This is a genomic window from Fibrobacter sp. UBA3718 (genome assembly GCF_002371935.1).
Taxonomy (GTDB): domain Bacteria; phylum Fibrobacterota; class Fibrobacteria; order Fibrobacterales; family Fibrobacteraceae; genus Fibrobacter.
The window spans coordinates 1-115,343 of the sequence record NZ_DFHR01000021.1; the positions used below are offsets into that span (position 1 = coordinate 1).

Genomic DNA, 115,343 nt, shown 5'->3' on the forward strand with positions numbered 1-115,343 from the left:
GACGAAGCCAAGGCCGAAACCTCATGGTTGAACGAGAATTTCCCGTCCGCATCGGTCTTCGTATCGAGCTTGTTTTTCAGGAGAGAAACGTCAGCATCCTGAACGGCCTTGCCGCTTTCGTCGTTCACCGTACCCGTAAGGGTGAATGCATTCGCCGCAACGGCAGAGAGAGCCATTGCAACACCGAAGGACACGCTTGTCCATAAAGTATGTTTCATACCAAACACTCCGTTAGAGTTTCACCTGATACAAAACTACTTTCAATACGGTGATTCCGCTCACATTCAAAAGCATGTTTCATGGACAATAAATCCACAGGCAAATTTCCTATATTTCACCCATACAAGGAGGAAATATGAAGATTTCCAGAATCATCGCCGCGGGCGCAATCGCATCGTCCATCGCGCTTGCACAGGACGGCGCCACCCCCAACGCCCAGGGCGGCATCAACAGCAAACCCGGCATCGGCGCGCATGCCGACTTCAACTACAGCTACCTCATCGGACTTCCGCAGGACTGGTACCTGGGAGACGATGCCGAGGCTCCTTCCGGAATCGGGTTCGATATAGGCCTCCGCGGCAGGATTCCCATGGCAAGCATCCTGCAATTCACGCCAGAAATCAACTTCCACTATGCGCAACTTTCCATGGACGAGGAAGGTTGTGACCACAAGTTCAAGCAGATGGACCTCGAAATCCCCCTCATGATGCGAGCCATCGTCAAGGACAGATTCTATGTCGCGGCCGGCGTGCAGCTTTCGCTGAACCTGAGCAGCGAAGTCTCGCTCGAACAAAACGACATATCCCTGGGCGGCGGCCTCGGCAAAACCGACTTCAAGTACAAGGAAGAGGTCGACCAGGCCGCATTCGGGTTCGGCATCGCCTTTGGAGTCGGCGGTTTCGTGATGGAACGCCTCTCCATTGACGCAGGGCTCGTCCTCGGGCTTACCGACGTCTACCCCGACATCGACCCCCTAAAGAACGACCTGATAGATTCCATGGACGGCGGCAAGCAGATGACCTTCAAGGTCGGCGCCGGATACTGGTTCCTGTAATCGATTTCAGGCAAAACCACTCTAGAGCTCTCAACGCGCGATAGAACCATACAGAAAAACCCGCTCAGATGAGCGGGTTTTTCTTATATCCTTTTCAGTACGATTACTGAGAAATCTTGCAATTAACAGTCGATGCACCCGTAAAGGTCACGCAGATTCCGTCAAACACGAAATCGCCCTGTTTGACCGAGCCAATCTGTGCACCGGCATTGCTGAAGCCCCATGTGCCAGACCCAGTAGCAATCGACTTGCCACCATAGGTCATCGTGAATGTCATGCCAACATTCTGGTCGTCGGCCTTCCCATCACACAAAATCTTAAACGCAGGAGTATTCCACTGATCCGTCCAGGTGCCCTTAACAGTCATGCACCCTTCATTCCTGACATCAAGCGGGTCTGCCTTAATCTGGTTTCCCGTGATTTCAAAAAGGTATTTCGGACCATTTGTAGTTTCCACTGCTGGGCAGGTCACCGTTTTTTTCGTGTTGTCCGCATGGCTAACAATCAGCGCCGGTGCATAACCCTTCTGTGCCGCGGTAAAGGTCTTGGTAAAGCTGGCTTCTGCGCCGGCAGCACCGCCATCCCACGAATAGAGCAAAGGAGTCGTCGTAGACGTGCAACCTTTCACTGTCCAGACTACATCGGGAGTCGCAGTAAAGTCAACCGAAGTGGCCTCCGTCGTACACATGCATCCCGTAATCGGGGCTCCGTTCACGTTCACAGTCTTGTCGCAGTCGATGTGCCCCTTCTGGCCGCCAATAACGACATCGACAGAAGCGGACTTCGGACCGGACTTCGAGTAAGAGACCTTCGGGCTCGCCGCTGTATTGTTGTCGGGCGTCGCATCCATGCCAAAAATCCAGCTATACGTTGCAGCCGCAACATCCCTTATGCCATAGTTGGAGTTCCACTCCACCTTCCACTGGACCGGAGAGTTCAGCTCGACCGTTTCGGATAGCGGGTAGCAGCGACCCATACCCGTTATTATGACCTGTTCGCTGGAGCTGCTCACTACGGTTCCCGCATCGGAAGAACTGGACAGGCGACTGACATCGCCAATCGAGGAGAACCTGAAGAACGATTCAGAGCTGGAGCTAACGACCGGCTGTCCATCTGCGGACGATTCCGGAAGCGTAGATTCCGACGAAAGTTCGACAACGCCATGGGCAGCCTTGGCCATCTCGTTCATGCAAACGATATCCTCGTTGCACTTGCTCATGGCATCGTTAATCTGGGTGCTAAAATCCAAATTGTTCAGCATGGCCTCGACGAAGACATCCGTATCGTCGGCCATGGGTTCAATCGAACCGCTACCGCAGGCCCAAAAACCGGCAGCCATGCCGATAGAGGAAAGACCTATCAAAAGTTTCTTGTTCATATAAAAACCTCTTCTAGAGAAATTTACATAAATCTTTGCAAAAACGGACACAAAAAACAATTTTTCGTGAAGGAAAACACAAAAAAAACGGCATTTTAGGCTAAAAAAACGCTCCTCGCCCTATTCTTCGACCGAAATCTTGCGTTGCCCGGTGATGAACTGGTGCACGTAAGGGTTGCTTGTGTTCTTGATTTCGTCCACCGTGCCCACCTCGATGATGCGCCCGTTCAAGAGCATCGCGATGCGGTCGGCCACCTTAAAGGCGCTCACCATGTCGTGGGTCACCACCACTGAGGTCACGCCGAGCTTGCTCTGCATGTCGAGGATGAGGTCATTAATCACGTCACTCGTGATGGGGTCGAGGCCGGTCGTCGGTTCATCGTAAAGGAGGATTTCGGGGTTCAGGGCGATGGCACGGGCAAGGGCCACACGCTTGCGCATACCGCCCGAAAGCTCGCTCGGCATCTTGGTGCGGAACTCGGGGACGAGGTTGATCATCTGTAGTTTCTCGGTCACCACGTCCTGGATCTGCTTCTCGGAGAGTTCCGGATGGTGTTCGCGGAGGGCGAACGCGATGTTCTCGCCGGTGTTCATGGAATCGAACAGCGCGCCCATCTGGAACAGCATGCCCATCTTGCGGCGGATGGTATGCGTGTCGAAAAACTTCGGGGTACTGATGGTCACGCCATCGACGGACACTTCGCCACCATCCGGCTGCAACAGGCCGATCATGTGCTTCAAAATCACGGACTTGCCACCGCCGGACTTGCCGATGATAACCATGGTCTCGCCACGGCGGATGTCGAGGTTCACATCTTCGAGGACGGTCTGCGGACCGAAGGACTTCTTGAGGCCCTTCAGGCGGATGGCGATATCGTTCGGGTCAATCTTTACGTTTGGCATAATTTCACCTGGAACTAGAAGAACATGATAGCGTCAAGTATAAAGTCAGAAATCAAAATCATGAGGCAGCTCGAAACCACGACGTTCATGGTCGCAAGTCCCACGCCACGGGCACCCGCCTGGGCGTTAATCCCGTGGTAGTAGCCGAGCACGAAAATCAGCACGCCGAACACGAGGGACTTGATCATGCCCGACCACAAGTCCATGGAGTCGAACAGGTACTGCATGCCCGTCGTGTAGGTATAGGTCGTAATGTCGAGGCCGAGTACGCACACTATCCAGCCGCCGATGAGGGCGAGTGCGTTCGAAATAGCGGTGAGGCAGGGAATCATCGTCATGAAAGCGACAAAGCGCGGGAGTGCAAGATAGCGGTAGGGTTCGAGGCCGAGCACCGTATAGGCAGCGAGTTCTTCCTTCTCCTTCATGCTCCCGAGTTCGGCTGCGACCGCACTGCCGACGCGGCCCGAAAGCACGATAGCCGTAAGCAAGGGGCCAAGCTCGATAAGAACCATCTTGCAGGCGGCAGTACCGACAAACTTGTCCGCCACGAGGTTCTGGAATTCGAACTCGGCGCAGACAGTCGCCACCATGCCCGTGAATATGGACGTCACGAACAGGAGCGGGAGGCTCGACACGCCGATGGATATCATCTGCTTCACGATGAGGTCGGGGTTCTTGAACACGTGCGGCATCTGCTTGAGCGTCAGGAGCAGGATGCACAGGACTTCGCCAATGCTGGCGATGCCATCCACGATGACACGTCCAATCCACGCTATGGGCTTGAGCAAAACAGTCATCGCTAGAACTCCCCAAAGCTGTAGCCGCCGCCCTGGTCGTCGCCGCCGAACTGGTAATCGCCACCGTCATCCGAACCGCCGTCGTCCGCGGTCGCATCGTAGAAGGTCGTGTATTCGGGAACGAACGCGAGGGGGATATCCTTCACGGAACCGTTACGGTGTTTTGCAACGATGAGTTCCGCCTTGTACTTGTCGTCGTCCTTGTGGGTGCGCACGTAGGGGCGTTCCACGAACCAGACCATGTCGGCGTCCTGTTCGATAGAACCCGATTCGCGGAGGTCGGAGAGCTGCGGACGCTCGCGGCCCTTTTCTTCGACCTTACGGCTCAGCTGAGCAAGCGCGATGACCGGGATGTGGAGTTCCTTGGCCAGAATCTTGAGGCCGCGCGAAATAGCACCGATAGCGACGGCGCGGTTCTCTTCCTTACCCGTCTTCATCAGCTGGAGGTAGTCAATCAAGAGGAGGTCGAGCTTGCCCTGGCGCTTGAGGTCGCGCGCCTTGCTCATGAGTTCCATGATGCCCAGGTCCGCATTGTCGTCCACGAACAGCGGAGACTGATTAATCGGCGCGACATGCGCGATGAGCTTGTTCATCTCGTCGCGGTTGAGCTTTCCGTTGCGCAGCTTGGACTGGTCCACCTGAGCGCGGGAGCAGAGCAAACGCTGGGCGAGCTGCACGCCATCCATTTCGAGGCTGAAGAACGCCACATGCTTGTTGAAATCGATGGCCGCATTCGCCGCAATCGTCAGGGCGAACGACGTCTTGCCGACACCCGGACGGGCCGCGAGAATGATGAGATCGGAATTCTGCAGGCCGTTCGTAAGTTCGTCCAGTTCGGTGAGTCCCGTGGGGATTCCCGTAATGCCGTCCTTCCTGTTGTTCAAGCGGTCGAGCAGCGGGGTCACAAAATTTTCAATCGGGCGAAGCGAGTTCTTCACCTGTTTCTCGGCAATCGCGAAAACGGCACGTTCCGCCGATTGGAGCACCTCGTCGGGAGCGGAAGAGACGTCCATGGCCTTCTTGATGGTATCGGACGACATGCGGATAAGCTTGCGAAGCACGAACTTGTCGCGCAGATGCTCCAGGTTCCATTCCACATTCGCCGAGGAAGCGACGCTCTCCATGAGTTCAAAGATATATTCGCGGCCGCCCGACTGCTGCAACCTGCCCATCTTCTCGAGCTCAGCAGGGAGGGTAAGCATGTCAATGGGGGTTCCGGCGCTATAGAGTTGCCGCATCGCCCTCCATATCAGTTGATGGCGTTCCAGGTAGAAAAAGTCATCGTCCGAAACAACATCGATGACCGGAGTCATGACATTCGGATCGCGCAGGATTCCACCCAGCAAATAACGTTCGGCCTCGCCGTCCATGGGGACCTGGCGACCTTCGAAACTTCCACCTTCGTTTACAAATTCAGACATAGCAATACATCGGAAATATAATTTTTATAAATCGGTCTGCACTCCATCAAGCCTTGAAGTAAGTGCACTTCGGGATATGGACCTTCCAGGTGAGCCACTTTAGCTGCTTGTCCTGCGACATGGCGACCGCGTCCACAAGCGAACATGTCTTTACGCCCGAAAAATCAAGGTCTGTTCCGGCCAGGTCGTTAAAGACCTTGCCCTTGCCGAAGAGCTGGTGGAACAGCGGTTCGCCGAAGGAGACCATCACCTGCGGGGCGATAAAGGAGAGTTCCTTCGCAAGCATTTTGCGGAGCGCCGTTTCGAGCAGGGCGGGAATGTTCCTTGCGGCATGGCCCTTGTAGAAGTAGGTGACCCCGATTTCGTTTTCGGCAACGTTCAGGTTCGCAAAGAGCCTCACGAGCATGGCTCCCGGTTCCGACGAGAAAAAATCACCCGAGTCCGGAAGCGGATTCGGCATCAACAGAAGAAGTTTCGGATTCGCAGGGCCCGCATAGCGGACAATGTCCCCGACTTTCGCATAGACGGCTTCGTTCTGGATAGAGTCGTAGAAGGCATCCAGGGATTCCGCCGCTTCGAAAGCCGACGCAGCCTTCCTCATGACGGGGCGGGCAGACGGAGCCGCCATCGCGGGGCCCACGGACAGGGGTTCCTGCGTTCGCACGGGTGCAGGGGGAACTTCCTGGGCAACAGCACTGCGGGATGCGACCGCTTGCGGTGTGACAACAGGCCGCGGCTGCGGAACCGCACGCGGCTTCTTCGCATTCAGAGACCAGGGTTCATCCAAAAAAACTTCGGAATCGCCCATGTCGATTTGACCGCGCAAGTAGTTGCGCAATTCGCTCATGTCATATTCTTCAGGCATTCAGGCGCTCCAGGCAAAAGTTCAAGATTGTTTCGGCGAGGTCCACCTTGCCCCCCATCTTCATCGGCGGCACGTCGGCACCCGGAACCACTAGGGCGAAGCGCACTCGGTCGAGACCGAAGCCGGAGTCGGAGGCGACCGGCGCATTGAGAAGGAGCGCATCGGCACCGCTCTTTTTGAGTTTCTCTGCCGCATGTTCTTCGAAGTGGTCCGTCTCGAGCGCGAAGCCGACGATGACCTGGTGCCGGGACATCTTGGCTCCAGCGCGGGCCGCGGTGCAGTCGCGCAAGATGTTCGGATTCGGCACAAGCTCGATGGTGAGTTGGCTACGGCTGTCCTTGATTTTCTCGTCGGCGGCGTGGGCGGGGCGGTAGTCCGCTACCGCCGCGCAATGCACGACGGCGTCCGCCTCGGCGAGCCGTGCCATCACGGCGTCGTGCATCTCCCGGGCGCTTTTCACGCGGGTAACCGCGACGCCGCCCGGGAACGCCGCCTCCATCGGGCCCGCGACAACTTCGACCTCGAAGCCGTTCGCATAGAATACCGAGGCGAGCGCAACCGCGGTCTTTCCGCTGCTGCGGTTAGAGATGTAGCGGACCGGATCAATCGCTTCTTCGGTGCGGCCGGCCGTCAAGAGCAGCTTCTTGCCATGGCCGGGGAGCGTTTTGTCTTGCGTGGGCTGGACGTCCTGTGCGACAGGGAATGCGGGCGGATTGCTTTGGCCCCTATCGCCTTCGCGGGGATGACAAAGTACAGCCCCTTCCAGCCACTTCACAATCTCTGCCGGTTCCATCAGGCGGCCTTGCCCGACTTCACCGCAAGCGAGTTCCCCCGCAGGAGATTCAAGAACGGTCGTATCGTCGAAGTTACACAGGACTTCGAGGTTGCGCTTGACGGCAGGGCTGTTGTACATCGCGACGTTCATCGCAGGGGCGATAACGCGCGGGCACGTGCAGCTCATGAAGCAGAGGCTCACCGGGTCATCAGCAATACCGCAGGCGAACTTGCCGATGACATTTGCAGTAGCGGGAACAACCAGATAGAGGTCGGCCCAGCGAGGAAAATCGATATGCTGGAAGGGGCGCGCCTCGACGGCTCCGCTCTTGAGGTAGACGGGGCACTTGCTGAGGCTTGCAAAAGTTAACGGCGCCACGAATTCGGTGGCGGCATCTGTCATGCACACGCGCACCGTAGCACCCTTCTTCTGCAACAGGCGCAAAAGTTCGCAGCTCTTGTAGGCGGCGATTCCGCCCGAAACGCCAAGGAGGATCTTCTTTCCAGCTAGTTCCATATAATGCAAGATAGAAAAAGGCCGGCATGGCCGGCCCTTTCAGGGAAATATTTCTTGCAAGCTAGCGGCTAATTTCTAGCGCAACGAATCGGAAGCGCAATATCCTTCTTGTATTTTGTGAAGACGGCGTCTTTCCTTTCGCACGAGAACTGGACGCCGTAACCCTTGTCGGCCTCCTGGAACGGAGTCGATGCGGTCCAGTATTCTGCAATGCCACCGTAGTTCTGGACATGCTCGTAACCGTAGTAATCCATGTATTCCATGTGACCGCCAAGATCTGCGGTAAAATCAAACGAGTTCAGGCCGGGAATGCCTCCATGGTCGTACCACTGTCCGTAGCATTCCATTCTTTCCCTGAGAACCCACGATGCATTTTCGAGGCCGCCAATAAGGATGAACAAGCCTTCCCATTCTTCGATTGTCGGCAGGTGCCAGCCTCTGGGGCAAATGCCTCTCAGCGTTTCGGGGAGATTGCAGTCGACCGAATCATGGCAGTTGATATCGCTGTTCTCGTAAGTGTAAATGGAATCGATGGCTGCCGCCCATTTGTAATAGCGGCCACCCGTTTCACAGCTGTCCTTGCACCAGAAATTGTTCTGCAGGCTGGGGGTCTGGACGCTATCGATGTACCTGAGGTCTTCGGCCATCCACTTCTTGTTACCGATGGTAACATAGTAATACAGCGAACTGTCGCGCACATCGCAGAAGCTAGTCGAGGGATTAAAGGGAATGCCGCCGCAAAGAGGATATTCCTGTTCATCCTGGAGGGAGACTTCGAGTGTGTCTCCGCTGCATACGAACTTGACCCCATTCCAGGTTTTAGCAACGGCGCAACCGTTGCCGTCATCGCCCTTGTCACCCTTTTCACCCTTCAGCGAAGCGAGCCATTCTTCTTCCGTTCCGGTGAATCCGGCGGCAACGGCCAGTTCGTAGGCCGACTTGCCATCAGCACCGTCGTCGCCCTTGCTTCCATCGTCACCCTTGGCGCCATCATCGCCCTTTGCTCCCTTGTCGCCCTTTTCACCATCATCACCCTTGTCGCCTTTTTCGCCTTTTTCGCCGTCAAGGCCTTTCACTCTCACCCATTCTTCTTCGTAGCAGTAGTAGAGCATTGCGGAATCCGCAACGAACATCATTTCGCCGTCTTTGTCCTTGGTGCAGTCACCGAGCTTTTCGAAAGTAGCGACAGACTCTACGCCTTTTGATTCTGTAATGGTGTCATTGCAGGCAGTAAGACAAACCATGGATGTGACAATTCCTGCTGCGAAAATTCCCCAGCATCGCTTGCTATTCCCAATCATCGTGTTCTCCTTTTTTGTAAACAGCAGAATTGCTTGTTTATTCTATACTACCAAATGTAATAATTTATACAAACAACAATAACTTATTATTAAAATTCATAATAAAAAAAATTCCCGTGGTTTTACCCACGGGACTTTTAATGTCGCAAGCGATTGTTGTTCCCCTTACGGGGTTTGCAACGGCAACTTACTTGGCTTCTTCAGCAGCGGCGTCTTCGGCCGGCTTTTCAGCCTTCTTCTTGGCAGCCTTCTTCTTCGGAGCGGCGGCTTCACCGATCGTCGTACCCGATTCACCCGGCTTGTGGGAATCCATCCAAGCCTTGAGTTCTGCGGATTCGCGGTTCTTGAAGTAGTCCACCACAGAGAGGTAGATCTTGCGGTTGTTCTGGTCGATTTCGGTCACGACAGCCGGGACTTCGTCGCCAACCTTGAATGCATCGGCCGGAACCTTGATGTATTCAGCAGTGAGCTTGGAGACCGGGATGAAGCCTTCGATACCGTCGTTGAGTTCAACCACGACGCCGCGGTCGAGCATACGGACAATCTTGCCCTTCACTTCGGAATCCACCGGGAACGTGGTTTCGATAGAATCCCACGGGTCTTCGGTGAGGTGCTTCATGGACAGAGAAATGCGGCGCTTTTCCTTATCGACAGCGAGCACGACGCATTCGACCTTGTCGCCCTTCTTGACCATTTCGTTCGGGTGAGTGATCTTCTTGGTCCAGGACATGTCGGACACGTGAATGAGGCCATCCACACCTTCCTTGATTTCGACGAAGGCGCCGAAGGAAGCGATGTTGCGGATTTCGCCAACCACGCGGGCACCCGGCGGAAGTTCAGTCTCGATGGAATCCCACGGATCGCTTTCGAGCTGCTTCATGCCGAGAGAGATGCGTTCTGCATCTTCTTCAACCTTGAGCACGACGGCTTCCACTTCCTGACCCACGGAGAGGATCTTGGAGGGGTGCTTGCCATGCTGCGTCCAGGACATTTCGGAAACGTGGATGAGGCCTTCGACGCCAGAATCCAGTTCGACGAATGCACCGTAATCGGTGATGGAAACGACCTTGCCCTTGACAATAGCGCCTTCGGGGTAGCGTTCGGCGATGTCCTTCCACGGATGCGGCTTGAGCTGCTTCATGCCGAGAGAGATGCGTTCCTTCTTGTCGTTGAAGTCGAGCACCATGACTTCGACTTCCTGGCCGAGCTGGACCATTTCGGTCGGGTGGTTGATGCGCTTGTAGCTCATGTCGGTGATGTGGAGGAGACCGTCCACGCCGCCGAGGTCGATGAAGGCACCGAAGTCGGTGATGTTCTTGACGATACCCTTGCGGACCTGGCCCTTCTCGAGAGTTTCGAGAACGTCGCCACGCTGCTTGTTGCGTTCTTCTTCGAGAACGACGCGGCGAGACACGACGATGTTGCGACGGGCCTTGTTGACCTTGATAACCTTGAGGTCGAATTCCTGGCCGATGAGAGCGTTGATGTCCGGGATCTGACGGAGGTCGATCTGGGAACCCGGGAGGAAGGCGTCGATGCCGAACAAGTCGACAACCACACCGCCCTTGATACGCTTCGTGAGCGTGCCGCGCACGACTTCGTTGTTTTCGAATGCCGCGTGGATGCGATCCCACACGCGCACGAAGTCGGCCTTCTGCTTCGAAAGGATGAGACGGCCGTCTTCATCTTCGAGCTTTTCGACAAACACTTCGATTTCGGAACCAATTTCGAGGGAGTCGGAGTCCTTGAACTCAGCGCGGTCGATAACACCTTCGCTCTTGTAGTTCACGTCGATGAGGACTTCCTGGTCGTTCACCTGGCTGATCTTGCCCATGACGAGCTTGCCCTGTTCGAGGCAGCCCATGCCGGCATACACGTCGGCGTTCTGCTTGCGGAAGTCCGGAGAGCATTCACCCTGGGCGGCAAGGATTTCGGCGAGATCTTCTTGGGTTCCGAATTTGAGATTTTGAGACATATTGTTTTTTGGGGTTGCGGTTCAAAGGACTCGGGACTACGCCACTACACCTACGTAGTCGAGAATCTTTTGGACCTGTTGTTGGATTGAGATGTGTGTAGTGTCAATTTCGATAGCGTCGTCCGCCTTCTTGAGGGGGGCGTTCGCACGGGAAGAATCCAGGCGGTCGCGTTCGACCAGATTTTCGAGGACTTCTTCCAGGGTAACCTTTTCGCCTTTTTCAAGGAGTTCCTTGTAGCGGCGTTCGGCGCGGACCTTCACGTCCGTCACCATGAAAAACTTGTACTTCGCGTCGGGAAAAACGACCGTGCCGATGTCGCGGCCGTCCAGAATGCAGCTCTGCTTCTTGCCGATTTCGCGCTGCTGCTTGGTCATCGCGGCACGGACGGAAGGAAGGGCGCAGTAGATGCTCACGTTGCTCGAGACCTTCATGCCGCGGATTTCGCTTTCGCGGCAAACACCGTTGATGAGGATGTGGTTTTCGGAATCGAACCCGAGGGTGAGGTCAGAGAGCAGTTCGTCCATGGCGGGGCCTTCTTCGGCCGGCAGACCCTTGTCGAGGGCGGCAAGCGTCACGGCGCGGTACATGGCACCCGTATCGAGGTACGTGATGCCGAGCGTCTTCGCGACAATCTTGGCCGTGGTACTTTTCCCGGTACCCGACCCGCCGTCAAGCGCAATAACGAAATGCTCACTGGTTTTTACCATAGTGAGCGCAAATTTAGAAAAAACTACTCGTAGTCCAAGTCGTTGAGGTAAACCGTGGCAGTATTTTCGTCGGTATCCCAGAAAATCAGCTCCGAGCCGTCCTTGTAGAAGGTCAGCTCCCAGCCGTTGTCGTAGAAGTAGTAGTAACTACCGTAGTCGTCGTGCCCCGAGGTGTACTCGTGGGTCGTATAATAGTAGCTGTAGTTGCCGTCCAAAGAGAGCGTTGCGAGGTCGTCGGAATCGATCCGGAGCGAGGCCGTATAGGCAGGGCTTATCGGAGCGGCAAGGCTGCAATCGAAAAGTCCGATGCCGTCGAACCGGCAGTCCATCACGTAGTAGTATCGGTACGAGCGGCTAAATACGGCGCCGTCCGCATCCGGGGATCCGGCGGTCCAATCGCCGCACGCCGCAAGGAGAAGGAGCGCCGCCAAGGCAAACGTCATTTTTGCGGTAAAATGGGACATCAAAAATTCCTAAAAAAATTCCCCGACGGGCGCCGGGGATTCGTTCAAAACAAACTAACAGCTAGTCGTTGGATTCGTAGTCACCATTGAAGATCTGTTCTTCGGCTTCTTCCGTATTCTCGTCCTTGTATTCCTCGGGAGCCTGGAGGTCACGGGTGCTGCCGTACTTCCTCTTTTCTTCCTCGGTCAACTTGTTCGTGAACACCTCGACTTCGGGTTCAGCCTTGGCCTCTTCTTCCTCGCCCTGGAGGATCTTCTGGCCTTCTTCGAGGCGGCGCTGGATACGCTGCTTTTCCATTTCCTCGAGGTTCGTGCCTACCTTGGCCTGTTCCTCGGAAACGACGTAGCGTTCGTTGGCTTCGTCCATGGCGGCCTTGATGCCCACCAGACGACCGTGGCCATCGACCTTGAGGCCAGCCTTACGGAGAGTGGAGAGCGGCAGGCGGCGTGCGGCGACCTGGTATTCCTGCTTGAATTCGTAACCGTCGCTGCTGATTTCGCGGGCTTCGTCCGAAGTGACATATTCGAGGGCTTCCTGCCAGCGCGAGCTCTGCACGCAAGAGGTAAAGCCTACAAGGGCGTTGTCGAGGGCTTCCGGGTCATCGGAAGTGCCGGCGCAACCGGACAACACCAGAGCAAAAAGAGCCAATCCCATCAATAACTTTTTCATAGAGGAAACCTCCTAAAAAAATGATACCATTTCAAATATATAACAAATTTTTCGTAAAAAATCCAAAAAAATTCATTTTTTCACCTAACTCCGTGTCATTATTGCAGTTACGGAGCTTTTCGGGCCCTCATTTTTCTATTTTCTCCCTATCATGAGCGAAAACGCAGACATCTACCGCATCAATTCTTCCGACGGAAAAGAAATTATCCTTGTTGGCACCGCGCATATTTCGAAGACCTCCCTGGAACTAGTCCGCGAGACCATCGAAAACGAGCACCCCGACACTGTCTGCGTCGAACTGGACGAGGGCCGCCTCAAGTCCATCCAGGACCCCGACCGCTGGAAAAAGACCGACCTGAAGGAGGTCATCAAGAAAAAGCAGCTCGCGACCCTCATCGCGAACCTCGTGCTCGGGTCTTACCAGAAGAGGATGGGCGACCAGACCGGCGTGAAACCGGGTTCCGAACTCAAGGAAGCGGTCAACATAGCGAACGAAAAGCAAATTCCTCTAGTCCTCGCCGACCGCGACATCAAGATAACACTCAGGCGCACCTGGGCATGCACCCCCTGGTACCGCAAGTTCAGCCTGCTGGGCGGCCTTTTCGGGAGCATTTTCGACAAGACCGAAATCAGCGAGGAGGAACTCGCAAAAATCAAGGAGCAGGACGCCCTCAACTCCATGATGCAGGAGTTCGGCAAGACATTCCCCGAGGTGAAGCAGGTGCTCATCGACGAACGCGACCAGTTCCTTGCAAGCAAAATCAAAAATGCGGAAGGCAAGAAGATCGTGGCCGTCATCGGCGCGGGCCACATGAGGGGCATCGCAAGCATCATCGAAGAAAACAAGGAACTCCCGAGCGAGGAATCCATCTCGGTCATCCCGAAGGGGGCTCCCATCTGGAAAATTATCGGATGGGCCATCCCGCTCGCCATTATCGCAAGCATCATCTTCGTGGGCTACAACGCGGGCGTAGAGAAGGCTGGCGAACTGAGCCTGCAATGGGCAATGCTCACCGGCGGCGGCGCCATGCTCGGTACGATTATTGCAGGCGGGCATCCGCTCACCATTCTGGTAGCGCTGCTAGTCGCCCCATTCACGGGACTCACTCCGCTTATCGGCGTCGGTTTCTTTACCGCGCTCACGCAAGTGTACATGAGACCGCCGCGCGTGTCCGAGATGGAAACCCTCTCCGACGACATCTGGCAGGTGAAGCGCTGGTGGAAGAACCGCGTGACCCGCGTAATCCTCTGCTTCCTGTGTCCGGGAATCCCCGCGATTATCGGGAAGATACTCGCGATATTCCAGATATACCAGGCGTTCTAGAAGACGAGGCCGACGGAGAAGCCGCCGCTGATAAAGCCTTTCTTCCCGAAGTCCATTTTCCCGATTTCAGGATTTATCTCGGAAAGGTCATCCCTGAAGACTACGCCCAGCTCGACGCGGGAAAAATAGTACGACGCACCCAAAGCAATACCATAGTGATAATTGTTCACTAACATATTGTCGTCATAGTAACCATAGCGGACGTCGTTATCCTTCAAATAACCGACATACCCGCCAAAACGCAAAATGGCGTTCCCTAACTGCAGCCCACCCTGGACCAGCGCATCTATATTATAGACCCACCATTCCCAGATATCGTCGTAATAGCTGTCTTCGTAAGTCCACGAGCTAAGCCCCAGACCCAGGCCATATTCCACGAAGAATTTTCCTTGGCCCGAGCGCATAAAGGCCTGCACATTAGCCCCAACGCCTAAGCCATTAAAGCGAATGCGATCGGCATCGTAAAATAAGCCGTCAAGATCGAACACAAGCCTGAACTTGTACGGTTTGAGATCTCCGGATTTTTCTGTCTTAGGCTTGGCGGAAGAAACGTCGCCTGCCGAGGACGCTCCGGATGCTCCACCTGCGGACGAAGCCGTCTGGGATGCGGGAGCAATTTTCGAGAGCAAGGAGCCAAAAATCGAGGAAGACGAAGACGAGGAAGGCGCCTCCTTGGAAGACTTCGCCTTCGATTTCGGATTCTCGGCACCATCGTAGCCGGCCGTACCATATCCCTTCTCGCCATACGCCGTCGAGCCGTAGGCCGTCGAGCCATACGCCGTCGAGCCATACGCCGTTGAACCGTAAGTACCTCGGTCTCCATAATCGTCACTCCACGCGAGACAGGCGAGGGCGAGCAAAACGAGCAATAATTTCTTCATTACGCTAACAGACAATTATTCTTGGTTGACGGAAGCGTCAGACGGAGTTTCGGCGGTAGAGCGCATGTCCTTGACTTCCCTCGAAGAAAGCATCTTGTAGCGGATCGAGAGGCCCCAGTATTTGCAGGAGCATTTCTTTTCGCCATTGACGTTGTTGCAGAGTTCCTCGGCCCTGACATTGATGACGTCCTGGGCTCCGTTCCTCGGGCTCGTGACCGTTGCGTAAGTGACAAAATCCAGAACGGAACACTTGTGTTTGTCTTCCCAGGACACCGGTCCGACAATCTCGTAGGTGCTGGCGCCATAGACGCCCATGGTAGAACTCTGCTTGTCGACGTAGCCGTACTTCTCGGTGCGGACAGGTCCTTCCTTCTTCTGGGTCTGCTGCACGGGTATCATTCCGGCGCAACCGGTCACGGCAAAAGCGACCGCAGCAATCATGGCGATATAGACGAATTTTTTCATTTTGAGCTCCTGTTTGAAAATTTTCGCGCACAAATTTAGGTTTGTTTTTATTAACATACAAGGGTATGGAGTTTTTTTTGTTGAGAGTGCGACAACGAGGAGAGCTATGAAAGTGTGTGATTGGAGAGAGGGATGGACTGCGCGGTCATTTCATTCCCGTGCAGCCCTTCGGGTTCTGGCCTTCGGCCAAAATCTCAGACGTCTGCGCTTCACTGCGTTCCGCAGACGTCTGTCGAACCCTCTGCGAGGGTTCGAACCGCTACCCTATGAAAAAATAAGGAACCCGCAAGGGGTTCCTTATTTTTTCAAGGAGAGAGAGGGATTCGAACCCTCGGACCTGTGACAGTCTCCGGATTTCGAGACCGGCCCAATCGACCACTCTGGCATCTCTCCAAGGTTCGCATAATTTAGTAAAGATTTCGCGGTTTGTCTACCCTAGGCCCCACGACAGGTCTTCCCCCGCTCGTTTTCTTTTCTTGCCACCCTTTGAAACGGCCTGCCGTATTTCTACATTTGGCCGCGAATCCAAAAAAAGGATCCAACAGAACTTCAGGTTTATAAGCGCGAGTGCGCTTCGGGGCTTTTCAAGGTTCGGCCGGGCAACCGGCGCTAGAACCATTCGATAGTGCGGCATGGGCCGCAGATGAAGTTTACGGGTCCTGAAGGTGAACTATGTCGAAAGATACCGAAGAGCGTATCCCTGAAGAGGAAATTGACCCGAAATCCAAAATTGCACGCGAGGCGGACGCTTTCCTGATTGCCATCGCCGGCGGCGCCGACGAAGACGAGGCAGACGAGGCCGCATTCTTCGCAACAAACCCGAACGGCGTTGTCGTCGACGAAGAAGGCGACGTGCTGAAGAAGGGCCCCAAATCGGCCATCGAAGTCGGCACGAAGGTCGAAATCGAGGACGGCGAAGTCGAACAGCCCGAAGATGACGATTCGGCAACTTCATCCACCTCGGACGAGGATTATGCCGAGTCGAAGAAGGACTGCGCGGAACCGGCCGAAGAATCAGACGAAGATCCGGGCGACGAAGCACTCGTAACCTTCGAAGACCTGGGACTTGCCGACGAAGTTCTCGAAGCCATCAAGGCGATGAACTACGAGACTCCCTCCCCCATCCAGGCGAAGGCGATCCCGGCACTGTTGCAAGGAGCAAACCTGCTCGGCACGGCGCAGACCGGTACCGGCAAGACAGCCGCTTTCTCGCTCCCGCTGCTTTCCAGGCTCGACTTCAACGGCCATGAGACCACGATGCTCGTGCTCACGCCGACACGCGAACTCGCCATCCAGGTAGCGGAAGCTATCCAGCAGTATGCCGCCAAGATGCCGAAGGTGCACGTAGTTCCCGTCTACGGCGGGCAGGATATCGCAGTGCAGTTGCGCGCCCTCAAACGCCAGGCGAACATCGTGGTCGCCACCCCGGGCCGCCTCATTGACCACATCAAGCGCGGCTCCATCGTGCTTTCGGGCGTGAAAGCCATCGTGCTCGACGAAGCCGACGAGATGCTCGACATGGGATTCATGGAAGACGTGGAAACCATCCTGAAAGAAATCCCGGCCACGGCCCAGCGCGCGCTCTTTAGCGCCACGATGCCGAACGAAGTCAAGAAGATTATCGACCAGCACCTCGGCGAATACGAGGAAGCCCGCATCGAAGGCAAGACGACGACCGTCGAGAATATCCGACAGCGCTACCTGCTGGTGAAAAACGAGCACAAGATCGAGGCGCTCGCCCGCGTGCTGGAGGGCGAAGACTTTGACGGCGTTCTGATTTTCGTGCGCACCAAGCAGAGCACCACCGAAGTCGCCGAGAAGCTCGAAAGCCGCGGATTCAACGTGGCCCCGCTCAACGGCGACCTCGCGCAGTCCATGCGCGAACGCACCATCAACCGCCTCAAGATGGGCAAGCTCGATATCGTCGTCGCCACCGACGTGGCCGCCCGCGGTATCGACGTGGACCGCATCTCGCTCGTGGTAAACTACGACATTCCCTACGATACGGAATCCTACGTGCACCGCGTAGGTCGTACGGGCCGCGCCGGGCGAAGCGGGAACGCAATCCTCTTCATTACCCCGCGCGAAAAGCGCATGCTCAAGACCATCGAGAAGGCCACCCGCCAGCCCATCGAGGTGATGGAGATGCCGACCGCCGACGTCATCAGCGCAAAGCGTGTCGCCGCGTTCAAGGCAAAAATCAAGAGCGTGCTCAGCTACGGCGAACTCGGCAAGTTCAAGGAACTTGTCCAGAGCATGGTCGCAGAAGGCTGCAATATGGAAAACGGCGTCGCTCTCGAAGACGGTTCCGTGCATGAAATTACGGCAGAAGATGTCGCTGCCGCCGTCATCAAGATCTGGCAGAAAAAGCAGCCGCTATTCCCGGAATTGAAACCGCTCGACGCCCCGCGCGAAAGAGGCGAACGCCGCGAACGCGGAGACAACTTCGGGCTCGACCGCGAAGAAAAGAATCGACTCCGCAAGGAGCGCAAGGAAGGCGAAAATGGAGTCGAGGAAGGCTACCTGCGCTATTACCTGGGCGTAGGCCGCCGCGACCACGTGACTCCCAAGGACATCGTGGGCGCCATCGCCGGCGAAGGCAACATCAGCAGCAGCAACATCGGTCGCATCAAGCTGTTCGACAAGTTCAGCACCGTAGAGCTTCCCGAGACCATGCCGCAGGAAGTGCTTGACATTCTGTCGGGCATGACCATCCGCGGGAACGAAGCCCGCTTCCGCCTGATGACCGACGAGCCGCCCACCGGCCCCGCTCCCGGAACCAAGCCGCGTGGCAAGGCGCACCCGTTCGAAAACCGCAAGGCCCGCCGAGAACGCATGTTCGGCGACCGCAAGTTCCACAGAGACCGCGACGAGCGAGGTTTCGGCGAAAAGAGAGGCGACAAGCCCTTCCGCAAGACAAGGCGATTCGGCAGAGTCTAGTTTTTCTATACTTGCGGCATGTCCTTTTCGCTTTCGACTCTCCTCGGTTTAATTCTGCTGCTCGCCCTTGTCTTTTTCAAGATCAAGGGCAAGGCGCCGAAAAAGAACCACAAGATGTACCACAGCGATGGAGGGCGCAAGACCTTTCACGATTTTGAGCACGAACGGCGCCAGGGACTCGGGAATAAAGTTCGCGACATGGGCAAGCCCTTCGAACTAGGAGGCTACGGAATCACGCATGCCCCCAACCGCAGCGAGAACTTCTTCAAGCCAGACCCGAAATTCAACGATGAACGCATCGTGAACGACCCGCGCGGCATTTTCGGCGAAGCGGCGATGATGGCGCTCACCGCTCGCGTCTGCGACACCGACAAGCGCAAGTACGTGCTAATGCGGAACCTCTACGTTCCCGCGCGCGCAGGTTACACCGAAATCGACGCGCTGCTTTTGCACCAGTCGGGATTCTACGTTCTCGAAAGCAAGAACCTCTCCGGCGAAATCTCGGGCGACCTCGAAAGCGAACGTTGGAATCAGCACCTAACCGAGCACACGGAGCACACGTTCCACAATCCCATCCGCCAAAACATCGGACACATCCTCGCACTGGAACATTTCCTGAAAATCCGCCACGAGCAGGCTCACTTTATTTCGTTCATTGTATTCAGCGACCGCTGCGTTCTCCGCAAGGTACCAAAGGACAACGAATTCTGGAGCATCGTCCACTGCAGCGAACTGCAGGATGTCCTGCTCAAGCGCATATCGGGACGTAAGACAATTTATACCCCGAAACAAATCGAGGATTTTTACTACAAACTCACCACCTGCATGAATGCAAGCGAAGAAGTCAAGGCGAAACACCGGGATTACACGCACCGAAAGGGAAAATCCCGCGAACAAAATCAAAACGATACACTATGAAGCAGATTGTAAAAAAGACAGTTCTCGATAACGGCATCACCATCCTGACAGACTACATGCCGCACGCTTACTCGGTTGCGGTTGGCGTTTGGGTGCCGCGCGGATCCCGACACGAGGCGAAGGACGAATTCGGGCTGAGCCACTTCTACGAGCACCTGGTATTCAAGGGAACCGAAAAGCGCAGCGCCCTCGAAATCGCGCACGCCATCGAGGACAAGGGCGGGAACCTGGAAGCTTACACCACAAGGCAAGAGACCGGGTTCTACGCGCAGATTGAACGGAGCCATCTTCCGCTCGCTATCGACGTGATTGCCGACATGCTCATGCACCCGCGCATGGACAAGGGCGAGATGGAAAAAGAACGCCGCGTAATCATCGAGGAAATCCACAGCTACGACGACATTCCCGAAGAAATCGTGGGCGACGTGTTCAACGCCATCCATTTCAAGGGCAGCGGCATCGCGCATTCCATCACCGGCAACATCCGGCAAGTCAAATCGCTCACACACAGGCAGATGCTCAAGTACAGGGACCAGGTCATAAGCGAGATTCCGCTCCTAATTTGCGCTTCGGGCAAGGTGGACCACGAAGAACTCGTGCAACTTTGTGCGGAAAAGTTCGCGCAGAAGAAATGCTCCGGCGTGTTGCCCGCGGATGTCTACCGGGCACACAACAGTGTGAAGGTCGTGCAGAAGCAGGACATCGCGCAGTCGAACCTCTTCTGGGGTTTAAGTTTCGACCGCAGCCTGATGGATGAGCGCGGTCGCTGTGCGCTCTCGCTGTTCAACGTCGCGATGGGCGCGGGCATGGCATCCCGCCTGTTCCAGAAGATTCGCGAAGACAAGGGCCTCGCCTACTCCGTGTATTCTACCGCGGATATCTACTGCGACTGCACCGACTGGGGCGTATCGCTTGCGACCGAGCCGCACCAGCTCAAGACGGCACTCGAGCTTTCGCTGAACGAAACGCACGGTTTCCTGAAGCGTGGTTTCAACAAGGGCGAGTTCGAGCGCACCAAGACGAACATTCTGGGAGGCATGTACCTCGGCGCCGACAGTCCCGAAAAACGCGTTGTCCGCATGGCCGAACAGACGCTACACCTGGGCGAGTTCCACACGATGGAGCACTCCGAGAAAATCATCAAGTCCATGACCGAAGAAGAAGTCGTCGGTACCGTAAACCGCCTGTTCGGCGCCGCGAAATTCTCCGCCGCGGTCATCGAGCCGGCCGGCCGCAAGAAGACCGAGCTCCCCCTCGACTTTTTCGAACATTAAGCAACAGCTATTTCGACTGCACGGCGCGCGCCCTGCGCTTCTTATTCCAGACCTTGAACTCCATGTAGAGCGTGCTCACCGTGTAGACGAACAGCATAAAGAGGAGCGTGTTCTTGGGAGTGTTCAGGTTGCATATACCCCAAGCAATCGTGATGAGCGGCAGGTGTATGAGGTAAGGGTAGAAACTCGCGCGGCCCACCTTGCGCACGATGCCGATACAGAAGAATCGCGCCATGAACCCCTTGCCCGAAAGGAGCGAGAGCACGAACAACCCGTAGATGAACACGGCGACGCTATGGTGAATAAAGTAGTTTACGCCGGGATTGAACGAGGGCGACATGAGGAACAGGCTCCCGTAAAGGGCGGCAAGGAGTAGCGCCTGCACGATTCCGCTCACGTAGTCCTTCTTGAGGAACTCGAAGAAGCCTTCCTTGTACAGGCGGAAGATGACCATGCCGAAGATGTACTCGAACACGCGCACGGGGGCGAACATGTGGAAGAACCTGTACTTTTCATCGTAACTGTCGAACCAGAGGTTGCCCGAAAGCCCGAAGAACACTGCCCACGCGATGCCCGGGACGAACACCGCGAAGAAGAGAATCCAGAGGGTGCGGCGATTCTGCCTAAAGAGCCAGCGGCTGAACCACGGCGTGATGGCATAGCACATGAAAAAACTTGTAAGTGACCAGCTGGGTTCGTTGAGTTTCATGCCCAGGTCGGGAACGATGGACCACGTGAGCGAAAGGTGCAAAAGGAGGCTACGCCAGGGATGCACCATCTTCGCAAGCCCCGCCGAGGCGCAATCGACGATTTCGCCTGGGCCGGGCAAGTGCGTGTAGCCGCTGAACTTGAACACGAGTACCACGAACATGAGAAGGGTCATGAAGAAGTGGAGCCGATATAGCTTCGCTATACGGGCGAACATGAACGGGATTACCGGTATGCGGCGTTCCGGATCGCTGAACTTGCTTGCAAAGAGGAACCCCGCGAACACGTAGAATATGCCTGCCGCAAATGCGGGAGCGGTAAAGACGGGCATAAGCCAAGTGTTGCTTGCCATGTAGGCAAGCGCGCTCGAACTACCCAAGTGGAGCATCACGATGTTTATGCTCGCGAGGAGGCGCAGGCCGTCAATCGCCGGAAAGTAATCCGGCTTTTTTGCACCTGCGTTCGGGGAGTTCTCTGCCATCGTGCGGTATAATTTAGAAAATCTGCTACCGCAGCAAAATCTTCTGCAAGGCGACTTGGCTACCAGAGACAACGCGGATAACGTGGAGACCGCGGCGCGGGATTTCCAGCAAAATCCTGTTAGAGCCTTCGACCGCTTTGAAATCCACAGTAGCGACAACGGATCCCTTCGTATCGACAACATCGACACGCGATCTGGCACCGTTCAAGCCGGCAGAAGCATCGAATACAACCTGCAAGGCGCCGGCATTCTGCGAGGCGCGCAAGCCCTGCAATGTCTGCGCGACAACCTTCCTTGCAGACTTCGCAACACGGATGTTCGCGGACTTCGCCGTCGTAGAAAGCGCCAACTGCAGCGTCTCACCGTCACGCATTTCGGTAGTCACGCCATCGACAGTCACGAACACGCGAAGCCCGCTCGGGAGAATTCCATCGATACCCGCAAACTTCAGGTAACCCGCACGCGCGCTTGTTGCCGAAAGCTCCACGTCCCATTCATACGCGTCTTCGCCGAGTGCCTTCACGCTCTTTGCAAGGCGCCTGCCCGCATCCATGATGCTGAGGTTCACGCGGTTGCCCATGCCTGCAGGCGGTTCCTCGGAACTCCAGGCTACCTTGCCCGCGCCGAGCATATTCCAGCTGTCCATCTTGCCGTTCGCATCGGAGAGTTCCACCTGCAATGCCCAGCCGTCGGCGCCGGCCGCCTTCGCAAGCACACCCTTCTTGTTGAGCGACTTCACGGGTTCCGTTTCACCTTCCTCATTCACGAAATCGACAAAGGCCGGCTCCGTAGAAAGCGGCAAATCCTTTGCCACGCCGCGATTGAGCCTTACCCACACGGCTTCGTAAGGTCCCAACTCCGTCACAGGGTCGTACTGGCCAGTTTGCGCGTTCCAATGCCAGAATTCCAACTCGGGCTTTTTTTCCCGATTTTCCTGGTCGGCAACGCCAATATCCATCTTCCAGCCGTAGGGGTTCGCCACCAGGTTCCAGCCGCTGTTTACGCTATCGAGCGACCACACGGCCTCGCCGGTAAAGGCCTCATCCTTGAGCACAAGCGGGCGGCCTTCGAGCGAATTGTACCAGTACCCCTTTCCCTGTTCCGGAGAATCCTTCTTTGTGAAATTCTTGTACTGCCAGTAATCGCCGAAACTGGCAAATTCATCCCACCAGTAGAACACCCCGTCATCGTTCCACTTATAGCTATCGAAATCGACATCCGAAAGCGCAATCATCTGCCAGCAGTCTCCGCAATCATTCGCGATTTCGCCATTCACCTCGAAATCCCACTCGCGCACTTCCGGATTGTCGCCCTTCCCGTTGTACATCTTTGCGACGACATGGTACATGCCTGCGGCAAGCGGATACTTTTCCCACGTGATCATTTCGGGCCATCCGCCGTTCGGAAAATCCATCGTGGAATCATCGATTACATTTCCGTCCAAATCCTCGAGGAAAACACTTACAAAAGGCGTTCCATTTCCAATCGTGAAGTCGTCCGTCTTTACGGCAAGCTGGACAGCGTTACCCGACAGGAACAGAGTCGAGGAAGCCACATCAACTTCTCCCTCATCCACGCCGTTTGAATCTGGCGAAGCACCTGCCATAAGTTTGAAGAAGTAATCACCATCGTACGCCTCGTCCGCAGAGAACCTCTTGTACGGACCGTTGTCGCTCGGGCCTTCCCAGTGAACAGGGTCGCGGTCAGCATTCGGCTGTTCTAGGCTAGCCGCAAATTCGAGCCACGCCGTATTCGTGATTGCTCCAGATTCGTCCGTCTCGAACTCGAACTCGTTAGTACCCATCCGGTAATTATTAAACTGTCCAAGCATGCGCTCTTCGCTTTCGGTAAGGCAGCCCGACTCGATGCAGTCAAGCATAAACACAATCCTGTGCACGTTGGAGATTTCCGCATTTACTCCATGGTAAGTCGATGCGACATACGGATAAACGCGAGAAGTGTCAGCAATCCATTCCACCGAAGTGTTCCCGTAATCTGCATTGAAACGGTTCAGGACATCGGCAAACGCCTGGCCCTGCATATACTCCTTCTCAATGATGCCCACGGAGACCGCTTCGCGCGTATCTCCACCCAACATGTAGGTGTCCGAGTCAAAGTTGTCCGTCACCACCGCATTCCCGGCTGCGCTCCGGTAGTTGCCGTGGGCATAGGTCTTGGAAGCAAGGGCAGTCTCCCCGTCTTCTTCGTTTAACACGGAGAGTTCGCCATAGGTATTTAATTCGTATGCACAGGATATATGTTCCAGGCCCTGCTCATTATCCGGCATATATGGCTTCAGGTAATCGCAGTAAGCTTCACCAAACATGCCAGAAGCGGAATCATAGGCGGCTTCGGTGTAATGGAAGTTCGAGACTATACTCATATCATTTGCGCCCTTATACAGGGGATCCGGGAACTCGGCCAAACCGACAAGGTAACCCGCCTTGCAATGTTGCGGGCCCCTTTCCAATGAACAAGTGATATCGCTAAAGGTGTAGGTGGAATGGAACCACACCATCGTATTGTACGTAAGCGAGCCGACAAGTCCGCCCAGGTAAGACATTTGCTTATTTCCCGCAGAAGCATCGTCACTCAGCAAAGACGTCTCAAGCCCCACCCGGCGCAGTTCGACACGCCCTGTATGACCGACAATTCCACCTATGTGCGCTTCAACCATGGCAACCTCCTCGACAAAGTGATGGGCGCCATCCCAGAGGTATGCGTTGTTCGACACGCTAAGGCCATCTACGGAGACGCCGACCGCAAACATATTAGACACGCTGCCCGCAAGGCCTCCAATCGCGACCGAAGAAGGATAAATTAAATCGACAGCGTCATTCAAGTCCATATCGGGAACAGAACGGACCTGAATGGAGCTTCCCTCGAAATCCGTCACATAAAGCCCGACCGACGACGAAACGAAAAGGGCCGCTACAGGGGCACTTATGGCCGCGTTTGCAACATAGACATTATTCACTTCGGGTTCATTCACAGCCGTGCCAAAAAGGCTCGCAAAGGTAAGGGATTCCAGACGAATGTTCTCGAACCGGACGTTCTGAATGGAACCAATCAGGTTTCCGCCAAACGAAGCCTCATCAGAAAGCGAGGTATAACAGATTCCCCTAATCGTATAGATACCGTCTTCCGCACTTGTAAGTTTTATCTGAGACGTAATATCAAACTCGAATGGCTTGAAATATTCGTTACACGACCGCGTCTGCCCGTCATAACCGCCGAAGTCGATATCCGAAGCAAGCAACAACGCTTCTGGCTGAACGTTAGAATTATAGAGAAGTTCGCCAATAAACTCATATGCCGTTTGGTAACCCTCCGGAGAATCCCATTTTTCGAAACACGATTCGCCCGAGTCCGGTTCGTACGATGCATTCTGCTGCGACAGCTGGATTGCAGCATTATAATTGACATCCCGCGTCAGTTTTACGCAATAGAACTTGGAAGACATTTCCTGCTCGTCCGAAAGGTCCGCGGACCAGGAGATTGTCACGAGAAAAGAAAGCGCAAGCGCAGTTGCTGTTTTCAAGAGGGTAGATTTCCTAACCATACGGAATCTCCTAATAAAACCATACTCTTTAAAAAGTATATAAAAAAATTAGAAATGCAAATCCAAAAGAAAAAGCCGGGAGCAAATCCCGGCGAAAATCACAGTCAATGCGGCCTAGCGAATCACGGTGGACATATTAATGGACTGCGTGGAGCCCTTGAACTGCCAGGAGACCTGCACGTTCACCTGCTTGGCATAGACATGTTGAACCGACTCAAGGTTCGATTCGCTTGTCGCAGTATAGTCGGTCGTAGGAGAAACCGTCACGGTCGGAGTATACTGGATGGTGGACTGTCCTCCACCGACCTTTTCGCCACGGTCCCAGGAACGCTGTATCGGGTCCCATTTCCAGATATAGTCATGGCCAACAACTTCATCTTCACTGTCGTCCCCAGGTGGCGTAGACTCATCGGGAATGGACGCGATGCCGATACGGTTCAGGGAATCTATGACCTGCTGTGCGACCTCGATGGCGCCGTCACGCCCACGGATACGGAGCAAAGCCTCGCGGTTGCCCGTCTGCATGTGGAGAATCGCCATGTACAAAAGACCGAGAACCACCGCGGAGATAAGCACCTCCGTGATGCCGAAACCTTTCTTGTTCTTTATTAACTTATCCATAACACACCTACGGTTCAAACCAGCTCGCACCAGAATCGTAACTCAACTCATAATACATAGAGAACTTCGTCGGGGACTTGATGGAGGCCGCAAACCGGTCTGTACTTCCATATCGGATCAAAATACAGCCACTGGAAATAGGTGACACACCTATTTTAGGAGTAAGCAATATTGACGTCTTGGCATTTAGCGTCGTTTCGCCCCCAAGCGTCGGACAGTCAGTACCACCAGCCTGTCCAGGAACAAACGCGCTTACCGACTCAAGCGTCATCTCATCAAGAATTTGTGAATCATGCGCAGAGCAGTTTCCATCATCGCCAACTGTAGTACATTTATAAAGTCTCAGTGACTTGTTGTTATTTTCCACTTCCACGGTCAGTTTCTCGTTCAACCGCGTAGCCTCGTTCGCCGCGCGCTGCATGAAGGCGGTCACGTTGATACCGGCGTCCTTGATTCGGCTGTTCGCAACCGCACTGCGCAGACTGGCCACCCCGATACCGGAGAGGATGCCCATGATGGTGACCACCACGAGGACCTCGACCAAGGTAAAACCAGCTTTTCCGGGGCGTATTCCCAGTTTCATCCTGCACTCCTGCAAAATCACAACTACTTGATACTCAAAAAGTTAGCAATTCAAACCCTCCGCGGATTTTTATACACCTCAAAAAACCGGCTCCGCGGACAACCGGCTCCCTAAATATATATTAAAAACGCCAGATGCGGTAAAGTTTTATTTACTATAATGCAAAAATAAGATTTTTTGCCGTTTTTGAACTATTTTCGCTACTTTCCGTAGACCGCGCGGCCCTTATAGCAGGTAATGGCATCCTTCGGGCAGGGACTATGGTAATCCGAGGCTTCGTTCTTGAAGACCTCATTTACGATTTCCTTCGCGGCGGGGTTTGTACCCGAGCGGACCGAGACCACGTAGAAGATGTCCGAATCGCGGGTTGCGACCACGACCTCGAAATTAAACTTGTATTCGCCCTTTTTCCCGCGAACCTTGAACCCGTAGGGAATTTCCTCGATGGTAAAGACCTCGCTCATCGGGGCCTCGAAATCCGTATCCTTCCAGGATCGCCCGAACCCGTCCTGCCGAGCCTTGAACCAGCCCTCGGGGTTATCCGCATTGGCCTCCTCCATGGCCATGTTGATGTCGGCGATGTAGCTATCACGGAGCGAAGCGAGTTCCTCGCGGACTTCGCGGTAGGTATCCAGATCCTCGTCATAAGCGAACGCGGGCTCGCACAGGGCAAACGCAATGGCGATTGCCCCCAGAACAGAACGAAAACTTTTCGAAAGAGGTGTCATCAAAGAACAATCTAACAATTTTTGGCAAGTGCGGCCACGGAAAATGCTATATTTGGCACGCACACCTGCCCGGGTGGTGGAATGGTAGACACTGGGGACTTAAAATCCCTTGGGGGCAACCTCGTGCGGGTTCAAGTCCCGCCCCGGGCATTAACCTTGGGAATGACCATGATCGAATTTTACCCGAACAGCATCTACTACCCCCGCGAAGCCGTGGAAGAAAAGCTCGCGAAGGGTGAACTCGAACGCACCGAGAAGCACCTCATGGGCTGGACGGAACGCCACCGCGGCGAAATCTGGGACTGCGCCCGCGACGACTCGGAAAACCCAAGCGACGAAGTGCTGCTCGACAACCTCCGCGCACTGCTTCTGTGCAAGGGGTCCCTCCAGCCTGCCGCCGAGATGGGCGACATGATTCGCGAAATCACGAAGGAAGTTTGGTACCGTAACGAAGACGCCCCCGAAGCCCCTGACCAGGTGGCCGCGGAATGGCGCGTGAAGTATCTGACCAAGTGGCGCGAAGCCCGCATGTTCGAAGCGTTCATCCTCATTGAGAAGCGCACCGAACAGCTGCTGAAGATTTTGAAGGGCTAGCCGCCCGCTCCATCAACGGCTATACTTTTCATTCCACCGAATCGGGAACCAGATTTCCGTCTTTCCCTGCGTACTGCGGCGGTATCGCCAGTAAAATTCGATGTGTTCCCTGAGGTCGCTTTCCAGGGAGCGGTCCTTGGCATCCGAGAACTGGAACTCCCCACAATGGAAGACCCCCAACGAATCTATGGTGAGGCGGAGTCCGAGAGCCACATCCCCCGAACCGCGGTGGGCCTTGAAGTAGGCCCGAGCAAGCCAGTGGAGTCCGGCAGCACGGCCTTCCAGGTACTTTACGAACGCCGGGATATCACGGCCTGCAGAATTGTCCAACACGTAGATGTCATCGACCGAAGGCAATACCACCCGTCCGCTGAAACTCCGGAATTCCTCCGCCTCCGGAACAGGCTCCGCCATCTCGTGAACCGCCCCCACGTCGCGCAACCGCACATAGGGTTCGAACAGGGCTATACCGGCCAAGACGACCGTAAGGAAGGAAAAAAAGTAGGGAAGGAGTTTACGCATGCGTCCGCTATTCGATAGCCTTGATGCAAAGCTGCATGGTCTTCTTGTTGTTGAAGTAGTTCCACGAGGGCTCAAACACGATAGACACTTTCTTTCCCGCGCCCAGGAGCGACTTGCACTTCCGCAATCCAAAAGCGATAGCCGAAAAAACGGGGCTTCCAGCCTGGGAGACTTCCATCTGCAAGTGACCGCCGCGGAGTTCCTTCACACGGTGAACCGTCACGTCCGTCGCCTTGAGCACCGGATACGGGAAGTTTCCACCGAAGGGTTCCATCATGTCAAAATAGTCGAGAACCGTCCTGTCGATACGGTGACGGCTGCCCTCGACGACGAGTTCGCCCAAAGCAACCTGGATGTCATAGGCGTGGGACTCGTCCACGATTTCCGCATCGCCCGAATATCCCTGCTCCACCGCCGAAGCCTCGAGACGTTCGCGCAGTTCGCCAATCTTGTCCGTAGCCAGGGAAAAGCCCGCCGCATTGGCATGCCCGCCCCATCGGTCAAAAAGTTCCCGACAACTGAACAGGGCCTTGTGCCAGTTGAAACCGGGAACGGCGCGCGCACTCGCATGGGCGATACCGTCAACGACAGAAAGCACCGCCGCAGGCCGCATAAATTCCTGAGCCAATTTCGCCGAAACGATACCGATGACTCCCACATGCCAGTTTTCGCCATCGACCACAAGCACCTTCGGAATCTCGTCTCCATAGATTTCCTTCACGCGCTTCAGGGCCATTTCCGTGATTTCCGCTTCCTTCTGCTTGCGAAGCGCATTCCAGTCCTTGAGTTCGGAAAGGAGCGTCCCCGCAAGATTCTTGTCTTCGCACATCAAAAGCTTGAGTGCCGGATCCGGCTTTTCCATGCGGCCGGGCGCATTCAGGAGCGGGGCGACCTTGTACATCACGTCGATGCCGCCGACCATGCTGCCGGGTTTCATCAGCGAAGCATAGAGCGCCTGGATTCCGGGCCAGCCGCTATTCTGCAACAGCCTGAGCCCCCGCTTCGTAAAGGCTCGATTCTCGGGTGTCATCTGCACGAGGTCGGCAAGAGTTCCGAGGGCGACAAGTTCCAGGAGCGATTCCGGGACCTGGATCTGCAGGCGTTCGTAGATGGCGCATATCAACTTGTACGAAACGCCGACGCCACAGAGTTCCGGATTGGGATAAGAATCCCCGTTCTGATGCGGATCCAGAAGGACATCGCAAGGCGGAAGTCCATCCCCCGAGGGCTGATGGTGATCGACAACCATCACGGACATGCCTAACGACTTCGCATGGGCGATTTCCTCGTTTGCCGTAATACCCGTATCGACTGTGAGAATGCAGCGTGCGCCCGCCTCGTACATTTCGTCCACGGCCGAAATGGAAAGCCCGTAGCCATCGCCAAAGCGGTTCGGGAGCCGCCAGTCCGACTCGATTCCAATCTGCGAAAGGCTTCGCGACAGAAGAGTCACCGAGGTCATGCCGTCCAAATCGTAATCGCCGAAGATAAACACCTTCTGCTTTTTTTCCCGGACATCCAGCACCCAGCGCACGGCCTCTTCCATTCCCATCATGAGCCACGGAGAGTGTTCTGCGCCCGTTCCGTCCGAAAGAATCCGGTTTGCATCGACCGCATTGCATATTCCACGCGAAATCAGGAACCGCGCTACAAGATGCGGAATCTTGAGTTCCCGAGAAAGGGTCGATGCCACCGTATCGAGCATCACTTAAACCCCTCGAAAAGCTTGATGGACAGCGACTGCAGGCAGACCATCGGAGCCGAGCGTCGACTTGCGATGCGGGTCATCATTTCCTGCACGGCCGAAAGGGCTAGTTCCAGAGCGCTCGCGTCGACCCTGGGGAAAGCGTCCATGTCCAATGCACCCGTCGTAGAGGCCAACCGCAACGGCGCATGCGCCTGCTTGCGCAAAAGGTCCGAAAGCAGAAACGAGAGCACTTCCAAAAAACGGTTCGCCTCGGCAGCATCTTCCAGCGACGCTTCGGCCAGGCTCGCAAACGCCTCGCTATACTCGTTGCGCAGGCTATAGACGACAAAATCCGCGGCCAGTTTACACCAAGGCGCAGCGCGGTTCATATAATAGAGAGCCTTGCCGGGCGAACCGACCGCAAGGCCCACCACGTCGTCCGAAAGTTCGGCATCTTCATCATCCCCCAAAACGCGCAGGGTCTCGCTGCGGACCTCGGCATCGGTCAGCGGCAACAGGTGCAACGCGAGGCAACGGGAGCGAATCGTCTGGAGCAGGCTTTCCCGCGAAGACGTCGTGAGGACAAAATACGTATCCGGAGGGACTTCCTCCAGAGTCTTCAGGAAGGCGTTCGCCGCAGAATCGTTCATCCTGTCGGCTTCCGCGATAATGACCACCCGGACCCGGTCGCCTTTCAAGGCAAAGGAGCCCGTCATGTTCCTCACCAGGTCCACGGAAATTTCGGCACCTGCACCGAACACATCGATGCGGTAGGGATTCTTGACGATTTCCTCGATGTAGGCCTGCTTGAAATCCTGCACCGTCTTCGCGACACTACCCGCCGACACTTCGTCCGCACTACGGGCATGCGCCTCCTTGGATTCCATCGGCAAGACCCAGTTGTCCGTAGCCCCAGGATCCATCGCCATCTTGCAGCCGAAGCACTTTCCGCACGGCCGCACGTTCGGGTCCGTGCACTGGAGCGCCTTCGCGATTTCCATGGCCAGGGCCTTCTTGCCGATGCCGCCGGGGCCGTCAATAAGTATGGCCTGCGGAAATCTGCATTCGCGAAGCGCCGCCATCACGCGGATGCGCTGGCGTTCCTGGGAAACCGGTCCATTCAGTCTATACTCGATCATTTCTGTTTCAACCACTGCAGGGGATCCACCGTCTGGGTCCCTTCACTAATTTGAAAGTACAATTTAATTCCATTTAGGCTTGCGATATCGCCCACTTCGCCAATTTCTTCGCAATTACGTACCGTTTTTCCCTCCTGGACGCGGATGGACTTCAGGTGTCCGTAGACGGAATAGGTTCCTCCCTCGTGTTCGATAATCACGGAGGGGCCGCGGCCATCGATTTCGGCAACCATGGCGACAGTTCCCGCCGCAGCGGCGCGGACCGACGCCCCGCGCTTACCGCGGATTTCCACCCCGAGATTCCGGGTCATAATGTGGAGGACCGGATGTTCCTGCAGGCCATACTGGCTTATGATATCGCCTTCGAGAGGCATGCACTTCGGTCCCTTGACCGAACCCGCAATCGTCTTCTTCGGTTTTTCGACAACCTTCTTCTCTTTCTGCTTCTTTTTCGCCCGTCGCGCCGCTTCGGCCTTGCGGGCCTCTTCCGCCTTCCTCGCCGCCTCGATCTCGCGCTTGCGTTTTTCTTCCAGTTTCGCGATAAGCGTCAGCATCAGTTTCTGGTTTCTTTCAAATTCCTGAAGGGCCCGCTGCTGCATCGCCTTGTCGTGCTTGAGGCTCAGGAGCATCTGTTCCTGGTTCCCCATCTGCGTCACAAGGCCCTTCTCTTCGCGAGCTTTCTTTTCACGCAACTTTCCCAAATCCGCCAGGTGCTCTTCCTCCTGCCGTTTCATCTCATCGCGTTCGGCCATCATCGCGGCAAGCGTTTCCACCTGCACCCGGTCCTCGTTCAGCACGTGATGCACCCAGTACGCCTCGCGCTGAGGGTTCCCTTCGCGCGTCAGGAGCTGGAAGAGCACCTCGGCATCGCTGTAGCGGCCGCTCACATACAGTTTCCGGATGCGGACCTTCATCGCCTCGCGACGCACGTGTATCTTCTGGTCCAGGGAATCGATGTCGTGCTGGAGCTGTTCTACCGCACGCTGCACCAGCGACTCGTTTTTCGAAAGCTCGTTGATATAGATGCGCGTCTGGTTCAGATTCTGGTCCAAAAGCGAAATCGTATTGATGACCCCCTTCTCTTCCGTCTCGAGCAGCACGAGCTCTTCGCGCTTCTTGGCAAGATCGGACTCCAGCTTTTTGAGGGCGTTCTTCTGCTCCCTGATCTGGGCTTCCGTCTTCTTCGGAGCCGCCACGGAAAGGCCAACAAATAAACACAGCAGTGCGACAAGCAGACGCATGGCTAGTCCCGTTCGTTCCGCTTGGCGAGGAGGAACTCCTGAACCGTACGATAACTGAAATAGGCCGAGAGCGCCGTCACCATGCACACGACAAGGGCAAGGAGAATACCGAGGCCTCCGATATTTTCAGCAAGCATCGGCATGGCGCGCGCAAGGGAATTGACGACCGCCCCAAGCAGCAGGACCGACAGAGCGCTGCCGACAAAACCCTGCATCATCCCCTCAAGGACAAACGGGAACTCGATGAAGAAGGGACTCCCGCCCGCATACTTCATGTTCTCCACGAGAAGTTTCCTCGACATCAGCGACAGACGGACCGAATTGCAGATGATGAGCGAGAGCGTCACCAACAGCATGACGCTCAAGCAAATGGGCCAGAAAACCATCTTGAACTTCCATTCCGACACACGGGTCGCCCAAGCCACGGGAGCCTGCACTTCCTCGAACGACCCCTCCCTGGACAGCGCATTCATGACATCGACCAGGTCCGACGGGTTACGCGCACCCGGAACCAGGGTCATGCGGAAAAACGGAGGGATAGGATTCTCGTCGACAAGGTCCAGCATCTCGCCAGAAAAATGCCTACGGAAATCAGCCAGCGCCGAATCCGCGCTCACGAACTCGACCGAGTCGATATTCCTGAAATGCTCGAGCCGGTTCCTGATGGCGCCAATCGAATCCGCAGACACGTTCTCGGGCAAAAAAGCCTCGACCGTATAGAGCGACCCCTCGGCACGGAGGATGCGGAAAACACCGCCCAGGGCCGTAAGGGACGCCGCCAGCAGCAGCGAACTCAAAAAAATCGTAAGCAGCGACGGCAAAATGACCGTGCGATGTTGCCGCCACCCACGAAAAGATTCCGATATTAGATACCTTATCTGTCCGAACACGCATTGAATATAACTAAATTTAAGAGGGTCTCTCGGGGCATCTATGAAACATATCGCATTAAAGATTACGGCATTCATTTTCGGAATCGCACTGTGGCTCTATGTCATGTCACTCAACACCTTCAAGGTGACCATGGAAGTGCCCGTGCGCCTGGTCCGACTGCCCGAGCTGCTAGCCATCGCTTCCAAGCCGCCGCATTTCATGGAAGTCACGCTCGAGGGCGCCCCATTCGACCTGATGCGCCTCAAGTCAAAACTCAAGAACAACGATACGACCGTCGCCGCAATCATCGTCGACCTCCAGGATGCGGAGCTCGGTTCCATGCGCATGCACATCACCGACAAGAATTTTTCCGCGCCCGCCTTCCCGAACATCCGCTTTATCGAGCCGGACAACCAGCTCCTCTTCATCGACATTGACCTCGACACGCGAATCGTGCGCAACATCCCCATCCGTTCCATGTCCACCTTCGATGCGGCAACGGGCTACCTGCTGACGGACCTTCCCAAGATGACTCCCGACTACGTCACGGTTTCCGGAGCAAGGAACGTCATCACGCGCATCATCGAAATACCGACGGACTCGACCATCTTCGATTCGCTCAAGGCGGACACCACCTTCTCCATCCCCCTGGATTTCAAGCAGCTTCCGGCACACGTGACGCCGAGCGATTCCATCATCGATATCTCGGTCAGCATCCAGAAAATCGGCAAGAAAACCATCAGGAACGTCCCCGTGCAGCTCATCGGCATTTTCGAGAGAGGCGCATTCAGGCTCACCCCCGGAAGCGTATCCGTCGAGATAACCGGCGGCGAAAGGATTCTCGATTCCGTAAGCATCAACAACGTCAACCTCTTTGTTGAATACAACCGTTTCCAGATAGAAGACGTCGACAGCCTCGCGCCGACGGTAAAGCTGCAGCTCGGGTCGGATGTCAACCGCGAAATGTCCATCAAGGCAATCCAGCTCTCGCCAGACAAGGTCTCGCTCCAAAAAATCAAGTCAGAACCTGTCGCCCCGGCCGATTCGTTGAGCGAGGATTCCGAGGAGAAACTCGAATGATTTGGCTCGGCATCGAATCCAGCTGCGACGAGACCGCCTGCGCCGTCCTGCAGGACGAACCTCTCAAGGTCCTTTCGAACCCGCTCTACAGCCAGATTGACGAACACGCGCTGTACGGCGGCGTCGTTCCCGAAATTGCAGCTCGCGCCCACCTGCAAAAGATTGCCCCCATCGCGGAAGCGGCCGTCAGGGAAGCGGGCATCGGTCTCAAGGATATCGACGCAATCGCCTACACCACGGGACCGGGCCTCATGGGGCCGCTTCTTGTGGGAGCGAGCTTCGCAAAAGGGCTTGCGCGCGACCTCCAGATTCCCGCCTACGGCATGAACCACCTCGAAGGCCATCTCGCCGCCGCCTGGCTCAGCAACCCGGATATAGAGCCGCCGTTCCTCACGCTCACCGTCTCGGGCGGGCACACCGAACTCGTGATGGAAGAACCCGGATTCAGGTACACGAGCATCGGGCGCACCCGCGACGACGCCGCAGGCGAAGCGTTCGACAAATGCGGCAAGCTGCTCGGCCTCAAGTACCCCGCAGGGGCGACAATAAGCAGGCTCGGCCAAAACGGCAACCGCAAGTTCGTCGAATTTCCCCGAGCCCTCCATTCGCACGACAACTGCGAATTCTCGTTCAGCGGATTAAAGACTGCCGTGCTGCGCTACACCGAGACGCACGACCCGGAATTCATCCAAAAGAACCTGGGCGACATCTGCGCCTCCCTCGAAGACGCCATCGTTGGCAGCCTTGTGGAAAAAACAATCAACGCGCTCAAGAAGACCCGCATGAAGACGCTCGTCGTCGGTGGCGGGGTCAGCGCGAACGCATGGCTCAGGAACCGCCTCCAAGACTACTGCGGCCGCCACGGCATCCGTTTCTGCATCCCCGACAGGAGCCTCAGCACCGACAACGGGGCGATGATCGCCGCGGCTGCCATCCGCCGCAACCGCCAAGGGCAGCTCAAGTCCATCGACGTTGTAAAGCCCTGGATGCCGCTCGCACCGTAAAAAATGGATTTTCCATGCAGTTTCCGGGGATTTTACTCACAAACTTTTGCACGGCCCTCGCTTTTTAACAAACTTGAATTTATATTGTATCCATGACTATCCGGAATCCACATAGGGCTTTCTGCATCGCCGCCGTGATGGCCGCCGCTTTCGCCGTTTTCTCTTTTGCCGAAGACACCCCGAAGGATATCCCCCAGAACGTGAGCGACGCCCAGGTTTTCCGTCCCGAAAAGCGCGAGACGAAAGTCGAACTCGTCGATTCCAGCAAGGCCAATTCCGTCTTCCTGAACGTGGACATCTTCGGCAGTCTGGACGTGCAGTCCTACTATATCCTATGGGACCGCATGGACATCTCCGACGACCTCAAGAAGATGATGACCACCCGCGACTTCGCCCGCGACGAGTTCTTCATGCAGAACATCGACCGCGAGCAGTTCGAGCAGGAACGCATGCTGCAGCTCTTCGAAGACCGCAAGCGCGAATTCTTTACCATCTTCCCCGAAGAGGCCCTCAAGGAACTGCAGGAACAGAAGGAAGACGAAGAATAGCTTGTCATCCCCGGCTTGTCCGGGGATCTTCATTTGAATATGTTTTCGCCCGAAGCAAAATTTTCAGAATGGCACCTCGCGGGATTCGGCGACGCACCCGCATTCCTTTTCGATTCCATTGAAAGCACGCATAGCCTGATGAAGGCACGCGCCTCCGCGGGTGAAATCGTACCCGGCACGCTCATTGTCGCCGACACGCAGACAGCCGGCCGCGGGCGCCACGAACGCACATGGGCCTCCCCCGCAGGCAAGAACATCTACTTCAATATCCTCATCCCGCTCGACGGAATTCCGCTTGCATCCGCACCACAGATTACGCAGGTGGCAGCCATCACATTCGCCGAGGTGTTCCGCGACCTGCAAGACGGTTCCAACGCGCAGGGGCTCGGCAACAGGGATATCGGGAAAATCACTGTCAAGTGGCCGAACGACATCCTGTGCGGCAAGCACAAGTTCTGCGGGATACTCGCTGAATTAGTTTATATAAAAGGCACTCCCGCCATCAGCATGGGAGTCGGAATCAACGTGAACAGCGACCCCGCGGACTACGCGCACCTGGGCAGGGCCGTCACTACCCTCAAGGATATCTGCGGGCGAAGCGTCAACCGCGAAAAGCTGCTGCAGTCGCTTGTCGCAGGCCTGGAGCGCGCCATCGGGCAGTTCCGAGCCTTCGGGATATCGCCGTGGGTTGCCGCCTGGCGAAAGATGGACCAGTTTATAGGCGCGCGCGGGACTGTCATCGTGAACAACCGCTGCACCGACCAGAATCGCGACAGCGGCGCAGGCGCCATAAAGAAAACAGGCCGCATCATCGACATGAACGATGACGGCAGCCTCTTATTTGAATGCGATGACGGAACTACCGAAGTAGTCTATTCCGCCGATTTGGAAGTGTAAATTTTTATTCCTTATCTATTTCTTTTAAGATTTCATATATTTTTTTAAAATTATCAAATTTGAATTTTTGCGGGTTTTGACTAACATAATTTGCAAAATCATCCTTTGACGCAATTGTACTAGTTCCACATAAAGGACTAATGTGCTTATTTGCGGCATCTATTATTGAACAAGGCCATATATTTTTATTCTTAGCATATCCTGCGAAGAAATATTTTTGATCTATCGACATTCCAAAACTACTAAAATCACGCCCCAAATAAATATGCTTACCATTACCTACATTAGATTGAATTTCTTTATTTGAATAGTAATGTTCTATGCAAATTTTATCCTCAGTTTTTCTTTCCGCATTTGTCAAGGCTGGTATGCTGAATCGAAATACATTGTTTCCTAACTTTTGATAATTCAATTTTCCTGAGGAGGGATAAATTTTTTTATCCCGATCAACAATCACCACAATTTTATTCACATTATCCATTTTCAGAAGATTTTGCGTCAACTTTTCTAGGTCATCACCCAAGGTTGCATTACCTGAAAAATCAAAGTAGCTCAGTTTCATTCGCAAAGAATCTTTTGGGTACAGATTTTCAAATGCGGTTTTCAGATGAACAACATCCGTTTTACCCTCTGTAATAATGAAAATTTTATCTTTTGCTTGAAGTTGTTTTTTTACATTGTCAAGCGTTTGTTCTAATTCTTGCTTTTTTTTCACCTCTTCTTCTATATAGTCTGAAACTATCGGCAAAATCCCAATTCTTGAATCAATTTGCTTTATAAATGAATAATCAGCCTCAGAATAAATTGTTTTCCCATTGCCATCTTTTTCAGCCCATAACAACAAATTGTCACCAGTTTTCGCAAGAGAATAAAATGCAGGCGAATGAGTCGTTACAAATATTTGAAGTTCATTTGAATAATTTTTGAAAATATCAGCCAAAGCAAATGATTTTCCCATTTCTAAGTTATTTTCAGGTTCTTCAAATCCCCACACAACATCCGAATTTATTTGTTTTCCTTTTTGTTTATGCAACGTTTGAGCAATAAACTTCAAAATAATGGGAATGTGCAAAGCTTTTATTCCATCACCATGTTTCATCAAAGATATTCTATTTCCATTGCTATCCAATTCAAAATCTAACGTTGCAAATAGCAATCTAAAATCACTCGGCGTCGTTATAGAAGAATCATACTCCAATTTCGAGGAAATCTCAGAAACAAGCGCACCAACTTGATTTTTTACTCCTAAAGCAAACTCTAATGACGACTTTTGCAAGACTTCTGAGTCTACCTCACTTAACGTATCATAGATGTTGCCCATTAAATCGTTAAAATATCGCTCATCCCTAATTGCTGGCACATAAAAATAACGTATTTTTCTAAGCCAGGCGACTTCTTTTCCCTTTCCTTTTTCGTACGATTTCCCATGAACATCCTTGATTTTCTCATCATAAAAGCCATCTCTTCGCCATTTTTTTGTCCATATCATTTTCCCTTTATTTTTATAATGGTCAGGAATATTGAATGTCAATGATATCTCTATTTCAGGGGCTGCATGTTTTCTGACTTGTGCAAATTTACAAAAATCATCGTCAAATCGAAATTTGACATTTTGCTCCGTACAACCATTAAAAAAAAGATTCAGAGCTTTAAGCAACGTTGATTTTCCCGAATCATTCAATCCTATCACCACATTCAAATCCCTGGGATTCAAATTTTGGGAAAGTTTGTCAATGGACCTAAAATTCTTTATTGAAATCGAGTCGATAATTTGCATATCATTCCTTTATATTACTTTTTCTCCAAAAAATATCTTATTTTATTCACAATTTCAACAAAAAAAGCACAGTAAATGCATACAAATTGCTTACATTCATTTGTTTGTATAATCACAGTCAACTTTTATGCTTTCTCACATGAAAAGCCTCCTTTCGGAGGCTTTTTCAGACTAGTATCTTACAGCAAAAGACACTCAATATCTCATATTCGTTCTGATACTACAATTTCCGCTTAAAATACAAGCTTCCCGCCAGAGAAACGGCGAGCACCACAATCATCGCGGTAAGGCCAAATTCCGCCAAATCGGCATGTTCGCCCGCAACGCCCGACTCGATAAGCACCACGAACACGAGCGCAATCACCGCACCCACGGAACCCATCTGCTGGAACATCTTGACCTTATCTTCGGTCGTAAACTTTCCGTCGGTCTTCTTAATAAAGGGCATTGACATCCCCTCCCATGCAAATCCACACGATGAGCCCAGCCATCACGAGTACGCTTATGGCGACATTCGCCAGGAAGAAATCGCGGTTCATGGCGTCGAGATCGTCGGACTTGCGGAACAAATGTATATAGAGCACGGCGGCGGTCATGAGCCCGGTCACAACCCACCAGGGAATGCCCATATTCCACACGAACCCGAACGCGACGCACAGGGCGAGCATCGCGACATGGCTCCAGAAGGCAATCTGCAAGGCGCGCTTGCGGCCAAAACGCGCAGGCACAGAATGGAGCCCCATCTGGCGGTCGATTTCTTCGTCCTGCGTGGCATAGATGATATCGAAACCGCCCATCCAGAGCATGAGAATCACGAGCAAAAAGATTGGGAACACCGCAAACTCCCCACGGATAGCAATCCAGGCGCCGAGCGGGCTCATCCCTATCGCAAAACCCAGGAACCAGTGGCATAGCCAGCTGAAACGCTTCCAGTAGGAATAGGAAAGCAGCAAAAGCCATACAGGCAAGGCGAGCAGGCCCGCGAGGGGCTGCAGCAGGAACGCGAACGCAACGAACAGCACGCCGTTTATGGCAAGAAACGCAATTACCGATTTTTTCGAAAGGCGGCCCGCCGGCAGGTGGCGTTTCGCCGTGCGCGGGTTCTTCGCGTCGATATCGGCGTCGGCGATACGGTTGAAACTCATCGCGCTATTGCGGGCGGTCACCATGCAGCCGACAATCAGGAGCACGATGCGCGCGGTCTCGGCAGCGGTCATGTCGCGGAACCCGTTCGCCGCCACCCACATGGAGCCGAGCGCAAACGGCATCGCGAAAAGCGAGTGGCTAAAGCGCACCATGTGCCCGAATTCTAATATCTTCTTCAGCATACGTTTCCGTTCCAGGGTTTAACAATCCCGGCGCACTCCTCACCCGACGCCGCACCCAGATGCTTCAGGATTTTCGCAACGACGGTATCTACCAGTTCCTCGATACTTGCAGGGCTGCTGTAGAACTGCGGCGAGGCCGGCACAACAATCGCACCCGCGCGGGTCACGCGCGCCATGTTCTCGATGTGGATGAGGTTGTAGGGCATCTCGCGCGGAACAATCACCAGCGGGCGACGCTCCTTCAGGCAAACATCCGCACTGCGTACCAGCAGGTTGTCCGACGTCCCCGCAGCAATGCGCCCGAGCGTTCCCATGGAACACGGCACCACCGCCATGCCCGCATAGTCGGCAGAACCGCTCGCGCATTCCGCAAAAAAATCATCGACGTCGAAGGTCTTGTCCACAAGGTCAAAAAGCGCCTTCTGCCCCTCGTATTCCACGACTTCGCGGCCGGGCGCCGTCACCACGAGCGAAACCTCATGCCCGAGGCGCTTCAAGTACCTCGCCGTGCGCGTCGCATAGATTGCCCCGCTCGCACCTGTCACCCCAAGGATATAGCGGCTCACGCATCACCTCCCGCCGGCACGGACTTCCGGCGCAGAAGCACGCGATACGCCACCCCGAAAAAGCAGGGTTTCACATGCACAAGTTCGAACCCGTTCCTTTCGGCGAGCGCGACAAAGTCCTTGACCGGCAAAAAGCGGATAATGGAATTCACCAGATATTCATACGCATCGCGCTTGCTGAAAAACGCTCCCAGCACCGGGATAAACAGCGGGGCGAGCACCTTGTAGAAGAACTTGTTGAACACGTTCCGCGGGGAGAAAAATTCAAGCACCTGCAGGTAGCCGCCCGCACTAAGCACGCGCGCGGATTCCTTCAGGCCGCCCTCGGCATCGGGCAAGTTGCGCATCCCGAACCCGTTCAGAATCACGTCGAACGCGCCATCCGCAAACGGCATCTTCATCGCATCGAGCTGCACGGGAACAGCCGCAGTCTTCTTGCCCGCGGCGCCCTTCAGCATGCCATAAGAAAAATCGCCCAGAATGGCGACATCCTGCACGCCATTGAACTTCTCGTACGTAACCGCAAAATCACCCGTACCGCCACACAGATCAAGAAGGCGCTTTCCGGGACGCAGCCGCCGGATTTCGCGGCAGCACGTACGGCGCCACAGGATATCCTGGCCACAACTCAAGAAGTGGTTCAAGAAATCGTAGCGGTTCGCGATACCGTCGAACATCTTTCGCACGGGGCTCATCATGCATCCAAATTTAGAAATATCCCACGATAAACAAAAAGCGCGGGCGACAAGCCCGCGCAAATCCATCGTCAAGCCAACGACATTACTTGAAGTTTGCCGTAACCGACAGTCCTTCCGCAATCGTCGCACGGCACTTCTCCGGGGCGCCCTCCACGGGAGTGCATCCCGACCAGCCGGTAAACACGGACCCGCCCGAAGTGACCGCAGTGAGTTCCATTTCGACACCGCTGAAGAACTTGCCCGAGTACTTGGTCGAAGTCGCTGTGCTTCCGGGGAGTTTCATCCCGTCCATCAGCACCATACCATTCCCGTTCGAGGAAATCGACACGTTGACGGAACCGCCAATTTCGGAGAATTCGGACTTATACTGACCCACAATTTCTTCGTCACGAGACTTCGCCCAGTCGGTAATGCGCTCATAATGAACCGTAAAGCCATCGTCATAATAGCGATTCTTCTGGCCATTCGTCGACAGATCCCTTTCTGCTTCCGAAGCGTCGATCGAGCCCGCCATCTTTGCCCGGACCTTTTCGACCACATTGGCATTCAGGTAATTCTCGAACATTACCGCAGAGTGGTTGATGAACAGGCGCCTGAAGTCGGGGTTCTTGATGAGGCGCGTGTAGAGCACATGGAAGCAATGGGCCTTCTCGCCCGTAAATTCCTTGTCGCTACCCGTATAGCACTTTCCGTTGCTACGACCACCCTGCTTGACCCAGTTGAACATGTTCGTGCTCTGCCCAAAGCCCTGTACGCCCCACTTCCAGTCAAAGCCATGGTCCAGGTCGTAAATCATGAACTTCCAGGGATTGTCCGGATTGCGCCAGGCACGCACGTTGTTGTTGGGCCAGTCGCCGTTATGGACATACATCTCGGCAATCATGTAGTCTGCAAAGTTGCCTACATCCATAATTCCCTTTATGTATTCGTAGTCAGCGTTGTTTTCACCACTGAAGTCGTGAGCGGCAACGTATTCCAGCATCGCGACGTAGTCATCGATAGTACCGTTACTCGCTTCGATTTCTTCGCCCAGGTGCTTGATGAAATTGACACTGGAGGCATCGATGCCGTAGTTCGTTTCCACATAGTTCTTGTTGAAACGTTCGCGCATGTCGTGGATACCGCGGTATTGGCCATTGTAGAACACCACCACCTGACGGCTGCGCTGGAAGTCGACGCTGCTTCCGTCAAGAATGGCACCGCCCAGGGCATCGGCAAAGTAGTCGCTCACGAAGCGGTTTCCGTTATTGCGCAGGTTGAATCCCTTGTACTTGTCGCTTCCGCCCTTGTTTACCTTGAGAGCGTCAAACAGCGGATAATGCAGCCAGGTTCCACCGAACTCCTCGCGCATCACGATAGCGACGGACTTCTTGCGTTCCATGCGGCTCCAGCCACCCATCAGGGAAATACCGCCGTTGACTTCCCAGGTCTTTTCCTTGGTGTTGCTGCCCTTGTCGTAGAATTCCACGTGGACAGGATATTCGCCGGTGCTATCCGGGTATGCCTTGTTAGGAGCATACATCAGGTCTCCGTCCATATTGGGTTCGCCGCCATCCGTCTTCCTATAATACAGTTCGAAGAATCTCGGATTGACGCTTACCGACACCACTGGCATATTTATCGATTCGCCGATAAAGTAGGTATTCGTCACCGATTCGGTAGTCAGGTAGCCTTCCTTGTAGGCAGCGCAGCGGAGCACCGTCGTCTGACTAATCGTGATGGGATCTCTAAATTCCTCGGAATTCTTCGTAGGCTCAGAACCGTCACGGGTGCAACGCACCTTGATGTCGCCCGAAGTAGACGGAGGATTCAGCGTGACCGGTTCGTTGTAGAAGCCGCCCTGGGCACCGGAGAAGGTAAACTTGGGAGCCACGCCTTCATAGGCGGTAGAAGCCGTATTCGGCTTTTCGGGAGTCGGCTTATCGAAATACTTCCAGGCACCGCCGTCGACAATGCCCCAGCTCATCCCGACCGTCATCGCCGGATAATGTACCGAGTCACGAATGCCATAGTTCGCGTCAATCAAGTAAATCGAGCCGCCAGCCTTTTCAAGCTTCCAATTCGTATGGGTGCGCTTATGATAGTTGTTCGCATCGCCTCCGTCAAGCACGGCAGCAACGTTGTTCTTGTCGCAGAAAACAGTGCGGAAGGATTTCGGGGCAATCAGTTCGTCACCGAAGACCCACTTGCGCGGCTTTTCAAGATTTTCGACAAGCGAATAACCCTTCAAGTTCGCAGCCTCGGTGCCGGCATTATAAATTTCGACCCAGCCCGGATCGTCGCCGTTTTCATCGAGCCAGTCAAGGTTGACCGGGGAGACTTCAGTAATCACCAACGCGGAATTCCCTTCCCAATGGGGAATCGTATCCTTGGGAACCGGATCGACAACAATGACATAGATTGTATCACCCGTATCCGGGTCAATCGTCCGAACGCTATCGCCGCCAACAGACGAACTTGAGCCATCCTTGCCGCCTTCTCCGGAAATCTTTCCATCCGAAACGGAACCAGAAGAATTTGGCGGAGGGCCCACAACATCGGAGCCTTCATCACCACCGCATGCGTAGAATCCACAGGCAAGCACGCCGACAAGCAACGTATTCCAAATCTGTTTTTTTAAGCGCATAAAACTAGCCTATAAAAATGTTGACGCCTTAAGGACGACAAGCGCCCCTAAAACACCCGTTCAAAATATCCCACCTTAAATTTAGAAGAATATGAGCCAAAATCAAAATTTTTTCGGTAATATTCTATTTACCCTTGACAACAATCACATTTTCTTCTATCTTTGGGTCTACCAAAATGGTTCTGTAGCTCAGTTGGTAGAGCAGTGGACTGAAAATCCGCGTGTCGTTGGTTCAATTCCAATCGGAACCACGAAACCCCGACGAAAGTCGGGGTTTTTCTTTTTTTGCTAAAAAAAATTTAAGTGCAAAAAAAGGGCGGTTTTTTACAAGAAAACCGCCAAAACATCCTTAACGGAGCCCGCCTAGACGGCGACAGCCTCCATTTCGGCGCGAATTTTTCGGAAACAGCCGAAGATATCGTCCCAATTCTTCACAAGCACGTCCACCAGCTCCGGTTGGAACTGCATTCCGCTCTGCTTGATGAATTCTTCCTTGACCTTCTCTTCGGGCCAGGCCGACTTGTAGCAGCGCGGACTCGAAAGGGCATCCAGCACGTCAGCAACGGCGCATATACGGCCCGCCAGGGGGATTTCTTCGCCCTTGAGGCCCCTCGGATAGCCCTTGCCATCCCAACGCTCATGGTGCGCCCCCGCAAGCGAAGCGGCGAACACCAGCAGTTCGCGCTTGGATTTAAGGAGGATCTGCTCGCCAATCTGGGCATGGGATTTCATTACGGCATATTCTTCGTCGGTAAACCGCCCCGGCTTGTTGAGAATCGCATCGGGAATGCCCACCTTGCCCAGGTCGTGCATCGGGGCTGCAAGGCGTATGCGCTGGGCTTCCTGTTCGGGAAGACCGTAGTAGACCGCCAGCTTGTAAGAGATCTCGGCCACGCGCTGGATATGGTCCCCAGTTTCGCGGCTCCTGGATTCGGATACGTCGCCCAAGATATGGATCAGTTCCTTCTGGGTTGCTTCCAGTTCAACCTTCGCGGCCTCGAGCTCTGCAGTAAGGGTAGCCGATTCAATCGTCTTTGCGGAATAGACAGCCGTAAGCGCAAGGCGTTCCAAGTCCTGCTTCGAGAAAACAGGAGTCTCGCCCTGCTTGTTGATGGCCTGGTAGACACCCATCACCTTGCCAGCCCCGTTCATCAGGGGCACAGTCATCACCGACGTGGTGTGGTAGTGCGTCTTTTCGTCGCTACGGTGATCGAAGCGTTCGTCCTTGTAGGCGTCCTCGACCAAAAGAGCCTCGCCCGTTTTCACGGAATGGCCCACGAAACCAGCAGTAATGGGAATACGGAGCTCATTCACGCCATGGGCGACTTTCGTCCAGAGCTCGTTCTTGTCTTCATCGATAAGCCAGAGAGAACAGCGATCGGCCCGGACAAGCGAACGTCCGAGATCCGCCATGAGAACCAGAAGGTTCTGCAGGCTACGCTCGGCAGCAATTTTCGGCATGTAGGAGAACAGTAAATCGAGAATCCTATCCGAATCCTGTTTGCTCTCTGCCGTTCCGACAATATTCATCAAATCTTGCGCATTCGATTCCATAGCCCAAAGATAGTTATTATTCACAAATTCATCAAAAACAATTGACGAAACTGCTTTTCTTTTTTATTCTTTGCGCTGAATTCGGAGGAATAGGCTAATTGGTAAGTCAGCGGTCTTGAAAACCGCCGCCGTAAGGCTTGGGGGTTCGAGTCCCTCTTCCTCCGCTAAAACGCCCCGTCATCCGGGGCTTTTTTCTTTGCCAAACCCAATCCAGCGGGCATCCCATTCCATCTCGCAATCCGCCGCGTAGTCCATCACCGCCGAAGCCGGTTCGTCGTAAAGTAACGTACAAACTTTCAAAACCAGCGGGAAATCCTTTCCGAAGGCGGCAATGCACGACATCGTTGTCGCCCCCGTCGTATAGACGTCGTCAACGACAAACACAGTCCCCGTCCGCGGCAGCCGCGAAGGAAGCCTCGGAATAAAAGCTCCGGCGACATTCCACTCCCGCTCCTCTCGCGAAAGCTTCGTCTGCGACACTCGGAAATTCGACCTTGCAAGCCAGCGGCACACCCGACCGCCAAAGCGCGAGGCAAGCGCCGCGGCAATCCGTTCCGCCTGGTTGTAGCCGCGTTCCCTGAACCTCGACGGGTGAAGCGGGACCGGGACAAAATAGAACGGCCTAGCAAGTTCCTTCATGCTGTCGGCGACCTCCCCCCGACCAACAGCCGAAGACCGACCGACCAGGTATCTCGCCATCCCCGGTAAATTCCTGTACTTGAGCGCATGAATCAGCCGTCGCGTCAGCGGACGCATCGGGAACAGGCAGGCGACATCCGGCCCCGGAAACGAAGGCTCCTTCGCCTCGCGCCCAAGTTCCTCACGGCAAGCAGGGCAAAGCCAAGGGTCCAGCCGTTCCGAAGCGCACCCGCATCCCAGGCATTCCATTCCAAAGACAAAATTCGAAATATTTCTCGCAATATTCATCAAAGACCGTCCTTCTATTACTAAAAACGGTCAAAACGGCAAAACGTTACCTTTTGCCTCATTTTTTTTTGCAACTCGCCTTAAACCCGCCCCGAATTCCGGGCGTTACTGACGACCGCCCTGGTAGCGCATGCAAAGGATGCCGCCGACCAGCACCATGCAGGTCACGGCGAAGGAGCCGCCATACGAAAGGAACGGGAGCGGAAGCCCTGTCACAGGCATGAGCCCGACCGTCATCGCGATATTCACGATGATGTGGAACAGGAATATCGTACAGGCGCCCATGGTAGCGAGCGTAATGAACGGATCGGAGTACAGCTTGCACGCCGAGGAGGCGCGCCACAAGAAAAGCACATACAGCGTAAGTACGGCAAGGCAGCCCATGAAGCCGAACTGCTCGCCGAGCACGCTAAAAATAAAGTCCGTATGCCCCTCCGGCAAAAAGGCAAGGTTCGTCTGCGTGCCGTTACCGAATCCCTTCCCGGTAAGGCCGCCGGAACCTATGGCCGTCATGGACTGCAGCACCTGGTAGCCATCGCCCATGGGGTCGCTCATCGGATCCAGGAACGTATTGACGCGTTTCTGCTGGTGTGGCTCAAGCATGCCCCATGCCATCGAACTGGCATATCCCGCCAGAATGTTCGCAAGCAAGAAAAACACCGTAAGCACCTTGGGCAGTTTCCTCCGCACCAGGGCGAAAACGACCGCGCAAATCAGCATGCCCCACAGCACCTGGAAAATAGTCGTCTGCGAATGCGACAGGAGTACGGACAAGACAGGGCTTGCAAGCAAGAACATATCCGTAAACGTCAACCCCGCAAAGAAGAATCCCATGTAGGTGACCGCGATAAAGACAAGCGCCGTGCTCAAATCCGGCTGTTTCAGCACCAGTGCAAAGGGGACGATAAAGAGCAGGAACGGAATCACGAACGTCTTGATTTTGAACAGGCTGACCGGATGCCTGGACAGCCAATAAGAAATCGTGAGAAGATACGAGATCTTGGCAAACTCCGAAGGCTGCAACTTGAAAAGTCCAAGGTCAATCCAGCGGCCGGCCCCCTTTACCACGTCTCCCGCCACAAACAGAACCACCAGAAGAAGCACAAGCGAAATGGCATAAAGCGGAACCGTAATGCGCTTCAGCCAGTCAATCTTGAGGAAAACGATTCCGGCAGCAAGTACACAGCCGCCCACAAAATAAATAATCTGCTTAAACCAAAGCGTTTCGTAAAAAGCAATCTCGTCGCTCGCCGTCGCGGAGTAGACAAGGCAGATGCCGCAAGTCATAAGCGCAAGCGTAATAGCCAAGAACAACCAATCGACCCTCAGCGAGACATCAAGGAAAGACTTAGAACTCATTTTTCCTCCTCGTCAAGTCCAAAGTAGGCCATGAGGACTTTCCTTGCTACAGGCGCCGCTTTCGAGCCGCCGCCACCGGCAGCCTCCAGAATCACGGCGACAGCGATTTGCGGGTCGTAGAGCGGAGCGACAGCCGCATACCACGCATGCGTTTTCTCCCCCTTCTTCCATTCGCCCGAACCGGTCTTTGCGCCCACACGGATGCCCGGAATCGCACCACGCTTTCCCGTTCCACCCGGATGGTTGACCACGGAATCCATGGCAGCCAAAAGTACCCGGTGCGTTTCCGGTTTCATCTTGCCCGAACGGATAATCTCAGGCTCGTAGCGTCGCACGACATTTCCCTGCGAATCCCGAAGTTCCTTCATAAAATGCGGACGGTACACGCCCTTGTTCGTCGCAAGCGAACCGATGAAAGTCGCCTGCTGCAGCGGAGTCACCAGCTGTCCCTGCCCAATCGAGAGGTTCAGGATAAGCCCACGCGCCCAACGCCACCCCACACGTTTGTTCCTTGCGTTGAACGAAGCGGAATCCGGAAGCCAACCGCTCTTTTCTCCGGGAATGTCGATACCGAGCGGCTCCTCGCCATAACCAAAGCGGCGTGCAAACTCGTTAATACGAGCCATGTCGATTTCCAAACCCGCCTGGTAAAAGAAAACGTCGCAAGAAAGCCGGATGGCATTTACCACGTTCAGGTTCCCGTGGACACCCCAGCATTTCTGGTAGCGCACTCCGTACTGGAACCCGCCCGTACAGGACTTTGGATAATACTTGGATTCGGACAGGATTCCGCTTTCAAGGCCCGCACCCGCCGTCACAAGCTTGAATACGGACGCCGGAGGATAGACACCCGAAACAGCCCTGTTCGTAAGCGGACGCAGGGAGTCCAGAGCAACCTGCGCCCAACCCTTATTGCGCTCACGCTTCTTGAGCGAGAAGATGTTCGGGTCAAGCCTCGGGGAACTCACCATGGCAAGGATCTCGCCATTCCGGGGGTCTATAGCGACCAAGGCCCCCCTCACGCTGTCGGGAATCGCCGCCTCCGCGGCCTTCTGCAACTTCAAGTCTATCGTCGATACCAGGTGATACCCCGGAACCGGAGCCATTCCCTCAACCGCCCGCGGCGAGCCAACCTCTCGGCCAAAAGCATTTACTTCCACAAGCTTCACGCCATTCTTGCCGCGGAACTCCGCATCGTATTCCTGTTCCAAGCCCTTCTGGCCAATGCGATCGCCCTGCGAGTATCCTTCGAACGTGGGCAATTTCAACTGCTCTTCGGAAATTTCACTCGTGTAGCCAAGCACATGCGACGCAAGCGTCCCATATGGATAATCGCGCCTCGATTCCGTAAGCGTCACGACTCCCGGAAGCTCGGACGAATGTTCCTCTATCACGGCCACCTGCTCGGGAGACGCATCCTCCAGAATGCGGATGGGCCTGTTCTTTATCCAGCGGGTCCTCTGGAACGCCGTATCCAGCGAAAGGGAATCGAACACGCGGGCGCCATTCTTGTCCTTGATTCCCAGGAGCAGGTTGAAGACAGAGTCACGGCCTTCCTTTTTTCGCGGAAGGTGAAGCGCCTGCAATGCAATCTGGAAAGACGGACGGTTGCGCACCAGGACTTCCCCGTTGCGGTCATAGATATAACCGCGTTCGGCAACAAGCTCCACGCGACGCAAGCGGTTTTTCTCGGAGCGCTTGAAGTTCTCGTCGTAATGGGTATGCTGTAACGAATAGAGCCTGCAAAGCAGCACTATGACCAGGACAACAACCCCCGCCATAAACACAAGGATATTCCAGTTCCTCGTCTGGACGCTGTCGTTGTCCGACAAACTACGCATGTTTCTTTTTCTTCCCGATGGACAAATGGAAGACCACCGCACCAACAGCCATCGTATACGCGCATTCAGGAAGCGTCTTGGAGAAGAACAAGTTCGTAACGACATCCTTCTCGAGACCCGTCAAGAAGAAGTAGAGCATATCGCAAAGCATGAATCCAAAACCGAGGACACCGATCTTCGCAGGTAAATTAAGCGTCAAGAACCTTTCTTCCAACTGCCCCACCAAGAACCCGAGCGCCGTCAGCGAAATCGTATTCGCACCGAGCCATTCCACCGGAGCATATACGTCCTGCGTAAATCCGGCAAGGAATCCCCAAAGCACACCGGCTGCAGGTCCATGCTTGATTGCAATAGAAACGACAAGAATGATTACGAAATCGGGGCCCGCACCAAAAATCTGAAGCCATTCCGCCACCGTTGTCTGCAAGGCGAAGCAGACAAGGAACAGGATGAACACACGCAGCCATTTCCAGTTACTGTTCATCAAGAAGCTCCTGGATAATCCATTCCGGTTCCTTTTCCATCACGAATACTTCTTCAAGCGAAGAAAACTCCTGGAAAGGCGCGACATCCATCTGCCGCATCACGTCGAGGTCGGATTTGCGCACAGCCTTCACCGTACCCACAGGAATCCCCTTGGGGAAAATGCCGCCAAGCCCGGACGTTATCAGGGTATCCCCTTCCTTGACTCCCGCATGCGAAGGGATCATGGCCGTAAGCAGATGCCCGTCTACAGACTCCAGGAACCCGACCACGCGAGACTTGCGTTCGAGCACAGACAACTTAAGGTTCGGGTCGACGAGCAGCTGGACACGGGAATGCGTATAGGCCGCTTTCGTAATTTTTCCGACCAGGCCGTTCATCGAGAACACGGGCATGTTTTCCTTCACCCCATGCGAAGTGCCCCTGTTTATCACGAGCGTCGTGAGGAACCTTCCCGGATTGTGTCCCACTACACGCGCAGTCACAATGGGATAATCCCACTTGTCATCAAACCGAACCAACGTGTGCAGTCGAGCCAATTCCTGCAACCCCTCACTTGCATAGTAGGTTTCCTGCCGCAGGCGCGCATTTTCTTCTTTCAGGTGCTGGTTCTCCGCCGTCACCGACCGAACCGAATTAACAGAAGAAATAATCACCTGCGCCGGATAAAACACCGTCCCCAGCGCCGAAGAGACAATGCTCTCGCGCACGCTCAGCGGAGCCTGCCGCATCAGGAGTCCTACCAACAGGAAAAAGGCAAAAGCGATAACGCCATGCCTCTGGGTAAAAAGTTCGACTATAAAGCGGAAAGCCCTGAGCATCGGACCCGACAATCACCCCGCTAGTTGGAAGATGCAATCAGCACCGGGCGGTACTTGTCCAAATCCTCGAGGATGCGGGCAGCGCCCTTGCAGACGCACACCAGGGCTTCATCGATCACGTTCACGGAGAGTCCCGTTTCCTTGCGGATTCGTTCGTCAAAGCCGCGCAGCTGGGATCCGCCACCCGTCATGATGATGCCCTTGTCGTAGATATCCGCAGAAAGTTCGGCAGGCGTAATGCTCAAAGCCTGCTTCACGGCTTCGATAATGGCCGTAACGGGCTCGTTCAAGGCCTCGCGGATTTCCGTGCTCGAAATCGTCATCGTGCGCGGCATACCGGCGATAAAGTCGTGGCCCTTGACTTCCATCGAAAGTTCCTCTTCAAGCGGGCTTGCAGAACCGATCTGGATCTTGATCTGTTCGGCAGTGCTCTCGCCCACATGGAGGTTGTACATGGTGCGCAGGTAGCGGACAATCGCCTCGTCCATCTCGTCACCGCCCACACGCACGGATGCGTTGCAAACCGTGCCGTTCAGTGCGATAACCGCGATATCGGAAGTTCCACCGCCAATATCCACAATCATGTTTCCCACAGGGTCTTCCACCGGGATGCCCATACCGACAGCTGCAGCCATCGGTTCATGCACCAGGTGAACTTCCTTTGCACCCGCCTGCTTCGCAGCATCGATCACGGCGCGCTTTTCCACTTCGGTGATACCGCTCGGCACACCGACCACCACACGGGGTTTTACCATCCACAGCGGGTACTTCTGCACGCGCTTGATGAATGTCTGGAGCAAGGTTTCCACCAGTTCAAAATCCGCAATCACGCCATCGCGCATGGGGCGCACGGCGCGCGTCTCACCCGGGGTCCTGCCGAGCATCTTTTTCGCTTCGAAACCAATCGCCGACACGCGATTGTTCTTGCTGTCCACGGCAATCACCGTGGGTTCGTTAATGACAATGCCCTGGCCTGCCACGTGAACGAGCGTGTTCGCCGTACCCAGGTCGATACCGATATCACAGGAGAAGAGTCCGAACAAAATATGGTCCTTTGAAAAGGTGAATCCTTACAAGCGAAAATATAAAACTTTTATTTCTGCTTTTCCTTGCGATCCAAGGAATCCTGCCCGAATTTAAGCGCCTTGTAATAGCGGTCCCACTGCCTAGCATGGGCGTCGTAGCGGTACTTGCGCTTCTCGTGCATCTGGATGTCCTGATAAATGAAGAAGTCCACCTCGGCATATGCCGAATAGATAGCGGCCGTGTCACCCTGGAAAAGCCTAAAATCCTTGATGCGATAATAAGGGGTATCCAAGATGCCGCTCCTATCTCCAGAAGCATGGATTGTCTGTGCGACGATGAACTTCAAGTCTTCCTGCACATAGGTGTTTAATTTGTTCTCAATGCGGTCGGTCCGTTCGGAACAGCCGACAAGGAGCAAGGCGACCAAAAGGTATATGACTCTTTTCATGTCCTAAAAATAAAAAGAAACGCCCTCCAAAAGAGGGCGTTCCTCAATAGCTTGTCCGTTCTCGACTAGAAGGAGTAAGTCGCAGAAATTCTGGAGAAGATGCGGCCTTCGCCCTGGAACGGGTTCCTGAAGAGGAGGTCTTCGGCAACCGTCACGTCGATCTTCAGCTTCTCTTCGATGTTGATACCGAAGCCAAAGCCCACGTGGTCGTCGGCAGTGCCATCAGCAAGCGGGTTCGTGCTGAAGAAGTTGCCGTCGTCGTTGCAGACGCCGTTCTTGCCCTTGTTCTTGTCGTGCTGGTCGCAGCTCGTGTAGAGGATGGACTTCTGGCCGCCCACGCGAATCACGAACCAATCCCACCAGATGTTACGTTCGATACCGAAGCTGATCATGCCGCCGATGTCACGGCGCTTGTCCCAAGCCGGATCGTCGTTGTTCTGGGAGTTGTAGGTAGATTCACCCGTTGCGTAGTTGTAGGTCCAGTCGTGAGCCTTCAGCTGATCCCAGATGAAGTCGGCGCCCAACCAGAAGAAACCACGGTCGAGGGCGACGTTGATACCGACACCGACCTGCGCATGCTTGTTGTCGATGCCCGGGGCCTCGATGAAATTCGCGGAGAGGGCCGGAACGAGTTCGCCGTCAATCGCTTCGAGAGTGAAGAAAGCACGGGACTTGACGAGGAAGCTAAAGTCGCCGTCATCGAAGAAGTTCTTGTGGTCCGGACCGAACTGGATTCGGGCAAGAGCGAAGGAGAACTCGAAATCGATGTTGCCACCGAACTGCATATTCAAGCCTGCGTCGGCCTGCACGATGGAAGCGTAGGCGTTGTCATCGACCTGGTAGAGGCCGCTCGGGGTCTCAGTACCGCCATCCTGATGCGCGATGTAAACGTGCAAGCCCCAGGCGTCTCCGCTAGAAAGCGTACCACCGAGGAAGCCATCGAAGTTCGTCACCGTTTCAGGAACCCTGGAAATCACGCGGGCGTTCTCGCCAATCACGTATGTCGGCAAGAAGCGAGCGAGTTCATTATTGATTCGTCCGAAGAGACCGCCGATGGAGAGACGCGGATCCGGATTATTCTCGTCACCGAGGGAGAGCGAGAAGATGCCGCCGAAGTTCGGGAACATCGGGTCCTGGTTCGTACCGGCAGGGACATCCTGCGTGTAAGGACCGAATTCACCGATCAAGTAATTCGGGTAGAGATTGATGTTTGCAGGGTTGTCAAAAATGCTCACATCATCCATGATGTACGTGGTATTTTTGCCCATGGATTCGATACGGGCGAAGGTTGCAAAAGCAGAACCGACCCCGAGAATGCCAAAAGCTGTTCCAACGGCAATTGCAGATCTCAACTTCATTTGAGGACTCCTATTAAAAATTCTAGTATAAAGTTAGATTAAAATAATCAAAAACGCAATAGAAAAATAAAAAAAGACCAAGCTTTTTGGGCTTGGTCCTTTTTTCAGCCAAATACGGATTATTCGGTGAAGGTAAACGGAATCGTCACAGTCGTGTTACCAGACTTGACCTTGCTGAACGTCCACCTACTGACAGCGCTCTTGACCTGAGCATCAAATTCGCCGTAACCGGTGGTGGAAGACACAATGGAAATACTGATAACTTCGCCACCCGGAGCGATCGTGAACTTCAAGGTAACCTTACCCTGGAATCCCGGTTTCTTCTTCAGGAACTTGTTATAGATGTGACGCAGACCCGGAGTACGCTGGCGCACGACCTTCATGATGTCCGCAGCGGAACGGGATCCGCCACCGGCACCCATGTCGATATCACGAGCAGACGGGGTCTTGATGTTACCCTTGGCCTTAGTAGCGATACCGCCACCGCCGCCACCGAAGAGGCCTGCAAGGCCATCGCCGATACCACCGGCGCCACCTTCGGCATAACCTTCGTTGAAGCCGCCATCAGCCTTACCGCGACGACCACCGAGAACGGTCTTACCCGTCGTCTGAAGGCCAGCCACGTCCTTAAGAACCTTGTCGATGTCCTTGGTGAACTTCTGGTTCTTCATGAGGTCGTAAGCAGCAGCACTGGCAGTCTTGGTCTGGGCAGTAAGGAGCTTGAGCACGCCGCGAGTCTGCGGAGCGTTCGGCTGGCCCTTACCACGCGGCTTACCACCGCCACCGGCCTTCTTACGAGGCTTCTTGGGTTCTTCCTTCTTCTTCTCTTCCTTCTTTTCTTCCTTCTTCTCGTCCATGGACATAGAAGCAGTCAGGTCCGGACCTTCCGAAGTGTCGAAGATAACTTCATCGACGACCGCTTCGTACATGGAAGCCCAGAAAGAAAGGGCGAGAGCGACAAGCACGGAACCGCCAGCAATGGCGCCCATCTTCTTGTCGGATTCCGGCATCAAAGATGCAACTAACGGATCTACAGGAGTATTTTTCTTAGCCATAGATTATTCCTCCCCTCCGTTCTTTTCCATAACAGCAAAGGAAACGTTCGTATAGCCACTCATCTTCTCGTAACCGGCTTCGCCTTCGGAAGAGGTGCAGGACGGCACACCGGCGATACCGCAGGTAGCCATCACCTTATACATCACGTTGTAAGGGATGTTCTTGTCAATCTGGACAACCACGCTTCCGGCTTCGTCGGCGGGCTGGCCCTGACGCAAGCGCTGATCCACTTCAGCTTTGCGCTTCTGGTAGAGTGTTGAGAGCACAGGCTGAACACAAAGGTCTTCCTGTTCGTTCACGTCCGAAGTTGCCACAACCTTTTCATTATCGACCACGACATTGTTCGCATCGATAACGATGGTCAAGGAAACTTCAGTCGGCTGGAGCTTGGACGTGGAGATCGGAAGAATCAGGTTCTCGGCCTGGGTCAAAAGCTGACCTTCAGCGTCCATGTTCTTGATCATGAACACCAGGATGATGGTCATCATGTCCATCATCGAAGTAATCGAGAACGGGACGTCGTCTGCGTATTTACGAGTTCTTCTAGCCATGATTAACCTCCCAAGAGCGCAAGGTTGATCTTGCTGAAGCCCGCTTCCTTAGAACGGTCCATGAGCTGGATGATTTTGTCGAACTGCGTATCGTAGTTAGCCACGATAATGATGTTGTCGACGTCTTCCAGGTCAATGAACTGTGTATGGATTGCGATCAGATCCTTAGCGATCAGGTCGTAAGCCGAGAGCGGGTAGATGAGATTCTTAGCCGCAACATCAGGTTTCAGCTGACGTGCAGAGTTCGGGGTAAGGGTCGCAAGGGCTGTTCCGGCAGCAGGCTTCTTCAAAGCCGGCGGAGGAGTGAGCCCCATGGGGCCTTCGCCCGGAAGCGAGAGGAAGTCGTTGTTGCCGTTGACATAGGCACTGTCGGCGATCGGTTCTTCGGCCGTTCCGCCGTTCGTGTAGAGAGCCCACATCACGCGGCCCGGATCTTCTTCGGATTCCTTGTGAATAGCCCAAAGTTCGATAGCTTCGATTTCATAGAGATACTTCTCTTTATCCATCTCGCTACCATCCTTGCATTTCGGGCCATGCCCACTTTCTACCGCAGCCTTGACATCTTCAACGGCATGCGTAATCAGCTTGGCATCGGACTTGCAGCGGAACGTCCACATTTCCTTGAAATAGACGTTCGGCTGGAAACCGCCACGGGCACCAATCACGAGATAATCGTTCGTGATGCCGAGCGACAGGTTCAAAGCCTGCTGGTCAGGTTCTGGCTGTTCGTCAGAGTTGGTCATCATACTGCGTTCGGGCAGGTTGACCTGGACAATAGCCAGCTTAGAGAAAGCAGCCATGGACAAAAGCATAGGAATCAGGATGGTGAACAAGCCCATCGCCGGCAACAGGTCCGGTTCTTCAGGCTTTGCTGGTTTCTTGACTTCTTTTGCCATGTTTTAAAACTCCATTTATAAACTAACTCTATTAGTGATTAGCAAAGGGAGTTGATAATCTTGAGGCCCTTTTCTTCCATTTCCTGGATAAGGCGTTCAGAGTTCATGTTGAGGAAGCCCACAATGACCAGGAGAGGCACTGCGGAGAGAAGTCCTTCAAGCGTCGTACCCATAGCGATAGCGATACCGTCGGAAAGAGCCTTGGCACGTTCAGAAGCGGGTTTGTTAGCCACAGCGTCGAATGTGTAGATCAGACCGTAAATCGTACCCATAAGTCCGAGCAACGTGGAGATGGAAGCCATCACGGAAACAAGGCTAATGTAACGAGTCAGACGCGGAGCTTCAGTCAGGAACACTGCATCGCAAGCAGCCTGCATGCCTTCGCGGCCACCGGCGCGGTTAGAAACGATCGCAGACATGATGCGGGCAACCGGGAGGTTGGTCGCATTGGCAAGGCTCAGAGCCTGGTCAAACTGCTGAGAAGAGATGAGCTTACCGAAATCAGCGAGGAACTTGGCGCGGCCCTTGGAGCTCTTCACCATGATGTAGATGATACGTTCGATGGAGATACCGAGGCCGATGATGAACACAGCCAGGATGATCCACATGAACTGCCAACCATCGGATTCAGGGCTGAAGGATTGAAGCATTTTAGACATTAGAGTACTCCTTTAGAGTGTTGTTTGTTGTTTTTGTTTTTTGAAATCTTTGTTCATATTTATTTTTTTTAGAGCAATTTAGGAGGGTAAAACGGGTAAAATTATATTTACTACCATTTCACCCCCTAAAAAACCCAAATAATAGGGGGGAACCCATGAACGAGGTCCCCCGTAAAATAGATTTTACCGCTATTTCTTCTTACCCTTCTTCTTACCACCCTTCTTCTTGGCGGGAGCAGCGGGAGCTGCTTCCGGTTCCGGTTCGGGTTCAGACATCGAAGGTTCGGGTTCAGAAGCCGGTGCGGAAACGCCCGAAGCAATCTGCTTCTGGAGGTCGGCGAGTTCAGCACGGAGCTTTTCGGCCTCAGCCTTCGCATCCTTGATGATTTCGCGGAAAGTGTTGATCCTTTCTTCCGGAGTCATGACTTCGGACTTCGAAATCTGTTCGATACGAGCCTTAGTCTTGAAGTACGCCGGGTCAGAGAACAGCGTAGACGGGTCGAATTTCTCGATCTTTGTTGCAAGAACCTCGTTAGCCTCGTCCAAACTGCGCAGGGTTTCGAACAACTTTGCAGTCCACTGGTTGTCGATACCGTAGTGGGCGGAAGCCTTGATACCCGTAGCGCACTGCGGAATAGCGAGCTGCTTGGAAGCGTCGGACTTGTTGGCCAATTCCTCACGGTAGGCCTCCTGGTCTTCGTGCACGGCTTCCATAGCGTCTTCCTTGGTCATGCCTTCTTCCGCAACGTAGTAAGCAACAATCTGCGCACTATCCGGAAGAGGTGCATTCGCGAAGGCGTCAGCCACTTCGACAAACACGGCACAACCCTGGTAGAACATCTCGATATAGCCTTCTTCGGCCTCGATCACGTCCTTGTTGTAGAAGCCCTGGTCGCGGGCAAGGTCGATGTTCTTCTGGAAGATCGGACGGGCCTGTTCGTAGTAGCTCGGCAGCTGCTGCACGATAGTAATACGTTCGGCAAACTTTTCGTCTTCCTTCTTAGCATTCATTTCCTGTTCGCGAATCTTGGCGGCCATGGTCACGAAGAGCATACCCATCTTATTGGTAGAACGGAAGGTCCACTTTTCAGATGCGTAGGCAGCAGACTTGGAGTAGTGGCCCATCGCCTTCTGGAGGATTTCGACCAACTGCTTAACGATCTTCGCCTTATCCTTTTCCTTACCCTTCAGCACGATCGGGTCCATCTTGTGGAACTCGTGTTCGCCCATGTAGAAGGCGGCTTCGGCCGGGACGCCCGGGTCAGCGTTCTTGATCTGGAGACCGAACTTGTCGTAGTTCTTGAGGGTCTGTTCGTAGTCGGCAATAGCCTTGTCTTCTTCCTTGAGTTCCATGTAGGCACGGGCTGCACCGATGTAAGCGGCAATCAGCTTTTCCTTGTCTTCCTGGTACATCTTGATGAAGTTATGGTATTCGGAAGCGGCGAGATCCCACTTCTTAGCATTCGCGTAGGCCATCGGGATGGAGAACGCAGCATCGAGAGCGTAGGTGCTCTTCGGATAATCACGCACGAGATCCTTGGAGCAGCGGATAGCCTCGTCGGTCATCTTCGCTTCGTCGTAGCTCAAGCAGGCACTGTAGAGGAAGCTCGGTGTCTTCTCGTTCTTCGGGTAGCGCTTGTAGGCAAGTTCATAAGTGACAGCGGCATTCTTCTTATCCGGGATGGAATCATACACGGCAGCAGCAAAGCCGATAGCCTGGAAGGCCATGGAATCCTGCGGGAAGTTGTTCGTGATGAAGAGGAACGTCGTTGCGGCAAGCTGCGGCTTGTTATCCTTCTTGTAGGCGGAAGCGGCACGGAGCACACCCTTGATAGTCAAGGGAGAGCCGGCATACTGCTTAGGCAAAATCATGAAGGTTTCTGCAGCCTTGGTGTACTGGTTTGCACTTTCGTATGCGGCAGCGGCTTCGAAGATGGCCTTGTCGGCAATTTCGACCTTCGGGTAGCGCTTCACGAGAGCAAGGTAAGCGTTAGCGCCTTTCTCGTACTGGCCTTCCTTCACGGACTTTTCTGCCATCTGGTAGAGCACGAATGCAATAGCCTTCTCGGTTTCCTTGGCCATCGAGTCGTTCTTGGTGGCCTTCACCTGCGTGTACTGCTTCAACAGCCATTCGAATTCCTTAAGGGCTTCGTCAAGCTGGTTGGATTCCAGGAGGGACTTGGCAAGCATCTGGCTGATGAGCAGGATGTACTGGTGGTTCGGATACTTCGTACGAAGTTCACGGAGAACGTTAACCGCAACAGAGAACTGCTTTGCATTGTAATGGACGAGAGCAGCGTTGTAGGCAAGTTCAGCAGCTTCCTTGTTCTGGCCGAACTTCTGCATGTACTTGTCCACCTGGGCGAAGTACGCTTTCGTTTCGGGGAGGCTGTAAGCCTTGACCGTATCGCCCTGAGCCTTGGTCTTCAAGGCCTCTTCGCGAGCCTGGTCCATCATAAGAACGGCGTTGTACGCAGCTTCTTCCTTCTTCAGGAGCGCTGCAGAACCGAGTGCGCGGCGACCATAGCGAGTCGTATCGGTATCGACGATCCAGTTGAACATCTTGGCGGCGTTCGCATGCTGGCCCATTTCCTGGTAGGCGGCAGCGAGGTCGATATGCACGGTGTATTCATCCCACGTCGGCTCGTTCTTGTAACGGGTCAAGAATGCTTCGTAAGCCTTGATAGCTTCTGCATAGCGCTTCTTACCGCCCTCGATATCACCTTCCTTGGTGATTTTCGCGGCCTGCTGGTGATGGTAGTGCGGAATTTCGAGCATAGCACCACGGATGGCCTTGTCGGCGTTCGCGACGGATTCCTTATACTTGGTGTTCTTCTTGCGCCAAGAGGAATTCTTGTCGTAGCGCTTCACCACAACGTAACGGTACTGCTGGGCTTCGTCGAACTTCTGCTGCACGAGCAAGATTTCGATCATGGCAATATCGGCAAGCGGAGCATCGATGTAGTCCGGGTTAATCTGCATCAAGCGCTTGAAGGACTGGACCGCTTCTTCGTTACGGTCATGATCCTTGTTCTTCATACCGATGCGGTAGTACACGGAATCCTTGAACGGAACCTTCTTGTCCTTGAGGAAGGATTCGGCCTCGGCGACACCACCACCTTCCAAGTCAGAGAAGGAGGCCGCCATGAAGTCCATAGCTTCGGCGCGGAGGTCGTTAGGATATTTACCCTTGTCGGCACCAATGATGTATTCGTAGTACTTGTAAGCAGCAGTTTCGTATTCGGCAATATTGTAGTAGGATTCAGCCAAGTGGTACATGGCGAGGGCCGCTTCCTTACCGGTGAGGTTCTCGAAGCCAGTCACCTTCTTGTAGGCGGCGATAGCGTCCTTGAACTTGCGGTTCATGAAGTGGTATTCAGCGATACGGAGCCAAGCCTTCGGCACGAGACCGTCGTTCGGGAAGTTCTTGACGAGGCGTTCACGAAGCTTGAAAGCCTTCGCGTCTTCGCCACTCGCTTCCTGCACGGCAGCTGCCTGGTAGAGCACCACCGGAATCTTCGGGGCCTTCGGGTACTTGTCGATGTACTCGAGGAAGTATCCCAGAGCCTTCTGGTGATCGGCCTTCGGATACTGGCTGATGTTGGCGCACTTGGCCGGCTTGTTATCGCGGTCGGCACACCAGGCAACATCTTCTTCGTACTGGGCCTGGATGTCCAAGAACTGCTTTTCTTCGAGCATGAATTGGTAGTGACCCAGTTGCTGGAGGGCGCCAGCACAGCGGTCAGAAAGCTTGCCCTTACAGGTTTCGCCCTTGGCAAGCTTTTCCCACTGGGCAATAGCCTTTTTCATACCCTCTTCGTCGAGACCACCAGAACGGCAAGCCTGTTCAGCCTGGTTCTTGATGACCTTATAGGAATTGGCGCACTGTTCATAACCAGATTTGCCCTTTCCGATGGACTTGCACTTGGCAAGCATTTTTTTCGCTTCGCTAGTCTTTTCCTTGCAAGGATCCGATGCGGCAAAGGAAGTTCCAATAAAGGAGCACACAACTGCCGCGACAAGAATGATTTTTTTCATCGTTCTCTATCCACCTATATATTCATAAAAAAGGGGAGGCCCCGGATTACTCCAGGTCCTCCAATTCTTCAAGTTCCTGAGCAGCTTCGGACGAAGTTTCACCCTGACCCATCTTGGTCCTCACAGTAGCGAGAGTGAAGCCGGCGTCTTCGAGGATGCGCTTACGGTTAGATTCGAAGCGGTCACTCTGAAGAGCTCTTTGGGTAAATGCTGCATAATCTTCGATAGCCTGGTTCGCCTTGTCGAAAGTCGGACGCAGGGCTTCGCGCTTGCTCTGCACACGCGGAGTCGGCAACTGGCGGGCAAGGTCAAGAGCCTGGACCTGCACGGAGTCGAACTCACCCTGCATGGCATCGTAGGCCTGGCGGGCGCTGTCGCGGGATGCAACAGAGACTGCGGGCTTTTCGGTCTTCTTTTCGGCCTGTTCGAGAGAAGCGGCGGCCTTCTTGTATTCCTTCTTCATGAAGTAGCAGTAACCCTGAACGAGGTAAGCTTCGGACACGAGGAAGGATTCCGGAAGGTTAGAGATGATCCACTGAGCCGGCTTCATCGCTTCATCGGGCTTGTTCACCTTGAGGAAGGACCATGCAATGCCGAGCATCGCTTCGTCATACACCGGGGATCCGGCCTGCACCTGTCCGTACATCTGAGCGGCGGCGGCAATGTCAGCCTTTTCGCCAGAGAAGTAGATGTGGCCGAGCTTCACACGGGCGGCATCCTGCAAATCCTGTTCGGACTGGTTGGAGTACTGCTGCTCAGTAATGTCGCGGAAGCAGTTTTCAGCTTCTTCCCACTTGCCGAGACGGCTGTAGGCGATACCCATGGTGTAACGGGCGTAGAAGTAGTTCGCGTTACCCGGAAGGATGGCGGCGAGCAGGTCAACAGATTCCTGGTAGAGACCCTGTTCGAACTTGATCTGGCCGGCAATGTAGTCAGCGTCAGCCTTCACGTCGCTTTCACCGAACTTCTGGGCGATGTTCTGGTACTTGGCCATGGCTTCGGTATACTTGCCTTCCTTGTAGTCGATGTTCATCAACTGGAAGTGGTACTTGGCCTTCTGGTCACTCTGCGGATAGCGCTTGATAGCGTCTTCGTACACGGACTTTGCAGCCTTGTGCATACGGAGGTTTTCGAAGGACTTCGCCTTGTAGAACGCAGCCTGGTCCACCAAGTGGAATGCCGGGTACTTGGTCTGAACCTTACCGAAAGCATAAGCGGCTTCGAGGAACTGACGGTTCAAGTACAGACGCATTGCAGCGCGGTAGTCGTTTTCAGGCTCGATCTTCAAGCGACGGTAACGTTCTTCACCGATTTTCTCTTCACGGGTATCACCGAAGCGAGAAGTAATCTTCACAGCCCAGATGAAGCCACGGTTCTTCTTGGCATAGAGGTCGTCGTGCGACATTTCGAGGTCAAGAGAGAGGTAACGGAAGATGCTCACGTCCTTGACATTCACCGTTGCTCCAGCGACGAAGTAGCCTTCCTTGGTGAAGCGGCCACGCACGCCCAAGTGCGGAGAGAGGTAATAGGTCAAGGTGAAGCTTGTTTCGAGGTTGAAGCCTTCACCACCTTCCGCGTCGTTGTGGAAGATATCGATGAAGGAGAATTCGATCTTCGCTTCGAGGCTCCTGTTGAGGCCACGATAGAAGAGGGAGACGTTCAGGTTGGCCGGGATGATGTAGGCATCATCGCGGTCGGCACCGAAGAATCCCGGAGTAACGAACGAGAATCCGCCGTCACCGTTCTCGGTGCTAACACCCGGCTGAACGACATTCTGCAAGGCAACACCGATAAGGAGGTAGCCAAGCTTCGAAGAAGCAAGCGGGTTGAAGCTGACACCGACATCGGTACCGACAGTCAACTGCTTCACATCATCGAACTGGTTGATATAGAGCACGGAGAGGTCGACACCCAAGGAGACGAGCTGGAACAAGTTGTAGGCGTAGCCGAACATGAAGGCATATTCGCCATAGGACTTGCCTCCGTCAATGGATGCACCGTTCTCGAAGAAGGAAAAACCGAGCGTATGCTTGTAATCCATCGGGAAAGTCAAGCTCACGTATTCCTGGCTCGCTTCACCGCTGATGGAACTGAAGAAAGCCGCACTGAATTCGAGCTGGTCAGTTTCCGCAATGCTTGCCGGGTTCACGTACATGGACGTGTTGCCGCCGAATTCGGCGAACCAGTCGTTCTGCTGATACTTGTGTGGAGCGTAGGTGGCTTCTGCAAACAGAGAGCTCGCAGCCACAGTAAGTCCGAGGACTGACGTTTTGATGAAACTAGTATGCATCATCACCTACTCCTTTACTTGATATCCGTGCGGATGAACTCGATACGACGGTTCTGCGCACGCCCTTCAGGGGTTTTGTTGGAGGCCACCGGCTTGGCATCGCCCATACCTTCGGTCTCAATTCGACTTTCGGAAATGCCGTTTTCAACGAGGAAGTTCTTCACGGCAGCGGCGCGGTCTGCAGATAGCTGTTTGTTCTTATCCTTGGAACCAACGTTGTCTGTATGGCCGACAATCTTGAATGTAGCTTCGGTAAAGGTTTCCATGATGTCCACCACCTTCATGAGGGAGATGTGGGAATCAGGAGTAATAGTAGCCTTGCCGGATTCGAAGTTCACGCCTTCGAGAACGAACACCTTCTTGGGCGGCTGCGGGACTTCATCCGGGCATCCGTCTTCATCCTTATAGCTGTTCGTAGTTTCAGCCTGTTCGGGGCAGAGGTCAACGCCCTTGCACACATGAGCAAAGTTGGGGAGCAAGCCCTTGGCTTCGACCCACGGATCGCAGAGACCGTCGCGGTCGTTGTCCGCATCCGGGCAGCCGTCGTCATCCTGGTAACCGTCGAAGTCTTCAGCTTCTTCGGGGCAGTTGTCGACGCCCGTGCAGACACTTGCGTATTTATCCGTAACGCCATCTTCGGAAACCCACGGATCGCAGAGGCCATCGGCATCGGTATCCGGGTTACGAGTTTCCTCGACCTGTTCTTCTTCCTTCACGACCTCGACCGTAGTAAGACCGATATCCAGTTTGCCCTTGCCGCGCTTCAGCATCGGCGAGGTGGACTGGCAGTAGTAGTTCGGCTTCGAAGCGGAGTGGTTCATGAACTTCGGATCGAGCGAAACGTTCGTGCGGTTCACCTTGATGAACTGGTTGAACGGGTAGTAGTTCTTGTAGATGTTGTTGTACTCCACCTTCGTCTGGCCGGCGGCCGGGTCGGCGAACACACCGTAGTAGTGGTTTTCCATGAAGATGTTGTTACGGGCAATCACGTTCGTCGGTCCCTTCAGGGCAAGGCCCGAATAGCCGTTGCGGAGCACGACGTTGTGCTCGATGAAGGCGTCGAGGGACTTAGCACCCCAAGCGAGGATGCCGGACCAGCGGTTGCCGAACACCACGTTGTTACGGAGATGCGGGAGCGAAATGAACGCACCGATACCCGTAGCATGGTTGTCCACCACATAGCAGTGGTGAATGTAAGGAGCAGCGTTTTCACAAAGAATACCTTCAAGGCCGTTCCTCACAGTGAAGTGCGACATTTCCGCGCCCGAGGTTCCCATGACAGTCGGACCATTACGGCCACCGTCGATAATAGTTGTCAGCGGATCTTCGCCTTTCAAGACCACACCCATCACCAGAGTGATGTTTTCGTTATAGGTGCCGCGCGCTACCTTGATGGTATCGCCAGCATCGGCGTTGCCGAGAGCATCGCCAATCTTCTGGAATTCGCCAGGCACGTTGATAATCCTTGCCATGGCGGTTCCGGAAAGAAGCAAAGCCCCGGCCGTAATGAAGACCAGTTTCTTTAGGGTCATACTGCTACGTTTCTCCAATCATAGAACACATAAAATCGTTTGTTTTAGGTTTGCCGAATCGACAAATTCAAAAACCCAAGAGGGAATATACCTTCATAACGGGCTTCGGTCAAACGTTTTTTTGCCAAATAGACAAAAAAAAGCCTAAAAATGCGAAGTTAAGCCGTTACGGAAGGCAAGAATCGTCAATTCTCGGGGGGAAGGTTCGACTTTTCCTCCTCCTTCTTCGCGCCCTGGATCGACACGCGGATTTCCTGGCAGGTCTTCTTGATGTCCTGCAGAACCTTGCGCGCACGAGTCCCGGCAGACTTGTTGCCGCGTTCGAACTTTTCGTACTCACGTTTGAAGTTTTCCACTTCGAGATCGAGGTCGTTGACTAAGCTCATAGTTGAACTCCCTAAAAAGATGCTTTTTGGAAAATAAATAAAGTTTTTCGCAAAAATTCGCTATTTTGTAAAAACAATTTTACGTTTACGGATTATTACACGATTTTTTGGCTTGTCAACAGGTTATCAACACTCTGAGGCCGTCCAGAGGCATTCCAAGGCGCGGCGACCGTCCACTCCCACATCCCTGGAGAAGTCGTTGACGAACATCCGAATGTGCGACTCGATGACCTTTTCGTCGGAAATTTGCGCCTTTTCACGGATGAACGGAGTCACAAGCTCAATCCGATTTTGCGCCTCGAGCAGGCTTCGGCGAATTTCGCATTCGACATTCCTTACAACTTCATCTGAAAGCGAGCGGCGAGATACAGCTATTCCAAGCGGAATCGGCGAACCAGTATGCTCTTCCCAGTAAGCACCGAGATCCTGCAGCATGTGAAGTCCGTCACGTTTCCAGGTGAAGCGATGCTCATGAATGGTGACCCCCTGGGCCGCAGACTTGTCTAGCAGCGAGGAATAGACCTCGTTGAAAAGGGCGTAACGCACCTGCGGTGCACACACGCCAGGACGGCCAGACTTGTCGCCATATTCGCGCGAAAACCAGAAGCGGAACAGGAGCGCGGCCGTCGTATTTGCTCCGGGAAGGACAGTTTCCTGTGCAGGGTCGAAGGTGCTGGAGCCCGAAGAGAGCAGGAGCGGGCCACAGCCATACCCGATGGCGCCACCGCACCCGAGGCACACGTAGCGGTCACGAATCTTCGGATAGACCTGTGCGCTTACCTTCGCCACGTCGAGTTCGCCGCGCAACACCATCTCGTTCAGGGTCTGCACATCGGCAAAATGCACGTCCCATTCAAAGGGGGACTTTTCGAGACCACGGACGAGTGCTTCGTAGATGTAGGTGTCGTTGGGACAGGTGGAGATGCCGAGGGAAAGACGCATGGTTAATGGATGATTGATGATAGATGAAGGGAGGTGCGGGAGGCGGGTTAAAGGTTATCCAAGACCTGCTCCTTGAGGGCTTTCAGCGCCTCGGGGATACGCCAGGCGGAAGTGTCGCGGTCGGTAGCGATGTTGCTCACGGCACGGAACTGATAGCCACTCACGCCAAAACGCTTGCATACGGCAAAGCAGGCGGCCCCCTCCATGGTCTCAACATCGGCATCGAAAAGCGCGGAGCGGCGGGAAGCGAGGTAGGCAGTGCCCGTGCAGCAGTTGACGGTGACGCCCGAAACGGAACGGACCGTCGCAAGGGGAAGCGTCAAGAACCGCGGAGAATCTCCCCTATAGGAAACGGTCGCACCGGAAACATCTCCCCAGGGAACAAAATGCCCTTCTCGCGTTTGAACTCCGATATCACCCACGATTTCGGAATCGACGCGGACCACCTCGCCCACCCCGATACCGCGGCCCGGATACGCACCGCAAACGCCCACCTGGACAACTCGGTCATACTTGCCCTGGGAAAGGAACTGAGCAAGGTTCACGGAAAAATCAAGAAGGCCCACCCCGCAGACAGCCAATTCCAAAGCGCTGTTCAGGGGTTGGGGCGTAGACGACGCCACGACGGCCGAAATCTTCGGGAACAGGGCGCTGAATTCTTGCTTGGATGCAAACGCGACGAGGGTCTTGCTCATGGCAGCCCCCGTTACTCGAGTCTTTCCACTTCGGACTTGAGTTCGCCTTCGAGTTCCGCAATCCTTTCGAGCGAAAGCATCCAGGGTTTTTCGACTTCGCAACGAGCGACGGCTACCGCGGTAGATTTCACGAGGCATTCTTCGAAATCAAGCCCCATGCTGTCGGCATAGAGCCAACCCGCAAAGAAGGAATCGCCGGCCCCTACATTGTTCTGGACCTCGATTGTGGTAGGCTGCAGAATCAGTTCCTGGAACTTCTTCTCCACAAGCCTGAACGCATGGACCGGAGATTCCTCGTCGGTCACCACCAGGTTCTTGATGGGGAGGCGTTCCAGGACGGCTGTCGCCGTCATCTTCCAGAACTGCGGACTAGACATCACCTGCGGAATTCCCAGACGCGAAAGAAGCTTGCAATACTCCTGCAAGTTTATCTTCAGCAATTCGACGCCCTTGGCAAGCCATGCATCGACATTCTCGATTGCATCGATGTAAATCTTTTTGCCCGCGAAGTCGAGATTATTTATCAGCGTAACATCAAAGCCCTGCGGGAATGTGCCGCACAAAGCCACGCTCTGCGTCGAATTCCAGTACTCGTTGAGGCTCTGGATAAAGTCGTCATTCTCGGACGGGGTAATAATCGGGGAAGGTTCAATCAGCTCGGTTGAACTGCCCTCGCTCACGATTGTCGTGCAGATGCGGGTCGGCTCCTTGATCCACACGGGAGCCTGGTTGATTCCGCAAGCCGAAATTTCATCGAAAATGCGCGGACCGTATTCCGAGCCCAGGAAGTGCATCATCAGCGGAGAACCACCCAGGAGTTGCAGCACGCGTCCACAGTTGATTCCCTTGCCCGAAGCGTATTCCTCGACTTTCGAGACACGATGGACTTCGCCCAGCGTAAATTTGTCCACAAAGAACAGGCGCTGCCAGGCGGGATTGAGACCGAGAATCAACGTTTCCTGAGGCATAATTCTCCCTAGAAATTCACCTTGTAGAATTTGCGCTTGCCCACCTGGACGACAAGATTATCGCCGCCCTTGATTTCAATCTGGGCCTGCGGGTCTGCAAGCTTTTCGCCGGCAACCTTCACGCCGCCGTTCTGGACCATGCGGCGGGCTTCGCCCTTAGAGGCGAAGGCCTTGATTTCTACAAGCAGGTCGAGCGCTCCGTAGGTGCCGGGAGCCACGCTGCATTCGGCAGCATCGCTCGGGATGGCGTTACCGCTGTGGATTTCGCGTTCCTTCGCGGCGGCGGCCTCGGCGGCCTCCGCACCGTAGTACTGCGTCACGATATCGATGGCGAGGCGGTGCTTGGCATCATTCGGGTTCATCTTGCCTGCGGCAATGTCTGCCATCATCTGCTTGATTTCTGCAAGCGGAATGTTCGTCAGGAGTTCGAACCAGTTCTCGACGATGCTGTCAGCGAGGCTGTAAATCTTGTGGTACATCACGTCGGCGGGTTCGTTGAGGCCCACGTAGTTACCGATGGACTTACTCATCTTGACCTTGCCATCCGTACCGAGCAAAATCGGCATAAAGAGACCGATCTGCGGTTCCATGCCTTCGAAAATCTGGAGGTCACGACCGCGCAACACGTTGAACTTCTGGTCGGTGCCGCCCAATTCCACGTCGCTCTGGATGGCGACGGAATCGTAGCCCTGCATCATCGGGTACATGAATTCGTGCAGGCTGATGGGCGTGTTGGCCGTGTAGCGGTTGTGGAAGTCTTCGCGTTCAAGCATCTGGGCTACAGTGAACTGGCCCATGAGTTCGGTCACCTTGCTGAACGGGAGCTTGGAGAACCATTCGCCGTTGTAGTGGATTTCCACCTGGTCGCGGCGGACGACCTTGAAGAACTGTTCCTGGTATTCCTTCGCGTTCTCGAGCACCTGTTCATGCGTGAGGCGCGGGCGGGCTTTGTTGCGGCCGCTCGGGTCACCAATCTGGGCAGTGTAGTCACCCACAATGAGCACAACCGTGTGTCCCAAGTCCTGGAACTGGCGGAGCTTGCGCATCACGACCGTGTGGCCGAAGTGCACGTCCGGGGCTGTCGGGTCAACACCCATCTTGATACGGAGCGGGACCCCGGTATCGTAGGACTTCTGGAGTTTCTTTTCGAGTTCTTCTTGCGGAACGACGTCGATAACGCCGCGCATCAAAATATCAAGCTGTTCTTTTACAGGACGGAATTGCATAATGTTTCCTTGTTTTTCGGAGGGAAATATAGAATTAGTGCTTGAAATGAATTGTAAACTCATTCAACACAATGCGGTTCTTTATCGCATTATCGGTCTTTTACCGCACAGAAGACCACAAAAAAACAAGTGCCGATGTCATGTATTCGTAGAACACATACTTTTTTTCAAAAAAAACAACAAAAAAAGCCTTGATTTGGGGCAATAGATAGTTATCTTTATTTTATCCAAAAATAATCTAGGAGAATAAATGAAAAACATTTTTTGTATCGTTGCCATTGCGTCCGCACTCAGCTTCGCAGCATCTGAGCCTAAAACCCATGATGGGTTTTTCCTGAGTTTCGCTTTGGGCATGGGATACCAGGCAATCCATTTCGTTGCCGATGATGGGGATGATCTGCATAGCCTCAGCGAATCCGGAGCCGCCACCGACATCGACGTAAAAATAGGCGGACGAATAGCCAACAACACCCTCCTGCATTTGACCCTTGCCGGAACAACGAAAACAGGAACCGTAGGCGACGACGATTACTACGGCGACGACGACATCAAAGCCAACATGTCCCTTCTCGGCTTGGGGGTCACCTATTATTTTGGCGGTAACTTTTTCGCCACTGGTTCTCTCGGAATAAGCCAGTTCCATGCCAATAATGACGTACGGACATTCGAAGCCACTGTCAATGCCAGCGCAAACACTCCTGCGGATGTCAACTCCGGGTTCGGCTTTCAAGTTGGCGGTGGCAAGGAATGGTGGGTCAGTGACAACTGGGGAATCGGAGCATCGGCGGCACTTCTTTTTGGTTTTGCAAATACTGTTTATGATGACAGTGAATCGTCCTTGGGCATAACACTGCGATTAACCGCAACCTGGAACTAAAATTTCCAGCAAAAAATCTATTTTCCAAAACCAGCGAGGTCTATACCGAGCTGGTTTATTTTGTACGTAAGAATGCGCGGAGTCGTGGAAAGACTGCGCGCAGCAGCGGCAACTTTTCCCTTGCTGCTCTTGAGGGCGTCGCAGATGATGTCCTTTTCGTAGGCCTCCACCATGAGTTTCAGGTTTCCGTTCACCGGGGTACCGCTGGTTTCGGCGGTCTGCAGCGTGGTCGGGAAATGGTGCGGATAGATGACGTCCTCGTCAGCAACGAGGACGGCGCGCTCAATACCATTTTCCAGTTCGCGCACGTTTCCGGGCCACGGGTAACTCATGAGCATGTTGATGGTCGTACGTGCAAGGCGGCGCACGTTCTTGCCCACGATGCGGCAGTAATGCTCCACAAAGTGGTCCGCCAAAAGCACGATGTCCGTCTTACGGTTCCTGAGCGGCGGCACGTAAATCGGGAAGATGTGCAGCTGGTAATAGAGGTCTTCACGGAAGGTTCCCTCTTCGACCATCTGCTGCAGGTTCTTGGTGGTGGCCGCAATCACGCGCACGTTCACCTTTTTAGAGATGCGGGCGCCAATGCGTTCCACTTCGCCGTTCTGCAACAGGCGCAAGAGTTTCACCTGAAGGTTCGGCGAGAGTTCGCCCACTTCGTCGAGGAACAGCGTGCCGCCTTCGGCCTGTTCTACGCGGCCGGGCGTCTCGGCGAACACGCCCACAAGGGCGCCACGCACGCTGCCGAACAGTTCGCGGTCAAGAACCGATTCGGGCATGGAGGCGCAATGGACGCGGACGAACGGGCCCATGTTGCGGTCGGAACGGTAATGGATTGCTTCTGCAACGAGCCCCTTGCCCGTACCGACCTCGCCCACGATGAGCGCGGGGAGGGGGCTCTTCGAGACCTGGTCAATCTGCGCATACACGCGCTGCATCTCGCTGGAGCGACCAATGATGTTGTCGGGCTGGAAACGGTCCTTGAGTTCCAATGTCAAGCGCTCGTTTTCGGCCTTCAGGAGTTCATTTTCTTCGCGGGCTTCGCGACGGAGCTTCACTGCCGCCGCAAGCATCTGCGCGATGATTTCAAGCAGGCGGAGCTTTTCGGGAAGTTCGTCTTCGACCGGATTCTGCACGTCGGCACTGAAGGCGCCAATCACCTGGTGCTCCATAATCACGGGCACGCAGAGGAACGCCTTGTCCTCCGTCTTGCCGCGGCCCGTACGGTCCAGGAAGTCCGGGTCTTTTGCGACCGAGGGAATGATAATCGGCTTGCCCGTTTCCACGACGCGGCCGGTAATGCCCTCGCCCACCTTATAGCGGCCCTTGCGCGCCTGGCGACTGCTCAAGCCTTCCGCAATTTCGATGGAAATTTCGCCCGTGTGGCGGTTGTACAGCGTAAGCGTCGCATGCTCCACGCCCATCGTAGATTCCACCACCTCCAAAATCGGATGTGCAACACTCTCGAAATCGAGCGTCTGGTTCAGAATGGAACTGATCTTGTAGAGCAGTTCCAGTTCCTGAATTTTGGATTGCGACGTGGGCATACAACAGAATTTAGAAAAAACAGGCGGAATGTAAAACCATCGCTCTACCACTTGAGCTACAGGGGCCCGTACCCCTGGCCGGACTCGAACCGGCGACCCATGGCATCAAATAGGAACATTCTATGCCTGTCTTAAAAATCTTACGCGAACAATTCGATGAGGGAGTCCTTGCTCAGCTGCGTCAAGTCCAGCCCGACTTCGTCATCGTCGCTTTTGGCTTCTGTAAAGCCAGCAGCTTCCAGAACCTCCTTCAAATTTAGAAAAGATCTTACTTTTACACGGAACTTGTCTATTACGATTTTCTCCAATTTACGCGAGGGAACCCTTCCGCTGCCGATATTCAAGTCCATCAGCACAAAGCGATTATCGATTGTCATCGCGATATTCTTCCGTTCGTACCCTTCTACAGGAATCATGAATTCCGCCACGACATCGCCTGGATCCACCATCGGACCGCATTCGCTCTTGTCCAAATTCAACGAAGCACGGTTGCATCGAGCGACAAAGAACTTGAACTGAGAATCATTCGTTGTTCCACTAAATCTGCAAACTTCGAATTTTCCTTCGGGAGCCTTCCCGCCGATATACATCAATTCCGTTGCCCCATTGGGCGCATTGGTTACATCGCCAGAGTAAATGACAGTTTCCTTGTTGCCGCTTTGGGAACTGTAACGGGCATTCCAGCCATAAGACGCCCCGTCAAGCGACATGTAATGGAGGTCGAAATCGTTCGTGCCCCAATCATTATGCCAATAAATTCCGACAATGTTATGGTCGTCGCCCAAATCTACACTTGTTCCCATGGGGTAATTGCCAATGAAATTTTTTTCGCTGGAAGGGACCGCAATGTTCAAGCCCTTCGGATAGCGAACCGTGCAAGCCTTCGGCTTGAGACTTTCAACTAGCGAATCATGGAGAATCGTATAGACCTGCATCAAATACATATCGTCATTTTTTGGGGCATAGCCTTCGCGCACGAACAATTTACCATTGCGGATGACGTAGCACTGCCCCGACTGCCCCGAAAGTCGCATCTTGACGCCCTGCAAGAGCGTCGCCTTTTTGAAATTCGAAATACCGCCGACGTTTTTCCTGACATCTTCAAGGTTTTTCTTCTCGACAAGAACTGTTTCCCAAAAGCCCTTTTCAAGAGGGGTATGGTTCTTTTCGGCAAGCTTACGGAGTTTATTTACAACGGAGGCATTTGATACACTTTTTTCTGCTTCAGCTGGAACTTCAACACCGATTTTCTGTGCCGCCGCAATAAAATCTGGATTCAAAATCGGAGATTTTTCTGCACTCGCTTTCATGGCGAGAAAGAGCGGCTTAAAGCGAAGGAAAATCCTGGAGAGTTTCACAAGCTGGGCATCAGACAAAGCGCCAAGGGGAATTTTGCTTGCATTCTTTTTTACGCAGGCAATAGCGTCCTTGCTCTTGATAAGCATGGTAGAACCGGTCGCACGATAGACCAGGCAACGAAGCAAAGCGAATTCATCTTGCGGATACACGCCCGTCAAAGAGGCTATCGTCGCCTGAGCTTCCTTGTTCTTCACATCGTCAATCGAAAAACCGAATTCGCCCCATTCGGCAAGAGCGCTTACAACATATTCCGAACAAATCTTTTGGGTTTGCCCATTCATGGCGATACCCGACTTGATAAGCCCCGCGCACTTGTCGAACAGTTCCCTCTTGGCGCACGGCAAAATGACCTTGAACTTTTTGAAGGGGATGACGACATCGTCATGGTTCGGCATATAGCCTTCACCCTCCGTAAAGCCCGTTCCGTAGGTCGATGCGTAATGGCACAGCTGATCCACCAGGAGTTCAAATCGCGTCTTGGATACAATATCCGCCCATTCCTTGTAAAACGTCTTGTTGTACTTTGTCTTGGCAACTTCTCGGACCCACTGCAGGGTATCGGAGTTGCAGCAATCAGGATGCACCAACCACCCATATTGGGCGGCCTCGGCGTTCACTTCTTCGAAGGAGAGAGCTTTCGCGTCACCCTCGGTATTGCTCAAGGCAACATTGAAATACGAAATGAGTTCAAGATTCATAATGCATCCTCAAAAGTTGCGAGTCGGGCTGTAAAAATTTAGGGCGTGCCCGCGAGGGCGCAAATAGGAACAGCCTATGACTCGCTAAAATCCGCTGAAATCCGTTTACATTGTCAAATAAAAGCCTTCTACTTTATATATCGCGCTTTTATCTAAAAAAGCAAATCGATTTCCAACTTTTTTCGTATTTCAAATATACATTCAATTCAATGTCAAAAGATGACATTTTACAAATTTTTCTACTTAATCCGGTCGCCGCAGAATTCCTGGCGGCCACAGTTTTTGCAGTGCGAGCCCATCCAGAGCGTGTCGAACTGTTCAATCGCGGGCTGCACGAGTTCGGGGTCGTTAGTGAGGATACCCGCCTCGAAGTTGCGGCGCAAGCTGCTCTTCATGCCGATGCCCGCACCCGTCAAGTTCGCGGAACCGATGTAGGCGGTCTCCAAGTCGAAAATCATCATCTTGAAATGCACCCGCGGGCACATGACGCGTTCGAGATCGGTCGCCAAAATCTTGAAGCGGTCAAAGTCCTCGCGGAAGTTCGGGCCGGGCTCCTTCGCGTGAATGAGCCGCACGCCAACGCCACGCTTCAGGAGTGCGGCCAGTTGCCCGAGCAGTGGCATCGATTCGCCGTCCTGCTTCACGTAGACATCCTTGATGTCGGCAGTGCCGATCCACAACGTCTCGCGGACCTTCGCAATCCGCGCGATGACCTCGGAGTAATGTTCCTCGTTCTGGATGTACTTGGTGAATGTGGGCACGGGAGTAAAGATAACCTTGCTCTTGTTTTTTGTCATGCGTTTTTATATATTCGTTATCGTATTCGGACAACCCGGACGACAGCGGTAAACTTGCAGAACATCAAAGCAAGCGAGTTCCCGGCCCGGATGTTACACCATCTGCGCCTAGCGTTTAAAGAAAGCAGGTATAAAGTCGGCAAGCGACGCAGCCGATCACGGGAGTGAGCCTCCTCCTGCAAGGTGACAGACTTCCGCCAAGCAATGGCTTGGCGCACATACAATCACTAACAATCCCATTCTGGGGCAACGCCCCTATTCTGCCGCATATACGGCAAAGGACTTTTATGTCTATCAATCCCGTCTTTCCCGATTTTGCGGAAGCATCCCGCGAATACTGGGAACAACTGACCTATGAAAAAATCAAAAAACGCACCTACTTGGACCCGCTCTACGATGTGGCATTCAAGGTTTTCCTGAACGACCCCGAGGCTCTTGTGAGTTTCTTGAACGGAGTTTTCCACCTGGAGGGCGAAAAGCGAATCGTTTCCGTTACGGTGAAGAACACCGAGGTGAACATCCTTTTCCCGCAGACCAAAACTTTCCGCCTCGACATCCGCGCGACAACGTCCAACGGGTACTGCATTAATGTGGAGATGCAGAAGGCGAAGCACAGTCGCTTTATCGAGCGCATCCTTTTGCAACACAGCGCCTTCATGCTCCAGAGCAAGTATGAATGGGACCAGGATTTCTTTAAGGAATCCGCAAGGGATCTTTCCGACGAGGAACGCGCTCTGCGCGAAGCCTCCCGCTACGAAATTCCTCCCACCTACGCCATCTGGGTCTGCGATTTTCGCCTGGAACAGCAGGACGGCTACTGCGGCACCTGGGGCGTCCGTAACGAGAAGGGGTTGACGCTGACCGACAAAGTTAAGTATATTCTTTATGACCTGACGCAGTTCGACAAGACGGAAGAACAGGTAGAGACTGACGAAGACCGCTGGCTTTGGCTTTTGAAGCACGCCGGCGAATCCGACTCGCTTCCCGACTTCAACGACGATGTAATCGCCCAGGCGATTAAGCGCCTTCTTGTAAAGACTGCTCCGGACAGCATCCTCAAACAGCAGGCAAGAAACATGGTGATGACGGAAGAAGAACTGGACTACCTGGCGACCCTCAAGGTCCGCGCCCGTGAGGAAGGCCGTGCTGAAGGACGTGAGGAAGGGCGTGCCGAAGGGCGCGAAGAAGGACGTGCTGAAGGTCGTGCTGAAGGCGAAATGAACAAGGCTCGGGAAATGGCGAAAGCCATGCTCGATCTTGGAATTCCCGTAGAAAAGGTTATGCAGGTTTCCAAGCTCACCGAAGACGAAATCCGCAAGCTCTAAGCGTCAAACGACAGTTCAAAAAAGGCATGTCAACACAAACGTTGGCATGCCGTATTGTAATATGCAAGGTATGTATTTCATTTTATAAAAAAATACCAACCGCAAGGCTAAACTTGCGATTGGTCACGTAAAATGGACTTTTTTACAGTTATTTCAACGCTTCCTGAACCAAGGCAGATGCGCGCTTGGCGTCGAAACGGCCCTTGACCTTCGGGGAAAGTTCCTTCATGATCTTGCCCATGTCTTTGGGGCTAGAGGCTCCGGTCGCCGCCTTGATTTCAGCGATGAGGGCCTTGACTTCGTCTTCGGTCATTTCGGCCGGCATGTACTTGCGATACAGAGCGATGCACGCTTCCTCGGCCGGGACCTTGTCCATGAAGCCGCCCTTCTTGAGGATTTCGATGGCTTCCTGCTTCTGCTTCACGCTACGAGCGAGAACGTCGACGCACATCTCGTCGGTGATGGTTTCTTCAATCTGGGCCGGAGTGGCACCAGACTTCATGGCTTCGTTCTTGATGTCGGAATGGAGGGTACGGAGCGTTCCGAGAGTTTCGGCGTCGTGCGCCTTCATGGCGGCCTTGATATCGTCCTTAATCTTTGTCAGCAATGCACTGCTCATGTTTTACCCCGAGCGGATAACGCCCCGCTCCTGGCGTCGTGGTTAAAGTTCTAAAAACACGCAACGAGCCACCGGTCATGGACCGACGACTCATCACTCAAATCAAAAACCTTCAAAAACCCTGGACTGCAGCCAAGACACCTTGGCCTAGCCGGACGCCTACTAGTAGAGGCGCTTGCGGTTCTGGTCAGCGATTTCCTTCAAGCGCTTGCGGCGGGCAGCCGTTTCGACGCGCTTCTTTTCTTCAGAAGGCTTTTCGAAGCGCTGACGCTTCTTGACATCGGAAATGATGCCATTCTTTTCGCAGGACTTGGTGAAACGCTTGAGAGCGCGTTCAAAAGGTTCGTTGGACTTAACAATTACGCCGATCACGATAATCCTTTGGTTGAATTAGATATTCGTTTTTTGGATAGCCAAATATATTTAACTCGCGGGATTTCGTCAAGGGTAACTTCAAAACAGAAGTTTCAGTCGCATATTTGCGAAATTAGGGCTTTTTTTCGTTATTTTCTTATTTATAACTTGCGGTTCCTCAAAGACTTATATATATTTTTACCAGAAAGCCCCTACTTTTAGGTTTTTTACATCGTTTTTGGGAGATTCCGAATGAAATCAGCATGGTCGTACCCACTTTGTGCCGCCGTCATCGCAGGCGCGCTCTTTGTTGGTTGCAGCAAAGAGGAACAGGAAATCGTTCCGGACATGAAACAAGCCGCACCGGCAGCCACAGAAAAGGCCCCCGCTGCCGCCGAACAAGCAGACGAGCCGGAATTGGTACCCATCCAGTCCCTTTCCCAAGGATCCAAGTCAGAACCCGCTGTTGAAGAAAAGTCAAAAACCGCGCCGGCACCGACCGCTACAGGCGACATCCAGCCGCAAAGTGAAGGTCCGTTTGTAATCCAGGTGAGCATCCAGCCCTCGAAGAAGGGCGCTGACGGCATCGTCAAGAAGCTTGCCGAACAGAACATCAAGGCCTACGTCGCCGAAGTGGAAAACCCGGGCGAACTCGAAGGTACCTACTACCGCGTTCGCGTCGGATTCTTTGCAACCTACGCCAATGCCCAGGAATACGGCAAGCAGGTGCTTTCGGCCCTGAACTTCCAATGGTGGGTCGACAACAGCAAGAATGACGAAGTTGGCAATCCGGCCGGCGATTCCGACAACAGCGGCGAATCCAGTTCGTACTACGCTCCTCCGCAGGACAACCAGCCCGAACCGGCCCCGGCACCTGAACCTGAACCGGCTCCCGCGCCTGCGCCCGCACCGGAACCTGAACCTGCGCCTGCACCGGAACCGGAACCTGCGCCCGCACCCGAGCCTGAACCGGCACCCGCTCCCGCACCAGAACCCGCTCCTGCACCGGAGCCTGCACCCGCTCCCGCTCCGGCACCCGCAGCCCCGCCTGCCCCACCTGCCGAAGACTTCGTGGACGACTGGGAATAAGCGGTTCGCGCAATCTTTACGAAAAGAGCTCCTCCGGGGCTCTTTTTTTTGCAGGACCTATTTTCTAAATTTGCAAACATGCCTACAAAGAAGCCCAAAGTTTTCGTTGTCCATTTAGGATGCGCCAAGAACCAGGTCGACGCGGAGAACCTCGTCGGCGAGATGCTGCACGCAGGGTTCGCGACTTGTGATTCCGCAGCCAAGGCGGACTACATCCTGGTGAACACGTGCGGGTTCATCGAGGCTGCGAAGGAAGAATCCATCAACACGATTCTCACACAAATTAAAAGCAAGAAGGCAAGGCAGAAACTGATTGTGTCGGGTTGCCTCTCGGGCCGCTACGGCGACGAACTCGTGAAGGAACTGCCCGAGGTGGACTACTGGGTAGGCACGTACAAGCCGGGCGAACTCCTGAAGAAGATGGGAATCGTCGCCCCGCAAAGCTGCGATGCAGAGAACCTCCCGCGCATGAACCTCGGCGGGTTCAAGCACCACGCCTACCTGAAGATTGCGGAAGGCTGCAACCGCCGTTGCGCCTACTGCGCCATTCCACTGATCCGCGGGAAGCAGGTTTCGCGTTCTATCGAAGACATTGTGGCAGAAGCCAAGGAACTTGAAAAACAGGGCGTGCAGGAGATTACCCTCATCGCGCAAGACACGACATACTTCGGGCGCGAGAAGGGCAAGAAGGGCGGCACCTTGGCCGGCCTGCTCCGCGCGATTCTCGACAACACGAACATCCCGTGGATACGCACGCTGTACTGGTACCCGATGTTCGTGGACGACGAACTTTTAGACCTGATGGCGAACGAACCGCGCCTCGTGAAATACGTGGACATGCCTATCCAGCACGCCAGCGACAACGTGCTCAAGAACATGAAGAGGAACTACCGCAAGAAGGAGCTCGTCGACATATTGCACAGGATTCGCGAGCGCATTCCGGGAGTCACGCTCCGCACGACCGTACTTGTCGGGTTCCCCGGCGAGACGCACGAGGACTTTGAAGAGCTGATGGAACTGCTAGAAGACATCCAGTTCGACCACCTGGGCGGATTCGTGTTCAGCCCCGAGGAAGGCACTCCCGTGATGAACATGGACCTGCCTGCCGTTGACGAGAGCGAGGCTCGCGCAAGGCTCGATGCCGTGACCGACCTGCAGGAAGAAATCGACGCGGAACACGCTGAATCGATGATTGGGAAAAAGGTACGCATCATCATCGACCAGGTGGCGGAAGAAAGCGAATACCATTTTTACGGGCGCACCGAAGGCAACTCGATGGAGAACGACGACGTCGTGAAGGTGCTCGAGGGCGACGCCGACGTGGGAGAATTCCACGACGCGCTGGTGGTAGACGCAGAACCGCACGAGCTGATTGTCAAAATTCTGGACTGAATAATTACTATATTTGCATTCGCAAAACCGGATGGATTCCGCCACGCGCGGAATTGCATTGGCCGGGCCCGTGTATCACAATGGATAGTGTCCCTCCCTCCGAAGGAGGTTATTCCGGTTCGATTCCGGACATGGGTATTAGAGCGCTCCGCACGGAGCGCTTTTTTATTTGCGATGCGTGTCGCTTATCGCGAGCCGTTTATGATTTATAGCAGCAGCATGATGCCGTCGACACCGAGCACCGTAACGCAGGCGACAACGGCTACACCTACGAGGCCGCGCCCGAGGAGCGACGCGATGACTGCGGCAACGAGCGCGCACGCTCCCGAAAGCACGCTGTTCGTGGAATAGAAGATGGCAGGCACCGTCATCGCGGCGAGAACCGTGTAGGGAACGTACGCGAGGAAGGAACGCCAGAAGCGGCTCTTGATTTTGCCCTTCAAAAGGACGAAAGGCACCGCACGCAGCAGGTAGGTGACACCCGCCATCACGAGCAGGAAGAAGCAGTAATCCCTCAGGTTCATGCGCTCTCCTTACTTTGTCCGCATTCCCCCGCGGGTTGCGCACCGGAAGGTTGCGCAACATTTTGGTCATCGGTCGAATCGTCATCGTCCTTTACCGGGAAGAAGGCTGCACCGAGGAGCGAGGCGATCAGCGCGCAGATAATAATCGCGAACCCGACAGTCACGCCACTGAGCGCAGGCACGTACCTGAACGCGCAACTGCAGGCAATTGCAATCAGGACGGCGATAAGCGTGGGTCGATGCGCCTTCATCTGCGGGACCACGATTGCGACAAACATGCCGTACAGCGCCACCCCGAGGGCGTTCGTCACTACCGCAGGGAGGATCTCGCCACAGACCGCCCCGCAGAGCGTACCCGAGGACCACCCGATGTAGGGGAGCACCATGAGGCCCGCAAAATACCGCGCCGTCACAGGTTCCGTCTGGCTTACCGCAAGCGCGTAGATTTCGTCCGTAATGCCCGTTGCCAACAGCAGGCGCTTGCCCGTACCGAAGCTGGGAGCCACCTTCTGCGACAGGGAAATCGCCATCAGGCTGTAGCGCAGGTTGATAAAGAAAGTCGCAATCGCCATCTCGATGAACGTGCCCGCGGCATCGGCCATAATCTGGAGACCCGCAAACTGGCCCGCCGAGGTGAGGTTCGTCATCGAGATGAACGTGACCAGCGGCCAGCTCAAAAGCTTGGAGCCTGCGATGCCGAACGAGAACGACACCGCGAAGTACCCGAGGCCTATCGGAAGGCCGTCCTGGACGCCTTTAGAAAACTTCATGGCGACAAATATAGAAAAATTCTATAGGAAATCTATGCAAATATGCAAATTTACGCATTTTATAAGAAGGCGTAAAAACAAGGGAAGGCTTTGCCTTCCCTACTACGTGGATTATTTGCGTGGGCAGCTATCGGTGCAATATTTTCCTTGTTACTTCACCACAATGCGGCGGACCAGCGTGCTGGAGCCCGCGCGGAGACGTACGACGAAGCTGCCTTGACGGAGCATTTCGAGATTCACAGAGCCCTTCACATGCGCGAAGGTCGCCACCGGAGAGCCCTGCATGTCGAATACTTCTACCGACATGTCGCTTGCGCCCGAGACATGAAGCGTACGGCCGGCAACAGCCATTGAAAGCGGGTTTGATACGCGCGACATGGCGACTGTCGTGCCTTCGCTGGAAGAGGATTCAGGCTCGGCACTCGAGGATGTCAAAGGATTTTCACTCGAGGACGAAACCGGAGACTCGCTGGAAGAAGAAAGCGCCGAGCTTGAGCTGCTCGTCACGGAGGAACTGCTTTCGGGGGCAGTCACGACAAACGTAATCTCGTACTTCTGCCCGTTAACCGTCACGGTTTCTACAGCCGTACCTACCGGGAAGCCCTCGTGCACGGTGCCTTCAACGGTCACCACTTCACCAGATTCCTTGAAATTAAAGAACCAGATATTCCATGTATCGCGATTGAACGACCGCACATTGCTGAACGTGATGGTTTCAAACGCTTCGCCGCGAGCAACAGTCTGCTTCAGGCTACCCGTCACAACAACCTGGTTCGCATCGCTCGAAGAAGATTCGGCAGAACTGGAAGACGATTCTTCCGAACTGCTGGACTCAATTTCTACGCCCGAAGAAGACGCTTCGCTACTGCTCGATTCAATCGACGAACTGGACGAAGCGACACTTGAACTGCTTTCTTCAGAAGAGCAGCTTTCGATGCTAGACGACGATTCAGCGGAACTCGAGCTTTCCTCACTGCTAGAAGATGCGATAGAACTGGAAGACCGTCCTAATACCGTAATCTTGCCCGTTGCAGAAGTATTGTTGTCGAGACCGGTCACCGCTATCGTATAGTCATACACATAGTCGGTCAACGAATCGGCTACAATACCCGAAATCGTATACGTCTTCGCATTGTCATCCTTCGTTCCTTTTAGGCCAGCAGGTATTCCCGACAAAGTAATCTGTTTCATATTCTCGTACCTGTAGACAATCGGTTCGATGGCATCGCCCGCAGTCACCGTCTGCGTAGAATTCCCGCTAACAAGCTCGATCAAGGTCACCAACGGCTTATGCTTCACCGTAATCTTCGCGGAGGCAGTCGCATTGTTGTCCGGACCGTACACCGTCACCGTTGCCGTGTATTCCTTATCGGAAAGACTTTCGTCCACAGCGCCGGCAATCGTCAGCGTTTTCGCGCTCTTGTCCTGAAGCATCGAGAATGTTCCCTGCGGAATCCCCGTCACCTTTGCAGAATCCATATTGGCATAGCTGAGCACGATAGGCTTGATAGAATCACCAGCGGTCACCGTCTGCGTCGAGTTGTTCGTCACAGAAACCGTCGTCGTTACCGGCTTGTGCTTCACGGTTATCTTGCCCGTAGCGGTCGCAGTCGAGTCGGCTCCCACCGCGGTAACCATATAAGAGTATTCCTTGTCGCTCAAAGAATCGGCGACCGTTCCCCAAATCGTGAAGGTCGTATTGCTCTTGCTTACCACGCCGTTCAATCCGGCGGGAAGCCCGGCAACGCTGATATTCGTGACATTCTTGATGCCGTAGACGATAGACTCGATGGAATAGCCCGCAGTCACCGTCTGGTCTGCTTTCCCGCTCGTAAGCTGGAGCACCATCTGGACCTTGGAGGAACTCGAGGACATGCTGGAAGAAGAAGCTACGCTCGAGCTGCTCATCACGGAAGAACTGCTGGATGTCGGAGACGGTACAGGCTTAAACGCCAAACCGGAGCAGCGCACGTCATCGACATACAGGTAGTTCATGCTCGGCTGCGTACCCTTGATTTCCCAGGTGAACTTGGCGACACGCTTCTTGGAAAGCGTCACCGGCTTGGCCCAGGCTTCCTGCGACAGCATGTTCCAGGGAATCGTTACCGTCGTCCATGAGCCCGATGCGGCCTTTGTTATCTGGTGGTAGCCGTAATCCGTCACGTCAGTATCTTCGGCCTTAAAGTTGTGCGCGGCACCCTTGTACCTGTAGCTGATTTCGTTACAGGCCGAAAGATCGTAGGCGGTCTGCGATTCGTTCAGGGCCACGCCGAGCGCCACATACGGGTCGTATGGGTTGTCGCCCTGCGAAAGCTTCACGCCGGTCACTCCCGCCACGTACTTGGTAGAATTGCCTGCCGTAGAGCCCGAGAAGACCACATTGTAGCCGTCGTTTCTGCCAGGACCGTTGGAAATCGTCGATGCACCCTTGTCGCCCTTGTCGGTATAGGCGTACCATTCGCCACCGGTAAAGGCAAAGCCGTCACCGTCTTCCAGGTCGTCGATGTAGTCGGTGTAGCCCGCAGGCAGCGAGCTCGAAGAACTGGCAATGGAGCTGCTGGAGGTCGGAGTCGTAGAACATGCCGTATAGGATGACGGGAGTGAAGCGAACACATTAGTATTGACCCACTGACCGCTCGTCGAATAATTCCAGGCGCCACCGTCAAAGTACGAGGCCGTCTCATCCTTGTTCGAGACAGACCAGTTGGCTCCCGAAAGGTTGTGCTTCTTCATCCAGTTGTACCAATCGGTGCTATAAGAAGCGTTGAATCCACCGTTGCCACTAGGTGCCGAATTGCCCCATTCGGAAACGAATACGGAAAGTCCGCCGTTCATCGCATCTTCTGCATTCTTGCCCTGGTTGTCGATCGTATGGCGGTAGGGATCCTCGCCCGCATAGTAATGGAATGTATAGGCGATGTTATTGTCATTGATCGGATCCGCGAGTGCCGCGTTCGTATACTGGTCGTAGTACGGGGTTCCCACCACGACAAGGTTGTCCGAATACTGGCGGATCGTCTTGAGAATGGTCCTCGCATAGGGAGCGATGCCGTTCACCCAATAGGTCCTCGCCCCGCTTGCATCCACCCACGAGTCGCCGCAGGAATTCTTCGGCTCGTTGTAGATTTCAAAAATCACGTTGTCATAGCCGCCCCACCTCTCGGCCATGTAGCCAAAGAACTGCTTGGCCTTGCTGGTATCACCCTCCGCACAATGGCTATGGTAGTCGATAATCACGTAGATGTCGTTATCGATGGCGGCCTGGACCACCGTATTCATCAGGCCCTTGTAGTAATCCATTTTGGAGAAATAGTTGCCGGCACCCCATTCCTCGTCGACACCCATGGGTGCGCGGATAATCTGAATCTTCTGGTCCTTTACTAATTTATCCACAGTGCTTGCCGTCCAGAAATCCGCACCGGCATCACCGCTCGCAATCGCCCAGAAAAGGCTCATGCCCTGCACGGCAACTTCGTTGCCACTGGTAACGCCCTTGCACTTACCATAGATCTGGCCCTTGCCGCTGGAATTCTTGCCCGCCTGGAGCTGGCCGTACTGGCTCACAGGCCCGACACGACCGAACGCACTCGCCGCCAACAGGGCAGCCATCAAAAGCGTAATCTTTCTCATACACACATCCTTCAAAGGTTACACCATTCCCTACCCCCAAATTTAATTTCTACACGCCAAAAATCCACGTGACAAAAAACACAGCAGAAAGATTGCCGTTTACCGCAGTAAACGTTCCCCGGCCAACAGAAACAAAAAACCCCGCTTAATGCGGGGCGTAAATCCGTTCGAAACGCGGCAACGATTAGTTTTCGTTGTTGTGCATTTCCATGGTTTCGCGGTCCATCGTGTGCTGCAGGTATTCCTTGAAGTCACGGTCGATGTTCACACCGTCGAAGTCCATGTCGTCGTTTTCCAACACGAACACGGCGCTCGGGTTATCGAGCCAGCCCACCACGTCCACGCCATCGAGTTTCATGGACTTGTCGCCGGCGAGAGCTGCAACGTATTCGACCTTGGACTTGGGTACCCAGCCCTGGCCGCAGCTACCCTTGACCAGCACATCGGTATCGCCGTCCTTGACGATGGTAAGTTCGTCATTGAACCCGGCAGTGCAGACTACGTTTCCACCACCCTTTTCCTTGGTGAGTTCAATATCACCGAGCTTGGATTTGACCTTATTGGGAGCAGCGAAGGCTGCAGCGACCATCAAACCAAGTGCCATTACGAAAAGCTTTTTCATATCGTTCCTCAAAAACAAGGTAAAATATTCAACAATGCATAAGGAATATACCTTTTATTTTTGCAATTGGTCACAATTTCTTTTAAATTTTTACATCATGAAGAAGATTTTTGCCATTTTTTGCGTTTTTTTAGCCCTCGCCTGTGCCTTTTTCGCCTTCCAGATGAAAAATCGGCTGGCCGAGACCTCCAAAAACGGCGAAACCGTGCTCATAAATATACCCAAGGGGAGTTCCGCCGGGCACGTTTTCGGCATCCTCCGCGAGAAGGGAATCTGGGACGACGAACTGGCCTACAAGGTCTGGTGCAAGCTTAACCCGCCCTCCCCGAAGGCCGGCTGGTTCGAGATACCCCCGCACCAGACCCTCGACGAAATTGCAGGCATCATCGGGAGCGGCAAGACCGCGGTACGCCGGGTGACCATACCCGAAGGTCGGGCCTCGTGGGAGATCCCCGCCTATCTCAAGAAGGCGTTCCCGGACCTGAACGAAAAACGCTGGAACGAACTCGTCCAGGACCCGAAGTTCGCCCGAAGCCTCGGAGTCGATGCGAACTCGCTGGAAGGCTACCTGCTCCCGGACACCTACCCCTTCCCCATCGACGCGGACGAGGAGACGATACTCAAGCAGATGGTGGCAGCGAACCTGAAGGTGCGCGACCAGTTCATGCCCGACTCGGCTAGTTCCATGTGGAAGACGCTCGGCAGCTGGCACAAGGTGCTTACACTGGCAAGCGTAGTCGAGGAGGAGACGGGCATTCCCGATGAGCGCCCGCTTATCGCCGGAGTATTCCACAACCGACTGAGGATTGGCATGCCGCTCGGGGCAGACCCGACGGTGCGGTTCATCTTCAGGAACCTGACCGGGCCCATCTACAAGAGCCAGCTCAACAGCGACAGCCCGTACAACACCCGCAAGTTCAAGGGGCTCATGCCGGGCCCGATATCGAACCCCGGGCGCAAGGCGATACAGGCGACACTACACCCCGACAAGACCGAGGCTCTTTACTTTGTCGCAAAGGATGACGGGAGCATGACGCACTTCTTCAGCAAGACGCTCTCCGAACACAACAAGTACAAGGACGTGGCGGCAAAGAACCGCGGCGAATAGAACGGCGGAATCTAAATCCTAGAACAGGTCGTATTCGCCGATTCGGATAAAGTAGCTATAGTTGTCGAAATCCGCGAGATCGCCGAAGGTTTCGCTATCCACGACACGAGACATTCCTGCATAAATCTTAACGGACTTGTAGGCCAAGCGCAGGGCCGGTTCAAAGACGAACCTGTGCTTTCCGAAAGTCGCGGTCGGATTTTCCTCGAAATCATGGACATAGGCAAAATTAAGCCAGAGTCCGGAGCCCCTGTAATGCAAGCCTCCCTGCAGGCGAACCAACCCATAATGGTGCGACACCAAATCCGGATTAATCCATTCCATGCTCCAGGGCGTCGCCGCGATGCGGGGGCGGATACAGTTGTCGAGGGGTTCAATCTCGAAGGATTCCGGATATACGTAACCGTAACCATGCTTATGGTACTTGTTCATCGCGAAGGCGGCAAGCGCATTCAATGTCACGAAGGGCTTGGGCGAAATGGCATACTGCGCATCGAAATACGAAGTGATGAATGTCGGGATAATCTCGTCGAATCCGAAGTCGTAGCCGATGGACGTAAGGCCAATATCGCCATGGAAGGCAAAGCCGTTTTCCGAGAACCAGACCCGTCCATCGCCCGAGACATATTCATAGCGCAGTTTCTGCGACGCAGGATACATCTCGAATTCCCCGCCCGGATAGTAGCGGCGTTCAAGTTCGTAGACGCGATCCGCAAAAAGGAAATCCGCAGAAACCTTCTGGTGCTTGTCAAACCTGTAGAACATGGATGCAAAGATATCGCTCTTCTTTTCGGAACGGATCCTGTAATATCCGGGAACGTCTTCGGCAAAGGTTTTTAACGGCTGGAGTTTCTGCCAGGTATACCCGACTTCCATTCCCCAATCCAAACTCCAGAGCCGGCCAATTTGAGCCTTCGGGGCAAAGCCATAGGAGGTTCCGCCCCAAAAACCGGAAAACATCAGTTGGATTTCCATCTGATCCACATGATAAAAATCGATTTCGGCATAGGCATTCGGACCGATGACATTCGACCCGAACCCGCCAACAGCCACATCGAAAGTCGGCCTGATTTCGGCATCCACTAGGACATCCCCATCAAGCTGCATGTCGAAAGCCACGGAATCAATCGCAGGGAACCGCAAAAGGCTGTATGCAAAATTTCTCGGAGCGACAATTCCCGTATCGCTTTCGCTCCAGTAGGATTTCACGGGGGAATGCGTCTCGGCGGACAGGCTATCGAACGAGGGTTTGAACTTGAACCACGGAATGGACGCCACGTGAGCCGAACCGTAGTCGCCTCGGCGCATGCCGATGGGAGCCATCTGAGAGAGTTTCGATTCGAGCGCAGAGAATCCCGCCTGGATCCAGCCGTTGCGCGAAGTATCCGACACCGTATGCGGACGCACTACGATTCCGGGCTGCGACCCAAGATTTTTTAGAGTATTCAACGCAATCGCCTTCTGCGGTCCCGAGACACGAAGTTCTCCGCGGAGAGGGGCCGCAACCGCAATAATCGCCATTTCGTCGGGAGAATCTTCCGCAGGGAGCGCAAGGTAAGGGCAAAAGTCTCCCGGCATTTCGCTTCCCTTCACAGGCAAGCTCCCCATGACTTCCTTGAACGAACTTCCGAGCGAGCCGTCACAACCCAAAACGGAAAACGGGATTCTGTATTTTCCGCTATGGCGCAAAATCGATTCCTGAAGGCGGAGATAAGAAAGAGACGACTGCACGTTACCCGAATCGGGGATAAGCAATTTCTGTCGCCTGTGAACATTTCCCGAGGAATCGACATAGAACGAAAACCGTTCGCGAAGAGCCGGCATGCCGGACTCCGAAACAGGAAGCCTGTAGCGGGGCTCCCCGGCAAAACCCTCTTTAGAAGAAAGTATTCTCGAGAAATCCTCGTCGCGCAAAATCCGCTGGATGTCATCCAGCGAGACGCCCTTCGTCCAGAGGTATCCGACAAAGGCTCCCCACGAAGTCCCTACAACGGAATCTACAGGCACAGAATAAGCTTCAACCGCATAAAGCACGCCGAGGTGGAACCACGGAGAATTCTCCCCGCCTCCCAAATAAAGAACGGACTTTATCTGGCGAGAGGAAACCGCGGAATCCTTTTCCGGATCGGGATTCCGATTTTGAACCGAATCGGGAACCGTGCTCAGGGCTTCAAGGGTCGCAGCGGCATCCGCGAGCGAATCGACATTCCCGGGCGATTCCGGCAACTGCCCTGACAGTGTATCAGCAACCAGAGCCTGCGTGGAATCCGTAGCTTGGGCGGGCAGCAGCGAAAAAGCGGCAAGGGCCGCCGTGCAAACGGTTCTAAACAACCTAGCCGAGAAGCGCGACGTTAGAGACATACCTCTCCGCGACATCGCGGGCAATGTACCCCGCCTTCACAAGTTCGGCCAAGCAATCATCCATCAGAAGCATTCCCTCCGAACCCGAAGCGGCGATAATCGATGAAAGCTTGAAAAATTCGCCGCTACGAATAAGCGTAGCAACCTTCTGCGTATTGAACAACACTTCCCAGGCAGACACCGGAGTTCCATCGGAAGCACCGGGAAGCAGCCGTTGTACAACAATTGCCTTGAGATAGGCGGCAAGCATCGTGCGGCAAAGGTCACGCTCCGTGGAGGGGACCATCGAAAGTAGGGCATCCATCACTCCGGCAGAATTGCCCGCTGTCACGTTGCACACGACAAGCGCACCCGCTTCTGCGGCACGCAACATCGGCAACAGGTTTTCGCCGCTGAAATCGCCAAGCCATATAAGATCGCAACCACTGCGGAGCGCCTGCGAAATACGGTCGGCCACCGAGCCCGAGGAATCACGCAGGACAAGGCTACCGCCCATATTCACGGGAATTTCTTCGAAGCCATTCAGAAGGCTTGCACGCAACACCCGGGACTCGCAAAGAGAGCTCACATAGGCCGTCGCGGTCGTCGTCTTGCCCGAGCATGCCGGCCCTGCAAACACGACCAATCCCGAACTTAGCGCCAAAAGGCTCGAGGCAGACTGCGGGGCGCCCAAGGAATCAAAAGACGGACATTCCGCAATCAGCGGGCGAAACACGGCTGCGTTTCCGAGGGCCGCACGGAAAAACCGGACGCGCCACTTGCATCCAGCCCACGGGCCGCAAACCATGAAACCCGTATCGCCTTCCATTGCGCCCAGGAACTCGCGAAGAGAACCGAATTCCACCTCGGGAGCATCGGGAACAACGCCCACCTTGCCAGCAAGGCGAACAGCGGGAGCGGCACCTTCTGTCACAATCAGCTCACTTGCGCCAATGTTGACAACATAATCTAAAATCGGTTCGATTTCTGTAGCCATAACACAATCTCCTTAAGCCGGCTTATACGCCGCAAAACGGCGGCTATCGTAGGCACGCTTCCATGCCTCTGCGCCATCGATATAGCCCGATTCTACACACATCTGCAAAGAATCATCGAGCGTAATACCCTGGTCCTTTTGGCTGCTAATCGCCTGCGCCAGCTGAGAAAGATCTCCCTTGCGGATCATGTTCGCCACCGTAGACGTGACACGCATCGCCTCGCACGCAAGCACAAGTCCCTGATTTTGCACCACCGGCACCAAATGTTGCACGATAACTCCCTTCAGCTGGTCGGCAAGCGTGCAGGCAAAGGAATTCCTCCGCGATTCAGGGACAGAGACGAGCAGCTTGGATAGCAGGGCGTGAATGTTGTTTCCGCCCGTTACCGCAAACACGAGTACGCCCGCGTTGGCTGCCTGAAGAAGCAGATCCAGCTCCTCCATCGATTCCAGATGGTCAAAACAGATGACATCCGCACCATCGCGAAGAGCAAGCTCAATACCCGCGACGCCCGTCTTCACATGGAGACCGACTTCCTTCTGAGCAAGTGCTCCGTTCGGATTCTTGAGCAGGCGTTCTATGGGGCGTTCTACCGTATGGATATAGCACGGGCGCCTTTCCGCAATCATCTCGGCAAAAGTCGCAATCGTCGTAGACCGCCCACTTGTCGAAGGCCCCGCAATCAGGACCAGGCCACTCGGCAAGTCAGCAAAAGACTGGCAGAACTGCGGAAGGAACAAATTATCGAACGACACCGCTTCGTTCTGGATTACGCGGATGGACACGCTCGGATTCACATCATCCCACGTAACCGAAATCCTGCCACGGCCAACGCCCGGAAGACCGAACGTCTTGCTAAAATTCTTGCCGGCAACCACCTGGTACCCATCGGCGAAACCGGAGGAAGCCTCCGTAAGGAACTCCGTCACGCGCGTCTTGTCGAGCGACTGTTCCGTCACCGGGAACAACGAACCGGACTGGCGCATCATCACCTGACGGCCCGCGAAGAGGAAAATGTCCGTGGCGCCGAACTTGCGCGCATACGCCATCACCTTCTTGAGGCTCATCGTTGTAAGCAGAGTCTCGGGCGCCGACACTTCGCTTCCTTCGCCCGAAACAACCGCAAAGCGCGACGGCAGCTCTCCATCTTCGCCCTCAGCCGCCATAGCCTCGGCTTCTGTCAAGATTCCGATGTTCGAGATACTCGTTGATTCGAGGCCCGATACCTTCTCGACCACCATATTCGAAGAAGACGATTCGCCGTAGATATTATTGCCCTCGATCTGCAGGGCGGGCTCTTCTGGAGCAGATTCCGGAGCGACAGGAGCAGCCGGTTTCGCGACAGCCGGCGCCGCAGGTTTCACCGGAGGTACGGGAGCCGCAGGTACAGCGGGCGTGGGTTTTGCCGGAGCCGCAGCCGCATTTTTTGCTTCCAGGTTCTTCACGAAAGCAAGGACCTTCTCATACATCGCCTGTTGCAAGAGCCCCGCATTCACGAGCACCTGGCCGATATCGACCTGGTCGTTCGCTTCGGCCCAATGGGCATCAACCTGTTCCTGCGTCACCACCTTGTTGTGAACGAGGACCTTTGCCATATACTGGTTTCTCATAAGAAATCCCTCCGGCTGAACCACCAGCTAGCGATTGCGAGGAACAGCCCCACATAGCCAACCGCATATACAGTGTTCCAGAACAAATACAGATCCGGGAGTGCAAGCCCATGCACCACGTAACTCGTCACGTTGTAACGGTAGAGTCCCGGGAAAACCGCGTGAATCACGACAGCCGCCTTTTCGAAGAGCGCCGTCGAGGCATCTCCCATCTCGCCCATGCGGCTCGCAAAGCGCACCTGTTCCAGGAGCTGGTTGCTCAAGTGGCCTGCGAAATACACGCCAAGCGTAAAGAGCGCCGAAAGTACCGTACTGCTGAAGCTACTGAACAGGAGCGCCACGGCAATCACCACCGCCATCTCGCAGAAGATGAGGTAGATGGCAAGGAGCAGGCTTGCTGTGGGCTCCGCGTTCGTGAGGAACAGCATCACATAGTAGATAACGGTCAGCAAAGTGAGATGAACAGCCACCACCGCCAGAAGACCGAAGTACTTGCCCACGATAAACGTCACGCGGCTAATCGGCTTCGAAAGCAGCGTGAGCACCGTGCGCCGCTGGATTTCCTTTTGCACGAGGCTGATGCCCACGAATATCGAAATCAGGAGGCCCGAAAGGCTCATCACCGAAAGCGTCGTGGACTTGATCACGTAGGCGCGGTCGAACACCGACCATTCACCGAGCACGATACTGAAAAGCGTAAGCGCAATCGCGAGGAACACGATGTTGTAAAGGATCTTGTCGCGTATGGATTCGCGGAACGTATTGTGCGCAATGATTGCAATATGCTTAAGCGTCTGCACGGGCAATTTCCTCCGTCAAAATGTCTTCAAGGCTCGGACGCTTGTGGTCCATCTTTTCGACCGCAATCCCGTTCGCAAGGCAGAAGGCAAGCAGGCGGTCGCGGGCGCTATCGTCTTCGCACACAAATTCTTCGGGGTGTCCCGTAAGCGAGACTCCCTGCGGCAGGTCGCTCTCGAGAATCGCCTTACGGGTGCGCACGTGGTATTCCACCCCGCACGACTCGGTAATCTCGTCGACCGTACCTTCGCGCACAATCTTGCCATCCACGATCATCGCGACCTTGTGGCTGATGCTTTCCACGTCGCTCAGCAGGTGGCTCGAATAGAAAATGGTCACCCCGTCACGGTTCAACTGCTGTATGGCCTCGCGCACGTCGCGGCGGCCCATCGGGTCGAGACCGCTCATCGGCTCGTCGAGAATCAAGAGTTTCGGCTTGCCGAGAATCGCCTGTGCAATGCCCACGCGCTGCATCATGCCCTTGGAGTAAGAACGCAGGCGGCGATCAATCCAGTCCTTGTTCGCGTGCAAGAGGTCGAGCGCCCAGGCGATGCGCTTGTCAAGTTCTGCGCCATCGAGTCCGACGAGCGTTCCGTAAAAGCGCAAGAGTTCGCGGCCCGTGAGGTAATCATAAAAATAGGGCTGCTCCGGAGAATAGCCGATAAAGCGGCGGCTCTTCACATCGCGGGGGCTGATTCCGTTCACGAGCACTTTGCCCGAATCGAAATTCAAAAGACCCGTCAGCACCTTGATGGTCGTGGACTTGCCGGCCCCGTTCGGCCCGATAAAGCCGTAGACCTGGCCAGGTTCCACGCTGAAGCTCACGTCCTTGAGCGCAGGCTTCGGTTTCATCAAGAACCCGCTGCGGTAGGTCTTGTGCAAATGTTCTATCTGTATCATCAAATCACCCATAATTCACCTATGCGTCCTGACCACCATCCTGGTCCTGTCCTCTGGCGGAACTCTGGAAGGCCCGCTGTTCGGCTTCCGCGATTTCTTCGCGGCGACGGTCGGCACGGCGCTTCTTGTTCACAAAGAAGTAAATCAGCGCACCCACAAAATACACACCGATACCCGAATAGAAGATCGGGTTGATGGACATTCCCTCAAGACCGGGGAATACGTTCAGAATCAGGTCGTGCCCGAACAGGCTCAGGAGAACGAGCACAAATCCAAACGCACGAAGCACGAAAGTCACGATAACTAGTTTTTGCATATATACCTCAAAAACCGCACCTCGCGGTGCAGCGCCTTTTTCGTGAAAAATACACAATTATCGTAAACAAGGAAACCCGTCCCTTGCGAAACGGGTCGAAATAAGGTCTTATCAAGCGGCGAGGAGCAGAATCGCAAGCACCTGACCGCTTAGAATGCGCAACAGCATGGTCAACGGATAGACGGACGCATAGCCGATATTTACAGCCTCGCTGTCCGCCTGGCTGTTCGCGAAAGCAAGTGCCGGGGGGTCGGTCGTGGCTCCAGCAAGCACACCGCAGAGCGAAAGGTAGTTCACCTTGAACACAAGATGCCCGACGCACGCCATTACCGCGAGCGGAAGGAACGTGATAAGGGCAGCAAGCCCCATGTAATAGAGGCCATCACCGTTCAACAGCACATCGAAGAACCGGATACCCGCATTGAGACCCACGCAGCTGAGGAACAAAGTCAGGCCAAATTCGCGGAGCATGAGGTTCGCGCTGTTCGCCATGAAGAAATTCAGGGGACCAATCTTGCGTTTGCGGCTCAGGAGGATTGCAACAACAAGCGGACCACCCGCAAGGCCGAGTTTCAATGGCGTAGGCATTCCCGGAATCGCAAGCGGGATGCTCCCGACAATGACGCCAAGGAATATTCCAAGGAACGCCGGTAAAATTTCGGGATGGTCCAGCGCCGTGAGAGAATTGCCCAGTTCCTTCGCAACAGCCTCGATACCTTCGGCGGAACCGACAATCATTAACTTATCTGCAAACTTGATGCGCAAGTCGAGGCGACCCGTAAATTTGATACCCCCGCGGGTCACACGGCTCACATTCACGCCGTAGCGTTCGGCAAGAGCAAGCGAACCGATAGTACGCCCGAGAACCTTCTTGTTCGTCACGAGAATCGTCTTCACCTGAATCGGTTTTGCCGGATCCGATGCGAACTTGGTGATGGGAGTTTCAAGGCGCCGGCCGATAATCTTTTCCATGGCAGCGACCGCTTCCGGCATTCCCACAATATGCATCTTGTCGCCACGCTCTATCACCGTTTTCCCGTTCGGGGTAAAGATATTCTCGCCTCGCAGCAAGCGCGTCACCACGACGCCGCTCGAAATCAAGTCCGGAATTTCCTTCAGCTGTATTCCGAACAGATTCTGGTTATCGACCGTGAGGCTGCACGATACTATTTCCTTGCTATTCGCGGCGATATCGGCGGTATAGCGTTCGGCAGCCTTGTTCGGGTCCTGCCTGAAAATGACGCGCATCAGAATCATCACCAAGATGATGCCGATGACGCCAAAGGGATAGGCAACCGCGTAACCAATTCCCGTAAGAGAGGTATCCACCCCGGCCGCAGCAAATGCAGAATTCGCAGCACCGAGCGACGGCGTATTCGTCACGGCACCGCAGAGCATCCCGATAAGCACAGGGACGTTGTCATGCATGCCGGTAAAGAAGTAGAGGCAAAGAGTCACAAGCACGCCGAGCAGCACAATCCCGACCGAAAGCACGTTCAGCACGAGACCATGACGTCGGATGGAATCCATGAACCCGGGCCCCACCTGCATGCCGATGGTGTAGACGAACAGGATCAGGCCGAATTCCTGAATGAAATGGAGCACGTTTCCTTCTACGCGGAGCCCGAGATGCCCGAGGAGGATACCGACAAAGAGCGCCCCCGCACCGCCAAGGCTAATTCCCTTGACCTTGATTTTTCCGACCATGAGGCCGATAGCGGCGGTAAACGCGATTACTACAACTTGCTGCCCTACCGAAGGCTTTGTAAATAGGTCTATTAACCAGGTCATTGGGAACTCGCGGTTGATGGTTTGTTATGCGAAGATTAGTTTTTTACGCAGCGGACAGAAGCAAAGATGTTCTTGTTGAAGTGCTCGTAGGCGACACCCGAATCGGTAGCACGCACCATGTATGCCCTGGAATCATCATAGGCTTCGGCCGTCCAGAAGCTAGCACTTGCGTCCTTGTCGGCGAACTTGCCATCATAGTATTCGAAGCCCGCGAACTGCATGTTGAAAACATCCGCCTTCTTGAGATCATCCACAGACGCATCGCCAAATCCATCCTTGAACTCCTGCTGAGTCGGCAGTCGCCAGCCAACAGGGCATACAGACCCCGAAGCCGCCTTCCAGGTGTAAAGGCGGCCCATGGACACGCAGTTGTCGTGATTGTTGTCGTAGCAGACGCTGGAGTCTGGGCTATAGACATCTAGGTTTTCTGCCATCCAGGTCTTTCCTCCCCTGTCAATAGTGGCATAGGTCTTTTCGGGGCATGCGAGGGTGTGCCTGTCTGCGCTATAGGTGCAATCTCGATTGTCCTGGCAGGCGCTCATGGCGATAGCGATGCATGCAATGGCTGTGACGGCAATCAGTTTTTTCATGATACAACTCCTTATGTTGTTACCGCATGGAGGCGGATGTTACCGCCCGAAGGCGGGTTTTATTGATTTCGGGCTCAAAATTAGAATAGACAATTCATATTGTCTAATAGATTATTTATATTTAATTCATCAAATTTTTTGATGAATCGACAAGAAGACCTCCAAAGGACCGAATTATGGAACTTACGCACATCCGCTACTTTCTGGAAGTCGCACGCACCGAACACGTGACGCAGAGCGCAAAGACACTATGCATCGTGCAACCGGCACTCACCCACGCCCTTCACAAACTCGAAGACGAAATCGGAGTGAAACTTTTCAGGACGCAGGGAAGAAACATCAAGCTCACCGAAGCAGGGGAATATTTTTACCGGAAAGCCAAGCCCCTCTACGACGACATCGACGCGCTCCCCGCACAGCTCCGCGCACTGGCGAACGAAGACGCTCTCACCATAAATCTAAATGTCCTCGCCGCTTCGACACTCGTTACCAACGCCGTGATTCTCTACAAAAAAAGTAATCCCGACCTGAGATTCAATCTCGTGCAGAACGAAGAGACAACCCTATACGATATCTGCGTACGCACCTACGCAAAGGCCCCCGCCATCACGAAAGAAGCAAACCAAAACGAGGAAAATTTCATCTGCACCGAAAAAATATACCTCGCAGTCCCCAACACGGCCGAATACCGCAAGCGCGACAGCATCTCGCTGCGTGAACTCTCCGAGACAAACTTCATCGGGCTATACGGTTCAAAGCAACTACGAAATATCTGCAACGAATACTGCGAACGCGTCGGATTCAAGACACACATCATTTTCGAAAGCGACAATGCGCTTGCCGTAAAAGACGCAATCGCTGGCGGAATCGGCGTGGGATTCTGGCCAGAGTTCTCATGGGGGCGGGTAAACAACCGCCGCATTCGCCTGCTCCGGATAACCGATGCAGAATTCAAGCGGGACATCGTCATTACGATACGCCGAAACAAGCAGGACAACACCCGTTGCGATAAATTTTTCCGATTTTTAACCGGACATATCGCAAAGAGCAGAAGACGCCCGTAGAATAGTATATATTTGGATGCATAGGGATTCGCATCGGAGTTCAGGCGGACTCAAAAAAAGGAAGCGAAACATGCGCTCGAAAAAAATGAACAGTTACGCATTTGCATTCGCGCTCGCATTCGCGGCGGCTCAGGCGTTCGGTGCCGTGTATTATGTGGCGACCGACGGTAGCGATAGTGCGGCGGGCACGAAGGACAAGCCCTTCGCCTCGCTCAACAAGGCGAATACCGTGGTGACCGCGGGCGATACCGTGTGGATTCGCGGCGGCATCTACGACCTGCACGATACGGTCTTTTTCGAGCGTTACAGGATGACTGCGGCAATTCTCTTGACCTCGAGCGGCGAGAGCGACGACAACCGCATCCATTACCTGGCCTACCCGGGCGAGCGTCCGATTTTTGACGGCGCGAACTTGCCCGTGGCGGCAGGCGTGGAACATAGCGACGGCACTCCCGAGGGAGCGATGTACACGTCGCCCATCGTGATTTCGGCAAAGTACCTGCACTTGAAGGGTTTTGATGTCCGTAACACGCCCATGAAGCACAATTCCAATTCCGGCGTTTTCCTTTACGCGAGCAAGCACATTTTCTTGGAGCAGATTGACAGCCACCATAATGCGGGCCCCGGGTTCTTCGCGAACGACGGCGCACCGGATGGCGGCGGGCACATCTTCTTGAATTGCGATGCACACGACAACTACGACCCCTTGGGCTGGCAGGGCGATGGCGAAAATGCCGACGGCTTCGGCGCGCATTACCAGAAGCCGGGCGAGGGCGATACCACGAAGTTCATCGGATGCCGCGCCTGGTGGAACAGCGACGACGGTTTCGACTTCATCAACCAGGAATTCCCCGTGGTGCTGGAGAACTGCTACGCCATGGGGAACGGCTACAGCGATTACGGGCTAGGTAACCCGAAGAACGGCAACGGGCACGGCATCAAGATGGGCGAAAGCACCCTCGGCGGCGGGCGGCATACCATCAAGTTCTGCGCCGCCTGGAAAAACAAGGCGACGGGCTTTTACGCGAATTACACCGGTGTGGGCAGCAAGTGGCTCAACAACACGTCGTACATGAACAAGGACCGCGAATTTGCCATGGCATCGACGCTCTTCGATTCCGAAGGGAACCGCATTGCCGAGGTGGCACCCCTCACCGGCGACAACGCGCACGTGCTCAAGAACAACATCGCCTTCCCGAACAAGAATTCTCAAGTCGGGGAGTGCTGGGAGTATATACCGAGCCAGGGCATCGACCGTTATGTGGAATGCCCCGCCGGCGAGAACAACACATGGAACCTGAAACTCGACCTCACCGAAGACGACTTTGAAAGTCTCGACGACCCGAGCATGACCGTCACGGGCAAGGATCTCTCGACGATTCCGGGAATCTTGGGACCGCGCAATGCCGACGGCAGCTTGCCCTATGTAGATTTCTTGAAACTCAAGAAGGGGAGCCGCGCCATCGACAGGGGCGAGGATTTGGGATTCCTGTTTGCAGGCGAAGCGCCAGACCTCGGCGCATTCGAATACGGGATGTCGAGCAACTCCACGAGCAGTTCGTCCAGCACCGCGGAAAGTGCCGCCTCCATCGCCATGCCCCGCAACGGGTATTTACCTGGGCTGCACGCCACCCGTGGCGCCGCGCTTGTTTTCGACCTACAGGGCCGTCATATCAGAACGATAAAAGCCCCCGGCGCCTACCTCGTGCAGGAAGGTTCGACCCTGCGCAAGGTAATCATCAAGCAGTGAGGTTTCCTCACTTTTCCTTCCGGAAAATCGTAGAAGCGTAGCTATAGCCGTCACGCTGGATTTTTAGGATATACATGCCGCTTTTCATGTCGGAGATGCCAATACTGAAGGTACTCTGCCCTGCAGGGAGCGCCTCGGATTTTACGAGACGGCCATCCATCGAATAGATCCTTGCAGCAAATCCCTGAGAAAGCGCTGTTCCGGAAGCAATCTGCAATTCTCCACCCATCACGCGCGCTTTCAGGTCGGGGCGGACAGATTTTTTCGCAGCAATAGACACCGGTTCGGGCTTCGGTTTGTTGCGGAGCAGTCGCACGCCGTAAATGCCGCCCACCATGCCGGAACTAGCCGTAAACGAGACGCGCACAATCTTCTTCCCCTTCACCATATTGTCCGGAATCGGGTAAGTCACGTTCACGAACTCGTTCTTGTTCCAGCGATTCGAAATCGTCTCGGTCACGAGTTTCTCGTCGTCGATATTGATATCGAATATGCGGGTGCAGCCCTCGTTGCCCCAGTAGCGCACCATCAGGCTTAGGGAATCCTCGCTGTTGGTTTCGAACTCGTAGCTAATCAGGCCGCCGTCGCCACCGCTGCACTTGCCCGCATCGCGGTAGAACTCGCCGTTAGCCGTTCCCGACGTAGAATTCTCGATTTTCATCTTGTGGTCCACTTCAGGCTGCTGCTCGCCAGGCGCCACCTTGTCGACCGTCTTCTCGTCAAGCGCCAAAGCCTCTTCCTGTTCCTTTTTCAAGCGCTCCAGAACAGAGGGGTCGGTAAGCACCATCCAGTACATCATATAGCGGGCATCGTGCACTTCGTAGAAAGGTTCCAGCAATAGGTTTGCATCTTTCTTGGCAGCAAACAGGTAGGGCGCCTTGAAGTGCAGCGGCTCTCCCTTCACGGGTTCCACTTTCGAGGGGATGTCTTCTTTTTTACTCGCAAGCATGGGCGCCTGATCTAAAGATTCAAGCGCTCCCGATGCGATATGACTCCAGCGTCCGTCATCGGCCACAAGGCCGTTCAGATTCGCCGTCCCCGTCTTTGCGGAGAGAACAATCGGACCATGCAAAAGAGCCACGTAGTCAGAGACATTCGGAAGGTCTTCCACATGCGTGTACATCGGGAACAGCACCTCGACTACGTCACCGGATTTCCAGGATTTGCCCGCAGACACATAGCTCGACGGGTCGGATTTCTTGACCACGGTATCGCCGTTCACAATTACCTTGAAAGCGTCTTCCTTCACCCAATACGGATGGCGAATTTTCATGTCGAAGCTGCCGCCACCCGTAATGGTAAACTTCGCACTTTCGCCCTTCGGGAATGCCGTTTCCTGCTTGATTGTCACCTTCTTGTCTTTCCAGTTCAGAAGCGATGCCGAGAACAAGTTCACGTAGAGATTGTCCCCGTCTTTCGTATAAATAAACTGGCTGTACTTGGCCGGGTTTTCCATGCCCGAGCCCACGCAGCACCACATGGCAGCATTCACCTTCGAGTAGACGCGGTAATGGCGCGGACGTGCCGGCGTAAAATAAACGTATCCGCCGTGTTTCGGGTGAATAGTCGAAAGGATATGATTGAATAGAGCGCGTTCGTAGAAATCCGCCTGCTTGGCATCGTGATCCATGCTGAACAGGCGTTCTGTCAACTTGAGCATGTTGTAGGTATTGCAGGATTCCGGTCCTTCGCGTTCTTCCACATACTTCTTGTGGTTGTCAAGCGCCGGGAAATGTTCCGAAATGCTATTGCCGCCAATCGCGATGCTACGCCTGTTCACGACGCGATCCCAGAAATACTCGGAGCCCTTCACATAGGTCTGGTCTCCCGTGAGTTCGGCAACGCGGGCAAAACCAACCACCTTCGGCACCTGCGTGTTCGCATGCACATTCGTGAGGTTGTCGTTATTTGCGGCCATCGCGTTCAAGAGCCACTTGTGCGACCAGCGCTTGGCTTCGTTCAAGTACTTCGCATTCTTGGTAAGCGCGTAGGCGTCGGCATAGACCTCGGCCATGCCGCCGTGTTCCGTACCGAGCATCGATTCCATCTTGGAGTCGTTGAGCCCACCCGTAATGGTAAGGCCCCAGTCGCAAAGCGCCAGGAACATCGTCTTCGCCTGTTCGTAGCCTGCATAGATGTAGGCATCGCGCAGGCCCGCATAGAGCTTGTGGATGTTGTACCAGGGTACCCAATAGCCGTTCTGCGCGCCCGCATTCCCGCCCTTCATGCTGAGCCACATCTTTTTGCCGTTGGGCACGCCGCTGATGTAGCCCTTGAAATCGTTATCCCTAGAATTATAGTCCTGGATGGTCTTGAGTTCGCTCAAAATGTATTCCAGACGCTCCTTCACCTGCTCGTCGCCACTTTCGGCATAGTGCATCGCGAGGGCGCTCAAGTAATGTCCAAGCACGTGCCCGTCAAGCCCCGCCCAGTTCGAAAACTTGGACGCTTTCGGCTTCATTCCCGCCTCTTCGTAGAACGGGGCTATCAGCTTATCGACATCGTAGCTCAGGAGAGTTTCCACATTCAGGTCCTGACGTTCCTTGAGCGGACCGTCAAGCAGCTGCACGTCGCCCAGAGCGAACATGTCGGGGTAGAGCAGGTCTTGTGAAAAGCCCTGTGTAAAGAAGCCGCACATTGCAGCGAATGTAATGAAGGCAAGCCGCCTCGTCTTGAAACCAAACATTTTGTACCATCCTTTCCCTATATCCAGACAACCAATCAAAAATTAAATCCATACCCTATGGATTTCACCCCCTCCAATCCTTTTTCTTTTGACAAAATTTCAAAAATGCGTAAAAAAAATTCCCGGTGTAAAACCGGGAAAAACGAAGTCAGGGACGAAAATCGCTAGGCTTTACGCCATAAAGCACTATGTCATCTATCCAGAATTCCGTATCGTCGTAGGCGGCAATCGAAATGGTTGTCACCGCCTTGCTGATGACATCCCAACCGAGATTTCCATATAGGTCATCGCGGGGTTTAAAATTTGACGGTTTTATGCAGACCCGTTTCCATTCATCGTCTGTCGCGAGCGTGTCATACGCCAAGGTTTTTCCTTCTGTGTTCAAACTTCCCAAGGTTTCAAGGGCAATCGAGATGACCCCGGTTCCACGGGCATAGAAGACAATGGAATCAATAGCAGACAGGTCGCACGGAGATTCCTCCTTGCAAACCCAGATTCCATAGAACGACCAGTTGCCGTGCTTTGCCGAAGATTCCCAGTGGATGGCGTTCCCTTCGCGACCCGCTCCGGCTTCCACGATAAATTCCGCAATATCCTCGCGAGTCTCGGGCACAGTCGCCACTTCGGGGGTTACCTTCACGCTCGTATCCGTAGCGGACATGTAGCCCGCATCGCTGATACCGAGTTCCTTGATAACAAACTGCGCATCCGCATATTCGAAGTCCAGGACCTTGACAGAATCCGGTTCAAACGCGCAGACATTCGCGCGAATCTCCTCGGCGGCAACAACTTTCGCCGAATGTTCAACAACGCTATCGCCCACAATGACGCGCAGGCCGTATTCGGATGGCGGAAGCGAATCCATCTCGTAGAAGCCCTCGCTATCGGTCTTTACAAGGCGATCCGTTCCATACACCTGAACCCATGCGTAATCGACGTCTTCGGGCAAATACACTTTTCCCCGCAGGTTTCCCGTCTTTTCCATGACGAAACGAACGGAATCCCCGTCCCGCACATCTTCCGCAGAAATCTTCCTAAACAGGCCTTCTCCCCTATCCACAATTTCGAGGGTCGCCACATCGACCGCAAGGCTACCGATACGGATACAGCCCAAGGAATCCGTCACATATTCATTGAAAAATTCCGCCTTCGCAGAATCCGCATCTACGCTCCGGACAAAATCGGCGGAACGCATACGCGCCACCACGTTTGCCGCCGGCAACGAATCTTCACGAACAACTTGAATCAAGAAGGCGTTTTCCGTTTCAACGGTACTGATTCCGGCAATATCCTTTTCATTGGAACACGCCCAGAACACAAAGAAAACAGCAAGGAGTAAAAGCAGCCTTTTCATCTTTTCACCCCCACCTTTTTAGACTGCGAGCCCCTGGGCTCCTTAGAAATCTCGGCAACCGGATAAAAGGCGAACACGAATTGCATGGCGCGACTGGCTTCCTTCACTTCGGCAACTCTCTTTTGCACCTGGCGCCTGAATTCGAGGGTCATTTCATTCAAGTCATCAAAGCACTCGTCGTCCACGCCCACCAGCAACGAAGAAATATTCCGCTTTGCAGGTTCCACGGCTATCAGGGCATTCTGGGCGAGCGCCAGGAGCTGGTTCTGGTAACTGCGGATGGCCGCGGTCTTCGTGGCTGACCCCGCCGATGTAAAGTTTGCCGTTGTCGCCGCATAGCGTTCCGGGGCCAAGGGCGTAATCAGTTTCAAGTCCTTGAGTACCGCGATGGCCTCGCGTACCTGGTCCTCAGAAACGGTGGGAGAAATCTGCTTGACCAAGCGGGGAACTTCGGCATGGCCTCCGTTCATCTCGATCAGCGCACGCACCACGGGAATCCACCACTTGCTCAAGAACAGGTATTCGCTCGCGCTGAACTTGCGCAAGTCCACATCCTGTAGCGAAAGCGCCATCTTATAGAGCTTTTCCTTCTTCGACTGCGATTTCGCCTTGGCCGCCGCCACCAGGATCTCAAAAATTTCGGCATTTCGCCCTTTCAGGTCCAACAGGTCCTTCGCCAGGGGAATGCTATGGTTCGGCAGGTGAAGTTCCTTGTTCAACACGCGAAAGATCTGGCTCGTCTCAAGCCCCAGCTTCTGACCCATCATCTTGTAGGAATACAGCGGCATCTCCAGCTTGCGCTGGGTATAGTAATTCTTGAGCAGGTCCCTGTAATCACTGATTTCGTTGATGTTCAACATAGGCGCATTCTCGAAAAGACATTCATCCCATTTATAAAATAATCTCTCCACCACCGCCAGGAGCACCTATACTGAAATTTCCTTTGAAAAAATGTCAAAAACGCCCTTTTTTAGCCATTTCGGGCACAGGAATCATTCTTTTTGCTCGCCGATAAGGTCAGTTTCCTTTCCATACACAGCGGACAAATGCTTTTTCGCGCGGCATCCGCTTGGCATACGCCTGCATTTCTTCTTCAATCATCTGTACCGCATCGTCATTTCCCCTTTTGGCGAATTGATCACGGGAGCTTTTGGCATTGTCATATTTCTTTTTCGCGTCAAAGTCCACCTTTTCCATCGTCAAGTAATAGCAAAAACGCCCCGCCATTACTGGCGGGGTGTATTTGGGGGTTAGGAGGAGATTTTTTAGCGGAGGCGGTGACCCGTCAGGTCGAAGCGATTGCCGTTCTTCTCGATGAAGAGCGTGTTGCCCTTCTTGACGAGGCGAGGCGCAGAGCCATCGCCACGAACGGCAGGCATCACCTGACGGATAGCATCCGTGCCCGGTTCGGTGCTTCCCGGTTCGCTGAACTTGATCCAGTCGATATCCATCCAGTCGCCGGTAACGGTAAAGCGGAGGATGTGTTCGCCCTCGGTCAGTTCCACATCGGCCTTGACCGTATTGTATTCATCGTAGTTTTCTTCGCCCGAGGTCGCTGCAGGCACCGCGATTTCTTCGGTGATGTCCTTGCCGTCCATGGAGAGCTTGAAGCTAGAAGTGCTGTTCGCAGAAGCCACAGAGGCGTTCATCGCGTAAGTTCCCGTCTTAGCAACCTTCACGGTGTATTCGAGCCATTCGCCCGCCTGGTTGTAACCGACGATGATGCCCGAAGCCTTCTTGTAGAGGTCCACGCCTGTACCCGGGCGGTAGTCGCTATCGCCGTGGTTTTCGGTATCGTTCTCGTTGTAGGTGGTGTTGCCCTGACCCACGCCGTTAATGTCGAAATCTTCCACTTCGATCTTGCCCGGAATGGCGAGAGCCTCACCCTTGAACGGCTTGCGAGGAACCGGTTTGAGAACCAAGCGGAGGAGCGCCGAACCGTGAGCCGGAAGTTCGATAGAAACATGCGAAACCGGTCCCAAGTCCTTCTTTTTCCAGGCATCGCGAACTTCCACTTCGCCTTCTACGCCAATGTCTGCAAAGTTGCATTCAACGGTCTGGGTAGAGGTATTGTTGTTGAGGAGCGCCACGGCAAGGTCGCCATTCTTCAAGGGCTTGGTCCAAATCTGCTTGCCGTTCACATCGGAGACGCGGTGACCCTGAACGCCCAGGGAGTCCTGGTTGATGGCAATCATGTCCTTGTTCAGGTAGAGTTCCTTGGTCTCGTTGCTCATGTTGCGCACGTCGGAACTGATCATGATGGGGGCCGCCATGATGGACCACATCGTCATCTGGGAGCGCTGTTCCTCGTAAGAGAGGCCCCTGTTGCCCACTTCGAGCATGTCCGGGTCATTCCAGTGGCCGGGCTTTGCAATCTGCCAATACTTGTTGTTCGCATCGATGATTTCGTAGACGCCGCGGTACCAGGAGGTAGAAATCCATTCGGGACCGATATCGAAAGTGGTGCGCCAGAGGTTGGCAATCTTGGGCATCCAATCCTTGTATTCCCACATGCAAATGCTGAACACAATATCGCGTCCGGAATTGCGGAGTGCGTTGGACATGGCAGTGTAATCTTTTTCCTGGGTTCTCGGATCGGAATCGCAGTTGTCGTACTTCCAGTAGTCCACACCCCATTCGGCGAGCTTCTTGGCATCCTGTTCTTCGTGACCATTGGAACCGCTTTGGCTATCCCAGTTGCTGTTGTAATGGTGGCAGGTGCGTTTACCGCGATCGCCGTAAAGACCAAATTTCAGGCCCTTGCTATGCACATAATCGGCAATAGCCTTCATGCCGCTCGGGAAAGTCTTCGGGTTGTTCTGGAGGTTGCCCTGGGCATCGCGCTTGGTATCCATCCAGTTGTCGTCGAGGTTCAGGTAAATGTAGCCAGCGTCCTTCAAGCCGGAATTGACCATCGCATCGGCAATTTCTTGAATCTGCTTCTCGTTGATGTTTTCGTGGAACACGTTCCAGCTGTTCCACCCCAGCGGTGGCGTAAGCACCAGGCTATCCGGATGCGCGAAGGCCTGAGAGGCCATACCCAAAAAGGCAAGGGCACAAGCCCCGCCGAGCGAGCATTTCTTTAAACCAAACATCTTCATCACTCCACAATTGAATTGTTGATTTAAAAATACTCCCCAAAAGGCATAAAATACACATTCAAAAGGAAGACGCCATTGATTATTTGTCAATGGCGCGCTATGGATTCTATCGCCCCCTTCGGGGTCTCCAGAATGACAGCGATTTCAGCGTTTTTTAGCGGGAAACGGGCACCAGGAGCGATTTTTCACCCTTCAGGCCGCGTAGGAGATAGACTCCCTTCGTATAGCCCGCGCGTAGGAGTGTTTCGGCCTCGGTCGCATCGTGCATTTCGATAGTCCCGAGCCTGTGGCCGCGCAAGTCGAACACGGCATACGCAGCCGGCTGTTCGCGCACAAACTGCACCCCGCGCAGGGCGGTCGTTCCCATATCGGCAGGGGCTTCCGTCTTCGCGATTTTCACGTTGTCGAGCGTAAGCGTGCCGGTGGCGGCGCCCGCATTGAAGCTCAGGCGGCTGTTCGTATCGGTCGCGGCCGTCATCTGGAACTTGAACGTGAACGTCTTTGACGTAGTGCCGAGTTCAAAATTCTGCTTTTCCTTGAGGTAAGAGGCCCACGGGTCGTTGTGCTGTTCCACGTTCACCTCGAGCGTACGGGAGGCCCCCGCGCTCGCGTCAAAGCTGATTTCGTACCACTGTCCCTTTTCGAGGTGCAAATCGTGCTGGATAAGCTGCACTTGGTAATTCTCGGTACCGACGGCAGAAATGTCCATCTGGTACTTGCCTCCCTTCGCCTCGCCCGTCGCCTGCGCATCGCCGTGAACCTGCAAGTCCCATGCCACGGCACTCGAATCGAAGCCACCATTAAAGATGCTGTCGCGGTTCGTGGGCACCACAATCGCAGGGGGCGGCGGCGTAATGCTCGAGCCATCGAGCGAGTAGTTCTTCACGAAGTTCCAGATTTCCACGCTCGTATTGACGCTCACGGCCTCGTCCATGGAATACCAGTGGCCCTTGCCATCAATCGTCAGCAGGCGAACTTCGACGCCATCGGTGCAGCCGCTCCAGATTTCGAGCGATGCGGCAGAACCCGGCTTAGTCGAGGGATACGGCTTGATCTTTTGCGAATTGCTGGAGCACTTCTGCGCATTGACCCAGCCCTTGAGGGTATTCACGGTGCTGTTGTAGTTCACCACGTCGTCGGTGGTACCGTGCGTATGCATAATCGGCATGGCGCGCTTGGGCGAGTTTACACCGCCGCCACCCGAAACAGGCGCGATGGCCGCAATCTGGTCGCCCATCTTGTTTGCCACGTGATAGCTCATCATGCCTCCCATCGAGAAGCCCGAAACGTACACGCGGTTCTTGTCGATACCGTACTTGCTATACATCTCGTTGATAATGGCCTTGATAAAGTTGAGGTCCTTGTTGCCGGAGATATCCCAGGCCTTGTTTTCGCCATTGGGGAACACCACCACGAAGCGCGCGGTATCGGCAATGGATTCCCACTTCGCAGCGTTCTTTTGGTAGGGCGCATCCTGGTTCATGCCGTGCATCTGGATGATGAGCGGGCGGTTCTTCTCGATGCCCGAAGGCGCATACACAAGCATGCTACGGCTCTTGCCGTCTACCGTTATGTTATCTGCAAGCGCCGGAACCGAGAAAACAGTCGCGGCAATCAATGCAAAAGCAGAAATCGCCTTCGCAGGGATAAATCTTTTTCCAAACATCTCTTCTCCTTTTTTGAGAGACATACTACACCATATCTAAAGATATATCGAGCAATCCCCCGCGGGATGCCGCAGGGGAAATAAAGCATTGACAATTTGTTCAAGAAATTACTTCGTTACCATCACGCGGCGCGTAAGGCCATTTCGGTTTTTGATCAGGTAAACACCCTGTTCAGAAACCATCGCGCGGACCTTGGACTGGGCCTCGTACGTGCTGACTGCATCAACCGCGCCAACGAACGTGCCGTTCAGGCTGAACACGCGATAGGTCTGCGAGCCCTGCACATTGTAGCGGACTGTCTTTGCAAAGTCCGTTCCAATGGGTTCCGGGTCCGTAGCGTTTGCGCCAGCGACGAACGTGAAGTAGTCTATATCGAGCCAGGAGCCCACCACCGTGAAGCGGAGCACGTGTTCGCCCGCAGGGAGAGTCACGTTGGCCTTCACCTTGTTGTAGTCATCGTAATTGTCTTCGCCGGAACTTGCCGCAGGCACCGCGATTTCTTCGGTGATGTCCTTGCCGTCCAAGGAAAGCTTGAAGCTCGAGGTAGAGCCAGCCGCAGCGACAGCCGCAAACATGGTGTACTCGCCCGCATCCTTCACGTTCACCGTGTATTCGAGCCAGTCGCCTTCACTATTGTAGCCCACAATGATTCCAGTCGCCTTCTCGTAGAGGTCAACGCCGGTGCCCTTGCGGTAATCGCTATCGCCGTGGTTCTCGGAATCGCCATCATAGTAAGAGGTACCATCCTTGCCCTTACCCGGAACATCGAAGTTTTCGGCTTCGATCTTGCCCGGGAGAGCAACGGCGGGACAGTTTTCACCGGCGGCACAGAACGGAGTCTGCGGGACAGGTTCAGAACCTGCGCCATCGAGGTAGATTTCATCATTCGCGTCAACACCGACCTTGAACCAGTCAAAGTCCGCATAGCCACCGGCCTGCTTGGTTGCAAAGTTGAAGAGGCCCCAACGCACGCCCACGAACATGTGGAGGTCGTAATTGAGTTTCACGTCGCTACCAATCTTTGTCCAGGTATTGCCATCGGTGCTGTAATAGAAGTATGCGGTACCGCGGTCAATCGGCAGGTCGAAATCGATACGCAGGTAAACCTTGGAACCCGAAATCGCCTTGCTATCCTTCAAGCTTTCTCCGTCCTTGTTTCCGGTGTACATCACCACCTTGTAGCTGCCGCCATCCTTGGCGAGTGCCACAAAGCCCTTGTCATCTTGCAGGGCAACGAGGCCGGCCATGTCGCCATCCTTCATGCCGGTGCCATCGACAAGCGTACGGCCAGAACTCTTGGGGCCAAAGGAACGCTGTGTCAAGGTGTTCTTCGCAGTCACCACGCGGCTATCGGTGCGGCTCGTTGTAATGCGGTAAAAGCCCGGATTTGCAGACAAACTCCAGTTCTTGTTATCTGGGTTATGGTTGAACTGCCATTCAAGCGCAAGTTCGCTAGATTCAAAATCATCGCTAGTGACCATGCCATAGCCCGGGAGCGGGGATTCCGGCAGGTCAATCGTGGAGGGAGCCTTGCTTCCGCTGGTCGGAACCGGCCAGCCGTCCTTCCATTCCATCGGGACCAAGTGCGACATACGGCCGACCGGGCCGGAATCGCGGAACAGGAGGGCATACCACTTGCCATCGGGAGTATCAAAGATGCCACCCTGCGCAACACCGTTATCGGAGAGGAAATACCTTCCGCTAAATCCGGAGAGCAGGCTCTTGGAACGGTAAACGATTTCGCTACGGCTCTTGCCGGCCGGCCAAGAAATCGTGAACAGGTAGTATTCGCCGTTCACCTTTTCCATGTGCGAGCCTTCCTGCTGCACGTAGTAGTTGCTGGTGCCGGTCACCTGGTTGATGCTAACGCCGCCGAGCTTGCCGCTCTTGCCGCCGGCCTTCACGCCGCTCGCGTCGTCGTTGAGCTGCACGTAGCTAATCTGGTCGCCACTGCCATAGAACACCCACACGGTGCCATCGTCATCGAAGAACAAGGAGGGGTCGTGGTAGAACGGGAGCTGCACTTCGCTCCACTGGCCGCTTTCCACGTCGGCGGTTTTGTACAAATGCGTCTTGCCTGTCGTGTAGGACGGGGTCAGCACGTAGAAGAATCCCTTGTGGTAACGGATGCTCGAAGCCCAAGAGCCCTTACCGTAGGCGTCCTTGCCGCCATTCAAGTTCTGCTGGTCGTTGTTGGTGAGCGTCTGGTAGGCATACCCCACCGTGCGCCACTGGGCCAAATCCGTGCTCTTGAAGACGGGCACGCCCGGGGCAAAGTGCATGGTCGTCGTCACCATGTAGTAAGCGTCGTCAACGCGGACAATTGAGGGGTCCGGGCTATCGACGTACATAATCGGGTTATTGACCGTAACGGCAAAGGAAATGCCGGTAAAAGCAGCAGCAGTGAGGGCTGCGCGGGTCAGAAACTTGAAACATCCCATACAGAAACTCCTTTCTTGCGCAGGGCACACCATCCCCCACGCAGTTCCACATCCTAAAATTACCCTCAAAACGGGCTTTTTTATATGCTTCCGACATGTTTTCCATTGATATTTTGTCAATAGGAGACTAGGGAGGGGCGCGCAAAAAAGCCCCGGCTTAGCCGGGGCCCGATATATGATTAGGAGAAAGTCTATCCGTAGATGAAGCCGAGAGTGACGGCAATAGCCATAAAAAAGACTATTTGTTTGACAATCACGAGTTCGCCTTTATTCATACCGTACCACCTTTTGCATCTTTTGGTTTTTTGTTCCTGGATTGGAAACTACAAAATAAACACCCTTCGGGGCAATGTCGGACATCACATTATTCTTCATTTTTTCGACCGCCTCGCGCATATTACGAGCCTTTATGACAGAGATCACGCGCCCCTGCAGGTCCATTATCGCAAAACTGCTTTCGGCTTCGGTCATCAAGTTCAGGGGCAGCGCAAGACCGTCAGTACCAGCCGACACCGCCTTGAATTCCACGTAGTCGATATCAATCCAGTCGTTGGTTATTTCAATTTTCAGTTCGTGCTCGCCCGCCTTAAGCGTGGCCTTGCCGCCGCTTACCACTTCGAACGCATCAAAGCCTTTCCCGGTATTGGCCATCTCGGTACCGATAGGCTGGTCGTCCATGTAAAGCGTCAAGCTACCGGTTCCGTTCTCACCCGCCACGTTGGCAGAAATCTCGTATTCACCATCGGCAGCCACATTCACGGTGTACTTGAGCCACTCGCCCTTCTGGCAGTACCCCACGACAATGCCCATGTTCGGCTGGTAGATATCCACGTCGTCCTTGCGGAGCTTGCCGCCCTCGTTACCCTTGTTCAGGTCGTAATAGGCCTTATTCGCACCACCCTTGTTGTAGTTTTCGGCCTGCACCTTGCCCGGGATTTCGATCGGGTCGGTGTAGGGTCCATATTCTTCGGGCGGTTCGTCAGGAACCGTAGACTGGCTCGGGTCCACCAGGTTTACCGGCGGGGCATCCGGGTCAATCGTCTTGTCGATAAGCTTGAGCATCTCGGAGCAGTAGCGCCTGCCGAGCTCAATCACGCCCGCGCGCCCAAAGTGGTACGGGTCCTTGCCGTTACCCTGCAAACCTTTTGAGGATGCAAGCCCGAACTTCTTGAAGTTGTTCTTGAGTTGCGCAATTCCGCCATTCTTGCTCCCGCAGCAATTGTTGCCTTCCTGGAGGAGTTCGCCGGCAACGAACGGAACCTCGTTCTCGTCGAGGTCGAGCGCGTCGATAATATCCTTGTAGGTCTTGTAGACGGTGCGGCGCCAGTTATCGTCGGTGCCGTCGCTTTCGCCCTGGTGGAAAATGAAGCCCTTGATGACGCCCACTTCCTTGGCCTTCTTGGCGAGTTCCAGAATGCGTCCCGGAGGGTTGTTGTCGTAATCCTTGGGCCAGCCCCAGCTCATAATGTCCTTGCCGTCGCCCTTGAAGTAGCTTTCGTACTGGTCCTTGTCGAAGGCGCGAATGCTCACCGCACCGATAGCGACCGGGATAATGCCCACGGTTACGCCCGGCAGGGAATCCACCATCGCGCGGCCGAAGTAGTCCGCCGGGGAGAGGTTCTCGAAGGGGTGGAACATCGGGGGAATCGCAGTGTACCATTCGCCAGTCTTGATGGACTGGTTCGTCTTGCCGCTACGCTGGCTTGCATTCGCGTTATGCGAGGCAAGCATCAGGAACTTTTCGGAATACTTGTCCTGGTCTTCGGAAGGGACGATATCGCCGTTACCGGCCATGTTGGACTGGCCGTAAGCGATATAGATATGGAAATTGGGGTTCGGCGCCGCATGCGCAACCGTCGTAAGCATCAAGATTCCCCCCACCAGCCATAGCACGATGGTCAAAATCTCCGAAATCTTCTTCACATCCATAACACACTCCTTTGTCTTCCATAAAATTATTTTCCACAAACAGGAATATTCCTGCAAAACAACCCTTTTTCATGGACAAAAAGTCAATAAGAGTGTGTAAAAAAAATGTACAAAACAGCTTTTTTTTGTAAAAAACGGGCACTTTTATCCAATTTTGCATTAAACGGCAGCAAAATTGCAAGGATTCACTTTAGTATCAGTACTGGCGTCTCTATCGGGAGTTTTCCCCGCTCCGCTTCTTCCAGCGGGGCCCTGATGCGGTCAAAGAACGCCTTGAGCGCCTGTGGGTTTGCACTTTCCCATATGCCGCTCGCACCGACGCCCGACAGGAGGTCATGCTTTTCGAAAGTTCCGTAGTCACTTCCGATTACATGCAGCCTAAACGTTTTTACGGAATCCTGGTAGAACGAGATCGTCGCCCTGGAGATGCACAGGCACCCACCGGAAAAGGATTCCCGCTTGGGCGTGCGTAACAGCGAAAGGAGTTCCTGCAACTGGCTGGAATCGAGTTCAACATTCCCATGTTTCTGCAATTCTTGGGCAACAACGTCAATTGTCTTTTTCTTATTCTTGCGCGTAACGTTCTTCGGTAAGGCAATTCCCGTAAAACTGACTATCGCGTGTTCTGAATCTTTCAGCAAATCGTAAAGGGGCTTCCCGACTGCCGTATCGCGGTCAAGAACCATTCCATTCAGTGCAAAGTCAGGATCCTCCGACACTTCGGCCGACCCTATGGGGCATGGCCGGAACTTCACGCCCTGGTTCCGCAAAAAGGCGTTTACCTTCCGCATCGTCACAGGCTTTTCGGGTTCCCACACGCCGATATCGTCACCGATACGCCCGATTTTTTCGGCAATGCGCAGCTCCGCTACAAACAAAGTATCATGAAAGAGCTGTACACGCACACCCGTCGCGCATTCCGTATGGAAGGTATCGAGAAGCGTTTCCTTCGCATCGGCAAGGCGCAGCAACTGAACGAAGTTCTGGTAGGCACGACCGCTAATCACCTTGCCCTTCGCATGGTCACCAAGACCTACCGGCGTCACGAGCATCATGTTCGCGCTGTCGAACACATCGAAAAGCGGCCTGGTCTCGTGCGTTTTTTCATCGGCGAAAGCACCCCGAACGCATAACATCGCAAAGACAACCGCCGCAACCACGCAAGCCGCAATCGCAATACCGATAAATTTCTTCTTTCTCTTCTGCACACGCAAAATATAACTTGATTTTCGGCCCGTGCGGCCTTCGCAACACTTCTAAAAAACTATCTTTTACTGTGTAAAAACATAAAGAGGTCTATCATGACGTTCGAAGAAATGTACGCACTGGCGTGCCAGCGCAAAAAAGAAATGCCCGAAGGCAAGGGAACCACGGAACTCTTCAAGAAGGGTCCGCACGCCATCGGCAAGAAGCTCGTGGAAGAAGCCGCCGAAAGCTGGCAGGCCGCACGCTTCGAAAGCCGCGACGCGCAGTGTCTCGAACTTTCCCAGGTGCTCTACTACGTGGCCGTGATGATGGCCGAAAAGGGCTTAACTCTCGAAGAGGTGTACGCTAAACTATGATCAAGGTTGCTCTCCCGAACAAGGGCATGCTTTTCGAACCCACGCAGGAACTCTTGAAGGCCTGCGGCTACAAGGCATCCAAGCCCTACAAGACTCTGACTCAGCTCGACACGAAGAACGGCATCGAATTCTTCTTCCTGCGCCCGAGCGACATCCCGATGTACGTGGGTCGCGGCATCATCGACGCAGGCATCACCGGCATCGACTTCAACGCCGAAGCGAAGAGCCCCGCGGTGAAGGTTCTGGACCTCCCCTTCGGCGCTTCCAAGATGTGCGCCGCCGTCCCGAACGACAGCCCGGTGCAGAGCCTCGACGAACTGAAGGACAAGACCATCGCCACCAGTTTCCCGAACATCGTGGAAAGCTTCTACAAGAAGCCGATGGATTTCGTGGTGCTTGAAGGCGCCGTTGAAATTTCCGTGAGCCTCGGCGTGGCAGACGCGATTGTGGACGTGGTGGAAACCGGCACGACCCTCAAGCAGGCCGGGCTTCGCATCGTGGGCGACCCGCTGTTCCGCAGCAACGCCGCCCTGTTCTGCAACCCGCAGAAGACGGAACTCGAAGAAGTCAATACGCTCATCCGCCGCATCGAGGGCAAGCTCGTCGCCCAGTCGTACATGATGATCGAGTACGACTGCCCCGCAGAACTGCTCCAGAGAGCATGCGAACTCACGCCCGGGCTCGACGCCCCGACCGTGACCAAGCTGCACGGCCGCGAGTGGTACTCCGTGAAGGCGATGGTCCCGCAAGAAGAGGCGAACGCCATCATGGACAAGCTCTGGGACGCAGGCGCCCGCAGCATCCTCCTGTTCGGTATCAAGAGCGCGCGCATCTAGACCATGGAATCTCTCGCATACCTAGCACGCCAGCCCATCCTCGACCGCGATGGGAAAATATTCGCCTATGAGCTCCTGTTCCGCGATTCGCCCACGAGCGACACCGCAGTCATCGCAAGCGACGTCCTCGCGACCGCCCAGGTCCTCGAAAACGTGCTCAACAACATCGGGCTCCCGAAGCTCATCGGCGACCACAAGGCGTTCGTGAACTGCAGCCGGGAGATGCTGCTCGACAACCTGTTCGGGCTGTTGAACCCGCGCTGTTTCGTCCTCGAAGTCCTGGAAGATGTCGAGGTGGATGAAGCCCTGGTAAAAGCCGTCGAGCGCTACAAGGCCCGAGGCTTCGAAATCGCGCTCGATGACTTCATCTACAACGAGCAGTTCCTTGCCCGCTGCCAGCCACTGTTCCCCTATGTCAACTACGTAAAGATGGACATCGTCGAGAACAGCGAGGATGCGCTAGCCGAAGCCGCCAGGTTCTTCAAGGCCAAAAACATCAAGGTCCTCGCCGAGAAGGTCGAGACCAAGGCTTGTTTCAAGAAGTGCCTCGCCGACGGATACGACTACTTCCAGGGGTTCTTCTTCGCAAAACCCGAGCTCGTGACGGGCCGAAAGATCGACGCGACCTCCGCCGCGATTCTCCGCATACTGCTTTTGCTCCGCACGCATCCGACCCTCGACAAGCTCTGCGAATGTTTTTCCGAGAACGGCAACGTGGCCGCGAACCTGCTTCGCTTCGTGAACTCGGACGCCCAGTTCAGGAGCCACAGCATCGCGAACGTGCGCGACGCCATCATCTGGATCGGCATGAGGAACATCCAGGAATGGCTGATGCTCATGCTCTACGCTCGCCCCGAGATGGGCATGACGCCGCAAAGCTCGCCCCTGTTCCAGAACGCGAGCCACCGCGCGAAGTTCCTGGAACTCCTCGCACGCGTGGTCCGCGGCACCGACGACGACCTGCCCGCAAAGGCCTTCATGGTCGGCCTCATCAGCCGCATGGACGCTCTCCTCGGCGCACCGCTCGAGTCCATCCTCACCGATTCGCCTGCCGACGAAGAAATGCGGATAGCGCTATTGCAGCGTTCCGGACGTCTCGGGGAACTCCTCCGACTAGCAGATGCCGTGGAACAGGACGACCAGGCCGCCATCGTCGCGCTCCTCAAGGAACTGAACATTTCCGCAGCACTCCTCAACCGTTGCGTCAACGACGCATACACGTGGGCCCATGAGCGTTGAACCGGAAAGTCTCGAGGCGCTCATCGCCGAATTCGCAGGCCTTCCCGGGATAGGCCAAAAGACGGCACGCCGTCTCGCCTATCACGTACTGACACGGCCCAAAAGCGACATCGAACGCTTCGCGGGCAACCTCACGAACGCCATCGAGAAAGTCCATCCCTGTCCCAAGTGCCACGCCTTTACCGACGAGGAGCAATGTCCCATTTGCAGTGAACGGCAGGGCGCAAAGGCCATGTGCGTCGTGGAAAAGAGTTCCGACATCCTGCCCTTCGAACGCTCCGGCATCTTCAAGGGCCTCTACTTCGTGCTCGGGAATGTCATCTCCCCGCTCGACGGGATTGGCCCCGAGCAGCTGCACCTTTCGCAGCTGGTCCAGCGGATCAAGGACGAAGGCATCGAAGAACTCGTCCTCGCGCTCGGGTCTAGCCCCGAAGCCGACAGCACCGCCCTCATGATAGACCGCATGCTTGCCGGATCAAGCGTCAAGCGAACCCGGCTTGCCCGCGGAATCCCAATGGGTTCCGACCTCGAATTCGTCGACGAAATCACCATGCTCCGAGCCTTCGAAGGGAGGGTAAGCCTGTGAACCCGGTAAAGTTCGGCGATTTCACCGTCACGTCCGCGGAATTCGTGAAGGCGGCGGTAAACCTCAAGGGCCTCCCCGAAGAAAGACTCCCAATGGTAGCCTTCCTCGGACGCTCCAACGTGGGCA

At 54.4% G+C, this 115,343-nt stretch carries 99 protein-coding genes and 5 tRNA genes (1 of these 104 running past the window's edge); 26 read left to right on the forward strand and 78 right to left on the reverse strand.

What is annotated here, in order from left to right:
- Positions 1–218 (reverse strand): carboxypeptidase-like regulatory domain-containing protein (locus B4A77_RS07520; RefSeq protein WP_290739695.1); only part of this gene is annotated, 218 nt, incomplete at its 3' end.
- Between the two features lie 137 nt (positions 219–355).
- Between B4A77_RS07520 and B4A77_RS07525 the strand changes: the two genes are divergently transcribed.
- A complete protein-coding gene (locus B4A77_RS07525) occupies positions 356–1,054 on the forward strand; it encodes a porin family protein (protein ID WP_290739699.1) in 699 nt (232 codons plus the stop codon).
- A gap of 103 nt (positions 1,055–1,157) precedes the next feature.
- On the opposite strand, the gene B4A77_RS07530 is transcribed toward B4A77_RS07525, so the two are convergent.
- From B4A77_RS07530 to B4A77_RS07580, 11 genes are all read right to left on the reverse strand, one after another.
- Positions 1,158–2,432 carry a hypothetical protein gene (locus B4A77_RS07530; RefSeq protein WP_290739702.1) on the reverse strand — a complete coding sequence of 425 codons (1,275 nt, stop codon included), beginning with the start codon at positions 2,430–2,432 and terminating at the stop codon, positions 1,158–1,160.
- Positions 2,433–2,552: 120 nt separating this feature from the next.
- A complete protein-coding gene (locus tag B4A77_RS07535; RefSeq protein WP_173382787.1) occupies positions 2,553–3,335 on the reverse strand; it encodes an ABC transporter ATP-binding protein in 783 nt (260 codons plus the stop codon).
- A gap of 14 nt (positions 3,336–3,349) precedes the next feature.
- On the reverse strand, positions 3,350–4,132 hold the full coding sequence (locus B4A77_RS07540; RefSeq protein ID WP_290739706.1) for an MlaE family ABC transporter permease: 783 nt from the start codon (positions 4,130–4,132) through the stop codon (positions 3,350–3,352).
- Positions 4,133–4,134: 2 nt separating this feature from the next.
- A complete protein-coding gene (gene dnaB, locus B4A77_RS07545) occupies positions 4,135–5,553 on the reverse strand; it encodes a replicative DNA helicase (RefSeq protein WP_173382789.1) in 1,419 nt (472 codons plus the stop codon).
- 46 nt (positions 5,554–5,599) lie between these two features.
- Entirely contained in the window at positions 5,600–6,418 is an 819-nt protein-coding gene (locus tag B4A77_RS07550) for a hypothetical protein (RefSeq protein ID WP_173365746.1), read from the reverse strand.
- Entirely contained in the window at positions 6,411–7,709 is a 1,299-nt protein-coding gene (locus B4A77_RS07555) for a bifunctional phosphopantothenoylcysteine decarboxylase/phosphopantothenate synthase (RefSeq protein ID WP_290739709.1), read from the reverse strand. Before B4A77_RS07555 ends, B4A77_RS07550 begins: the two co-directional genes overlap by 8 nt.
- 68 nt (positions 7,710–7,777) lie before the next feature.
- Positions 7,778–9,010 carry an FISUMP domain-containing protein gene (locus tag B4A77_RS07560; RefSeq protein WP_290739712.1) on the reverse strand — a complete coding sequence of 411 codons (1,233 nt, stop codon included), beginning with the start codon at positions 9,008–9,010 and terminating at the stop codon, positions 7,778–7,780.
- 187 nt (positions 9,011–9,197) lie between these two features.
- On the reverse strand, positions 9,198–10,985 hold the full coding sequence (gene rpsA / locus B4A77_RS07565; protein ID WP_290726306.1) for a 30S ribosomal protein S1: 1,788 nt from the start codon (positions 10,983–10,985) through the stop codon (positions 9,198–9,200).
- A 36-nt stretch (positions 10,986–11,021) separates the two neighbouring features.
- Positions 11,022–11,693, reverse strand: coding sequence for a (d)CMP kinase (cmk, locus tag B4A77_RS07570; protein ID WP_173381844.1), 672 nt, complete (start codon positions 11,691–11,693; stop codon positions 11,022–11,024).
- 23 nt (positions 11,694–11,716) lie between these two features.
- Positions 11,717–12,157, reverse strand: a complete 441-nt coding sequence (locus B4A77_RS07575) for a hypothetical protein (protein WP_290739715.1) — start codon at positions 12,155–12,157, stop codon at positions 11,717–11,719.
- Between the two features lie 61 nt (positions 12,158–12,218).
- Positions 12,219–12,827, reverse strand: coding sequence for a hypothetical protein (locus tag B4A77_RS07580; RefSeq protein WP_290726301.1), 609 nt, complete (start codon positions 12,825–12,827; stop codon positions 12,219–12,221).
- 151 nt (positions 12,828–12,978) lie between these two features.
- Here B4A77_RS07580 and B4A77_RS07585 point away from each other — a divergent pair, with 151 nt between their 5' ends.
- On the forward strand, positions 12,979–14,151 hold the full coding sequence (locus B4A77_RS07585; RefSeq protein WP_290734254.1) for a TraB/GumN family protein: 1,173 nt from the start codon (positions 12,979–12,981) through the stop codon (positions 14,149–14,151).
- Here B4A77_RS07585 and B4A77_RS07590 read toward each other — a convergent pair.
- The 3 genes from B4A77_RS07590 to B4A77_RS07600 all read right to left on the reverse strand — a co-directional run bounded on the left by B4A77_RS07590 (position 14,148) and on the right by B4A77_RS07600 (position 15,890).
- On the reverse strand, positions 14,148–15,032 hold the full coding sequence (locus B4A77_RS07590; RefSeq protein ID WP_173366415.1) for a hypothetical protein: 885 nt from the start codon (positions 15,030–15,032) through the stop codon (positions 14,148–14,150). The genes B4A77_RS07585 and B4A77_RS07590 overlap by 4 nt on opposite strands.
- Before the next feature lie 15 nt (positions 15,033–15,047).
- On the reverse strand, positions 15,048–15,497 hold the full coding sequence (locus B4A77_RS07595) for a hypothetical protein (protein ID WP_173366416.1): 450 nt from the start codon (positions 15,495–15,497) through the stop codon (positions 15,048–15,050).
- A 308-nt stretch (positions 15,498–15,805) separates the two neighbouring features.
- Positions 15,806–15,890, reverse strand: a tRNA-Ser gene (locus tag B4A77_RS07600).
- Between the two features lie 279 nt (positions 15,891–16,169).
- On the opposite strand from B4A77_RS07600, the gene B4A77_RS07605 reads away from it, so the two are divergent.
- Genes B4A77_RS07605 through B4A77_RS07615 form a run of 3 tightly spaced genes read left to right on the forward strand, consistent with a single transcriptional unit; the run spans position 16,170 to position 20,629 of the window.
- Positions 16,170–18,437, forward strand: a complete 2,268-nt coding sequence (locus B4A77_RS07605; RefSeq protein ID WP_290739718.1) for a DEAD/DEAH box helicase — start codon at positions 16,170–16,172, stop codon at positions 18,435–18,437.
- Positions 18,438–18,455: 18 nt separating this feature from the next.
- Positions 18,456–19,355, forward strand: a complete 900-nt coding sequence (locus tag B4A77_RS07610; protein WP_290739721.1) for a nuclease-related domain-containing protein — start codon at positions 18,456–18,458, stop codon at positions 19,353–19,355.
- Positions 19,352–20,629 (forward strand): M16 family metallopeptidase, encoded by a 1,278-nt coding sequence (locus B4A77_RS07615; protein WP_290739724.1) that lies wholly within the window; start codon positions 19,352–19,354, stop codon positions 20,627–20,629. Before B4A77_RS07610 ends, B4A77_RS07615 begins: the two co-directional genes overlap by 4 nt.
- A 7-nt stretch (positions 20,630–20,636) precedes the next feature.
- Here B4A77_RS07615 and B4A77_RS07620 read toward each other — a convergent pair whose 3' ends face one another.
- From B4A77_RS07620 to B4A77_RS07640, 5 genes are all read right to left on the reverse strand, one after another.
- Positions 20,637–21,818 (reverse strand): acyltransferase family protein, encoded by a 1,182-nt coding sequence (locus tag B4A77_RS07620; RefSeq protein ID WP_290739727.1) that lies wholly within the window; start codon positions 21,816–21,818, stop codon positions 20,637–20,639.
- Positions 21,819–21,843: 25 nt separating this feature from the next.
- Positions 21,844–25,380 carry a hypothetical protein gene (locus B4A77_RS07625; RefSeq protein WP_290739730.1) on the reverse strand — a complete coding sequence of 1,179 codons (3,537 nt, stop codon included), beginning with the start codon at positions 25,378–25,380 and terminating at the stop codon, positions 21,844–21,846.
- 114 nt (positions 25,381–25,494) lie between these two features.
- Positions 25,495–26,001, reverse strand: coding sequence for a type IV pilus modification PilV family protein (locus tag B4A77_RS07630; RefSeq protein WP_290728485.1), 507 nt, complete (start codon positions 25,999–26,001; stop codon positions 25,495–25,497).
- A gap of 7 nt (positions 26,002–26,008) precedes the next feature.
- Positions 26,009–26,584, reverse strand: a complete 576-nt coding sequence (locus B4A77_RS07635; RefSeq protein WP_290728483.1) for a pilus assembly FimT family protein — start codon at positions 26,582–26,584, stop codon at positions 26,009–26,011.
- Positions 26,585–26,784: 200 nt separating this feature from the next.
- Positions 26,785–27,312 (reverse strand): hypothetical protein, encoded by a 528-nt coding sequence (locus tag B4A77_RS07640; protein WP_290728481.1) that lies wholly within the window; start codon positions 27,310–27,312, stop codon positions 26,785–26,787.
- Positions 27,313–27,379: 67 nt separating this feature from the next.
- Here B4A77_RS07640 and B4A77_RS07645 point away from each other — a divergent pair.
- Together B4A77_RS07645 and B4A77_RS07650 are read left to right on the forward strand one after the other, a co-directional pair.
- Positions 27,380–27,462 (forward strand) — tRNA-Leu (locus B4A77_RS07645).
- An 18-nt stretch (positions 27,463–27,480) separates the two neighbouring features.
- Entirely contained in the window at positions 27,481–27,906 is a 426-nt protein-coding gene (locus B4A77_RS07650) for a hypothetical protein (RefSeq protein WP_173365580.1), read from the forward strand.
- A 12-nt stretch (positions 27,907–27,918) separates the two neighbouring features.
- Here the strand turns inward: B4A77_RS07650 and B4A77_RS07655 are convergent, their stop codons facing one another.
- Genes B4A77_RS07655 through B4A77_RS07675 form a run of 5 tightly spaced genes read right to left on the reverse strand, consistent with a single transcriptional unit; the run spans position 27,919 to position 33,292 of the window.
- A complete protein-coding gene (locus tag B4A77_RS07655; RefSeq protein WP_290728479.1) occupies positions 27,919–28,428 on the reverse strand; it encodes a hypothetical protein in 510 nt (169 codons plus the stop codon).
- 7 nt (positions 28,429–28,435) lie between these two features.
- Positions 28,436–30,133 (reverse strand): single-stranded-DNA-specific exonuclease RecJ, encoded by a 1,698-nt coding sequence (gene recJ, locus B4A77_RS07660; protein ID WP_290739733.1) that lies wholly within the window; start codon positions 30,131–30,133, stop codon positions 28,436–28,438.
- Positions 30,133–31,254 carry an ATP-binding protein gene (locus tag B4A77_RS07665; RefSeq protein WP_173381858.1) on the reverse strand — a complete coding sequence of 374 codons (1,122 nt, stop codon included), beginning with the start codon at positions 31,252–31,254 and terminating at the stop codon, positions 30,133–30,135. The genes recJ and B4A77_RS07665 overlap by 1 nt, the downstream gene beginning before the upstream one ends.
- A complete protein-coding gene (locus B4A77_RS07670) occupies positions 31,251–32,495 on the reverse strand; it encodes a murein hydrolase activator EnvC family protein (protein ID WP_173365576.1) in 1,245 nt (414 codons plus the stop codon). The genes B4A77_RS07665 and B4A77_RS07670 overlap by 4 nt, the downstream gene beginning before the upstream one ends.
- A 2-nt stretch (positions 32,496–32,497) precedes the next feature.
- Positions 32,498–33,292: a cell division protein FtsX gene (locus B4A77_RS07675; RefSeq protein ID WP_290728473.1), complete on the reverse strand. Its 795-nt coding sequence runs from the start codon at positions 33,290–33,292 to the stop codon at positions 32,498–32,500.
- Positions 33,293–33,428: 136 nt separating this feature from the next.
- Between B4A77_RS07675 and B4A77_RS07680 the strand changes: the two genes are divergently transcribed.
- The 4 genes from B4A77_RS07680 to B4A77_RS07695 all read left to right on the forward strand — a co-directional run bounded on the left by B4A77_RS07680 (position 33,429) and on the right by B4A77_RS07695 (position 36,897).
- Positions 33,429–34,448, forward strand: a complete 1,020-nt coding sequence (locus B4A77_RS07680) for a CdaR family protein (RefSeq protein WP_173381860.1) — start codon at positions 33,429–33,431, stop codon at positions 34,446–34,448.
- On the forward strand, positions 34,445–35,452 hold the full coding sequence (gene tsaD / locus B4A77_RS07685) for a tRNA (adenosine(37)-N6)-threonylcarbamoyltransferase complex transferase subunit TsaD (RefSeq protein WP_173381861.1): 1,008 nt from the start codon (positions 34,445–34,447) through the stop codon (positions 35,450–35,452). The genes B4A77_RS07680 and tsaD overlap by 4 nt, the downstream gene beginning before the upstream one ends.
- A gap of 92 nt (positions 35,453–35,544) precedes the next feature.
- Positions 35,545–36,000: a hypothetical protein gene (locus B4A77_RS07690; RefSeq protein WP_173381862.1), complete on the forward strand. Its 456-nt coding sequence runs from the start codon at positions 35,545–35,547 to the stop codon at positions 35,998–36,000.
- A 39-nt stretch (positions 36,001–36,039) separates the two neighbouring features.
- Positions 36,040–36,897: a biotin--[acetyl-CoA-carboxylase] ligase gene (locus B4A77_RS07695; protein ID WP_290739736.1), complete on the forward strand. Its 858-nt coding sequence runs from the start codon at positions 36,040–36,042 to the stop codon at positions 36,895–36,897.
- 4 nt (positions 36,898–36,901) lie between these two features.
- Here the strand turns inward: B4A77_RS07695 and B4A77_RS07700 are convergent, their stop codons facing one another.
- The 6 genes from B4A77_RS07700 to B4A77_RS07725 form a co-directional block, all read right to left on the reverse strand.
- A complete protein-coding gene (locus tag B4A77_RS07700) occupies positions 36,902–38,674 on the reverse strand; it encodes an ATP-dependent nuclease (RefSeq protein WP_173365572.1) in 1,773 nt (590 codons plus the stop codon).
- Positions 38,675–38,894: 220 nt separating this feature from the next.
- Positions 38,895–39,122 carry a hypothetical protein gene (locus tag B4A77_RS07705; protein WP_173381866.1) on the reverse strand — a complete coding sequence of 76 codons (228 nt, stop codon included), beginning with the start codon at positions 39,120–39,122 and terminating at the stop codon, positions 38,895–38,897.
- A complete protein-coding gene (locus B4A77_RS07710) occupies positions 39,109–40,002 on the reverse strand; it encodes a 4-hydroxybenzoate octaprenyltransferase (protein ID WP_290726270.1) in 894 nt (297 codons plus the stop codon). The genes B4A77_RS07705 and B4A77_RS07710 overlap by 14 nt, the downstream gene beginning before the upstream one ends.
- Positions 39,996–40,568: a UbiX family flavin prenyltransferase gene (locus B4A77_RS07715; protein ID WP_290728461.1), complete on the reverse strand. Its 573-nt coding sequence runs from the start codon at positions 40,566–40,568 to the stop codon at positions 39,996–39,998. Before B4A77_RS07715 ends, B4A77_RS07710 begins: the two co-directional genes overlap by 7 nt.
- Entirely contained in the window at positions 40,565–41,266 is a 702-nt protein-coding gene (locus tag B4A77_RS07720; protein WP_290728459.1) for a ubiquinone/menaquinone biosynthesis methyltransferase, read from the reverse strand. The genes B4A77_RS07715 and B4A77_RS07720 overlap by 4 nt, the downstream gene beginning before the upstream one ends.
- Positions 41,267–41,348: 82 nt before the next feature.
- Positions 41,349–43,892, reverse strand: a complete 2,544-nt coding sequence (locus tag B4A77_RS07725) for a CotH kinase family protein (RefSeq protein ID WP_290728456.1) — start codon at positions 43,890–43,892, stop codon at positions 41,349–41,351.
- Between the two features lie 178 nt (positions 43,893–44,070).
- Between B4A77_RS07725 and B4A77_RS07730 the strand changes: the two genes are divergently transcribed.
- Positions 44,071–44,143, forward strand: a tRNA-Phe gene (locus B4A77_RS07730).
- Positions 44,144–44,255: 112 nt separating this feature from the next.
- On the opposite strand, the gene B4A77_RS07735 is transcribed toward B4A77_RS07730, so the two are convergent.
- Positions 44,256–45,446, reverse strand: coding sequence for an HD domain-containing phosphohydrolase (locus B4A77_RS07735; protein WP_290726262.1), 1,191 nt, complete (start codon positions 45,444–45,446; stop codon positions 44,256–44,258).
- 83 nt (positions 45,447–45,529) lie between these two features.
- Between B4A77_RS07735 and B4A77_RS07740 the strand changes: the two genes are divergently transcribed.
- A tRNA-Ser gene (locus B4A77_RS07740) sits at positions 45,530–45,610 on the forward strand.
- 13 nt (positions 45,611–45,623) lie between these two features.
- Here B4A77_RS07740 and B4A77_RS07745 read toward each other — a convergent pair.
- From B4A77_RS07745 to tyrS, 20 genes are all read right to left on the reverse strand, one after another.
- Positions 45,624–46,373, reverse strand: a complete 750-nt coding sequence (locus B4A77_RS07745) for a ComF family protein (RefSeq protein WP_173381869.1) — start codon at positions 46,371–46,373, stop codon at positions 45,624–45,626.
- 105 nt (positions 46,374–46,478) lie between these two features.
- On the reverse strand, positions 46,479–47,732 hold the full coding sequence (gene rodA, locus B4A77_RS07750; protein ID WP_173381870.1) for a rod shape-determining protein RodA: 1,254 nt from the start codon (positions 47,730–47,732) through the stop codon (positions 46,479–46,481).
- A complete protein-coding gene (gene mrdA, locus B4A77_RS07755) occupies positions 47,729–49,573 on the reverse strand; it encodes a penicillin-binding protein 2 (RefSeq protein WP_290739741.1) in 1,845 nt (614 codons plus the stop codon). The genes rodA and mrdA overlap by 4 nt, the downstream gene beginning before the upstream one ends.
- On the reverse strand, positions 49,566–50,057 hold the full coding sequence (gene mreD / locus B4A77_RS07760; RefSeq protein ID WP_173365564.1) for a rod shape-determining protein MreD: 492 nt from the start codon (positions 50,055–50,057) through the stop codon (positions 49,566–49,568). The genes mrdA and mreD overlap by 8 nt, the downstream gene beginning before the upstream one ends.
- Positions 50,047–50,787, reverse strand: coding sequence for a rod shape-determining protein MreC (gene mreC, locus B4A77_RS07765; protein WP_290726255.1), 741 nt, complete (start codon positions 50,785–50,787; stop codon positions 50,047–50,049). The genes mreD and mreC overlap by 11 nt, the downstream gene beginning before the upstream one ends.
- Positions 50,788–50,897: 110 nt before the next feature.
- The gene (locus B4A77_RS07770) at positions 50,898–51,920 is read right to left on the reverse strand and encodes a rod shape-determining protein (protein ID WP_173365562.1); all 1,023 of its coding nucleotides are present in this window, start codon (positions 51,918–51,920) and stop codon (positions 50,898–50,900) included.
- Positions 51,921–51,970: 50 nt separating this feature from the next.
- Positions 51,971–52,351: a hypothetical protein gene (locus B4A77_RS07775; protein WP_290728454.1), complete on the reverse strand. Its 381-nt coding sequence runs from the start codon at positions 52,349–52,351 to the stop codon at positions 51,971–51,973.
- Between the two features lie 65 nt (positions 52,352–52,416).
- Positions 52,417–53,709, reverse strand: a complete 1,293-nt coding sequence (locus B4A77_RS07780) for a hypothetical protein (protein ID WP_173365560.1) — start codon at positions 53,707–53,709, stop codon at positions 52,417–52,419.
- A 119-nt stretch (positions 53,710–53,828) separates the two neighbouring features.
- Complete coding sequence (locus tag B4A77_RS07785) at positions 53,829–54,764, reverse strand: AgmX/PglI C-terminal domain-containing protein (RefSeq protein WP_290726249.1); 936 nt, start codon at positions 54,762–54,764, stop codon at positions 53,829–53,831.
- A gap of 3 nt (positions 54,765–54,767) precedes the next feature.
- Positions 54,768–55,316, reverse strand: coding sequence for an ExbD/TolR family protein (locus tag B4A77_RS07790; RefSeq protein WP_290726247.1), 549 nt, complete (start codon positions 55,314–55,316; stop codon positions 54,768–54,770).
- A gap of 2 nt (positions 55,317–55,318) precedes the next feature.
- On the reverse strand, positions 55,319–56,212 hold the full coding sequence (locus B4A77_RS07795; RefSeq protein ID WP_290734225.1) for a biopolymer transporter ExbD: 894 nt from the start codon (positions 56,210–56,212) through the stop codon (positions 55,319–55,321).
- Between the two features lie 38 nt (positions 56,213–56,250).
- Positions 56,251–56,871 (reverse strand): MotA/TolQ/ExbB proton channel family protein, encoded by a 621-nt coding sequence (locus tag B4A77_RS07800; protein WP_173365556.1) that lies wholly within the window; start codon positions 56,869–56,871, stop codon positions 56,251–56,253.
- A 189-nt stretch (positions 56,872–57,060) separates the two neighbouring features.
- Positions 57,061–60,909 (reverse strand): tetratricopeptide repeat protein, encoded by a 3,849-nt coding sequence (locus B4A77_RS07805; RefSeq protein WP_290726243.1) that lies wholly within the window; start codon positions 60,907–60,909, stop codon positions 57,061–57,063.
- A 46-nt stretch (positions 60,910–60,955) separates the two neighbouring features.
- A complete protein-coding gene (locus tag B4A77_RS07810) occupies positions 60,956–63,202 on the reverse strand; it encodes a tetratricopeptide repeat protein (RefSeq protein ID WP_173381877.1) in 2,247 nt (748 codons plus the stop codon).
- An 11-nt stretch (positions 63,203–63,213) separates the two neighbouring features.
- The gene (locus B4A77_RS07815) at positions 63,214–64,731 is read right to left on the reverse strand and encodes an OmpA family protein (RefSeq protein WP_290726240.1); all 1,518 of its coding nucleotides are present in this window, start codon (positions 64,729–64,731) and stop codon (positions 63,214–63,216) included.
- 185 nt (positions 64,732–64,916) lie between these two features.
- Positions 64,917–65,117, reverse strand: a complete 201-nt coding sequence (locus B4A77_RS07820; RefSeq protein WP_173366609.1) for a hypothetical protein — start codon at positions 65,115–65,117, stop codon at positions 64,917–64,919.
- 126 nt (positions 65,118–65,243) lie between these two features.
- A complete protein-coding gene (locus tag B4A77_RS07825; protein ID WP_290728452.1) occupies positions 65,244–66,059 on the reverse strand; it encodes a 1,4-dihydroxy-6-naphthoate synthase in 816 nt (271 codons plus the stop codon).
- Between the two features lie 47 nt (positions 66,060–66,106).
- Positions 66,107–66,754: a futalosine hydrolase gene (mqnB, locus tag B4A77_RS07830; protein ID WP_173381880.1), complete on the reverse strand. Its 648-nt coding sequence runs from the start codon at positions 66,752–66,754 to the stop codon at positions 66,107–66,109.
- 11 nt (positions 66,755–66,765) lie between these two features.
- On the reverse strand, positions 66,766–67,722 hold the full coding sequence (locus B4A77_RS07835; protein WP_173381881.1) for a 1-phosphofructokinase family hexose kinase: 957 nt from the start codon (positions 67,720–67,722) through the stop codon (positions 66,766–66,768).
- Between the two features lie 8 nt (positions 67,723–67,730).
- Positions 67,731–68,948, reverse strand: coding sequence for a tyrosine--tRNA ligase (tyrS, locus tag B4A77_RS07840; protein WP_290726233.1), 1,218 nt, complete (start codon positions 68,946–68,948; stop codon positions 67,731–67,733).
- 250 nt (positions 68,949–69,198) lie between these two features.
- Between tyrS and B4A77_RS07845 the strand changes: the two genes are divergently transcribed.
- A complete protein-coding gene (locus B4A77_RS07845; RefSeq protein ID WP_290728450.1) occupies positions 69,199–69,825 on the forward strand; it encodes a hypothetical protein in 627 nt (208 codons plus the stop codon).
- Positions 69,826–69,842: 17 nt separating this feature from the next.
- On the opposite strand, the gene B4A77_RS07850 is transcribed toward B4A77_RS07845, so the two are convergent.
- The 3 genes from B4A77_RS07850 to B4A77_RS07860 form a co-directional block, all read right to left on the reverse strand.
- Positions 69,843–71,372 (reverse strand): sigma-54 interaction domain-containing protein, encoded by a 1,530-nt coding sequence (locus B4A77_RS07850; RefSeq protein ID WP_290739744.1) that lies wholly within the window; start codon positions 71,370–71,372, stop codon positions 69,843–69,845.
- A gap of 140 nt (positions 71,373–71,512) precedes the next feature.
- Positions 71,513–73,429 (reverse strand): hypothetical protein, encoded by a 1,917-nt coding sequence (locus B4A77_RS07855; RefSeq protein ID WP_290739747.1) that lies wholly within the window; start codon positions 73,427–73,429, stop codon positions 71,513–71,515.
- Positions 73,430–73,668: 239 nt separating this feature from the next.
- Entirely contained in the window at positions 73,669–74,226 is a 558-nt protein-coding gene (locus tag B4A77_RS07860; protein WP_290739749.1) for a phospholipase D family protein, read from the reverse strand.
- A gap of 287 nt (positions 74,227–74,513) precedes the next feature.
- On the opposite strand from B4A77_RS07860, the gene B4A77_RS07865 reads away from it, so the two are divergent.
- Complete coding sequence (locus B4A77_RS07865; protein WP_290739751.1) at positions 74,514–75,551, forward strand: Rpn family recombination-promoting nuclease/putative transposase; 1,038 nt, start codon at positions 74,514–74,516, stop codon at positions 75,549–75,551.
- Positions 75,552–75,699: 148 nt separating this feature from the next.
- On the opposite strand, the gene B4A77_RS07870 is transcribed toward B4A77_RS07865, so the two are convergent.
- A complete protein-coding gene (locus tag B4A77_RS07870; RefSeq protein ID WP_290734213.1) occupies positions 75,700–76,170 on the reverse strand; it encodes a GatB/YqeY domain-containing protein in 471 nt (156 codons plus the stop codon).
- Positions 76,171–76,332: 162 nt separating this feature from the next.
- Positions 76,333–76,542 carry a 30S ribosomal protein S21 gene (gene rpsU / locus B4A77_RS07875; RefSeq protein WP_173366553.1) on the reverse strand — a complete coding sequence of 70 codons (210 nt, stop codon included), beginning with the start codon at positions 76,540–76,542 and terminating at the stop codon, positions 76,333–76,335.
- Between the two features lie 234 nt (positions 76,543–76,776).
- On the opposite strand from rpsU, the gene B4A77_RS07880 reads away from it, so the two are divergent.
- The 3 genes from B4A77_RS07880 (at position 76,777) to B4A77_RS07890 (ending at position 79,143) form a co-directional block, all read left to right on the forward strand.
- Positions 76,777–77,613 (forward strand): SPOR domain-containing protein, encoded by an 837-nt coding sequence (locus tag B4A77_RS07880; RefSeq protein WP_173366554.1) that lies wholly within the window; start codon positions 76,777–76,779, stop codon positions 77,611–77,613.
- 78 nt (positions 77,614–77,691) lie between these two features.
- Positions 77,692–79,005: a 30S ribosomal protein S12 methylthiotransferase RimO gene (rimO, locus tag B4A77_RS07885; RefSeq protein WP_290739754.1), complete on the forward strand. Its 1,314-nt coding sequence runs from the start codon at positions 77,692–77,694 to the stop codon at positions 79,003–79,005.
- 66 nt (positions 79,006–79,071) lie between these two features.
- Positions 79,072–79,143, forward strand: a tRNA-Arg gene (locus B4A77_RS07890).
- Between the two features lie 68 nt (positions 79,144–79,211).
- On the opposite strand, the gene B4A77_RS07895 is transcribed toward B4A77_RS07890, so the two are convergent.
- The 4 genes from B4A77_RS07895 to B4A77_RS07910 form a co-directional block, all read right to left on the reverse strand.
- Positions 79,212–79,529 (reverse strand): AzlD domain-containing protein, encoded by a 318-nt coding sequence (locus B4A77_RS07895; RefSeq protein ID WP_072807790.1) that lies wholly within the window; start codon positions 79,527–79,529, stop codon positions 79,212–79,214.
- Complete coding sequence (locus tag B4A77_RS07900) at positions 79,526–80,299, reverse strand: AzlC family ABC transporter permease (protein WP_290728440.1); 774 nt, start codon at positions 80,297–80,299, stop codon at positions 79,526–79,528. The genes B4A77_RS07895 and B4A77_RS07900 overlap by 4 nt, the downstream gene beginning before the upstream one ends.
- A gap of 150 nt (positions 80,300–80,449) precedes the next feature.
- A complete protein-coding gene (locus tag B4A77_RS07905) occupies positions 80,450–83,929 on the reverse strand; it encodes a CIA30 family protein (protein WP_290739758.1) in 3,480 nt (1,159 codons plus the stop codon).
- Positions 83,930–84,113: 184 nt separating this feature from the next.
- The gene (locus B4A77_RS07910; protein WP_254794669.1) at positions 84,114–84,533 is read right to left on the reverse strand and encodes a hypothetical protein; all 420 of its coding nucleotides are present in this window, start codon (positions 84,531–84,533) and stop codon (positions 84,114–84,116) included.
- 115 nt (positions 84,534–84,648) lie between these two features.
- On the opposite strand from B4A77_RS07910, the gene mltG reads away from it, so the two are divergent.
- Positions 84,649–85,659: an endolytic transglycosylase MltG gene (gene mltG, locus B4A77_RS07915; protein WP_290726213.1), complete on the forward strand. Its 1,011-nt coding sequence runs from the start codon at positions 84,649–84,651 to the stop codon at positions 85,657–85,659.
- 18 nt (positions 85,660–85,677) lie between these two features.
- Here the strand turns inward: mltG and B4A77_RS07920 are convergent, their stop codons facing one another.
- The 8 genes from B4A77_RS07920 to B4A77_RS07955 all read right to left on the reverse strand — a co-directional run bounded on the left by B4A77_RS07920 (position 85,678) and on the right by B4A77_RS07955 (position 95,002).
- The gene (locus B4A77_RS07920) at positions 85,678–88,020 is read right to left on the reverse strand and encodes a patatin-like phospholipase family protein (protein ID WP_290739761.1); all 2,343 of its coding nucleotides are present in this window, start codon (positions 88,018–88,020) and stop codon (positions 85,678–85,680) included.
- Positions 87,992–88,996 (reverse strand): ATPase, T2SS/T4P/T4SS family, encoded by a 1,005-nt coding sequence (locus B4A77_RS07925; protein WP_173365200.1) that lies wholly within the window; start codon positions 88,994–88,996, stop codon positions 87,992–87,994. Before B4A77_RS07925 ends, B4A77_RS07920 begins: the two co-directional genes overlap by 29 nt.
- Positions 88,997–89,008: 12 nt before the next feature.
- Entirely contained in the window at positions 89,009–90,607 is a 1,599-nt protein-coding gene (locus B4A77_RS07930) for a type IV pilus twitching motility protein PilT (RefSeq protein ID WP_173382557.1), read from the reverse strand.
- Positions 90,604–91,407, reverse strand: a complete 804-nt coding sequence (locus B4A77_RS07935) for an ABC transporter permease (protein ID WP_173365202.1) — start codon at positions 91,405–91,407, stop codon at positions 90,604–90,606. The genes B4A77_RS07930 and B4A77_RS07935 overlap by 4 nt, the downstream gene beginning before the upstream one ends.
- On the reverse strand, positions 91,394–92,305 hold the full coding sequence (locus B4A77_RS07940) for an ABC transporter ATP-binding protein (protein WP_173382566.1): 912 nt from the start codon (positions 92,303–92,305) through the stop codon (positions 91,394–91,396). Before B4A77_RS07940 ends, B4A77_RS07935 begins: the two co-directional genes overlap by 14 nt.
- A gap of 19 nt (positions 92,306–92,324) precedes the next feature.
- Positions 92,325–92,621 (reverse strand): hypothetical protein, encoded by a 297-nt coding sequence (locus B4A77_RS07945; RefSeq protein ID WP_290726205.1) that lies wholly within the window; start codon positions 92,619–92,621, stop codon positions 92,325–92,327.
- A gap of 111 nt (positions 92,622–92,732) precedes the next feature.
- Positions 92,733–94,412, reverse strand: a complete 1,680-nt coding sequence (locus B4A77_RS07950) for a putative transporter (RefSeq protein ID WP_173365205.1) — start codon at positions 94,410–94,412, stop codon at positions 92,733–92,735.
- A gap of 35 nt (positions 94,413–94,447) precedes the next feature.
- Positions 94,448–95,002, reverse strand: coding sequence for an FISUMP domain-containing protein (locus tag B4A77_RS07955; protein ID WP_290728429.1), 555 nt, complete (start codon positions 95,000–95,002; stop codon positions 94,448–94,450).
- A gap of 176 nt (positions 95,003–95,178) precedes the next feature.
- Here B4A77_RS07955 and B4A77_RS07960 point away from each other — a divergent pair, with 176 nt between their 5' ends.
- Positions 95,179–96,066, forward strand: coding sequence for a LysR family transcriptional regulator (locus B4A77_RS07960; protein WP_290739764.1), 888 nt, complete (start codon positions 95,179–95,181; stop codon positions 96,064–96,066).
- Positions 96,067–96,136: 70 nt separating this feature from the next.
- On the forward strand, positions 96,137–97,816 hold the full coding sequence (locus B4A77_RS07965; protein ID WP_290739767.1) for a right-handed parallel beta-helix repeat-containing protein: 1,680 nt from the start codon (positions 96,137–96,139) through the stop codon (positions 97,814–97,816).
- A 7-nt stretch (positions 97,817–97,823) separates the two neighbouring features.
- Here the strand turns inward: B4A77_RS07965 and B4A77_RS07970 are convergent, their stop codons facing one another.
- The 9 genes from B4A77_RS07970 to B4A77_RS08010 form a co-directional block, all read right to left on the reverse strand.
- Positions 97,824–100,502, reverse strand: coding sequence for a beta-L-arabinofuranosidase domain-containing protein (locus B4A77_RS07970; RefSeq protein ID WP_290739770.1), 2,679 nt, complete (start codon positions 100,500–100,502; stop codon positions 97,824–97,826).
- Positions 100,503–100,650: 148 nt separating this feature from the next.
- Positions 100,651–101,856, reverse strand: a complete 1,206-nt coding sequence (locus tag B4A77_RS07975) for a hypothetical protein (protein ID WP_290739773.1) — start codon at positions 101,854–101,856, stop codon at positions 100,651–100,653.
- Complete coding sequence (locus B4A77_RS07980; RefSeq protein WP_173382563.1) at positions 101,853–102,716, reverse strand: DUF4423 domain-containing protein; 864 nt, start codon at positions 102,714–102,716, stop codon at positions 101,853–101,855. Before B4A77_RS07980 ends, B4A77_RS07975 begins: the two co-directional genes overlap by 4 nt.
- 157 nt (positions 102,717–102,873) lie before the next feature.
- Positions 102,874–103,053 (reverse strand): hypothetical protein, encoded by a 180-nt coding sequence (locus B4A77_RS07985; protein WP_173365212.1) that lies wholly within the window; start codon positions 103,051–103,053, stop codon positions 102,874–102,876.
- A 68-nt stretch (positions 103,054–103,121) separates the two neighbouring features.
- A complete protein-coding gene (locus B4A77_RS07990) occupies positions 103,122–104,957 on the reverse strand; it encodes a carbohydrate-binding protein (protein ID WP_349678392.1) in 1,836 nt (611 codons plus the stop codon).
- 154 nt (positions 104,958–105,111) lie between these two features.
- Positions 105,112–106,647: a carbohydrate binding domain-containing protein gene (locus B4A77_RS07995; RefSeq protein ID WP_290739775.1), complete on the reverse strand. Its 1,536-nt coding sequence runs from the start codon at positions 106,645–106,647 to the stop codon at positions 105,112–105,114.
- A gap of 84 nt (positions 106,648–106,731) precedes the next feature.
- Positions 106,732–109,065 (reverse strand): family 43 glycosylhydrolase, encoded by a 2,334-nt coding sequence (locus tag B4A77_RS08000; protein WP_290739777.1) that lies wholly within the window; start codon positions 109,063–109,065, stop codon positions 106,732–106,734.
- A gap of 267 nt (positions 109,066–109,332) precedes the next feature.
- Positions 109,333–110,994 (reverse strand): sialate O-acetylesterase, encoded by a 1,662-nt coding sequence (locus B4A77_RS08005; RefSeq protein ID WP_290739780.1) that lies wholly within the window; start codon positions 110,992–110,994, stop codon positions 109,333–109,335.
- Between the two features lie 185 nt (positions 110,995–111,179).
- Positions 111,180–112,202 (reverse strand): hypothetical protein, encoded by a 1,023-nt coding sequence (locus B4A77_RS08010; protein ID WP_290739783.1) that lies wholly within the window; start codon positions 112,200–112,202, stop codon positions 111,180–111,182.
- A 93-nt stretch (positions 112,203–112,295) separates the two neighbouring features.
- Here B4A77_RS08010 and hisE point away from each other — a divergent pair, with 93 nt between their 5' ends.
- The 5 genes in view from hisE to yihA are tightly spaced (at most 3 nt apart) and all read left to right on the forward strand, a layout consistent with a single transcriptional unit that may run on beyond the window.
- Entirely contained in the window at positions 112,296–112,556 is a 261-nt protein-coding gene (gene hisE / locus B4A77_RS08015) for a phosphoribosyl-ATP diphosphatase (RefSeq protein ID WP_072812962.1), read from the forward strand.
- Entirely contained in the window at positions 112,553–113,392 is an 840-nt protein-coding gene (gene hisG, locus B4A77_RS08020; RefSeq protein ID WP_290739785.1) for an ATP phosphoribosyltransferase, read from the forward strand. The genes hisE and hisG overlap by 4 nt, the downstream gene beginning before the upstream one ends.
- Positions 113,393–113,395: 3 nt before the next feature.
- On the forward strand, positions 113,396–114,631 hold the full coding sequence (locus tag B4A77_RS08025; RefSeq protein WP_173382205.1) for an EAL and HDOD domain-containing protein: 1,236 nt from the start codon (positions 113,396–113,398) through the stop codon (positions 114,629–114,631).
- Positions 114,621–115,217 (forward strand): recombination mediator RecR, encoded by a 597-nt coding sequence (recR, locus tag B4A77_RS08030; RefSeq protein WP_173366323.1) that lies wholly within the window; start codon positions 114,621–114,623, stop codon positions 115,215–115,217. Before B4A77_RS08025 ends, recR begins: the two co-directional genes overlap by 11 nt.
- A protein-coding gene (yihA, locus tag B4A77_RS08035; protein ID WP_290739788.1) for a ribosome biogenesis GTP-binding protein YihA/YsxC crosses the window boundary here: on the forward strand, positions 115,214–115,343 show its 5' portion. 500 nt of this gene lie beyond the right edge of the window; only the first 130 of its 630 coding nucleotides appear in the window; the start codon lies at positions 115,214–115,216; its stop codon lies off the right edge, out of view. Before recR ends, yihA begins: the two co-directional genes overlap by 4 nt.

Bases quoted from the DNA above. Each gene is read 5' to 3' on its own strand.
- B4A77_RS07525 (WP_290739699.1), top strand. From the start codon at position 356: ATGAAGATTTCCAGAATCATCGCCGCGGGCGCAATCGCATCGTCCATC.
- B4A77_RS07530 (WP_290739702.1), bottom strand. From the start codon at position 2,432: ATGAACAAGAAACTTTTGATAGGTCTTTCCTCTATCGGCATGGCTGCC.
- B4A77_RS07535 (WP_173382787.1), bottom strand. From the start codon at position 3,335: ATGCCAAACGTAAAGATTGACCCGAACGATATCGCCATCCGCCTGAAG.
- B4A77_RS07540 (WP_290739706.1), bottom strand. From the start codon at position 4,132: ATGACTGTTTTGCTCAAGCCCATAGCGTGGATTGGACGTGTCATCGTG.
- dnaB (WP_173382789.1), bottom strand. From the start codon at position 5,553: ATGTCTGAATTTGTAAACGAAGGTGGAAGTTTCGAAGGTCGCCAGGTC.
- B4A77_RS07550 (WP_173365746.1), bottom strand. From the start codon at position 6,418: ATGCCTGAAGAATATGACATGAGCGAATTGCGCAACTACTTGCGCGGT.
- B4A77_RS07555 (WP_290739709.1), bottom strand. From the start codon at position 7,709: ATGGAACTAGCTGGAAAGAAGATCCTCCTTGGCGTTTCGGGCGGAATC.
- B4A77_RS07560 (WP_290739712.1), bottom strand. From the start codon at position 9,010: ATGATTGGGAATAGCAAGCGATGCTGGGGAATTTTCGCAGCAGGAATT.
- rpsA (WP_290726306.1), bottom strand. From the start codon at position 10,985: ATGTCTCAAAATCTCAAATTCGGAACCCAAGAAGATCTCGCCGAAATC.
- cmk (WP_173381844.1), bottom strand. From the start codon at position 11,693: ATGGTAAAAACCAGTGAGCATTTCGTTATTGCGCTTGACGGCGGGTCG.
- B4A77_RS07575 (WP_290739715.1), bottom strand. From the start codon at position 12,157: ATGTCCCATTTTACCGCAAAAATGACGTTTGCCTTGGCGGCGCTCCTT.
- B4A77_RS07580 (WP_290726301.1), bottom strand. From the start codon at position 12,827: ATGAAAAAGTTATTGATGGGATTGGCTCTTTTTGCTCTGGTGTTGTCC.
- B4A77_RS07585 (WP_290734254.1), top strand. From the start codon at position 12,979: ATGAGCGAAAACGCAGACATCTACCGCATCAATTCTTCCGACGGAAAA.
- B4A77_RS07590 (WP_173366415.1), bottom strand. From the start codon at position 15,032: ATGAAGAAATTATTGCTCGTTTTGCTCGCCCTCGCCTGTCTCGCGTGG.
- B4A77_RS07595 (WP_173366416.1), bottom strand. From the start codon at position 15,497: ATGAAAAAATTCGTCTATATCGCCATGATTGCTGCGGTCGCTTTTGCC.
- B4A77_RS07605 (WP_290739718.1), top strand. From the start codon at position 16,170: ATGTCGAAAGATACCGAAGAGCGTATCCCTGAAGAGGAAATTGACCCG.
- B4A77_RS07610 (WP_290739721.1), top strand. From the start codon at position 18,456: ATGTCCTTTTCGCTTTCGACTCTCCTCGGTTTAATTCTGCTGCTCGCC.
- B4A77_RS07615 (WP_290739724.1), top strand. From the start codon at position 19,352: ATGAAGCAGATTGTAAAAAAGACAGTTCTCGATAACGGCATCACCATC.
- B4A77_RS07620 (WP_290739727.1), bottom strand. From the start codon at position 21,818: ATGGCAGAGAACTCCCCGAACGCAGGTGCAAAAAAGCCGGATTACTTT.
- B4A77_RS07625 (WP_290739730.1), bottom strand. From the start codon at position 25,380: ATGGTTAGGAAATCTACCCTCTTGAAAACAGCAACTGCGCTTGCGCTT.
- B4A77_RS07630 (WP_290728485.1), bottom strand. From the start codon at position 26,001: ATGGATAAGTTAATAAAGAACAAGAAAGGTTTCGGCATCACGGAGGTG.
- B4A77_RS07635 (WP_290728483.1), bottom strand. From the start codon at position 26,584: ATGAAACTGGGAATACGCCCCGGAAAAGCTGGTTTTACCTTGGTCGAG.
- B4A77_RS07640 (WP_290728481.1), bottom strand. From the start codon at position 27,312: ATGACACCTCTTTCGAAAAGTTTTCGTTCTGTTCTGGGGGCAATCGCC.
- B4A77_RS07650 (WP_173365580.1), top strand. From the start codon at position 27,481: ATGATCGAATTTTACCCGAACAGCATCTACTACCCCCGCGAAGCCGTG.
- B4A77_RS07655 (WP_290728479.1), bottom strand. From the start codon at position 28,428: ATGCGTAAACTCCTTCCCTACTTTTTTTCCTTCCTTACGGTCGTCTTG.
- recJ (WP_290739733.1), bottom strand. From the start codon at position 30,133: ATGCTCGATACGGTGGCATCGACCCTTTCTCGGGAACTCAAGATTCCG.
- B4A77_RS07665 (WP_173381858.1), bottom strand. From the start codon at position 31,254: ATGATCGAGTATAGACTGAATGGACCGGTTTCCCAGGAACGCCAGCGC.
- B4A77_RS07670 (WP_173365576.1), bottom strand. From the start codon at position 32,495: ATGCGTCTGCTTGTCGCACTGCTGTGTTTATTTGTTGGCCTTTCCGTG.
- B4A77_RS07680 (WP_173381860.1), top strand. From the start codon at position 33,429: ATGAAACATATCGCATTAAAGATTACGGCATTCATTTTCGGAATCGCA.
- tsaD (WP_173381861.1), top strand. From the start codon at position 34,445: ATGATTTGGCTCGGCATCGAATCCAGCTGCGACGAGACCGCCTGCGCC.
- B4A77_RS07690 (WP_173381862.1), top strand. From the start codon at position 35,545: ATGACTATCCGGAATCCACATAGGGCTTTCTGCATCGCCGCCGTGATG.
- B4A77_RS07695 (WP_290739736.1), top strand. From the start codon at position 36,040: ATGTTTTCGCCCGAAGCAAAATTTTCAGAATGGCACCTCGCGGGATTC.
- B4A77_RS07700 (WP_173365572.1), bottom strand. From the start codon at position 38,674: ATGCAAATTATCGACTCGATTTCAATAAAGAATTTTAGGTCCATTGAC.
- B4A77_RS07705 (WP_173381866.1), bottom strand. From the start codon at position 39,122: ATGCCCTTTATTAAGAAGACCGACGGAAAGTTTACGACCGAAGATAAG.
- B4A77_RS07710 (WP_290726270.1), bottom strand. From the start codon at position 40,002: ATGCTGAAGAAGATATTAGAATTCGGGCACATGGTGCGCTTTAGCCAC.
- B4A77_RS07720 (WP_290728459.1), bottom strand. From the start codon at position 41,266: ATGATGAGCCCCGTGCGAAAGATGTTCGACGGTATCGCGAACCGCTAC.
- B4A77_RS07725 (WP_290728456.1), bottom strand. From the start codon at position 43,892: ATGCGCTTAAAAAAACAGATTTGGAATACGTTGCTTGTCGGCGTGCTT.
- B4A77_RS07735 (WP_290726262.1), bottom strand. From the start codon at position 45,446: ATGGAATCGAATGCGCAAGATTTGATGAATATTGTCGGAACGGCAGAG.
- B4A77_RS07745 (WP_173381869.1), bottom strand. From the start codon at position 46,373: ATGAATATTGCGAGAAATATTTCGAATTTTGTCTTTGGAATGGAATGC.
- rodA (WP_173381870.1), bottom strand. From the start codon at position 47,732: ATGAGTTCTAAGTCTTTCCTTGATGTCTCGCTGAGGGTCGATTGGTTG.
- mrdA (WP_290739741.1), bottom strand. From the start codon at position 49,573: ATGCGTAGTTTGTCGGACAACGACAGCGTCCAGACGAGGAACTGGAAT.
- mreD (WP_173365564.1), bottom strand. From the start codon at position 50,057: ATGAACAGTAACTGGAAATGGCTGCGTGTGTTCATCCTGTTCCTTGTC.
- mreC (WP_290726255.1), bottom strand. From the start codon at position 50,787: ATGCGGCAGGCTCCGCTGAGCGTGCGCGAGAGCATTGTCTCTTCGGCG.
- B4A77_RS07775 (WP_290728454.1), bottom strand. From the start codon at position 52,351: ATGAAAAGAGTCATATACCTTTTGGTCGCCTTGCTCCTTGTCGGCTGT.
- B4A77_RS07780 (WP_173365560.1), bottom strand. From the start codon at position 53,709: ATGAAGTTGAGATCTGCAATTGCCGTTGGAACAGCTTTTGGCATTCTC.
- B4A77_RS07785 (WP_290726249.1), bottom strand. From the start codon at position 54,764: ATGGCTAAGAAAAATACTCCTGTAGATCCGTTAGTTGCATCTTTGATG.
- B4A77_RS07790 (WP_290726247.1), bottom strand. From the start codon at position 55,316: ATGGCTAGAAGAACTCGTAAATACGCAGACGACGTCCCGTTCTCGATT.
- B4A77_RS07795 (WP_290734225.1), bottom strand. From the start codon at position 56,212: ATGGCAAAAGAAGTCAAGAAACCAGCAAAGCCTGAAGAACCGGACCTG.
- B4A77_RS07800 (WP_173365556.1), bottom strand. From the start codon at position 56,871: ATGTCTAAAATGCTTCAATCCTTCAGCCCTGAATCCGATGGTTGGCAG.
- B4A77_RS07805 (WP_290726243.1), bottom strand. From the start codon at position 60,909: ATGAAAAAAATCATTCTTGTCGCGGCAGTTGTGTGCTCCTTTATTGGA.
- B4A77_RS07810 (WP_173381877.1), bottom strand. From the start codon at position 63,202: ATGATGCATACTAGTTTCATCAAAACGTCAGTCCTCGGACTTACTGTG.
- B4A77_RS07815 (WP_290726240.1), bottom strand. From the start codon at position 64,731: ATGACCCTAAAGAAACTGGTCTTCATTACGGCCGGGGCTTTGCTTCTT.
- B4A77_RS07820 (WP_173366609.1), bottom strand. From the start codon at position 65,117: ATGAGCTTAGTCAACGACCTCGATCTCGAAGTGGAAAACTTCAAACGT.
- B4A77_RS07825 (WP_290728452.1), bottom strand. From the start codon at position 66,059: ATGCGTCTTTCCCTCGGCATCTCCACCTGTCCCAACGACACCTACATC.
- mqnB (WP_173381880.1), bottom strand. From the start codon at position 66,754: ATGAGCAAGACCCTCGTCGCGTTTGCATCCAAGCAAGAATTCAGCGCC.
- B4A77_RS07835 (WP_173381881.1), bottom strand. From the start codon at position 67,722: ATGCCTCAGGAAACGTTGATTCTCGGTCTCAATCCCGCCTGGCAGCGC.
- tyrS (WP_290726233.1), bottom strand. From the start codon at position 68,948: ATGCAATTCCGTCCTGTAAAAGAACAGCTTGATATTTTGATGCGCGGC.
- B4A77_RS07845 (WP_290728450.1), top strand. From the start codon at position 69,199: ATGAAAAACATTTTTTGTATCGTTGCCATTGCGTCCGCACTCAGCTTC.
- B4A77_RS07850 (WP_290739744.1), bottom strand. From the start codon at position 71,372: ATGCCCACGTCGCAATCCAAAATTCAGGAACTGGAACTGCTCTACAAG.
- B4A77_RS07855 (WP_290739747.1), bottom strand. From the start codon at position 73,429: ATGAATCTTGAACTCATTTCGTATTTCAATGTTGCCTTGAGCAATACC.
- B4A77_RS07860 (WP_290739749.1), bottom strand. From the start codon at position 74,226: ATGACAAAAAACAAGAGCAAGGTTATCTTTACTCCCGTGCCCACATTC.
- B4A77_RS07865 (WP_290739751.1), top strand. From the start codon at position 74,514: ATGTCTATCAATCCCGTCTTTCCCGATTTTGCGGAAGCATCCCGCGAA.
- B4A77_RS07870 (WP_290734213.1), bottom strand. From the start codon at position 76,170: ATGAGCAGTGCATTGCTGACAAAGATTAAGGACGATATCAAGGCCGCC.
- B4A77_RS07880 (WP_173366554.1), top strand. From the start codon at position 76,777: ATGAAATCAGCATGGTCGTACCCACTTTGTGCCGCCGTCATCGCAGGC.
- rimO (WP_290739754.1), top strand. From the start codon at position 77,692: ATGCCTACAAAGAAGCCCAAAGTTTTCGTTGTCCATTTAGGATGCGCC.
- B4A77_RS07895 (WP_072807790.1), bottom strand. From the start codon at position 79,529: ATGAACCTGAGGGATTACTGCTTCTTCCTGCTCGTGATGGCGGGTGTC.
- B4A77_RS07900 (WP_290728440.1), bottom strand. From the start codon at position 80,299: ATGAAGTTTTCTAAAGGCGTCCAGGACGGCCTTCCGATAGGCCTCGGG.
- B4A77_RS07905 (WP_290739758.1), bottom strand. From the start codon at position 83,929: ATGAGAAAGATTACGCTTTTGATGGCTGCCCTGTTGGCGGCGAGTGCG.
- B4A77_RS07910 (WP_254794669.1), bottom strand. From the start codon at position 84,533: ATGGCACTTGGTTTGATGGTCGCTGCAGCCTTCGCTGCTCCCAATAAG.
- mltG (WP_290726213.1), top strand. From the start codon at position 84,649: ATGAAGAAGATTTTTGCCATTTTTTGCGTTTTTTTAGCCCTCGCCTGT.
- B4A77_RS07920 (WP_290739761.1), bottom strand. From the start codon at position 88,020: ATGTCTCTAACGTCGCGCTTCTCGGCTAGGTTGTTTAGAACCGTTTGC.
- B4A77_RS07925 (WP_173365200.1), bottom strand. From the start codon at position 88,996: ATGGCTACAGAAATCGAACCGATTTTAGATTATGTTGTCAACATTGGC.
- B4A77_RS07930 (WP_173382557.1), bottom strand. From the start codon at position 90,607: ATGAGAAACCAGTATATGGCAAAGGTCCTCGTTCACAACAAGGTGGTG.
- B4A77_RS07940 (WP_173382566.1), bottom strand. From the start codon at position 92,305: ATGATACAGATAGAACATTTGCACAAGACCTACCGCAGCGGGTTCTTG.
- B4A77_RS07945 (WP_290726205.1), bottom strand. From the start codon at position 92,621: ATGCAAAAACTAGTTATCGTGACTTTCGTGCTTCGTGCGTTTGGATTT.
- B4A77_RS07950 (WP_173365205.1), bottom strand. From the start codon at position 94,412: ATGACCTGGTTAATAGACCTATTTACAAAGCCTTCGGTAGGGCAGCAA.
- B4A77_RS07955 (WP_290728429.1), bottom strand. From the start codon at position 95,002: ATGAAAAAACTGATTGCCGTCACAGCCATTGCATGCATCGCTATCGCC.
- B4A77_RS07960 (WP_290739764.1), top strand. From the start codon at position 95,179: ATGGAACTTACGCACATCCGCTACTTTCTGGAAGTCGCACGCACCGAA.
- B4A77_RS07965 (WP_290739767.1), top strand. From the start codon at position 96,137: ATGCGCTCGAAAAAAATGAACAGTTACGCATTTGCATTCGCGCTCGCA.
- B4A77_RS07970 (WP_290739770.1), bottom strand. From the start codon at position 100,502: ATGTTTGGTTTCAAGACGAGGCGGCTTGCCTTCATTACATTCGCTGCA.
- B4A77_RS07975 (WP_290739773.1), bottom strand. From the start codon at position 101,856: ATGAAAAGGCTGCTTTTACTCCTTGCTGTTTTCTTTGTGTTCTGGGCG.
- B4A77_RS07980 (WP_173382563.1), bottom strand. From the start codon at position 102,716: ATGTTGAACATCAACGAAATCAGTGATTACAGGGACCTGCTCAAGAAT.
- B4A77_RS07985 (WP_173365212.1), bottom strand. From the start codon at position 103,053: ATGGAAAAGGTGGACTTTGACGCGAAAAAGAAATATGACAATGCCAAA.
- B4A77_RS07990 (WP_349678392.1), bottom strand. From the start codon at position 104,957: ATGAAGATGTTTGGTTTAAAGAAATGCTCGCTCGGCGGGGCTTGTGCC.
- B4A77_RS07995 (WP_290739775.1), bottom strand. From the start codon at position 106,647: ATGTCTCTCAAAAAAGGAGAAGAGATGTTTGGAAAAAGATTTATCCCT.
- B4A77_RS08000 (WP_290739777.1), bottom strand. From the start codon at position 109,065: ATGGGATGTTTCAAGTTTCTGACCCGCGCAGCCCTCACTGCTGCTGCT.
- B4A77_RS08005 (WP_290739780.1), bottom strand. From the start codon at position 110,994: ATGGATGTGAAGAAGATTTCGGAGATTTTGACCATCGTGCTATGGCTG.
- hisE (WP_072812962.1), top strand. From the start codon at position 112,296: ATGACGTTCGAAGAAATGTACGCACTGGCGTGCCAGCGCAAAAAAGAA.
- hisG (WP_290739785.1), top strand. From the start codon at position 112,553: ATGATCAAGGTTGCTCTCCCGAACAAGGGCATGCTTTTCGAACCCACG.
- B4A77_RS08025 (WP_173382205.1), top strand. From the start codon at position 113,396: ATGGAATCTCTCGCATACCTAGCACGCCAGCCCATCCTCGACCGCGAT.
- recR (WP_173366323.1), top strand. From the start codon at position 114,621: ATGAGCGTTGAACCGGAAAGTCTCGAGGCGCTCATCGCCGAATTCGCA.